The following is a 115,343-nucleotide window of genomic DNA, read 5'->3' on the forward strand; positions in this document are numbered from 1 at the left end:
GTCTAGGTAATAGCCCCCAACTGCCCTGTCACCAAAGGCCGAAGTAGTCTCCGGCAGTGTTTTCATGGCTTGCTCAATATCCTGAGAAACCTGTTGTAAGACATTCAGATCGGGGCCGGAAACTTTGATACCAATAGGTGTTTTAATACCCGTCGATAACATATCGATTCGAGTTTTGATCGGCATTGTCCAGGCGTTAGCCAATCCTGGGAATTGAATCGCCTTATCCATTTCATTCATCAAGTCTTTGGTTGATTTTTTTGGGTCTGGCCATTCGTCCTTCGGTTTTAATCGGACCGTAGTTTCTATCATGGCCAAAGGTGCCGAGTCCGTTGCAGATTCTGCGCGCCCTACTTTGCCGAACACATGATGCACTTCAGGGAACGTCGATAATATTTTGTCGGTTTGCTGCAACAACTCCTTGGCTTTGGTAATGGAGATACCAGGGAAAGTCGTCGGCATATACAAAATATCGCCCTCATCCAACGGTGGCATAAACTCGCTACCCAGCTTGGAATAGGGATAGTAGGTCACTGCCAACAAGCCTACAGCCACAATTAAAGTAATGCTTCTCCACCGCATCGCCAGCGTCAACGCAGGTTTATGCAACGCATGTAGTGCCCGATTAATCGGATTCTTGTGTTCAGCAATGATTTTCCCTCGCAGGAGATAGCCCATCATCACTGGTACCAAGGTAATGGCCAAAATTGCCGAAGCGGCCATGGCATAAGTAGCGGTAAAGGCCAGCGGGCTGAATAGCCGACCTTCCTGGGCCTGCATAGTAAAAATCGGTAAAAACGAAACTGTAATGACCAACAGAGAGAAAAACAGGGCCGGGCCGACTTCATGACAGGACGCGCCAATCGTCTTCCAGCGCTCATCCAGTGTCAGTTCACTGCCTTTTCCTTCACTTGCCTTTTTTTCACTGGCTTCGGCTAACCGACTATGCGCATTCTCAACCATCACAATAGCCCCATCGACCATGGTGCCGATGGTAATAGCAATACCACCCAAGGACATAATATTGGCGTTGAGCCCCTGGAGGCGCATGACGATAAAAGCCATCAAAATACCCAATGGCAGCGTAATGATCGCCACGAAAGCCGAGCGCGCATGTAGCAGAAACAGGATAACCACTAAACTGACGATTATCAGTTCCTGCATCAGTGAGGTGTTCAGGCTTTTTACTGCACGCTCGATCAAGTCACCACGATCATAGACTGGGACAATCTCTACACCGTCTGGTAAACCGGCTTTCAATTCCTCTAATTTAGCACGCACCGCTTGGATAGTAGCCAGAGCATTTTCGCCGAAGCGCATAATCACCACACCACCGGCAACCTCGCCCTCGCCATTCAAATCTACGAGACCTCGACGCAGCTCAGGGCCAATTTGAACATGCGCCACATCCTGTAGGCGTATGGGCGTACCGTTCGCATCAACAGCTACTGGAATACTGTTGAGATCATCAATCGACTGTATGTAACCCAGGCCCCGAACCATATATTCGGTTTCCGCCATCTCAACCAGACGCCCACCCACATCCTTGTTGGACATTTTGATGGCCATCTTAATTTTGTTTAGCGGGATGTTGTAACGCAACAAGGCATTGGGATCGACTTCTACCTGATATTGTTTAACGTAGCCTCCCACTGAGGCGACTTCTGAAACACCCTCTACGGTCTGCAACGGGTAACGTAAATACCAATCCTGCAAAGAGCGGAGTTGGGCTAAGTCATGTTTACCCGTTTTATCCACCAGTGCATATTCGTAGACCCAACCAACACCTGTTGCATCTGGCCCTAACGTCGGCGTAATGCCTTGCGGTAATCGGCCACTGACATAGTTAATGGATTCCAGCACCCGAGAACGTGCCCAGTACATATCGGTGCCATCTTCAAAAATGATGTACACGAAGGAAAGACCAAAGAAGGAGTATCCCCTAACCACTTTGGTACGAGGTACCGCCAACATCGACGTGGTTAGCGGGTATGTAACCTGGTCCTCTACTACTTGTGGCGACTGGCCGGGATATTCGGTAAAGATAATGACCTGTACATCCGATAAATCCGGTATTGCGTCCAGCGGGGCGTTTTTATAAGCAAACAAGCCGACTAGCGCAATAATGACAGTCGCGATCAGCACCATAAAACGATCGCGCAAGGAGGCATTGATAATGGCATTAATCATGGTCATGCACTCCATGCCCTGAGCCATCTATCTGCTCACTCATTTCCATATCGGTGTGACCGTCCATCTCCATCTGGGAGTGATCAGTCATCTCCTCACTGCCGTGAACCATCCCCTTGTGACTTTCCACGCTCCTCGAATCATCTTCAGAAATACCTTTAGAGCTGTTTAACGCGTCCATCATTTTGGCCGTCGCTTCCCGCAATTTTGATTCAGAATCTACCAGGAACTGGGCGGAGGTCACGACCTCCTCGCCCGCCGCGACACCTTCCAGTACAGCAACCTGGCCACTGGACTCAATACCCAACTTAACGGTTCTCGGTTCGAATTTACCGGGGCCTCTGACAACAAAAACTTGCGTCCTGCTACCGGAGCGAATAACCGATTCAGCGGGTACGATGACGGCGTTATTCAGCGTATCGGATTGAATGCTGACCTCCGCAAACATATCCGGGCGTAGTAACAGTTCACGATTGTCAAACACCAAACGTACTTTCGTGGTCCGTGTTTTCGATTCCGCATAGGGGTAGATATAGTCCAGAGAGCCTTTAAAGGTTTTACCGGGCACGGATGCCAAGGTCATCTCGACTTCATCGCCAAGCTTGACCCAAGGTAATTCGTATTCATAGACATCGGCGTAAACCCATACCTGGCTAAGGTCAACCATCATGTACAACTCGGTTTTTGGCGTAACATATTGCCCTTGGCGGGAGCCAATACGAATAACCGTACCGGCTACCGGTGAATGTATATGCAAACTTTTCTTAATTTTTCGGGTTTGTTCTAGCTCTTGAATCTGATGCTCAGGCACGTCCAGCAATTCCAAACGTTCGCGAGAACTCCTTACCAGATCCTCTGCACCTTGCCTGATTTCATCAAATTGGCTTTTACTCAAAGCAGACAGGTTATTGAGTGCCAATAAATATTCCTGCTGAGTCGAAACCAACTTAGGCGAGTAGATGCTTAGCAAAATATCGTCCTTAGCCACATTCTGCCCCGTCTTATCAACACGAATTTCTTCAATCCATCCTTCAACCTTGGGATGGAAGCGCGCCATACTCTCCTCATCAAAATCCACTCGACCAACAGCACGAATGGTTCGGCTGATTGCCTCTTGCTTAGCTATGGCCGTACGAACACCAATATTCTGAACCACTACCGGGTCGATCTTCACTGTACCTGCAACTTCACTGGCTTCGTTGTCGGCGTAAACCGGCACATAATCCATTCCCATCGAATCCTTAGCCGGTACAGGCGAAGTCACTGATGGATTCATTGGGTTCCGATAGAAAAGGATTTTTCGTTCGGACGATGGTTTATCTTCATCCGCATAGACAGGTATGTAATCCATACCCATGGAGTCTTTTGCTGGTACCGGCGATGTAATGCTCGGGTTCATCGGGTCGCGGTAAAACAAAGGCTTTTTATCCTGCTCTGTTACTGCCACTGTCGAGCTGCTATTACCGGACAACCAGTAACCAGTGCCGATCCCAATACCTAGCATCAGTACGGCGATTAAAAGGGTAGATTTATTCATAAACAGTTTCCTCGCCAACGGCGGCCTCTAGGCGGGCTAATGCTTGCTTTGCATCGCTTAACGCCTTCCAGTATTGCAGCTCGTAATTAAAAAGTGTCATCTGGCTTCGCACCAAGTTCAGGAAGTCCACTTCACTGACCTGATAACCTGCCAACATTGATTGAACCGTTTGTTGAGCTTGCGGAACAATGCCGCTACCAAAGAGCGAATATTGTTTCTTTGCCCGGTGGTAATCTGTAACGGCGGATGAAATTGCCGCTGTCACCAAGCCTTTTTCATCGAGCAGTGCGTAGCGGTTTTTCTGTAGCTCCAAACTTTTCTGAGAAACTGCCTTGGATTGTTTCCGGCCAGCGTAGAGCGGGATTTTTACTCCCACCATGACAGAAAGAAAATCTGAACGTGCTCCACCTCGGGGTAATGGATTGTCTCCGGTTCGATCACCGTAGGTCACACCCAGTTTAAAATCAGGATAATAATCGCGCTTGGCCAGATCGAGACGGGATTTCGCTGCATCAATCTGCGTTTCCATTTGTTTCAAGCGTGGTCGCACGGACGCCGCCTTCTGGTAAAGCTCACTCTCATCAACAAGATTTGGCATCATTTTAGAAACCGTATCCGGCAGCGTTATAGGATCGTTAGCAGGTCTGTCCATCAAGATATTGAGCTGTATGGCCTGATTGCGCCGTATGGCTTCTAGCTGAATTTCCTGATCCATTAATCGGGAGAGTTCCAGCTGCGAAAGCAAAACATCTTGTTGTAAGCCCTTACCGGTTTCGTATTTGGTTTTAGCGACGGTAATAAACTGACGCAACAAAGCTTGATTGCTGTCCACTGTCTCTAGGGCACGATCCATATAGTAGAGCTGCCACCATTTGCTCTTCACATTCTTTATAAGCTGCAAACGCAACTCATCGACAGAATGCCCCGCCGCCCGCGCATCGTACTCGGCGGCCTCTTCCTTTAAGCTCAACTTTCCTGGAAAAGGAAAGACCTGACTGAAGCCCACTTGGAGCTGTGTCATCGCTTCCTGATCCCTTTCGTAGGTATCAGTAGGGAAGTTCATCGCATTGAAATTAACCATCGGGTCCGGCAAGGTACCCACCTGTGAAGGGACTTCGGCCAACGCTTCATACCTTGCTTGCATTTCAGCAAGGTTAGGGTTGTCCCGGATTGCGACTTCAACCGCAGAACCCGCGGTCAATACCGGAGCGCTGCTATATTCGCTGGCGTATACAGTAATATTCGCGGCACCTAGAGCGACTGCACTTAAGAAAAGCCAACGCCTATGGATTGTTACTCGCGCGAATTGCGTCAACAGGCAGATCGCTACCCTCGAATAGAAACTAATATGTCGTTTCATAGTGATTCATCCTCAAGCGCGAGCCCCCAAGCAGATACAAACTGTTTGGGAGTAGAGAATGAAAACATGCCTCTGTGGTCTCGCTTCTTTTTCATCATTTTTTAAGTTCTACAATGTCGTGCTTCTTAACATTGCCCTTCGTGCTTATTGCCCGTGCAAAATGGTCATTAACTACGGACTTGATCTGTAAGGTGCCAACATAATCAACTCGATAGTCATCATCACCTTCCTCAACAGCGCCTTCCCAAACATAACGGTATACCTGGAGTTCTTGCCCCGTTTCAGCGCCATCCTCACTACCTATGCAGACAACGACTTCGTCATTATCGATGCCGACCACCTGACCCCTCATAATGTTTTCGTGATAAAACTGACTGCCAGCACAGGCGGTTAAAAGCCCTACAAAAACCACCAGAAAAGTTACCTTCATCATTCTGTTTAACATTTTAAGTACTCCTTTAATAAAAATTGATTAAGCACGTACCTAGTCGCGCTCAATGCTATTCTGAAAATGATGCTTTGATATACTTCAATGCTGCATTCAGGTCAGCATCCGAGAGCTGACTATTTCCACCTCGCGGCGGCATTGGCATTGAACCACCCGGACTTTGAATACCAGTGATGATATTGCTGAGTAGTTCACTATCACTTTTCGATAGACGGCCATTTTTTGCGTTAAAGTCTGGTACGCCTGGTATGCTGCCTTTGCCGTTCGCACCGTGGCAGGCCAGGCAATTGCTTTCATAAACCTGCTTTCCTGAGATACTGGCTGTATCAGTTGTCGTGGACTCAACTTGACCCAGATCGACATTTTCCACTCTGGCATTTGAGCCTTGTAAAAAAGTCAGCATATCGCGTGCCTCCTGCCCAGTAAGTCCTGCTCTCACTCTCATATGAAACACGCTTGTGACCCACTGATCATCGCGAAGGTCAGAGGGACTACGCATGTTATGGCAACGCGCACAGTTTTCGGACCATGCCTTACTACCCTGGGCAAAATCCCCTTCTTCCGGATAATCAAGTGCATACAGTGGCTGTATTGCCAATGCTGTGAGTAACAACAAAGCCGTTCTCTTGCTTAAGGTACTAACACTTTTCCAGATTAAATTAGTCATTACAGTTCTCCTCAATTAGAAGCCATAAGCCATTTGAAATAGGAATCTATCCTGATCGGCATCACTGCCTGCCTGCCCATCGTTGAATTCGTAACTGAGCTTACCGATAAAGTTATTGGTAAAGAGATAGTTGGTCCCTATAGCCCATTGCTGTTGGTCTTGGCTGTTATGGGGCGAGTCGAAATCCGTATAGCGGGCGACTAATTCCCATTTGGATTGATTGAATCGATAGGCTCCCTGGGTGTACCAAGTCTCCCAAGTCGCGCCTTCTGATGCGGCGGTACCGCTACCGGTATCAGCACCAACTTCCGTCTCAACATACTCACCGCGTAGATTGAACGCTTTGTATTGCCAGCTAAAATCCGCTCCGATTACGTCATAATCACGTGCACCTTCGTCACTCAGCGCACTACTGTCACCATCTTCAATTGAAGTCACCGTTGCTTTACCGCTTGCCGCCGACAGACCTAGCTCAAACCCCGAAAAGGGAATAATACCGAGGCGTCCGCCCACAACTTTCTCACCGTCGCCATCAGAGCCAAATCCCTCTGCCTCAACGCCATCCAGTTCGAATTCACCATCCTCGAATTCGGCGATTAATTCCGGGCCATTGCTGATATAAACAGCGTAGTTAGTCCTAATCGCGCCAATTGGAAACCCGCCACGCAACTGGAAACCTACATCAGAGACCGGGGCGGCACCATCATGGCCGAACCCAGGTGGTGCCGAAGGCAGTTTATTGATCCAGGAAGGGTGTAGGTTTTGCCGAAATTGGCCAATAGGACTTAAGAACTTCCCGCCCACTAAGACCATATAGTCATTGATAAACCAGTCGATGGTCAGGTATTCAAGATTAGTCTCCGTCTCACCATCATCCCCTACTTCAAACTCCAGTTCTGATTCAAGCATTACCAAATCGCGATACTGAAAGTGAAAAATGGGTGCGAAGGTGCCAACATTAAAGCTACCATCTTCCGATTCCGAATCGGTGTAGCCCACATCGGCATAGCCAGCCATGTGGATCAACGTATCGGGCTGTAGCCATTCACCAGCGGTAGCGACATCCTTTTTGATGACCTGGACTTCTTCTTTAGTCGCACTATTCTTAAGCTGCTGTTTAAGCTGATCCATTTCCTGTTGCATACGCTCCAAGCGCTCGGCCAACTCTTCAACCGAGGGTTCAGCTAATGCCGCCGTTGAAAAACTGGAAGCGACGACAGCGAATACGATAGTTTTTGCTACTCTATTGATGTTCATATCTTGTCTCCGTTGTTAGGTTAGATTTACCTACCGGGTGGTCGCTTGTGGCAACTCCATGGTTCATGACTGGCGTTGTCTTTCACGTTCTGATCGACAAATTTGTAATAGCCCTCTTTAAAATGCGTCCACCAGTCATGAGCAATGTCGCACTCGTGCTTCCTGACAATTTCCTCAATTTCATCCAACTGCCGTTTAGTGGCGTCATAGGCCACATTGAGTAAACTTTCTGATGCGTTTATCGAGACAGCATCGACACCCAACAGATGATCAATTTCTTGTACGATCAGTTGGTGGTTTTCCTCTACGGCACCTTCTAATCGCAGATGCCGTATCATTAGCGAGTTTTCATTTACACCGAGTTTGTGTTCCTGCTTACTGTTCATAAATATTTCCCTCCTGTATTGGCCCTAATTTGGGAATAAACGCTGGAGTGTTATTCCTGTAGTGAATGTACTGATCACCAAACTGCTCGATTGCCTGACGCTCTTCCGCTTTTGAAAGCCGGAGATACACCACCAACAAAATGGGAAACATGACCAGCGTGGGAATGGTTGGCCATTGCAACAAAAAGCCAAACATAATCAGGACAAAAGCGACGTATTGAGGATGGCGCATGCGTGCATACCATCCCGACGTCGCGAGTGCACCAGCCTGCTGTGCCTTGTGTAAAACGCTCCAGGCAGACGCCAATAGGAAGAACCCCAACACGATTAGCACATTGCTGGCGATATGTAACGGATCAAAATGTGCGTTGCCCTCAAAACCGAAGAGCGTATGCAGCAGGTGGCCGTTTTCATGGGCCAGAAAATCAACACCGGGATATTTCTCAGCCAACCAACCGGACAGGAAGTAAATGGTGAGCGGGAAGCCATACATTTCCGTAAACAAGGCGACAATAAACGCGGAAAATGCCCCAAGACTACGCCAGTCCCGCTGAGTCTTTGGCTTGGTGAAACTGAATGCAAAGAAGATAAATATTGCCGAATTCAGAATCACCAAGACCCATAAACCGTATGATTCGTGCTCATGCATGACGCTGCTCCTCAACCAAACCTATTGGTTTTTCTCTTGTTCTTCGCGATCACGAAGGCCATCTTCATAACCCTTTTGATAACCAAGATCGTTTTGCCCATTTCGGGCGTTATCTTCTCCATGCCCACCGTGTCCCCCATGACCATGGCCTCTATGCATAAAGATGTGCATCAGCGGGCACAGCAACAAAATCAGAAAAGGCAAAAACTGAAACAGGTGTTCACGATGCTCCATAAACAGGAAATAGCTGACGGCACCGATTAAGGTCAGGGCTGCCAAACCATTGGAGCTAAACCAGAATGATTGTTTTTGTGCCATGGCCTTAATCTCCGTTCTCGTTAACAATCAGCGCGCCTCGATACATTTGCATTTGGCAAGTGAAAGAGTATTCACCTGATGCCAGGGGCGGCAGGCTGATGTCTTTGGGTTTATTTAATGGCAACTCTTCACTGATATCGAAATCTGCAAAAACCACGGTCGCCGCACAAGGCGATGCATCTTTGCGGAGGAAGCGTAGCGTCGTGTCCTGGCCTGCCACTAATCGAATTCTTGAAGGCTCATAGGTACCGTTATCTACCACGACGGTCACGGTGTTTTTATCCACTGAAACTGCCTGCGGCTTATAAACCCAAAACCACCAAACAATCAGTGCGATCAGTAGCAGGCCCAACAGGTTAATGATCATCATGTCGGTTTCTCCCTAATGCTTCTGCGCTGTAAATAAGCGCAGACGATTTGCATTGGTCACCACAGTCAGCGATGAAAAGGCCATCGCTGCACCTGCAATGACTGGACTTAGCAGCAATCCCAGGAACGGATACAGCACACCAGCCGCGACCGGCACACCGGCTACGTTATAGATAAAGGCTCCCAATAGGTTTTGCTTGATATTGCTGAGCGTCGCCTTACTGACCGCAATGGCATCAGCCAAGCCATGCAGGGAACCCCGCATCAAGGTAATATCTGCACTTTCAATGGCGACATCCGTACCCGTGCCAATGGCAAAACCGACGTTCGCCAAGGCCAAGGCTGGGGCGTCGTTAATACCGTCGCCGGTCATGCCTACGATCTCGCCTTGTCCCTGCAATTCAGCGACCTTGTCAGATTTTTGATCGGGCAGAACTTCGGCAAAATACTCGGTAATACCGACTTTTTCTGCGACTGCTTTTGCGGTAGCCCGGTTGTCACCTGTCAGCATGACAACGCGCACACCATTTTTCTGAAGACGTTTTATTGCTTCAATGGAGTCCTCTTTAATGGGGTCAGATACGGCGATAATCGCGGCTAGCTGATCATCAACCGCTAGATACATTGGCGTTTGTGCAAGCGATGCCATACGCTGTGCGCTTGGAAGGTATTGCTCAATATCGACTCCCCTATCACGCATCAGTTTTTCATTACCAAACAATAAGGCATGACCATCGACAATACCCTCGACACCATGACCGGTAACTGAGTGAAACTGTTCAACAGGCTCGAGCTCAAGACCTCGACTCTTTGCCGACTCGATAATCGATAAAGCCAACGGATGTTCAGATCCTGCTTCCAGGCTGGCTGCCAACCGCAGAACCTTACTCTCGTTGTTTTCGTGTACCAGCTCAATATCAGTGACGGCAGGTTGACCTAGTGTGATGGTCCCTGTTTTATCCAAAATCATGGCCGTGACTTTCGATGCGGTCTGCAACGCTTCGCCATTACGGATCAGCACGCCAGCCTCGGCAGCCTTGCCTACGCCAACCATTACTGACATAGGGGTAGCCAGGCCCAGCGCACAGGGGCAGGCAATAATGAGTACGGTCGTTGCTGACACAATCGCAAAAGCTACTCGGGGATCAGGGCCGAAATTCAGCCAAACCAATGCGCTGATCACAGCAATAATCATCACGACAGGGACAAAGTACGCGGAAATAACATCGGCTAAACGGCCAATAGGCGGCTTTGAATTTTGCGCCCGTTTTACCATGTCTATGATCTGCGCCAGCGCGGTGTCTTTACCCACCCGCGTGGCTTTAAAGAGAATCGAACCACTCTTATTGATCGTACCGGCAACCACTTCATCACCTGTTGCCTTTTCTACGGGCATGGGTTCACCGGTCAGCATGGATTCATCTACCGCTGTCAGGCCGTCCGAAACAATGCCATCAACCGATATTTTCTCGCCGGGACGCACTCTAACGTGATCACCGAGTTGCACCCGTTCGATGGCAATGTCCACCTCTTCACCATTGCGCACAACCCTAGCCGTTTTTGGCTGCAATCCAATTAAGCGCTTTATTGCTTCCGATGTCCTACCACGCGCTTTAATTTCCAGCGCTAGGCCAAGGTTGATCAAGCCGATAATCATGGCTGTCGCTTCAAAATAGACGTGCCGCGCCATTTCCGGCACCAGCGAGGGAAAGAACACGACAAACATGGAGTAGATCCATGCGGTGCCCGTACCCAAGGCAATCAAGGTATCCATGTTGGCGCTGTGATTGGCAAAAGACTTCCAGGCACCGATATAGAAATGCCTGCCTGCGAAAAACATCACGCCAAATGTCAAAAGACCAACAATCAACCACACCGCTCGTTCCATCGTTGTGGTAACGGTCATCTCTCCGACAACCAGGCTGTAGATCATCAATGGCACACCAAGGGATAGCGCAATCCACATTTCCCGCATCAAGCGCTTGTGATATGCCTCGTCGGCTTTTTCCTTTTCATCGAGCACACTCTGATCCGAGCTATCGGTGATGCTTTCCGCATCATAACCAGCAGCCCTAATTGCATTAATCATCGCTTCGGCTGTAGCATGACCTGTAACAGAAACCGTGCTCTGTGCCAGGTTCATCACCGCCTCTTTAACGCCGTCAACCTTGTGTAGCGCGCCTTCAATCTTGCTCACACAGCTAGCACAGGACGCGCCGTGAATCCGGAGATATTCGGTCTCCTGCAGGCCATTGGCTTTATCTAATACGTGAATATCGGTTGGTTGCATCGCTCTAGTCCGCTGTGGAGATAGCATGATCGCCAAAACTGTTGGCGCTATCCCAGGTTTCGATTAGGTGACAAATACTCTCCCCTGATGGAACACGATCAGGTAAATCACGCCAATCACTCGAAGCCGACTCCATACGCGCCATCAGCTTCTGCGCATCGCGCATCTCTTCGCGTATGGCCTCTAATCTCTGGTCGATCAGCTTTCGAACTATTGGACAAGGGGTATCGCCGGACGCCGCCATATCCAGGATTTCTCGAATATCTTTCAAGCTAAAACCCAGCCTTTTGGCCGACAACAGAAAACGCAAACGCCTCTCTTGCTGTATTCCATAGCGCCGATAGCCATTGGCCGTATCCCGCTCCGGTGAAAGCAAACCCAGCTTGGTGTAGTGCCGGATCGTGTCAGCACTGACGTTAAATCGTCTGGCGATTTCAGTTACCGTTTTCATAACACCCTTCATCTTGATGTGTATGCGCAACCAACTAGCGGTATCGCAAATACTTTCCAGTTACTTTCCGAGTGCTGAAATTAGACGCACCCGGTCAAGGAATTGATCGTACAACCTGGGTGTAACACCTAGGTCAATAGGTCAATGTTTAGGAATTCCGAAATAACAGGCGCAGTGACGCCTATCGGAAAATCAGGTGTGTTTTGGAGGATGGAAAATACGAGAGGGGAGCCCGTAGGCACGTGCTCCAGAGGAAGCAGCCCGTAGGGTACTGCTAAACAGATCGAGATTAATTGATGATTTCTGGAATGCAGCTGCCCCACTGATCACACAGGACGAGGCGCATATTCCATTCATGCAATCGATATCGCAATTGTCGCAGGATTCGGAGGAAGCAGTGTCAGTGGTATTTTCGTGGCAAGGAGCTTTCGATGGTTCTTCTTGATTCCCATGATGAGCCATGGCAGAGGCCGCTATACTAGAATCCGCCATGATAAGGGAATGGGAGCTATCGTCCGTCATTGGTGCAGGCATAGCAGCCATTAGTGGCTGAGCAATCAACCCCCAAATAACCAACACTATGCCTATCGAACGAAACATAAACTTTCCCTTATATTGAGCAATTGCAGCATATACCCAGTGTACTGCAAGTTTTGACTTAAATCAAGCGATACACACTTAGGTTTTAATCCTAGGAGTCACTCCTGCAATAACGGCAGAATGAATGCGAGCGGCTAGTGGCCATGGAATATAGTGGATCAACTGTCTACCGCTGCTTCTAGTTGCTTAAGTAACTTTTGCATGTCTTTCAGACTGTTCTTTATTGCTACCAAATAGTCTAAATCATACTTACTTAAATCAGAACGAACTGACCGATTCTCTTTAACCAGCGAATTTCTCAGTAATAAAATTGTACTTTGTAGCGTAGACACTTGCTTCTTGATGTTACGAATTCGCTCTTCTTGACTTGTCGCAGCTGGGTATTCCTTCTGATACTGGAGTACATAGGATCGCTTTTTTACTACTTCTGCGGCTGGATCTTCACCGTTGTGCGCACTAGCCGTCATGGATAAAAATAGTACAGCTATTGCAGGAAAAATTGTTTTCATTGTTCTCTCGCTTTGATTAGTGATGTGACGAACCATTGGTTTCGTCTCGTGCTGTAAGGATTTGATATTGCTCTGGAGTTAAGTCGGGCAATTTTTGTAAAAACGCGACCATTGCCCAAATGCGCTGATCGTCATGTGTCGGTCCCCAAGCCGGCATACCGGACGCCTTAATTCCGTGTTTAATAATCCAGAATTGACGTCGAGCGCTTTGCTCGGAATCAGCATGATCGTGCCCATGCTCATCTTCTTTTTTACTGAGATTAGGCGGTGCGGGATACATGCCTATACTCATATCACTTTGTATTTTTCCGGGTTTTAGGTGGCAAGCGACACACATATCGTTATAGTCCGGCCCACCCGCCAGAAGCATCTCTGGGTCATCTAACGAAGGAACACTTATGTTTTGTGCTGCCCTCTTGATTGATTGTTCGCGCACCGTTTCCAAGAGCCAATAAGTCAACTTATTGTGAGGCACATCGGCTCCCATTGGATAAGCACCGGAATACACATAAATTGCTCCACCTGCGAATACACCGATGACAATAAGAATGAGGTATTTCACTGTTTTCATTTTTATATCCCTGGCGACATCAGTGGTCGCGCTTGTCAAAATTGGCTGCGGCAAGCCTGATTACAACCCGCCACATCTCAACAGTTCAGGCTAGTGGTTATGACCATCATTATGTTGATCCACTTTGTTAGCATCGCTGTCATCGGTTGTATTTTTTTCAGTATCACCATCATGATGGTTTTCAGCAGATTCTTCACTCATACACTTTTTCATCATTGCCATCATGATTGGATCATTCGCATCCATTTTTAAATGATCCATATTTTTCATTGCTTCACACTTGGGCTTCTCCCTCTTTGTCTTATGTTCAGATGGATCGTGAGCATGAACAGATGCGATTGAAAATAAGCTGACTAACAAAAAGCAAAAAGTGACATGTATATTCTTCATTGGTAAATCCTCATATTGATTTAGAGTATATTTAGTTAATTAAAGTGGTATAGGCGTTAAAACCATGCCCGCACGCCTATCACCCATTGGAGATCATCGGTGTCCCCTCCTTCGGCACGCGTGAAGTCAGCGGTATTACCAAAACTTTTGTTCCAGTTAACACCTATGTATGGGGCGAATTCACGTCGAATTTCGTAGCGCAACCTTAATCCAGCCTCAACATCAGAAAGACCGGAACCGATGCCGAGATCTTCATCGTTTTGCCCATAAAAATTGACTTCGATCTCAGGCGTTAAAATCAGCCGCTGGGTAAACAACAGTTCATACTCGGCTTCCAGTCGTAATGCAGTACGCCCACTTTCTCCGATAAATAATGCTGTGTCGATTTCAAAAAAATAGGGCGCGAGACCTTGAAAACCAAAGACCGCCCAGCTCCGATTCGGAGTGGGCTGAAAGTCCTGCCGTAACCCCACCTGTACATCCCAAAACGGTGCTATTGCCTGACTGTAGAGTGCCTGCAATTCGGCTTCCTCGGTTTCTCCATCATTTCGTTCTACTTCTGCCTTGAGCCATAGCTTTTGCAAATCTTTTCCAATCCAACCTTGCCCATCCAAAACCCACGGATTGCCATCATCTGCGTTGTGCACTTCAAGTTGATCAATTAGCACCTTAGTTAATAGCGGATCATCCTTAGCGCCCGCTAACACATGGTTTGCAGAACCCAGCAACAAAGATACGATAAGTGTGGATAAGCAGAATTTCCTGTTATACATGAGTGAGTTTGGTGATTGTCTATTAAATAACTTCATCGATTGATTCTCCTTAGCTCACTCGCACTTCGCGAAACATACCGGGCATGTGATACACCAAATGACAGTGGAAAGCCCAACGTCCAATGGCGTCAGCAGTGACTAAATAGCTAATTTTTGATCCCGGCTGAACGATCACCGTATGCTTGCGAGGAATAGCCTTCGGATCACCAGTTTCCAGCTCACTCCACATGCCATGTAGATGCATGGGGTGGCTCATCATGGTGTCGTTTACCAGTGTGATTCGTACACGCTCGCCGTATTTCAAGTGTAAGGGGTCAGCATCAGTAAACTTAATCCCATTCATTGACCACATATAGCGGCTCATATTACCGGTGAGATGCAGTTCTATTTCCCGAGTGGGTTCACGTGGATCAGATGTTGGATATAGATTTTTAATGTCGCCATAAGTCAGTACCCTTCGTCCATAATTCTGCTGGTGATTTCGCAAACCAATACCTGGGTCATTCAAACCGCTTTGAGGGCTCTCAGCACGCATATCAACATGAGGGCCCGTTTCACTGGCAACATGGGTTATTTCACGAGTGCTGCCAAAGCCAGCTTTCCCTAACGCTTCTACTTTTTTCCCATGGTTTTTGTGCTCCATGGTCTTCATGCCGCTCATCTGATGTTGATCATGATCCATACCTGGCATGTCGCTCATGTCGTGCGCGCTGTGATCCATAGCGGCCTTTCCCGCCATACCAGTCATACCGTGCATGCTGTGATCCATACCCATGCCCATATCACGGTGCCCTAATGTTGGTGCATCGTCCATGGCGGGTACCGATGGGGTCAGCCCGATATCCGGTGTTAATGTGCCACGGGTATAACCTGTACGGTCAATGCTTTGTGCAAAAACGGTATACGCGCTGTCATTACTGGGCTCGACAACAACATCGTAGGTCTCGGCAACACCGATACGAAATTCGTCGATCGTCACCGGCTCAATATTCTGACCATCAGCGGCCACTACTGTCATTTTTAAACCAGGAATACGCACGTCAAAAATGGTCATTGACGAGCCATTGATAAATCGTAAACGTACCTTTTCACCGCGTTTAAACAGACCGACCCAACCCTCATCAGGGGTGACACCGTTCATTAAATAGGTATAGGTGTAACCCGTAACATCGGATATATCGGTCTCACTCATGCGCATTTGATTCCACATAGAGCGCTCATTCCATGCCTGCGCGACACCTTTATCCTTAATATCCCGCCAGAGATCGCCAACTGTGCGTTCACGAAAGTTGTAGTAATGACTGAGTTTTTTTAATTTAGCGTAAATCGCCTGCGGGTCTTCATCAGACCAATCCGACAACATGACCACATAATCTCGATCATAACTAACGGGGTCGGGGTCTTTGGGGTCAATGATGATCGCACCGTACATCCCTGTCGGCTCCTGAAAGCCCGAGTGACTGTGGTACCAATAGGTACCACTTTGATTAATATCGAACTGGTACTCAAAAGTTTCACCCGGCTTTATGCCGTTGAAACTAAGACCGGGCACGCCATCCATGTCCGTTGGTAAGATAATGCCATGCCAATGAATAGAACTATCTTCAGCAAGGTTATTCTTAACCCGTAACTTCACTCGGTCACCCTCACGCCAACGCAATACCGGCGATGGCACTGAACCATTGATAGCCGTCGCCATACGATTCTTACCAGTGAAATTCACCGGTTGATAGCCTATGTTCAGATCAAACTCATTTCCTCTTAGCGTCGTTGGCCCCAGACGATTTGAGGGCGATGCCATTGATAATCCCGATCTAAGCCCTAAACCCAAAAGGGCACTACCCGCTGCAATGCCTGTCACAAATCGTCGGCGGGATATTAAAAGCGGCTCCAATAGTGTTTCGTCTTGCAAACTGTTTTTCATTTCATACCTCTCAAAATCAAATGCCAGCTAGCGCTTTCCATTGATATGCTCATAAACTGTGTGGCTACCATCTTTGCTTAAAAGCAATACATCGTATTCGTCACGGCGATCACCCACCTCCATACCAGGGCTACCCACGGGCATACCAGGTACAGCCAAACCAATGGCATCTTTAGGGGGGGCGGCAAGAAACTGCTGGATGATATGGCCAGGGATATGGCCTTCAAATACATAGCCATCACTTGAGACAGCGGTATGGCAGGACTGATAACGTGGCTCTATGCCTTTATCAGCTTTTATCTTGTTCAAATTCGCCGGGTGATGTACTTCGGATTCAAAGCCGAAATCCTCGATATGCGAGATCCACTTTTTGCAGCAACCGCAAGTTCGACTTTTATAGACATCCAGAGAGACTATTTCGCTGGTAATTGAATTTGATGCAGTGGTTAAACTTTCCTTATCGGAACACGCAACAACACTCATCAGTAACAGCGTGGTGGTGGCAAACCACCCCAAACTTCTAACAACCCATTTCATGGTAACTCCCACAGAGCACAAGGCCTTTTCAGACTTTCTATTCGGGAGTTTGGTGACTCCCGCCAACAACTATCGAGCAAGAAGCGCCGAATTTCAGGCGCACTTACCCTGTATTAGCGGGAAATGGGAGGGCGAAAGAGGGAGACAGCCAGTTGAAAGTCCGCAGACTCGTCATAGTGACCAGTTATCGATTTAAGACTAGAAGAAAAAATGGACTGGCATGCAGGCAATGCTACTGAGGAGCACCCACCCAAACTGCAATCGCAATCAGGACAGCAATCGGCGGTAGCCGCACCATCTAACGAGAACGCATTTGAGCCCATATGCTGAGAGTGATCCATCATACCCGAATCCATCATCTGCTCCTGAGCTTGCAAAGGGGCAGACAGGCTTTGGCAAGACATGCTCGTAGACGCAACGACCTGACCGATGAATGCCATCATCAGTAGCGCAACGATCAACTGTCTGTATTTTACTGTCCGCATGATTCGGTTTATTGCAAGTAGTGGGTCAATTTAGCTTCAGCTTTCATAGAGTACATCGTGGTTAGAATAGTTCAATTATTTTACTTCCGCAAGGGCTTGCCACGCCTTATCACAAGACACCTGACCTCAAAAACAGTCCTAACCAACTGTTTTTATATGATTTAATCCAAATATGCGCTGATCATATTTTGATCACCCTTCAGCTTCATCAGTCTATTCCGCACTGGGCAGTTTATAGCTATTACGTGCGTCCTTATCAATCAGCCCTGCCAAATACAGGTGCATCAGTACTTGTCTGATTGCATCCATATCAAGCTCATATTGCGCTGCCTTGATCTTCCGAATGACCGGCTGTATCTGGCCTCGAATAATGTCGTTAGAAAGATTGACTATCTTTTCTCGCTGCACAGAGTCATCGACAGATGCTTCCGGCTTGATAGCATCGGCCGTCTCTTTATCAGCGCACAAAGCTTCGCGCCGCATCGAATTTGCTAAACTAATGGCACCTAATGTAATGACTTCCAACAACAACGCCAGTAGTCCATAGCCGAAGTTTCTAACGGTTTCTATACTCACACCAAAAATCCGCCCCAAGACCGCAAAAAAGCGTGTTATTGGCACTTCATTCAACGCCGTATTCTTGCCTGCATTTGAAGATAGCTCCATCAGCCTTACCAGTGAACCTTTTAGTTCACGTATTCTCTCAGCGTTTTTTTCCCCTTCGACCCACTGTCGATGAAACTCACTATTGAGGCGTTTCTCCAGCAAACGCTCATGGTGGTTTATCTCCTGCCTAATCGCATCTGCCCTTTCTTGCAATACCCTATATTCCGTGGATTCTAATTGAGAGTTGTTAATGGCGACGAATTCAGCGGAAAGGAAAAATGCGCAACTAGCCAATAACGAAAACCCTGTGAGAACTAAAGCCATAACCCCATAATAATGACTACGCTGTCTTTCGGACCAAAATAAATATTTACCAAAATCGATACAGCATCCGATCAAGATAAACAAACCCGCTGCTAACAGATTTTTACTTAGTCCATTCCCTATCACGACATCACTGGACGCCACACCCGACAGAGAAAGAGCAAACAAGCTCGTTAAAATCATACTGACAAGGCAAAAGGTGTACTTAACGATCTGAATCAGGCGCATCACAAAGCGGCATATCTCACAGTGGATAAGCTATCCATAGTCCTACTCGCACCAGTTCTAATCTATATTCTTTCTTTCCGTTAAGAATAAAACTTTTTGGAATCAACGTGGTATCTAATAAGCACAAGTCTTTCGTGCTCACGTTTTCATAGTAATAACCGCCTACTATCCACCAAAACCTATGCCTCCAAACCTAGGTGTTAACCCCTTGTTTTATAAAATCTTTCTTCCATTTCTGAAAAGTTTCTCAACGTTATTTTTCTTCGTTGTCAATAGTATGGAATTGCTACCGAACAACATGGACTGACCAACCGTCAGGGAACGATGGAGTTACTATTTATGGCTAATTTTGAAGATAAGATGTGTCGCTCTGCGGCTAAAACATTGATGTCATCCCTAGAGTCTCTTCACTCTATTCATTTTGAAACGCATAAGCTTTCCGATGAACTACTCACCACGCTGTCCAAACTCAATCTCACCGAACAAAAATCGCTTGTAAACCGCGCTCGCTACTTTCTCAAAGTGGGCGTAGATGAAAAAGCACTGACAAGACAGCTAAAAGAGTTGGAAGACAAACGTGAAGCGCGTGAGTTAGAAGATATTTATCTTTTTCATGGCGCACCATTGGTTCTTATGCGTCGGTTATTTGGCATGCATGCTTCAGAGTTCTCCCGTCGCCGAAATGTTCTTAATATTCGTGGAGTAGGTAGTGGTAGGCCACCTCTATGTGACGAATCCTCCGATCATCGGATTTGGAAGCTTTGGCAGCACCATAAACAACTGGAGGAACGTGAACGTTTTCTCAAAATAGCCGACGAAACCAGTCTGGATCTTCACCTTATATGGAGCGCTTTACGCGAGCATATTGACAGTTGACTGCCTGAAATGTGACCTCGAAACCTCATTTTCTCATCCCAAATACAGTATAATTATTCATCCCTAAACGGACTCCAACCTTGAAGGAGAACAATGGATGTTTACTCAAAGCTCATTTCGCATCTCATGCATCTTGGCCATGCTACTTTTGTCCACGTCGGCAACAGCGGAGCAAAACTGGGAATATCTGGTCAAAACCTACCCCTTACTCGGCAATGACGGGGCATTAACCCAAACGTTGAATAAATTAGGTGAGCAGCAGTGGGAGCTTGTGAATTGCGCCAAAGGCAGTGCAAAGCTTACTTGTATTTTTAAGCGCCCTGCAAAAGGTGCCTAATCTGATGAAATGGCTCAAAGCATCTTATCTGTTCATTGCTGCATTAATTGTCGGTGTGCTCAGTTTATGCTGGCGCACCCTGCTATTTTTAATTGATCTAATCGATGGTGGTGATGACGAAAATGATCACGCCCCAACCGACAACATTATTCATTACAACCACCGAAGCGGTGAAATCGATCCGGTAAAACGTGTCGACGGCCTTTACGACAATAAGTTATAGAAAATGCCCGCAAAACCGAAGTTCTACGGGCATTGGGTTTGATCAACTAAAGCAACCCTCGCTCAGCAAACGATTCCACTGTCTCATCACCTACTATAAAGTGATCCAGTACCCGGATATCTATCAATGACAAAGCCTCTTTCAGCCGTTGTGTGATATTTCTATCACTCTGACTGGGCTCAGCCACTCCAGATGGATGATTGTGAGCAAAAATCACTGCAGCAGCATTCACCTGCAAAGCGGCCTTGACCACTTCACGGGGATAAACACTGCAACCATCAATGGTGCCCGCAAACATTTCCCGATACTCAATCAGTCTATATTGGCTATCAACAAACAGGCAGCTAAATACTTCTCGCTGCTGGCCTGCTAGCTGTAAGCGCAGATAGTCGCGTACTTCATGCGGGGAACTAAACACCTGGTCACGGGTTTTCAGTCGTGCATAGAGCAAGTGTTTGGCTTCAGCAATCAGTTGGTTTTCCTGCTCGAATGCCGTTTCGGTAGAATACATTTCATTCGAAGGTTTAACGGTTTTCATAATGTGCTCCCATAGGAATAGGGAACACACCAGGTCCTTATGGGAACGGTGGTTCCCATAAGGATGAAATGGACAGCATATTAACGCTAGGTCAATACTGCCCTGGTGGCGTGTTATCCATTTGCGACTTGAGGCGTGCCCTCATGATCATCAAAAGTACGTTGGTCTTCATAGACCAGTTCACCGTTGATTTTCATAGAGAGAATGCGCGTCAAGAAGCCACCTATCGCAGCCCCCAATTCACCGGCACGTTCACCTTGTTTATAGATGAATGCTTTGGCACGAGGGTTAGCCATATTGAAGCGAATCAGCACATTGGCATCCTCGGCTTCGATAGCTTCCCGGTGTTCTAACACAACACCGAGCACGGTTTCAGACGAAATAACGAGATCATGATATTCATAGTGCACGTTATCCGCTGGCCCCTGGATAACCGATACTTGAGCTGCATAGCGCTCAGGTTTACCTTCAGCACCGAATTCACGAATGCTGTTCAGATAACCGATGCCATTGGCATACTCGTTGAAGTACCGATTGTTTTCTGCAGTAGCAGAGGACGTTGTTGTATTTTCAGTTGGTTTACTCATAGCAGTGCTCCTGATTCAATGAGTTGATGTGATAAAAAGAGCCGCCGACCCAATGGGGCAACAAGCTCCCCGGTTGGGTGAGTGAACACACAGATCATTCCGTATTCCCGTAGGAATTACTGCATACCACGCCGAAGCGTTGACCCGGGTATGTAAGGTGCTATTGAGACAGCAATAGCGACTGTTGGTAACTGTTAGGCTGGCTGACAACATCATTTACTTGCCCCTTTCTTCCCCTTAAAACGCCCTCCTAGTCTGGGATTAATTCGCCCCGCTCCGGCTGTGCCACGGGTGATCGCCTGGGTAGCACCATCAAGCTGAGATGCGGCTCGAATACCTGCCAAACCCAGGTAGACGGATAGCAGTAACGGCAACACCAAATACAACCCACCAGTGAGAAAGTTAAGAATGATCCGCTTGAGCGTGAGGTCAGTGCTAAACAGCGTGGTCACGCTGCCAGGGTCGGGATAAAACGCCTGAATCAGGTTTTGATCCACCCACCAGGCAAAGAACCAAAGTACTGTCCAGAACTTCACTGTAAACATGATCAATGCGCCGATAATCAACAAAGAAAACTTGTAGCGGCTGATTAAGATAAAGAACGGCAACAGCGCGTAGAGTCCCATTAGGATCAGCGCTTGCACCATGGGTGCCGCTTCAAGAAATACGCGCAAATAGGCGGCAAAAGACACACTGGTCTTTCCAAGGCCGTAAGCAGCCAGACCTTGTTGTGCGGCATTCTGTACCGACACCATCACCCCAGGTTCCCCAACACTGAAATCGACCAGATTCCCATAGGCGAAGTCGTAGCCGCGAGTAGTCCAACGCGGCGGAGAATTAATCAATGCAATTTGTATAACCGTATCGCGACGTGGCGCAGGGTCCCACCCCGGTTCAGCGGCAGCAGAAAGTAAATCGAGATCACCTAGCTCATTAAGAATTGATTGTTGAATGCCTTGCCACCATTCTGTGCAGAATGGCTTTCCATAAACAGGGTTATTAGACGCATCCCACTCTACGTCCCTGAGGGCCGACCAAGGGTATCCTTCCCTGACGGTATCAGCACGGATGCTATTGTAATATCCCGGTATTTCCTGATACACATGCGAGCCAATCCAATCAGGGTCACTCTCACCATAACGATTTAGCAATGCTGTAATTGCTGCACTGCTGGGACGTTCGGCCAAGTATTTTGATCGCGCCTCAACGAAACAGTCTCGAAAGAAATCGTTGATCTCATGTTGCAAATTAGGGTCTTGAATGGATGCATCGCGCAATTCATCGACATACCCCCGAAAATCCAAAGTGGGCGGTACATTTTCCATCACTGCGCGATTAAAACCCGAACTAAAACTCATCACCGCATACCAGAACACGGGCACGCTCACAGTAACCGGTGCGGCATTAAACGAAATGCCTCCCCCATAGGTAGTGCGTGAGTTATTGACCGTCGCCACTGGCTGTGCAGGTGTTCCAATGACTGCGCGTGGAGTAAACGACAAATCGACAGCATTCAGCGGTGTCGCCGGTACAGCTGCAATCAAGATCACGAAGAAGGCCACAAAGAACTCCACCTCGACAATACGTAATGTGGTATTGCCCGCTTCCTCGGCATCTTCACCCGCATACGAACGAATAATAGTATCGAGAAGAATACCCAGAAACGGCAGAAATACGATGCCGGTAGCCACCAGCACGTCCCAAATACTGTTATAAAACAGCCAACCAAATAGCGTGGTGTAAAGTTCTAACGTACTATCAACAGCCATACTATTAAGCCACCCAACCCAGCAAAGCCGCTAAAGGATTCTGAACAATCAAACATTCGTAAAGGATGATCAAAATAACTAATGGGCGACGGCTTGCTGAGGATGAAGAGTCATGCCGACGATGACGGGTAAGATGGCAGACAAGCCGAGGCCAACACAGCACCAGCAGACTATAGATAACAGCGCGCCACCAACCCAACGGCAAGTTCGCGACCAGTGTACTTATCGCCTGAGGAGGCTGCGAACTCCCCCAGATACTGACCGCGACGCCCACTATGAGTAACAGTACCAACGCAACGGAGGTATACCCCCAGAACAAAAACTGCCTCTTTACAGAGTAAAATTTCATTGCTCCACACCACCATTTTTCAAGGGACGAGGGTCAGTCGGTACTGTGGCAGGCGTATTCACAGACGATTGGCGGATCGCATTGTCCCGCAGCAATAGCTCTACAACGGTCGAAGTGACAAATTTATCGCGGGCATCTTTCTCGAAAATCACATTACTGATTTCACTTTCCAGCTCATCCAGCGCCTGGATTACCTCTTGCTGCGCGATCTCATTCGCTGCGACATAGCCCTCCTTGCGACCAGCCAATAGCAAGCGTCGAATGATCATCGCCTCCTCCATGACCCTCGCTTCGGCAATTTCCTGGCCGAGCTTATTAATGACAATGGATATTTCGTCGGGAGATTGATTTCGAATCGCCAGAATGACTTGCAGCGTCACCGCAATACCCGGCGCTTCGACTTGCTCCAGATTTACCCGTGTAGGCTGTGTTGAACCTGAAACCAGATCCACTAACAGCTGCACGATATCGTCAGTAGTCTCCTCAATATAGGGAATCAGTCCTTTTCCAGGCCTTGTCCCTTTGGTACAGCTGTCACAGAGACCTACCTCAATCTCACCCAGTACATTATTGATCCACCGGTCAACCGCGTTAGGACCGGCAAAATGCTGAGCAAGAGGTGCGCTACCAGGCAAGTTACTACTTGTTTCTGGAGGCCGTTGCGACAATATATTCAATCCAGCTTTGGCAACATCTGACAGCACCCGAATCGGCGGCTGGTTAACTCCACCCGCCCTCAGGCCACCTACCCATTCAATTCCCTCGTTAGGCGCATCTTCTGCATCGTCGACCGCATCATGGATATTGGCTCCACCAATTCCCACCGACCGCTTCCAGGAGTCGCCCCAACTGACTGTAATCCACTCATCAAAAGGGTTTGTGTTATTGGCGATCTCGTACTGGATACGCTCACAGCTTTTAGTGGCCAGCGAAAAGGATTCGTTGGCGCGCAATAAGGCGTTTTGAAACAGGTCATACAGGCCAGGATTTGCCTTTTGAAGAATATAACCAGGCAAATTTGCTATCGCGGCTGTGGCTGCCAATTCAATGGCATTAACAGCGTTATCGACACCATTTCGCAAATTGTCCAGTGAACTTTCAATAGCCACCATTGGATCAAAACCGCTGCAACTGAGAGCAGAGGCCTGTCCGCTTAGTGATAAATCAATCGTAGTGATATTGAGGCTGGGGGGAATAGCAATATCCCGCCCCCCACCAATCTTGTAGTAAAACAGGCTATCGTCGCTTGGCGCTTCTGCGGCAATTAGCGAATGACACGTCATAACACTAACCGCCAGGATAACCAACCGGCGACAGAACCGCGTGGTTGTATGTTTGGCAATCATAAACAAACCCTCACCGGAACAGTGAATAAGTAAGCACCTTTTGCCTCACAGCACTCGTAGGGACGCCACAAGGTAAACGCGTATCGGTTATCTTCAGAATGACGCCCCTGGGACCACGAAGTACTCAACACATCGTTTTCACCAAAGGCATAACATTGCTCATCGACTTCAGGTGCGAGCATTTGCCATACCCCCGTACCCGGATCATTCTCAACCAACTCGCCCGGTAACCAGGTACGGTTATAACCATTACCATCAAGTGCGTTATAGACATGGGGTTGGCGGGTTTGGGTAACGATATTGCCAGCCCGCTGTGCAACCACCGCAGCCGCCTTGGCATCATCCTTTTGATTGATAAATCCTGTACGCGGCCAAACCGGCCCCCATTGTTGCTGTATACCATCTCCCACTACACGTCGACCGGGTAACAGGTTTTGTAAATACAACATTTCTGGCAAACCAAGACGCCAGGTCAATGCATCCAGTGAAGAGAGCAGGTACGGGTTGAAGGACTCGGCTTCGGATGGGCAGTAATAACCTGAGTCACCAATAAAATCAGAAACTGAAGAAAAGGGATGGCCAATCGCAGTTACTTCTTTGAAGCGCAAACTCTGATCAGTCGCTGGATTACCTCCTTCAACACGGTGCCCTCCTCCCACAAAAGCACCGTGAAAGGTACTGACGATCCCACTGACTATTCCTGAATCTAGCGAACCAAATAAGGATTCCATCTCCTGCCATGGGTTATCGCCGGGCTCGTCGTAGACACTCACCACCAGATCCGGATTGTAGTGTGCGACTCGGATGCTGGTCTCGATAGAACATTCATAAATACTGCAACGCAGCCAGACACAGACGCCAGTAATGCAATAGTTCAAGCAGGAACGATCCAGCGTAATTGCTCCAACAATATCCGCAGTTGTTATCGTCGTCGGTTCTGCCTCAAAGGCCTGTAGTTTGTATCCTTGCAACAGCACAAATAGCATGACTACTTGAATAAGTTTATTCATCAATTACCCCCTCCATTTTTATCTTTAAGCCACTGACGATGCCGATTGATGGCTAGAGAGAGATCGGTCATTCCATAGATCACCTCTCGCTTATCGAAAATAATTACTGGATAACGGTCAAGGCCATACGCCATCATAGTGCCCAGAGGAAGATATGCAGCGCGCAATTCGTCTTCCAATTTAGAACGTCCTAATTCAGCAATTTTCTGCTGAACCAAGGCGCGGGCCAATGTTTCATCATTGGGCAGCCCTTCGCTCAATTGCTCCTGGATAGACTGGACTGCATCAAGACTTAGGATGGTAATTTCTGAATTGTTTTCGGAAGGACTCGTGTTATTCCAATCGGCTGGCTGAAAAGGTCGTTGATTAGAGGTGATCGCAATAATTGACAGTGGCAAGTCGTCAGCACTAGCTGACGATATGGTCAGTTCCACGAGTACGATTGCAGCAGATACAACAAAAATCTTCAGTTTCGACACGCTCTAATCTCACACATAGGCTCAGTTGGCCCTATGGTTAATCAGTTGCCGAAATAGAACGATAAGAAAGCTTTCATGCTGAAAAGTAAGATATTTGGAGACTTAGAGGTGCTTTTCCGGGAATTAGATCAGGAAGCCGTCCAATGAGTACCACCTCGACAAATGACCGGCGGGAATAACTACGCCAAGTATCGTAACTATGAATATCGAATACAACTCAGCTTGACTCTATAGCTACTATAGACATTACAATTGCGAATAATTATCAGTTAGCCCAAGGAAAACCCATATGCCGCCGCTTGTAATGACCCTTTCATCTGAACGAAAGCATTCTATTAGGCGTATTTATGCGTTTTGCCTTTTATTTGTGTTCGTATCTTGGTCAATCGTGGGCCTTGCCGCACCCGAAGATCACCTGGTGGAACTACGGCAGATTGCACAACTAGCAGAATATATCGGTGTTGATTACTCCGAAGCTGTCAACGACGGTCAGATAACTGACAACGGTGAGTATCAGGAGATGCTGGAGTTCTCCAGCCTAATTACTACGAAAATCTCGCGTGTAGCTGAATCTTTTAGCAAGCTCCAACCTATTGTCCACCAAGCAAAGTCGCTTCAATCATCTATCCAGAACAAACAAAGCATCAATACCGTGCGAGTGTTAACCGCTGAATTGAGGTATTCAGTACTGACACTGGCACCACAATCATCTCTGCCCACTGCGCTAATGGCGATAGCTAAAAGGCAACAGATGTATGAAAACAACTGTGCTAGCTGCCACGGTGTAACCGGACAGGGAGATGGAATTGCAGCTGCAAATTTAGAGCCATCCCCTACTGATTTCACTGACAAAGAACGCGCATTAAACCGATCCATCCTCGGCCTATATGATGCGATTGCCAACGGTATCGACGGCACGGCTATGCCTGCTTTTGCTCAATTAACCGACCAACAGAAGTGGTCGCTGGCGTTCTATGTGGGTAGCCTTGCTTTCCAGCCATCTGAGCAACTTCCCGCTCAAGCCGACCCCGCCATTTCTCTGCACCAGCTTGTAAACTATAGTCCCTCGTTGTTAGCCAAAGAGCTGCCCGACAAGCACACAAATGTCATTGAACAACTTCGAGCCAACCCGAACCCATTGTTTGTCGCAAAGAGCACTCCATTAAGTATCACCCGAGAACGGCTTAAAGCAGCGCAATCTGCGTACCACATGGGCGAATATGATCGGGCACACAATCTCACTGTTAGCGCTTATCTGGATGGTTTTGAATTAGTTGAAAACAACCTGGATGCAAGAAATCAAGCATTGCGGAAAAGTATTGAAACCACCTTGATTAAACTTCGTCATGCTATCAGCCAGCCACAAAATGACCCCGAATTGGACAGCGTGATGTCCAATGCATTCAATCAATTGGATCAAGCCGAACGGCTTTTAACTGAATCGGCCCTATCGAATGGAACGCTTTTTTCAGCGAGTTTGGTGATTCTGCTACGCGAAGGCTTGGAAGCGCTGTTAGTCATTATTGCGTTAACGACAGTGCTGATACGAACGCAACGCCGGGATGCACTAAAGTATGTGCATGCTGGGTGGATTTCCGCGCTATTCGCTGGTGGTGCCACATGGCTGGTAGCCCAAACACTAATCAGTATAAGCGGTGCCAGTAGGGAAGTAATGGAGGGTGTCGCCGCGATGTTAGCCGCGGTGGTGTTATTTTATGTCGGCATCTGGATGCATGACAAAACTCATGCTGAGCAATGGCAAGCCTATATCCAGCAACATATTAACACCAAACTTAAGTCTGGAACCCTCTGGGGATTAACCGCCCTTGCATTTATCGCAGTGTACCGCGAAATATTTGAAACGATTCTTTTTTACCAATCGCTGCTGACACAATCTGTTGATGCTCAATTGTCTTATGTCGCAGGGGGGTTCTTTCTCGGCACAATTATACTCTTCGTGTTGGCGTGGGTATTGATCAAGTATTCAATCAAGCTCCCCATAGCTCGCTTCTTCGCGACAACCACCTATTTATTATTGACCCTCTCGTTCGTACTAATGGGCAAGGCTGTATCAGCTCTTCAAGAAGCTGCTTTTATCGATATTTCACCATTGCCGGTTAGTTTTTCAATTGAATGGATTGGCGTTAATTCAACATGGCAGGGAGTATTGTCCCAGGCACTGATACTACTCGCTTTCGCTGTGGTCATACTACGGTCGAAAGTTAGGAGGAATTCGATACGGCAGGCATAGCGTCCAATAACAAGGAATAGGCTTCACGGATTCTCCAGTTGCTTTGCCGACAAGTTTCTCAAAATACCGCACTCCTCGACAGTGCGGTTAGTTGAGCAGCTATCCCGTAGCGATGTTAGATGTCGCCGAAGCCCTTCCAGTTCCTTCATACGTTGCTCCACTTGCTCAATATGATTATCAATCATCTTGTTCACATCATCACAATGCATACCAGGCGATTGGTTTAATTCAATCAACTGACGAACCTCTGATAAAGCAAGGTCAAGGCTACGGCAATTTTTAATAAACATAAGTTGTCCAACAGCCGACTGGTCATACAGACGAAAATTCCCTTCACTGCGCCTTTTCGATGCAAGCAGTTTCTCTTTTTCGTAATAGCGTATTGTCTGCACGGAGCACCCGGTTAATTTGGCTAGCTCGCCAATTTTCATCATTTTCTCCAAAGCTTGACTCTATAGTAACTATAGATTTTATACTGCACTTTCATATAAACACAAGAGTATTCTCATGAAGGCTAGCTGCACCGGGGAATGTACCAACCAGGTAGAAACCGACATAACCTCACCGCCTCTAACAGACACACCACCCAAGGGTGGATTTGTCAGTCAATTCACGGTCCCTAAGATGGATTGCCCTTCTGAAGAGCGGATGATTCGCTTAGCTCTTGATGATCTTGGGCCTGAGATTGCCCTTGAATTTGACACGCCACACCGAAGTCTCAAAGTCTTTTATGCCAATAACCTGGAAATCATACAGTCACGGATCGAATCACTTGGTCTGGGCGCTACGCTTGACTTCACACAGAATATTGGCAGCAGTGAATTATCTCAGGCCGTAGTTTCAGCTGGTGCCGTCAATCAGAAAGAGGCAGGGATACTCAAATGGCTGTTAGCCATCAATGGCATCATGTTTGGTATTGAAATGGTTGTTGGCTGGTACGCCCAGTCAACCGGACTAATTGCCGATTCCCTGGATATGTTTGCTGATGCTGCCGTTTATGGATTGGCCCTCTACGCCGTAGGCCACAGCGCTCGCATGAAGCTACGAGCGGCACACTTTTCCGGTTGGTTACAAATGATTCTAGCACTTGGCGCGCTGAGTGAAGTCATCAGGCGATTTATATTTGGCAGTGAGCCCTTATCCATGCTTATGATGAGCTTTGGTTTACTCGCATTGATTGCCAACTCCCTGTGCCTGGTACTGATCAACAAGCAAAAAGACAGTGGTGTACACATGAAAGCAAGTTGGATTTTTTCGGCCAACGATGTGATCGCTAATTTAGGGCTTATCATGGCAGGTTTACTGGTTGCACTAACCGATTCACGTTATCCGGATTTGGTGATTGGTTTCGTGATCGGCTTAATCGTTTTGAATGGCGCACGCCGTATTTTGCAATTGAAATCGTGAATGCAAAAAAGGTAACTTAATCCGTTATGCATAATCACAATCATGAATCATCTGACTCACGCATTGGTTGGGCGTTCTTTCTCAATCTTGGATTCACCATTGTGGAATTTATTGGTGGCTGGCTCACCAACAGCACAGCAATCATGGCGGATGCCGTGCATGATCTTGGCGATAGCTTATCAATCGGGCTCGCCTGGATTTTAAGCAAAATAGCGCATAAACAAGCTAACGACACCTATAGTTATGGCTATCAAAGATTTTCCTTGTTAGGCGCACTGGTTAATGGCGCGGTTCTCATCGGCGGGTCTATATGGGTATTAAGCGAAGCAATTCCCCGCTTATCCGATCCAGAAATGCCCCATGCACAGGGCATGATTGTTCTGGCCATATTTGGAATAGCCGTCAATGGATTCGCCGCTTATAAGCTTAGCCATGGAAAATCATTAAATGAGCGCGTTTTGAATTGGCACTTATTAGAAGACGTTTTAGGCTGGGTGGCAGTTTTACTCGTTGCTGTTGTGCTTAGCTTTGTCGATCTCCCTGTGCTCGATCCACTTTTATCCATCGGATTTACCTTGTTCATATTATTCAATGTCACCAAGACACTCATCGACACCATTAAGATTTTTCTTCAGGCAACGCCAGACACAAAAGTTCGGCAGGATATCATTAGCGACTTGAAATCTCTTGAGAAAATTAGGAGTGTACATCACGTCCATATCTGGTCGCTTGATGGTGCTAATGATGTATTAACCGCACACCTTGAACTCGAAAAGGCGATAAGCGATTTAGGCCAACAGGAGCTAAAACGAGAAATTTCAAGGACTCTACAACGCTACGACTTATCGCATACAACGATAGAATTAGAATTCCCCGATGAAGACTGCCGAGATAGCGAAGCAACTTCAACCAAAACAACATTGCCAACAAGTCCTTGAAGTCAACCATAAATGAAAACAGTCGAATTTTTAAACAATTCTACTAAGAATCTTGATCAGATAGACATATTTAGTATCAAACGCATTAACCGTATAGATTATACAAACCGAATGGTATAGAATTAATAGTATGTTGCGGCCATTCATCTCATACCTGTTTATCTTTTCGCTACTCTTTATGGGTATCGAAAGCGCTGTCGATATTACCGGTGGTGAACACCCCCACGGTGACGAATATGCGCATGTCCTGGACAGCGATGACTCGCATTCATCTGATTCAACTACTGACAACGACCACTGCTCACATTGCTGCCACGGTCATACCGGCAGCATTGCCGGTCATGCTCCAGTACTGAACTGTGACATGGCTAATCAACAGTTTTCTTTCTACCAGCCACACTTCCTCAACTTTACCCAAGCACCACCCACTCCGCCGCCCAACGTATAAATCATTTCTGATCTTTATCAGCATACCTACTGTTGTGGAGCGACATTCGCTTACAACAACTACGTGTGCACGAATGTTTATGGAATATCGGACTATGATTTATGCAAACACGAAACATTATTGCTGCCTTACTTTTAGGTAGCCTATCCTTGGTGAGCTGGGCGGATTCGATTAAATCGCCTATGCAAAACACCGAACAAGTGTCGCGGCGCGTCAATGCTTCCACAGCGCTAACGCTGGAAGATGCCATCACCCGCACCCTGAAAAACAACCCGCAGTTGTACCAATACCGTTTTCGTCAGCAGAGCCTTGTGGCACAGCGCGAAAGCAGCTCGCTCTCTCCAGCCCTGAATCTGGGACTGGAAGTCGAAAACATCGCGGGCAGCGGAGAGTTTAACGGGCTTGATAGCGCGGAAACTACCCTTGCACTGTCTTCTGTGATTGAGCTGGGAGCCAAGGCGCGTTCACGGGTTGCGGTGATTGATGCCAGAACCGACCGCTTGAATTTTGAGCGCCAGGCGACAACGCTGGATGTACTCGGTGAACTAACGACAACGTTTATTCGTTCTCTTTCCACCCAAGAGAGCATTGCTCTTGCAATGGAGGCTGTTGCGCTATCAGAGCAAATGCTAAAAACCGTTGAACAGCGAGCGTCTAAAGGTGCTGCCCCTGAGGCGGAGGTTATGCGCGCTAAAGCAGCACACACTCGTACATCTATTCGCCTACAGGCATTGCGCAGCAGTTTTAAGCGTCAGAAGGTAATGCTAAGCAGCTTCTGGGGGAGTACCAATCCCCACTTTACTGAACTCAGCGGTAGCCTATCTGCGCTTGGCTCTTCGGATGATTTTGCCAGTTTATTACAACGCGCCAAGCATTCCCCTGCCATTGCTATTTTTGCCAGCGAGGCTCGGCTAAAAGATGCCGAAGTCAATCTGGCTCAGGCACAAAGTCGCGTGGATATAGGCTGGCAATTGGGTGTCAGGCGTTTCGAAGCAACCGATGACACTGCGTTAACGGCGGGCATTTCGATTCCGTTGTTCAGTGGTAAACGTAACCGTGGGAGCGTCGCCTCGGCATTGGCCGAGCGCAATGCCGTGGACTACCAACAAGCTGATGCCCAGCTCAAGCTACACAACCGCTTGTTCGCTGCCTTCTCTCAGCGTGAAGAGAATAAGGCTGCTGTCGAGCAGTTCAGCACTCAGGTCTTACCCGCGCTGGAGCAGGCATTACTTTTGACACGACAAGCCTACGAAAACGGTCGCTATCGCTATCAAGACTGGATTGCCGCACAGGAAGAACTGCTCACTGCCAAGCAACAACATATTGAAGCCGCTACTGCAGCACAGCTCAATCAAACACTCATCGAGCAATTAATTGCAGAACCACTGGCAGCTAACGCTTTATCTTATTAACACAGCATTTTGGCAAATAAAACACTTTGCCAAGAGCGCAAGGAATTAACGATGAAAACTTTACCACTCTATTTAACCCTGACAATCGCAGTGATTATCGGCGTAACAAACCCTGCTTTTGCTCAGGCAGACTCTGATGATCACGACCACGATCATGAGGCTCATACCACTGACAGTGCCAAGCATCATGAAAGTGATGAGCATAAGCACAAGCATGATGATGGCGATACTAACGAAGACGATCATGCTCACGATAAAGAAGAAAATGCCAGCCGCATTAGTGGCGAAATGGCTGACCAAGTCGGTATTGGTACAACCCTCGCGTCAGAACAAATCCTCCACCAAACCATTACCAGTTACGGTGTGCTCTCAACCGGGCCGGAACAACTCAGTCATATGCGGGCACGTTTTTCTGGGTTGATTACCTCTGTTAAGGCCAGTATCGGCGATACGGTCAAAGCAGGCGACTTACTCGCCGAAGTGGAATCCGATGAAAGCCTGAAGAAATATTCGGTGCGCGCTCCCATTTCTGGGACGGTCGTACAACGTCACGCCAACACCGGCGAAGTCACCAAGGATCAGGTGTTATTTTCCATCGCCGATTTTGGCACTCTATGGGCCGAACTGCGTATCTACCCAGCGCAACGGGATAACGTCTCTACAGGGCAAACCGTTGAAATTGCCTCAGACAAACAAACCATTACTGGCAAGATCAGCCATATCATTCCTTCCCTAAACAAACCCTATCAACTCGCTCGCGTACAGCTGGATAACAGGCAGCTGGGGCTATCGCCCGGCTTGCTGGTCGAGGGGCATATCGTCATAGCCGAATTTAAGGTGCCGTTAGCTGTTGAAAAAGCGGCTGTGCAACAGTTAGGCGGACGTTCCGGTGTTTTTATTCAAGAGGAGGAGACTTACCGCTTCGCCCCCTTAACACTTGGCCGTGCCGATGAGCATTACGTCGAAGTACTGGGAGGTATTAACGCGAGCCAGCGCTATGTCAACCAAAACAGCTATCTGATCAAAGCAGATATCGAAAAATCCGAAGCCGAACACGAACACTAAGGGGCGCACCATGATTGATTCTATACTGCGCCTTGCCATTGAACGGCGCTATTTATTTCTCAGTTTAATATTTGTTGTGATCGGTATTGGCGTCTGGAGTTACCAAAAATTACCGATTGATGCCGTGCCTGATATTACCAATGTGCAGGTACAGATTAACACGGCAGCACCCGGTTATTCGCCTTTAGAAGCAGAACAACGCATTACCTATCCGGTAGAAACGGCGTTATACGGGCTGCCCAAATTGGCATACACCCGGTCGCTATCGCGTTATGGCCTCTCACAAGTCACCGTCGTCTTTGAGGAAGGCACAGACATCTATGCCGCGCGCAACCTGATTGATAATCGATTGGGGGCGATTCAAAGTGTGTTGCCACCCGGCATTGAACCAGAGATGGGGCCAATCTCAACCGGGCTGGGTGAAATCTTTATGTACACCGTGCAAGCATCGCCCGATGCCACCATGGCGAATGGTCAACCTTATGATGCGACCGCCTTGCGTGAAATTCAGGACTGGATCATCAAGCCCCAGTTGGCACAGGTCAAAGGTGTGATCGAAGTCAACAGCATTGGTGGTTTCAACAAGCAATACCACGTTACGCCCGACCCAAAAAAGCTGCTGTACTACCGCATCAGTGTCGAAGAACTGGTCAATGCCCTGCAAGCGAATAATGATAATCGCGGCGCGGGATACATCGAGCGCAACGGGCAGCAATTACTGGTGCGTTCTCCCGGTCAATTGGCGACCGTGGAGGACATCGGCAATGTGATCATTACCGAGCACGACAGCGTGCCGATAAAAATTCAGGATGTGGCCGACATTGGCATTGGCAAGGAGCTGCGCTCTGGCGCTGCGACGCAAGACGGCAAGGAAACCGTACTGGGCACGGCGATGATGCTGATCGGTGCTAACTCCCGCACCGTGGCGCGCGATGTTGCCAGCAAACTCGAAGCCATACAGGACTCATTACCCGACGGGGTAATCGCCGAGCCTGTGTATGATCGAACGCAACTGGTAGACAAGGCCATTGCTACCGTTGCCAAAAACTTACTCGAAGGCGCGTTACTGGTCATTGTTGTGCTGTTTGTTTTGCTCGGCAATATTAGGGCTGCATTGATTACCGCTGCGGTTATTCCTCTCTCCATGCTGGCAACAATGACGGGCATGGTGAGAACAGGTGTTTCCGCCAACTTGATGAGTTTGGGTGCATTGGATTTTGGGCTAATCGTCGATGGCGCCGTCATCATTGTTGAAAACTCGGTGAGACGTTTAGCACAAGCACAGCACAATGGCGGCCAACAGGCGTTACGCGAGCGCCTCAATACCGTCTATGAAGCAACTGCTGAAGTCATTCGGCCCAGCTTGTTTGGCGTAGCCATCATTACCGTTGTTTATATCCCGATTTTTACACTCACGGGTGTTGAAGGAAAAATGTTTCATCCCATGGCCGCGACGGTTGTTATGGCACTACTCTCAGCGATGGTGTTCTCTTTGACTATTGTGCCCGCCGCTGTCGCTGTTTTTTTAAACGGCAAGATCAGTGAAAAAGAAAGTGTGGTGATAACGCAATCAAAAGCCATTTATAAGCCACTACTGCAACTAGCGCTAAAAGCTCGCTGGGCAGTTGTTAGCTTTGCTGCTTTATTGGTTGCAGGCTGTATTTGGCTGGCAACCACCTTGGGTTCAGAATTTATTCCGCAACTCAACGAAGGGGATATTGCGCTACACGCCATGCGCATACCGGGCACAGGGCTGGAACAGGCCGTCGCTATGCAGGAAATTCTTGAACAACGCATCAAGTCCTTCCCCGAGGTGGATAAGGTCTTCGCCCGTATTGGAACAGCTGAGGTCGCCACCGACCCTATGCCACCCAATGTCGCCGATAATTTCGTGATATTAAAACCGCGCAGCGAATGGCCTGACTCCAGTAAAACCAAGGATGAGCTAGTAGAAGAAATGGAAGCCTCTCTGGAACAGCTACCGGGCAATAACTACGAGTTTACCCAGCCGATACAAATGCGCTTTAACGAGTTAATCTCCGGCGTCCGTGCCGATCTCGGTATTAAAGTCTTTGGCGATGACCTCGATCAATTGGTGTTAACCGCCAACGAAATTCTGAAAGCGATTAATCAGGTGCCTGGAGCCGCTGATGCGCGAGTAGAACAGGTAACTGGTTTGCCAACCTTGTCGATCATCCCCAAGCGCACATCGCTTGGTCGATACGGATTAAACGTCGTTGAGTTACAAGACTGGGTATCTGCCGCCATTGGTGGTGAAGCGGCGGGCTTACTGTACGAAGGAGACCGGCGCTTCGAACTCATTGTTCGCTTACCCGAAACGTTGCGACGCGATATCGACCGACTGGCATTTTTACCTGTCCCCCTACCCAATGGTGACTATATTCCATTAGAAGAAGTGGCCACTTTGGATATCTCACCAGGGCCAGCACAAATCAGTCGAGAAAACGGGAAACGTCGCGTTGTAGTTACTGCGAATGTGCGAGGTCGCGATCTCGGCAGCTTCGTTACCGATGTGAAAGCGCGTATTGGCAATGATGTCGATATACCACCGGGGTACTGGCTGGACTACGGCGGTACCTTCGAACAGTTGGAGTCTGCAAGCCAGCGGTTGGCCATTGTTGTCCCCGTCACCCTGTTGATTATTGTCGGCTTGTTGGTGATGGCATTTGGATCACTAAAAGATGCATTGATTATTTTCACCGGCGTGCCTTTGGCGCTAACCGGCGGTGTGCTTGCCCTCTGGCTGCGGGATATGCCGCTATCGATATCGGCAGGCGTTGGGTTCATCGCACTATCGGGAGTCGCCGTTCTCAATGGATTAGTCATGCTGGCCTTTATTCGCGATCTCTGGCATGAAACAGGTGATCTTCTAGCGTCAGTGGTTGATGGTGCATTAATCCGATTACGCCCAGTATTAATGACGGCACTGGTTGCGAGCCTCGGCTTTATACCCATGGCCCTCAATACAGGGACTGGTGCTGAAGTACAACGGCCTCTGGCAACGGTTGTGATAGGGGGTATTATTTCATCGACATTGCTGACGTTGTTTGTATTACCCGTTTTATACCACTGGCTCCATCGGAACGAAATGAGTAACAATTAGGGGGACGCCTCCCTCAAAAGGGAGGCACTTTTGCGATGAACAAAATAGTTATTGTATTTCTAGCTGCGTACTTTATTTCATTCTTTGGTCTCTCCGTAATTTGGCGAAACCATGTGGTTAAAAAAAAGGCCGGAGCAAATGCCTTCAAATTGAACAACAAAACTGGGGTTGAAGCTATCACCGGTTTATATTTTAAATGCCTGCCGTTAGTTTCAATTTTGGTTTTTTTACTCTATGCATTTTTTCCAGTTATCTATCAGTCAATAGGTCCGATTGCTTTAATTAGCCACAATCTAATCCAAATATTTGGCATGGGTATTATGGTCATCGCTTTGGCTTGGATTGTAATTGCACAATCACAAATGGGAGCTTCTTGGCGTATTGGTATAGATCATGACCAGAGGACCACATTCATTAAAAAAGGACTTTTTCGTTATTCAAGAAACCCTATATTTGTAGGCATTATCTTCCTATCGTTCGGTTTTTTTCTTGTGCTTCCAAACCCTTTAACGTTAACGATTTTAATGCTCGATATTGTGTTAATTCAAATACAGGTGACTATGGAAGAACAGTTTTTGGCGAAAGCACATGGGCAAGCCTATGTGGAATATTGTCAGCAAGTGCGGCGTTGGATTTGAACCGAAAATATCGCCCGTTAAAGCCGACTAACCAAAAAGTACGCCCTCTTCTGAGAGGGCGTGCCAATCTTTTCCTCAATCTACAACATTCTGTAGGCTACTGGGTTTCTCACCTACTGTCTCGACGCCATGTTTTCTGCTATAGCAAATACTGCCTCCAGCTCAGAACAGTGCTGGGATCTCATAATCTCAGCTCGCTGTTGCTTCTCGTGTTTTTCAGTCATGGCGAGTGCCAAAGCTAACGGGGGTGGTACGTTTCTGAACAGGCATTGCAGATTATCCGAAAGCACAACGCCCTCGGTATAATTTCCAGGCTCCTTTCTTGCTGCCCGCAACATGCCTTTTTGCTCCTCGGAGAGGTCTTTAAAGCGCGAGATTTGCTCAATCTCTTCCTTGGGACAGACCATAGCAATCCACCATTCGAACATGCTGAGTAGCTTTTTGGCGGCATCGGGAAAGTCTTCCAGATTCTGAGTGGCCAGCCATAACCAGGCACCTAACTTGCGCCACATTTTCACGATCTTAACCAGGAAGATAGCTAACAAGGGGTTGGTGGTAATTAGGTGAGCCTCATCGCCAAGGACAAAAGTCGGACGATGATCATATTGCTCACGCTCTACCACACCGTTAATCTGATTCATCAAGCCCATAAACCCTAAGGCCAACTGATCTTCATAGCCTTCGTTAGCTAACAGGCCCATTTCCATAATAGTGACATCGGCCTCTGGCCAGGCTTTGCCCACACGGTTAAAGAAGTGCCCGGCAGTACCGGAACAATACAACGCCATAGCATCGGCCATGTCTCTGGCACGCTCTTGGCGTTTCGGCGTACTGGACTCATCTGCCGCCAACTTGTTCAACGCATTAACCACATCCTCGGTTAATACGATTTCTCGACTGCCAGCCGCTTGCTTTTCCTCCGCAGCTAGGATGATCGCTCTACGAATAGTTAGGCGATCCGCCCGCGTCATCACGGCCTCTTCTTTGCTGTCACCGCCGGTAATCATAATGCGGGCCTTCAATTCCATTTCACCCAGCAGATCCCGTTCTTCGTCATCATCACTGCTATCCGAGGCCTCTAATGATGCCTCTTCGTAAGCTGATGGCTCTTCATCAAACGAAGCTTGCTGTGCCCGTTCTCTTTTGAGCATTTCATAGGCGTCAGCAAAGGGTGGTAGGCTAACGTCTTCCTTGGGGTGCAGCGTTACCTGATTAACGCTCAGCCCGAAATATCGACAATAATCACCCAGCAGTTTGAACGACCCGCCCTTTTCAATAATGTAAATTCGCGCGCCGTATATCGCTGCGACCTGTAACAGGATGTACACCATTAATGCCGACTTACCAGAACCAGGAGGCCCCAGAACCAACCCAAAGGCATTCTTAGCCCGGTCCAGTTTGTTCAGCGGATCGAAGGTCAAAGGCTCACCGCCTCGATTAAAGAAAACCAGCCCCGGATGCCCGGTTCCCCGACTGCGACCGTAGAACGGTAATAACTTGGCCAGATCACTGGAGAACACCAGACGACTCTTTTTGTTGACCTTCTCCCTTTTCGGTTCATAGTTCATTGGTAACTGGCGAATATAGGTATCCAGCGGTAACAACTCATCTTTCTCTCGAATAGGATGCAAACCATTAGCCAGTAGCAACGCGTTGACTTCATTGGTCCTCTTTTGCAGATCAGCGAGGGAATCCCCACGGGTGAACAGCGTTATAACGGTGGGCAACAGGTAGTCCCCGTGGGACATCCATTTCAAGGCTTCCTTGGCATCCTGCTCAGCCGCCATCGCTTCTGCCGTTTCACCCTTTGCTGAATTGAGCACTTGCACCACATGATTTTCGACGAGGTCTTGAGGCTGAAGTGTCACGCATAGGGAAAGAATGCTGCCCTCTGGCAACTTATCGAACAAGGCATACAGGTTATCGCCAACCTGTCGCTCACCGGTAAAGTGACCGGGCAAGGGCTTCCTTCGCAATGCATCCACAGTGATCGCTCTATGTGGAAAATCATCGAAGTACCAAACACCGTGCCCGCCATCGGATGAGGGCTGAGAAAGAAACAATAGGTCGGACAGATCGTGGCTAAATGCCCGTTCCTGCTTTTCGGGAAGTGACATTAGCTCAGTGAGCCTATCCAAATCCCCTTCTGCCACCTCAGCCTTGGGATTAAACCAGCGCAACAGCCAAGCATAAAGATCGTTATCATCACATCGCCGAATACCAATGCCTGTCGCTGCCATCTGTGTGACAAAGCGTTCCGCGACCTGGTTTATCTCGGCAACGGGATCTATATGTTCGTTATCGTTTAACTCTCTCCGGCGATACAAAAATACCCGCACTCGACGCACCTTTCCTCGCCAGCTACCGCCCGTCACCGTGCTGTCTTCAAATAACCCGGTGCTCAGTGTCATACGCTTGAAATGCCTTTGCATACGGCCAACGAAATTACTTGCCAACAACCGATGCTCTGGGGTTTGCCTGCAATGGCTCTCTGCGTAGGTATTCAAAGACTGTGATAATGCTGACAGTGAATCTTCGTCCGAGACAAAACACTGCAAGACGAAAGGATTATCATGTGCAGGAATTGTGTGGTTGATGCAAGTTTGTATATTGGCCTGCACTTCCTCCAAGAATTTGCTTGATCGTGCTTCAGTTGAAACACCAGTAATTTCAAACATCGCTGCAGCACTATAACTATCTTCTAGGGTAAACGTCTCGGTCGCCTCCTCGTAGTCTACCCACGGTAACCAATCGCTTAACGACGCGGGGTGACGATAGAGTGTATCCACATCAGCATCCGTAATCACTGAATCACGGTTTGATTGCTTGCCTATTAATTGCTTATCTGCCATTTCTATTTCCACCCTGCCTGTTCGCCCGGAGCCACAATATGATCCTGGGTGTAAAGCCGGAAAAAGGTGCTATATCCCGGTACCGGGTGGCCTGCAGCGGTCAGGTGCCTGAAAACATACATTCGCAGCGTCGGATTAGGTAACCACTGAAACTCTTCTTGTTCAGTATTGCCCTCTTCGACGGCGGCACGTTGCCGCCGCACCAGCTGTTCATCGTTAGCATTGTGGAATTTTTCATCGTGAATGCTCTTCATTGAGGGCATATCCGTGCCAAATACTTTGGCCTTGGAAGTGGTGCAACCAGACAGTAGCCCAGCATTAATCCAAATCGCGATTAATATCAGAATCATTTTTCGCATAGCGTAATCTCCTTGCAATCGAACTTTTATCCAGTGGCAAACTGCGATCTAAATGAACGGATACTTCTACCCCTGGATTTACCACCACCGCATCAAAACTTTGCTTTTGTCTTGCTAATAGCCACCGGCTGACCTCATCTGTTGCTGACTGCACTGCCTCACCAGCAACCAGTTTATTAATGTCACCTACGACAGTACTGGTTGTTGACCCGGTTAATGATGATGTTTGCCGCTGCTGCTGTGCTTCGGCATAGGCAGATCCCGCCGCCCCTAACCCTGCCAGCCCAATACGCTGAGTAATAAATGATGGTGCGTTGGTGACAAAGCGCCCCGCCACACAGGGCACGCCGCTAGGGTCAGAGATGTAGCCCAAGGGTTGCCCCTGACTACTGTGGTTAACGATAGAACCGTCCTCAAAGATGAAGGTGGCCGATGTTAGGCGAGCACTCACACAGGAGAGATTCCAGTCACCAAACCCCAAACCACTGAAAATCATGCCTTCGACCTCAGGCATATCGTGGCCATTGGCTAAAAGATTTTCTTTGCCGATATAGATTTTTACCGGATAGGGATCAGGCGTCTGTCCCTCCACAGGAATACGGCCAATCAACGCCGTTAGAGCTAGTCCATCCGTTAACGTTGCATCTTTGGGGATCGTATAAACCGGCTCGACAACAATCTGATTTTTCTTCTCAGAATCTCGTACCTCGTTATCCGTCGCAGACGTATTAGGCGAGCGAGGCAACAAGCCGGTAAATCTGCCCTTATCACCTTCGGTCGTTTCCGATTCGACATAATCAATAGGGTTATGCCAGGCACCCTGATCTGGATTGACCGGAATCACATTCTGACCATCAAAACCAAAGCCTACGGGCAACCCATCCTGATTTAATTGCCCAATGTTGGTTGAGCCTTTACTTTCTTTCAAATCATTAAGCTCACGCCTTAGCTGACTGAGGTGCTGTTGAAGCGAGCCTATGGTCGCCTTGGTTTCATCCAATGTTTCCTGCGCTTGCAGGTTTGCCGTCTCCAACCTTGATACTTTTTGCTGGTTCTCTAGCACCTTGCCCATGTTTTCTTTGGTTGATGCATTCAACGTATCCGCTTTTTTTACCGCCTCTCGGGCGTAGGCCTGCAATGCTTTGATAGTATCAGTCTGCGTATCACCATCTTGCGGTTTGGCTTCAGGGTCATACCCAGGTATCTGCTCCACAGGCTGATAACTTTCCTGTGGTTCCGAGCACATCACCAGAGACAGACAACCAAGGGCCAGTGCAGCCCCCCCGATTAGCAACGGATTCATGCGCTTTTCAGCCATCCTGGTTTTCCTCTTTACCCGTTTGCCTATTTTGCAGAGCCCGGCTGTCAATCGGCAGGGAAAGGCTTTCCACGAAAGACCGATTCGAGACTAGATACAAGGTGGTTGTATCGGTTTCATCACCCATTGCCCCCAAGCGAACATGTTGCAATGTCGCTGTTAACCAATCTCCACGAACGAGGCGGCTTAGGTTCAGTACTTGGGGAGTATCGGATTGATCGAACTGTAGTTGCAGCGACTGCCGCGACAAATTACGCACTCTAACCGCTGTCACTGTTAATCCCATAGGTTCAGCATTAGTCTGCCATGAAGCTATTGGCACAGTTTCGATAAGGCCACCGCGAATCAATGGCACTGACGTTTTTGATTCAACCGGAATTCGTTTAATCGCGCTGTCACCATCGACTAACCGCTCCGGCGCATAGAGTTGTTGTGCAGCATAACGGGTCAATCGAATACGCCAATCCTCTATCGTTTTGTACGCAGTTGTTTCCTTACTGCGATTCCGAGTGTTTTCCTTTGTCATCACAATCAGTTCATCACTAACTGCTGCAGTTTCACTGACCGTTATATCTAACAAATAAACTTGCTGATCATTCAGCCCCTGAACACGGATACGGGTTGTCGGAAACGGCTCAGTTGCCCTGATATACAACACACCGTTTGCCGCCAGGGCTGACACTTGGTGTTTAACCCTATCAGGCAGCCAATAACGCACATCATCAGGGAAATGAATAATACGTTCATGACCCACTTGTAGGTGAATGCTAATGGGGCGCTTATCCCAAAGTACACGCTGTGGGGCGTCGGCTATGACCGTAGCAGCCGCTACCGTAAGTAAAACCCCACAAAACCACTTAAAACAGATTTTCATAAATCATCTCCAGGACGCCGGAAGGGTTTGCCAAGCTGGTCCTCTTGTAACAGCACTGGGCGCATGGCTTCATTACAGGCTAATGCCAACCCCCAGGGATTAACCTCTTTATCGACATCAAAGCGAACTACACGTAAGTGATAACGCAACAGCACATCCTTAACCGGATGGCCTCCAATCGATTCCGTGACATTGACATCCAGCCAGATTCTCCACGCACTGCTGGTTTCAATCTGGACACGTTGACGGGAATAAGTTTGACCAAGAATTTCCTGTACTGAGCGAACCCGTTGACGCAACTCACCCAGTTCCTGTTTGGTATTCATATCTGCTTCCAGTGCTGCTCGACAGCCTGGCGTAAGAAAACCCTGGAGCGCGTATATCTGCTTGGGGTAGTCTTTCTCTCCGTCGCTTGGCCAGCGGTTCAATTGCTGGAAAATGTAATAGCCGAACGTATATACCGTCGGCGCTGGCACACTATCAAAATTGGTTACCAGCCCCTGAGTCAAATCGGGCGGAATATAGAGCCGCCGCGTTTCCTGCAATACGCCGTTACGCCACCAGAGCGCGATGACTGCAACAAGCAAACACACTAGAACGAGTCTCAATGTACGAATATGATCAGTGGCGGCGAGCAGTCGCTGTCGGGCCTGATTGTTTTTGATAGCCGCTGGTTTACTTATGGTTTTATTCATCACTTCATTCTCCGGCCAATATCCCAAACCCGGCTTTGTCGTATGAACGAGGAACGCAGCAAGTAAAGGTCTTCAAGCCATAGGCGTAACCGCAACTGGTAGTAGCCCAGCGGCCTGCCCCGCTTTAGCTTTTGTAATATCGTTGCGCCAATAACGACCCAGGCAATCACCAAGAGCAAACCGATTCCGACCCCCATCATCAGATAGCCAAATAAGCCACACACAATGACGCTACCGGGCACCAGGACAATACCACCCACAGTAACCAGCAGCATCAATTCTGAGAGTGAGCATCCCCTGAAGATCGACGGTTCAGCATTCAGGCGCACCGGCAACAGTTCATTTGCTTGTTGCTGCGATTCCATGCCTCAGATGATTCCAACGGCTTCGTTCAGGAAGAAAGACACGATGGCCAACAGCACACCAGCTATAACTGCAGTCAAGCCCACAGAGCCCCAATCAGGATCATTGGAGCTGCGCGCTTCATTGAATTTGGAGAGCAGTATCCAACCGATCCACAGGAAGCCAGCACCTGAGATAACCAGGGCGATATAGTCAATGGCATCTCCCGACCATCCCTGCATAAAGGCTAAGTAGTTGCCATTAGGCGCACCGCTCGACGGATCGACCGGTGTAGGCAGCTGTGCCTGAGCTGATATTGAGACCAGCCACAGGCAAAACATCGATAAGGGAACAATATTGCGCTTCTGTTTAATAGTAGATTCATGCATTACGGGGTTCATAGTCTTCCTCATGTTTCGTGGTAAAAACTTCGTGCTAAAAGCTTCGCATTGAATGTGTTTCGTTAGCGCTATCGCAGTAGGAAGCCAAGAACGAGGGTTAAAAATATCGAGCGGACTGATCGAGTCAGAAAATCATAGAAATTTATTTTTCGGTGCGACCAGGCTTTCCATTGAGTGACAATGACCCAGGCGACCCAGATATAGAGCACCGAATACAAAATCAAAAGAATCGTTAGGCTAAAGCTACCCATGGGTACACCTAACGTTGCTCCGGTGAAAGCTGCCTCTTGTGATGCTGAGACAGCCATCAGCGATAATCTCCTTCGATGGGAGGTAACGACCGAGGCTCGCGTCTCCGACTGTTCAAAATATCTTCAATTCCCTGTTGAATTTGCCCCATGTCACCCTTAAGTTGATCATAATCAACGAGATAACGGCCTTGATCGTTGGAATTTTGTTCAGCTGCTTTGATAATCTCTTGGATACTTGTAAGCTCACTGTGTAGCCGTTGAAGAGCCAAGCGCTCTCGATCAGTAACCGCGTAGGCTGGAAACAGATAAACAATGGTCAAAAAACCAACAGCAGCTATTTTTAGGCGCATAATCATCCCCTTTCGTTAAGGCAATGATCAGGGATAATCGAGATTTAGAGCTATGGAAAAGCTTTCTTCAAGACAAGTAAGTTTTCATCAAAAACTACTTCTAGCCAAAACGCACCATGGGTCTAAAAAGTCTTAGATTTTGGAATATCAAATGGAAAAGCAGCATCTGGAAAGCACATTGGCTACAGTTTACGCCTTACTTGAAGCAGAGGGCATGACCGAAGCAGCAAATTTTGTCCGCCTATACCCCGCTCGCGCTGAACAGACAGGATACGATAACTGGAATGGCGGTACAGAAATCTGGGAAATATTCTTTGATGTTCCTGCACGAGATTATGCTCAGTTAGGCCAACAGAGAGGACAGCTAGAAGAGCAGATTACGTCTCACTTAAAATCGGTCCTAGATGCAGAAACCCAAGATTGGTATTCGGCAAAAATAGTACCTGCGCGAGAACAACGATCTGACTGGAGAAAAAATCAGACCAGCGTACCACGTCAAGTTCGAACCAATATACTTGATGGCCTGAAGCTAGAAAATGTAGTGTGGCACGGTTGCCTTGATGGTGTGGAGTTCCTCAGCAGGTTATTTGATCTTAAGAAACTACCTTCCTTTGATAGCCGATTCGATGATGCGGCAGGCGATATTTGGCAGCACTGTATTAACAATGATGACTGGGAACTCGATTGGGTATTCACGGATGACCGTTTCAGGCTCATCGATGGCCCTTCCGAAACATTTCTACGCTTCTTGTGCGAAGTGGTTCATCCGATAGTTCGACCTGATAGAGATGAAGCCCTTAAGCTTGCTTCACAGTTTAATGATCAATTAAGACAGGCGGGATGGGAAGTTTATGAGGAGGAGCGAATAGCTGGTCGCCCACGTTTTTCCTATCGCGAGATCTCAAACCACGGATCTCATGCAGTGTCGCGGGCCCGAAATGTGGCCGATTCGCTGGACGCAGGTTGGATGGCAAAAGAGATAGAACGGCTTGAACATGCAGTTGACCGAGATCCAGCACTTGCCATTGGAACCGCCAAAGAACTAGTAGAAACCTGCTGCAAGACGATACTTACTAAACGCGGAGTAGCCATAAACAAGTCTGACGATTTGGGTGATTTAACCAAAAAGTTAACAAAAGAACTTCAACTCGTGCCTGATGGAATTACTGACGCAGCTAAGGGAGCCGAGAGTATCCGTCTTATTCTGCGAAATCTTACCCAGATAACTAGCAATCTAACTCGTCTAAGGGGGCTATATGGTACAGGTCATGGACGAGACGGGCATCACCGTGGATTACAACCTCGTCACGCCAGGCTAGCCGTAGCATCAGCAGTGGCATTCATAGACTTTGTGACCGAGACCTATCGCTATAGGGAATTGACAAAGGCGAAAGGCTAACGAAAATAATTTTGTGAGAATAGTAGATGGATGAACTTGGTTTTGATTTCAACAACGCTATACCCTGGTTTCTTCGCCAACAGGAACACCCTTACGAGCTAGTCAGAATGACTTCTGAGCAAGTCGATGAACTCCTCACCAATACCGCCGTCGCGGTACGGCGTTGTTACATCACAGATCAAATGCTTACCAAGGCTTCTTCACAATCAGGGCTTTCCAAAGCCGAAATTTTAGCATCGCGCCTTCCAGACCCTGGTTCAACAATGGCAGGAGACTTTGGCGAGATTCTTGGATACTTCTATCAATCTACAAAAGAGCTACCTAAAAATGCTATCGGCGCTAAGAAATGGCGACTTAAGCAAGACAGGAACAAACCAGCCCCAAAGTCCGATGTAGTCCATTTTTTGATGCCTAATCGGCCACACCCAAGCGAGGAAGATGCACTCTTATGTGCGGAAGTTAAAGTAAAATCGACCAATGGTGCCTCAACGCCAATTGCCTCCGCTATTGATGATTCAGCGAAAGATCAGACCAGTCGTCTTGCTACAACATTGGTGTGGCTTCGCGAACGCGCGATGACTGAGCCTGAACAGCTAGGGGACGTGGACATTCCCTTGCTAAACCGCTTTATCGACCTTGTTGATTATCCACCCATAGCGCGGAGGTTTCACGCAATCGCCGTGATATGTGAAAGCTTAGCTGAACAAGAACTTACGACAGCACCTGACACCTCTGATGCTAATTTTACACTCCTAGTAATTGTAATCCCTGACCTTAAGCAGACCTACGAGTCCATGTTTTCTTCACTGAACAATACGCTAGTAGAGGAATAAGCATGAGAGAGCTGTTACAAAACTGGATTAACGATGCTGACAACATTCGCCACCTCAGACTCTTTGCAATTCCTCAAACACCTATCAATATTGCGCATGTTGCAAATCGTCCTCAGGACTTTTATATCTCTCTGGTTGGCGAGCTATTCAGTTGCCTTCATTCACCCGATACATCTCGATCCGACTGGGCTCAGCTGGGCAATGCATTTCTACAATTTGCAACGGAAATGTCTGATGATCAGTTAGGTCAATATGGTATTAGCAAAGAAGACTCAATGTTATTTGCAGCAACGTCTTTCTATTTCGGCAATTATCCTGCATCAGCATATCTAACAATGCGCAGATGTTCGCGTCCAATGGACAATCAAAGCTTGCTTTCAGGCTGTTTCGATTTTCTAGTTAGACCTCCGGAACTGCAATCTACAATAGCCTTAGAAGCCCGATCTGCGATTCTCTCCGGGGATCAAGGACAAATAGACACCTTGATTCGAGCCTTAGATGACACAGCAAGAAATGCTCTAAATGAAGGCCCAAGAACCTGGGTCGTTGCAACACTACTAAACAGACTAATCCAGAATTTTGGTACTTCCAACCTTCGTGCAGTACTTCCAGATGGAAACAATGGATTTTGGACGCCACTTGTAAGCTCTTTAGTCAACAGGCAACCCCCTACATGGGAATTTTTCCCGTCACAAATCGAGGCGATCAACGGAGGGCTACTTTTATCCGGAGATACATTCTCACTACAAATGCCTACAGGTGCAGGAAAAACTACTTTATGTGAAGTTCTGTTGTACTCACATCTAAAGAGACATCCAAATGATGTCGCCGTAATGTTGGTTCCCTACCGGTCACTTGCGTCAGAACTGCGCGGAAGTCTTGTTCCTCGATTGAATGCTCTAGGTATCGCATCACGTTGCGCCTATGGAGGAACCGTTCCTGTCGGAGACGAACTTCACGAACTTGATAACGTACAAACTATCGTCGCCACTCCAGAAGCCCTATCGGGATTGCTTGGAGCAGATCCCGACTTTGCAGGACGTATTGGACTAACCATTATTGATGAAGGTCACTTGTTAGATGGAGCCGGACGTGGAATTAGTCTCGAATTGTTATTGGCCCGTATGAAGGGCCACCCTGGCCGAGCTACCCGATTTGTATTTATATCTGCAATCGTGCCAAACGTCGAGGAAATAAATACCTGGTTGGGCGGGGAAGACCAAACCGTGATCCGAAGTACCTACCGACCTGCACTAGCTGAATTCGCGGCATTACAAACGGAAGGCCGAGGGGTCGGCAGAGTTATCAACTTAAAGATGCACCCGCAAGAGTCAGCTGACAGGCAGTTCATTATTGATGGCTTTCTGGGTCGTAGCGACTTTTTGTATATAAACCCAGAATCAGGGCGGCAAAAGACTTATGACTTTAATTCGATCAAAACCCAAGCTATTGCTGCTGCCCGTAAGGTACTTCCAATGGGGTCAACGGCGATTTTCGCTGCAAATAAGCGAGGAAGCCAAGGAGCTATTGGAATCGCTCAATCCCTTGTAGTACAACTTCAAATTGATCTTCCCATGCCAAGGCCCAATGACTTCTCCAGACAGGATAAGTTAATACAGTCTATAGCATATCTTCAGACTGAGTATGGCTCGGACTGGATAGGAACTCAGAGCGTTCAGCATGGCTTTGTTCTTCATCACGGTGATATTCCTCAAGAGTCCAGAGAAGTTCTTGAAGGACTCATCCGTGATCAGGATGTGAAACTAGTTATTTGTACAAATACGCTTGCAGAGGGTGTCAATCTTCCCATTCGCACACTGGTTCTTTATTCAGTTCAGCGTAGATATGGGAATGGCCAAGTGCAAAATATGCTAACTCGCGATATTAAAAATCTTGTGGGAAGAGCTGGTAGAGCAGGAGCAAATACCAAAGGTCTTTTGATCTGCGCAAATCCAGATCAGTGGGAACTTGTTCAACCTGTTGCTATGCAAAGTCCAGGCGAGCCAGTTACAGGCTCTCTTTACAGTTTAATTGAGTTAATGACAGGTTTTATTTCTCGCAACAATATCGCTTTGGACAATCAATTTTTGGAAAATAACACCATAATCCACCCGCTAGTTGATGGCATTGATTCAACTTTAATGGAACTGTTGTCTGATGAAGTTAATGAAGACGAGTTTATTGAGTCCGCTAAACAGCTTGCGGCGCAGACATTTGCAGCTGCACAGCTTACCAATATCCCTTCCGACAACCTACGTAAAATATTCTCGCTTCGCGCACAACGTATTGTAGCGCTTCAATCATCTGGAAGGGCGGCCTGGGCACGTGAAACAGGCGCAAAGATCCGTTTGATCGACAGTGTCGAACAGACTTTACTTCCTATGCGCGACAACTGGAGCGAGGACATAGAACAGATAGTTGATGATATTCGAACCTCTGTTTTTCAATGGGCATGGACACATAGAGAACTTCGAGAAACTGTGAAAGACTGCTTTCGTTTAGGTGAAAATGACGATGTTGAGAACTATAGGGAACGTTTTTTTGCAATAGCACAACTCTGGATGTCTGGCATGAGATTTAGAGATATCGCAGAAACGCTAACGTTACAGATGGATGATCTACTCGGCATATATACCACCGGAATTTCTTTCTCACTCCAAACATTAGTCGAACAAGGAATCAGCCTATTGGCCAAGCGGCTAGAGATAGAAGAAATCGAGATTTCGGAAGGAGTCCGACTGTTTCCCGAAAACCTGAGGTTTGGCGTTCCAAATAACGCTTCAAGAATACTTGCAGCAACCGGTGTACGCCACCGCAGTGCTTGCGTTGCACTTGGAACTGCTCTGGAGAATAACAATCTTGCAGGAAACGACAATGAAACTCGACTAGCAGCTGCCCAATCACTGCGAACCTATGCAGAACAATGGCGCTCGACCTTGGGTGAGCTGGTCTACCAGAATACACTTTCAGACCTCGCATAAGTTAGAAATATTATTAGTCTCTCCAGAATGGTCTCAGCAATACATTCCCACCTTTAGCTAGATGGGATCAGATCAGAATAATCGACTACCCAATTCATGATTGACCAACCCAATGCGCACTGCCGCAATGTAGTTCATGGCTTCATCTATTTCGCCATTCAGGGCATTTATGCTTGAAGCAGAAAGATTTGGACAAAAAGAATCTTCTTTAATCTCACCATCTTGCTGCTTAGCGACACAATCACGTAACTCTTCAAGAACTGCTAAGGCATCGTAGACAATATCGTTATCATCCTCTTCGATATAACGCTTAAACTTCTCTTGAATTCGATCACAAGTCTCAACCGCCCGATCAAACTCATCCCCTTCATCCTGCTTCAAATTTTGTAGATCACATACATTTATCATGGATGAAATAATCCCCAATGAGCCAATCCCTTGATCAAACTCTTTTAATAAGAGCCCATCGAATGACTTTCCAGCAATAGCTTGATTTAGGGCCTCGCTCTTATTAACCAATATATGTGGATTTTCAAATAAATAACTAAAGCCAAATTGTGGGATATAAGTGCCATCGATTTTCGGCATCAAATAGACTTGGCGGCTAGTATTTTTATGCTTTTTAACAACCGATAGAATCTCATCAAAAGAATGAAAATATGACTCTACCGTTTCCACATCTATTGCGATTAACAGCTCATCACTTGGCCATACCCCTCTGTCATTTCCACCCTCTCGAATAACTAATATCTCTATCTCCAAACCAAGATTAGTGATGCCCTTTTGAATTGCCGCTTTCTCTTTCTCCAGCCTACCTTTCAGCTTTTCTTTCGCGTTTGCCGAACAGAGCTGTAAAGCCTTTCCTCTAGATGCCTTTTTTGAAAGAGAAGTAACTGCCTCAACGAAACGGCTGTTTTGAGCACACTCGCTAAGAATCCATCTCAGCATACCTAATAACGCTTCAATACTCGAAGCAACAGGGCTAACATCCCAGTCAAGTACTGCCCAATATGAAGCGTCACTCGCCTTTTTTACCTGTTCACAGAGGCTCGACGAAAAAGCCGACAACGCGCCATAGTTGTTTTCTCTATTGTTAAGACGGGGAATCAAATTCCCACAGATACCAGCAATCAACGATGAAACCGGCTCCGTAAACTCCACACCACCTTCAATAGGATGTGGACCATAGTTAATAGACAGTTTTTGGTGCATAACATATCGGTTTGCCGCATTCGCCGTCTGCTCAATAGCAGCCGAATGCTTCTTAATAAATACACCTTCCTTACCACGGCACCATGCATCCACGTAGCTTTTTAGGTATCTATCCGCATTCACTAACTGCTCTTTCATCAACTTGGCATAATCAGTCTCCGTTGGTGACAGTGATTGATTCGCCACCAACGCAATGAAGTTTTGGTTCCAGCGTTGAACAGCGAATGAAGGTAAATTTTTTCGAGGGATTGCCTTTGAAGCGATTGGGTAGTCACCGTATTGTAATGCATTACCGTCCCCTCCAATTGCCCTCGCCTCTACTTTGCCTGCATCGGGAGCTAAACTCACCAACTTGTCACACAACTGTATAACTGATTGTTCTGCATCGTCAGTCACGTCATCACTAACAACGAGATAATCAGCTGAGACAACTTTTTCACCATCATCGTTAACGAAAACGACTGGCTTAGAAATCCAAGGAGTTACCGAATAATATTTGTCTAGGACAGTCCCCTCTCCCCCGAGGCTAGCAATGATCGACTGCGCCAGCTCAACATCAACTGCGGAGGCCACTTCCAATAATGGGCATATCTGGTCAAAGTCTCCGGAGATATTTCCACCAAATTGTAATTTCTTGTGTTCTGTAGCCCCTATAGAAGGAATGGGTCCCATGCTGGAAAACAACGCTACGAGCTCTTCAGTCTCTTTAACCTCATCAAGTTGGAACGAATCGTCGAGTACATCCAGAAGTTTTTTCCTATAATCCACGCACGCAATATTAGAAAACTCTTTCACAGCAAGATTCACTTGGCGCATAGCCATTGAATCGCCTGATGGCATTTCAGCACCAGCACACGCCATCATCGTCGCCATTGGCCAGTGAGCACTATCCAACGACTGTTTTTCCAGAATGGCTATCCATGACTTAGTCATTTCCTGAAGCGATACGATCCCCATTCCTGTCAACGCTAATGCCCATTCGGTTGCGGTAGGGGTTTCTTGTAATCTTCCAACAATCGACTGAATTAACGACTCACCATGATCGACGTTTACTAACTTCTGTATAACAACCGGTAGTGCCTCACTCACAACACATTGAATTGCCAAATTATTGGATTCTTCCTTTAAAAAAACCAATTCATCATGGCTATGTAAAAACAGTGCTTCTGAACGAATATCATGAATACCAGCAATAACCCCTGGAGCCGTATAACGAATCAGGTGCTCATCCAGCAACCGACCTAAAGCGCTTCCTAGGGAATTTTGATTGAGACCGAGAACAGTAGATAACCGATTAACCTGTAATGCCCCACCAACTCTGAATGCAGCAGAACAGACTCTGACTACGGCCAGTTCTTCATTTCTCGCTTGTTTTTTTCTATCAGTGATCTGTCCTTTTATTACGTCTTCTAACCTTTTTCCCTGAGTGAGGATATGCGTATATTCAAGCAGTAAACCTTGACTCAGCCGATAAGGCTCCTTCCAATAAACCCACGTCGTCCTTTCTTCTTGTTGTAATTTCTCCCATAGGCCAACAGCAAATTTTTCATCAAGCGCAGAATCAATAAGACTTACATGACTAATGTCACCAAGAACGGCAACATCTTCCTGCCGGACAGAGCCTATAAAGAACACTCCTGGTTTTGTGCGCGTTTCTCTAGTCAAAGCCTGAAATAGCGATGCGTCAAATTTTCCAACATCATCTAGCACGATGCCTACGGGGCGCATTAAGGAGGGTTGAAGTGCTTCTACTAAATTTAATATGGCCGCTATATCACCACTTTGTGACATTGTGGAGACACGAAACCACCTCATATAATGTGATAGTTCATGAACACTCATCCACTGTAGGGCTGACTTTCCCGAACCAGATGGACCAACAACTAAGACACTGCGCGTTTCCTGAATTTTCTCTACAACTCTCGCAACCGAATCAGGCCTATCCATGACCAATCCAGCTGCAATATGTCCCGGCTGAACATCAACACCGCCGTAAAACTCAGAGTCCATGAGCGGATCGTCAAACGTAACAGGGAAACAGACACCTCGCTCTATAGCTTCATTGATTGACGACGGATCGATACTCTTAAGAAGACGAGAGACTAAAGCTTCAATTGTTTGGACAGATATTCGAGATCGGAGGTTGTAAGGCTTACGGGCGTTTTCTGAAGCCACAAAGCCACAGAATGCCAGAACGCCATGAAAGATTATCTCGGCTATGCCCGAAACAACACCCAAACGATCTTCCAGCTCACCCACCGCCAACTGCTTGGGGTCTGGGATAACTAGCGATCCGCTTTCATTCTTCGATTCTTGATCAACAAAACCATCCCACTTAAGAAAATCACCTACAGCTGCCGGTTTCTCTAGAAATAGCCAGCGCCCATCAATAACCATCCCTGCGGCCCCAAGGGTTTTAGCACCCTCATTTAACTTTTGTTCATAGCCCTTAATTTCAGAGTTAGTAAACGGTGGCCTATGAGCACCCCGTGATTTCACTTGGATCAGTGTTAGGTTATCTTCTTGCTCGATAACAATATCATCAAATCCCTCAGGAACGACTACACCCGATGAGAGCCTATTACTCCAAATAGAAATAGCTAACAACGAGGCTACAGCGTCCTGAAACCTAAAGCCTCGGCCAGCCCATGCTCCAGATCGGCTATCTTTCCAGAACTCTTCTAAAACTGGTAATTTCTTATCTTTATCCATGTACAGCTATTCCATTAGCTCCTGCACTACTTGCAAGAAGCGCTAGTTTAGAAATAGGATCAAAAATACTTTTTCAGCCGCTCGAAAGCAACACGCGTCGCCAAGCCTAACAGAAAGGCAAAAGGCAGGATAACGGCCACCGGATTAATGCTGAACGGCAGGCTGATATAGACCACACAAGCAGCTACAAATGAAGGTACGACGGATCGTCTGGCCAGATTGAAGACATTACTGCTCTCGCGCCCCCCGCCCCACCGCCTGAGGTCGCGTTCCACCAGCCCGTCAACACCACCCACGAGCGCCGCAACGAAGAAGATCGGCAGTGAAAATAGGATGAGCGCTAAACGGGTGACGAATGTTTGTGTAACGTAGGTGGATGCTTGAAGATAGTCATCGAATCGTTGATATAAGCCATATCCCCATGCCTGCAACGATGAAAAAAAACTGGCGTCAGGAACATCAGGCGCGTTATGCAGAAGCGTTTTAATCCAGGATTGACGGGATACCCATCCTACTGCCTCGCCCGTTAACGCAATAATATCCTTCCTGATAGCTAACGATTGATCATAGAGCTGCTGGTTGAGATAAGCCTGGTCAGCCGCCAGAACGGCTTTTGCGTGGTCTGCCCCTTGTTCTGGCCAGAACCAGATCATGCCTAGCCATTCAATGATGATAGACAGCATTAAACTGATCACCAGCCAAACAACTAACTGAACCAGTGCAGAAAACAGTTGGCCGATCAGGCCGGGTTCTTTTCTTCTGGGGGGCTGATACTGCTGTGACTTGGCCATGGGCTTATCAGCCTTGCCTATCGACCATAATAGCTCGGCCAGTCCACGACTGACGTATAACTGCGCCGCATATGCTGGAGCATGTCGCCCAAATCGTCGGGCAGCTCCTGATCATCCATTTTGGATGGCATGGGGATGCGGATTTTCCACAGTTCACTGCCCCTAAGCAGGACGAATGCCTGCCCTTTGGGGAGCGCCACAATATCGGCGGGGGAGATCATAGGCACACGGCTGATGCTCACCCGATCCTGATTATTGGAGGTAAAGCCAATGCCGGCAGAGGTATCGACATTGTCGGTGACGCCGGAAACCGCCATGATTTCACTGACGCTGACTTCTGGCAGCTGCTTGGTGAACATTTCACAGGTCGCCACCTCCTTCACACCCATGATCAGCATGGTGCCGATGTTGCCAGCCAACTGCCCGGCTTTGGCTTCACTACCCAGTTCGGCAATCGGGTCGCTCCAGGTCTGGGTGTACAGATTAAGTTGGTAGCCAGCCCCGCCACTTTTATTGATCAACGTCTTGAACTGCGGCCCGATCAAGTCGGAGAATTCGTCCCCGTGGATCACAATATCCGGTGGTTTCCTGGCCTGCTCGTTCGTATTGCTTGGTGCTATACCGTGCTTATAGATATGACCTGCCAGACTGGTCAGGTCACTGAACATGGAAGCGCCCACCGCACTGGCCACCTCTGGGTCGGTGAGAGCATCCAGCCCCACATAGACGACAGCGTTGGATCTAATCGCTTGCGCCCACTCCAACACCGGACGTTGATCGTCGGTTTTCGTCTTATCAGGTGCCAGGATAGAAGCGATGTTGCCCGTGGTGAGCTTTTCCAGGAAGGGCTTGATGGACACCGTGATTTTCAAAAAATACTCACGGTCATAACGAAAAGCAGACATCAGCCCTTCTAACACCTGATCGAAAGTCGCATGAGTATTGAGATAGCGCACCATTGCCAGTGCCTCAGGGTCTTTGCCCTGATCGATCCTTGGCAGCGACTTTATGTTAATACTGTCTTGCAGCTCCCCCAGCTCATCCTGCCAATCCTCCGGACCATGTTCAGCCAACCAATGGCGACCATACAGAATCAGCAGAGCATCGATATCGGTGATATAGCGACGAATTTTGAGGTAATCCGGTATTTCACCCATCGCCACTAGCGCCACGGCGATAACATTGATGAATTGCCAGGCAAATTCTTTAAACGCACTGGCCTCACCTTCGCCCGGTAGCTGGCTGGCGATTCGCGTCGCAACTTCTGTAATCCGCGAAAAAGAACCAATGGCGTTGTAGCGGGCGCTCAGCTCGGGATAGCCCAGATGAAAGATAATGAGCTGACGCCCTGCTTTCTGGGATTCAACATAGATGCGCTTTAGATAATCGGCATCTCCTTTCGGGTCTAACACAATGACACAGTTATTGCCGCGTCGAATATCCTGGGTCGTCAGCACTTCGGCCAGCCGGGTTTTGCCATGGCGAGTTCGGGCGATCACCACCATATGCCCGACCCGGTCACTGAGCGGCATTGTGGCATTGGTTTCCCCTCTGATCCCGACACCGTGTATGACAGCATCGCCCCCGATGGCAGGCGGGGGACGGACGGGATTCAGAGGGGAATCTAGTGCGGTCCATCGCATGATCGTTCGCAACAGGGGCGTATGCTCCCATTCGATCTCTTTGCGACGAACCCATTGTTTGATGGCGCTGGGCTGCAGATAACGTTCAGCGCGTTTATCGCGGGCAGCGTAGAGTCGTTCGGTGTGTGTCTGGTTCCAGCGAAAGCCTCGCCCTAAGAACAACACCGACTGACTCACCGGCACTTGGGATGATGACATGACATAGCGCGGGCTGCGCTTGAGATGGCGCTGATATTGAATCACTCGCCAGGCCTGGCGACCACGCCATACACCGACCCCGCCCAGACACCCGGCGCTGAACAGGGCAACCGATGGGGTCATCATCAAAGTGTGTGGTGCAGCTAACACGATCCCCGCACAACTCAACGCCACTATCGCCGAAGACAGTTCCACAGGGGGACGTAATAACACTTCGACTTCATACCGGTCGGTCACTGCTCCCAACCCTCTTTTGATAGCAAGATCGGGTAGTGGCTCAAACCCAGCTTAGTGGCGAAACCCTCCGCTGATGCGGGCACCAGACGAAGCCCTTCCGCGATAGCCAAAACCGCCTCAATCTCCTGACGATCCTTCGCCTCAACCAGAAGGCCAACGGCTCCGATACGGATAAGCTGCTCGCGCTTTTTGGCCAGCCAGTCTCGTGATTTCTGATCAGACCCCACCAAAAACAAGGGCCGCTGCAAATAACGTAATGCTTTTGGCGTGACTGTGACCTTACCCGGCTGCATTGAGGGTGTGGTGATCGGCAGCTTGAATGGCGATTGATGATTCGCGTCCTGAGTGGTGGCCTTTTCTTGTGGTGCTCGTTTCGGCAGATAGGGTTCAAGCGGTAAGGTATCGCCTGAGTCATAAATTACGGTTAATGGTTCTCTGGCGTGAGCCTCTAAACAAAACAACAGGCACAGCAGTCCGAATAGCCCTCGCATCAGAACCACTCCCGCCAATACTGCCTTACACGCTCTCGGTAACGCTGAGCGCTGTCGAGCGATTCCGCGTCCTGACCGGGGTCGTGGTAGCGCCCAACCGCCTCCCACCAGTCATTAGTCTGCTCAAACTGCTCGTGCAGAATCGTAGCTCCGGCACTGAGGTTTTTAATCGGCACCAGCGATTCGTCAATCGTGGCAAACCGTTGCCCGTGCCAGCGCCAGTTAACCTGCATCAACCCGATATCAACTGACTGCTGTTTTCGAATAGCTTGGAAAACTCGGTGAATTGCATCTTGCTGGGATTCACAAAAAACGCTTTGGCCATCGATATTCAACGCCCAGGGCCACGGTACCCGCTCACCGCGATAATGCGTACCACTTTCTGTCATTGCTATCGCATAGAGAATATCGACAGGGACTTGATGGCTCTTGGCAACTATCAAATAGGCCACTGGCACCTCCTCCAATGCGACCGCCGCCACTGATTGCATCAATGTCACCCCGGCAATCCAAGGTTTAATCAAACGAGACCTCGTCAAATAAGGCTTCATATTCCCAAACTCTCTCTGTTCAACTGAAAGAAACGTCCATCGCGTTTTAAGAAGATCGGCATGGCATCTGCCGGTGAAACTGTGGATTGACTCTTCAATCGCTGTAGTAACCCCTCATCACGGTTCAATGTGAGATGCCGCCCATTGATCCAGGTCGTTTTTATCGCGTGGGCATTCGCCCATGCTCTAACAGCCCCATCATCTTGAGCATCGCGGACGTATACATCGACACCGCTTTGTTGAGTGCTCGGCAGCAAACCCATTAATCGGTTAATAACCGGCAAGCACTCACGGCAATTTGGCGGTACAAAAAGGAGCAGACGGTCACCATCAACAAAGCGCTTTTGCGCTAATCGTTTCGCGTCCTTCATTGCAGACTTCTGTTGTTGGTGCGCAAAGTAAGGAGCCAACAGACGGTGATCTAACATCTTTGCATTGGGGAACAGACGTTCGAAGGCAGCGCGGTAGGCTTGTTGAAATTGCAACGTACGCCCTGTTAAATCAAATTCCTGTTGCGCATACAGCTCAGCGTAACGCTGTTCTTCCTGCGGAGACTCTGCAAACATTCCAAGCGCTAATAATGGGTCAAGGCCAGGATTCCATTTTCCCAATGGACCACGCATTAAATCCAGATAACGTTGATACTCTTCTTCATCCAATCCCCATCGCTTTGCTAAAGTCCGTATTTCAATAGTTCGGCTGATCGGCGTTTCAGTACCAGGGGTTTGTGATGTGTGCGTTACAGCCTCATGCGTATCCGCAATCGCTGCGCCGGAAATAGACGAAAGTAAAATCAACCCTATCGCTAAAGTGCGCTGGTGATTCACTGTGTCACCTCACGCTGAATCCATAGACGCTTCTTCCATAGTCGATAGTGCTCGTCAACGAGCTGACTAGCTTCAAATTCGGTCGGCAAGGTTTCTGGATTAACAGGCGGGATTTTCAGCACCGCGCCTGCCAATAGATGATTCATGTTGGCATTCGCAAACTCATGGGGATTCGCACGAAAGAGGTAAACCAGCACCTGGTCTATTGTCATACCCGAGAGATCGAGCTGACTGGCGATGTGGCTTAAACTATCGCCCCGCTGCACCGGCCCGTAGGTTTGATGTTCTTGCTGTACCACCGAAATTACCTCTGGCTCTTTCGGTGGCAGCGAGGTTATTTCCTTCTGATCAAGCCACTCTTGTTTGGCGACCTCCATATCTTCAGCTGCAGCGAATCGAACAAACCCCTCACGCAACTGATAGCGCACTGAACGCTTAACCGGATTGATTAAAGGCCGAAAGCTTTGACCACCCAGGGTGGTCAAAGCATCCATTAACGTCATTGATCCCAAATTCCGATGCGGTTCGGGAAGTGTCAAAACCAACAAAAGGTATTGTTCATCTGCTTCTGGCCGTTCACCTACCTCATGAGAGTCGTCTAATTGAAACCCATAGGGTCTCAACAGGTAGTCCAGCGCCCCTCCTACCGTGGTAATTTTCTCTGGTACTCGTAGATCGACAATGCTTTTCAGCAGGTCGGTTTTTGCAACCTCAGGCCCCAACTGAACAGTGAGATAGCGACTCTCAAGGATACGACTATCCACCGTATCCGTAGTGTCTGCCTGCACCGTTAATGGAAGAGCGAAGACTATCGTCAGTATCGCCACCCACCTGCCAATCACTTTCTCTCGCATGAACACCACCATTCATCCAATCATTAAAAACGGTTACCAGATTAGTGATGGCAGCTTGCTAGTGGCAGCGAAAAGCTTTCATGGACAAAAGAAAGAATAGGATTGATCGATTTTCGAGGAGTGAGGGGGAAATGAAAATGATAAAGGCCTGACGGGAGTCAGACCTTTATCGTGGGTGCTACACAGCAGGTCAATTGGCAAAAGCCAGTTGATCGCTAACTTCTAGTCGCATAGCCGGTGTTGGCTGCCAGTGCTTCAGTACTACGAGGGTTTCCCACCGTACACTTGAGACACCTATCATCGACGTTTCTGTCAACTGACCTTGCAGCTGTGTTAACAACGTACGGGTACTGTAACTTTCTGAGATTGTGCCTTCGGCACTGATACTCAGGATATTTTCCTCAATGCCTATATCGATATAGCCTGCATCGACAAACTCGGTTTCTCGTAACTTGCTGAGAACAGATCGCACAACAGCATTATCGGCATCTGCTTTGAGTTTTACTGCACCTCGCATTTCCAGGTACTCCATCATCTTTCTCCTTATCATTGAATGAACAAGAGAAAGATGTCCCTACGGGAAATCATTCTCCCGTAGGGGTGGTATAACTGGCTAACGTATCAGCGGTTGCTTGCAACGTTTTCGAGCCATACCGATTGATTGGCAGCGTAACTGCCAGGTGCTATTGAGACTGCAATAGCCACAGTGTGATTCGTCATGAGGATTCAGCGTCAAGGAGGAACGCAGGCGTTAGCCGAGTAGTCCTTGGTGCGATTGACCATTCTCACCCTTTCAAAGGGGTTGCAGTGATACTGCAACCCCTGCTACCGGCGAGGGCGGGAAGGCCCAGCGGCCAGGGCAGCGCCCGTTGAGCGTGATCGTTAGGTTCATACCTTAACGCCCTAGATACACTGCTGTGATCTGTTCACGTTCATGACCGAGTTCCTGGGAAATTGCCCAGCGGGCAACCTGATCATTCGCGCGTTCCTCTTCACTAAGCTCACTGCTAGATGGGCCACCACAGGCCGGTGCCTGTTTTCCGGTGAGTTCGTAATACCGCTCTTGCGCATAGCGGTGACGCAAACCATGCAATTTGGATAGCCCTGCCTTTTGCGTCTCACGTTCATAGAGGCGCATTTGCTGAACATACATCAGGTGAGAGGGAATCAATGAGCCTTTCCCCGCCACCAACCGCGCGCGTCTTAAAACGTCCCGCTGCTCGTCGGTGCGTATAGGAATTTCCCGCGCCCGTCCCCCTTTACACCAGGTAGATTTCAGTCGAATGTAGGTATTTCGGTCTGCGTAGTCCGGACTGAACTTAATCGCTTCTTCCCGCCTCAGGCCAAAGGCTTTTTGCAATTCCAGGCTGATTCTTAAATGCGGGTCGCTGATTTTTTCAAGCAGCTCCTGATCCAGGTCACGCGCTTTCGACACGTTAGTAACAAAGACCCGAGAGTCAATGCCGTAATAGGCATTGTCCTTAGCCACGACATTTTGCTTACCGATTTTTTCAGCCCACCAACGCAATGCGGCGAGACGATTTTTGATCGTACCGGGAGTCAGCCCTTCTTCGAGATATTTGGCGACCAACGCATCAACATGCTTAGGCTTTAGAGATTTCGCCTCCATGCGCCGATAGCCCAATTCATTAAGATGGTTGGCCATCGTTTGTAATAACTGAAAACGTTCAGCTTGTGTGGCGCGACTGCCATCCTGATTACGTTGACATAAATCCTTTAATTGGTAATTGATATCCTTCACAGACAACTCCTCGTCGAGAAATAAAGCGTGTTTGCATTCTCGAAAAAAAAGAGGTGCTGAGTCGTTAGTTAACCTTTCAAGGCCGAAGGAAATAATCTTCAAGGACTTATTGATGCATCTATCTGATGCCAGTAGCAGACAGCCATGCGGAACAGGCATTGAATCAAGGAAATTCTGCCAATGGTTGGTGGATCGTGCGTTACAGATAATTTCGTTAGATTGTCTAATCGTTCCGGTCAGGTTTGTTGTCCGTTCCTTACCTGGGACGACTGTTCTGAACGGACAAGTTGCCCTATGGAACAGACGTGTGACCGTTCAGAACAGTCGTCTTCAAGCTGGAACAGTACGGTGTTGAAGTTTTGGTCAGTGTTTATGACTGTCCAGCCACCACGGTGGATGGAGAAGCAATATCAACAACAAATTGCTAACGTCACGGGACACCACTCCCACAAAACCTGAATAGCGGCATAACCAACAATGTCAATTCCCGGATGGGTACGACACGGTTTCGTTTTCACGCTTTAGACAGTACTACTGCTTTCGTTCTTTCTTTTGCCAGGCATTTCTCCTCTGTTAAGTGATAAGCCACTCATCGCGGTTGCGTGAGTCAACTTGAAAAGCCCTTTCGAGCTGGTTTGCTATTGAGAGTGCAATAGCCACACATGGAATCTTAATTATCAGTGAAGCGAAGAAAATCCACCCTAATAATGCTTTCATCATGTCAGTAATTTTTATTGAGGCCAGTTCTCATGAGGGTTAGCGATTCATCGCACCCCACGTCACTGCATTTATTTTGCAGTGACGTGGGGTACTAAATCCGATAAAAGCTCGATATCAACAGATAGCACTAATATTCGAAATATATTTCTTTATGGACTGAAACAAAAAGTGTGACTATCGACTAACCATGCCGCTAATGTGCTCGTGACTCTTTCGGGAACCAAAATATGAACGACACGACAGCGGCTATTACTGACCGTGAACTCACCACCAAAGAGGCAGCTTCGCTACTCGGCCTGTCGCCCAGCACACTGAGAAAATGGCGCTGTACTGGAGAGCGCCCGGAATTACCCTGGTGTAAGCGGTTTCGCAAAGTTTTTTACTTGGAATCCGAGGTCATTCTTTTCAAGGAAAAAAATACCACATCCAATTGCGAAGAAACTTATGTCTAGCCGTTATTTCAACAATTCTGAAGATACTCTGTTTTAAATCTGTTGGCGTTTTCCGGGCTTGGCCGGGTTCGCTAATCGCTCATTCCCCGTTGGGGAACTACCGCCCTCTCAATCCCTAACGCTTCAGCCCTCCGGGCTGCTAAATCATCTAACAGCATATTCTCCTACGCCGACATTCCTCTCAAGCATTAACTTATACCACCAAAATCACCTTACTAAGGGGCACTGCCCCTCGCGCATTGCAAGTGCAAGGCTTCGCGCTTCCTCACCCGTTCAGATTCCTTCGCGCTGCTCAGTCACTTAGCTGCGGCTTCCGGTGAGCCACTGGCAATTTGCTACCCCCACGCTTCGCCAGCGGGTCAGGAGCGCAGGCCGCAGACGCTGCGCTCAAATGAAATAGTTAAAGATCAAGGGGAAGTGAATCTATGAATACTGCTGAGGATATGAAACGGGCATATGAACAAGCTCAGGTACAACTACAAAGCATCATCGATATGGTAGGAGCGTTGAATACCGAGGAAGAAGCCGAGCTTGAACAAGCTAAGCAGAGAATATATGAAGATCCACTTTCTATTCAGGTGAGATCCGACTGGTACAACGCGGGCAATAGTTCTGAAATTGAACCAGCTGAGTTTATGATTTTGCTTTGCACTGGGGGACCAGCCACCAGGATCATCGGGACATTAGGCCAATTCAATGAACCAGTAGATGCTACTCTACAATTTCAGGATTGGTTCATGCCATGGACAGATTATGCCTGTGATACTGATGAAGCAGTGGCACTCGTTAAGTACGCCCAGGAATTTTGGTTTGGTGACTAAGAATCAGTGTTACGGGTGACACCAGCAACCATCGCTCTCGCTATCAAAAAATCTAACATCTACCTTTTCACATAGCTCATCCGCTATAAGCTGCGCCACACGTGTACAGTAGCCCTGATCATTTCCAAATACTGAAAGTGCTACTTTTTCGATCCCTGATTTAGCGATTCTACGCAAAATATGGAGGTCATGTTCTCCAAAGCCCCAACCATATACGACTAGCTCAGAGGGTAAATTGGCCAATACTTCGCGATAAACGGTGTTGAGGTAATAGCTGCCCTGAATGGATTTTATTTTCTGCTGGCTGGTCCCTTCACTAACAAATAGCGGGACATAACTACCGGCCTCCCATTTATTTAAAATTTGGTCGAGCAGACTAATCCCTCCTGAGGTTATTTTCCTTTCGTTTTCTATCTTGTCTCTGGCCAGCACGAAACTTCCATGGGGATAGAAAACTAAGGTGCAAGACTGTTCTCCACCAATAGGATCGCGAAAACGAGACCAATCATCGTCAAACTCTGACTGCAAGAAACAGTCTTTAAAAGCATGGCGATCCTGAATATCCAATCCATACATCATCGCCCAATAAACAATCAGGTCATAGTTCAATGGTATGACAGTGTTGAAACTTTTAAGAAAGTTATAGATATTCGGAATGCTTTCCGAGACATGCTCGTACTCAGAATGAATATCTCTAACTGCCGCAATTAGGCAGTCTCTTACATGCAGGTATGCTTGCTCTGTCTTTTCATCTTCAATCTTTAAGGATTTATTGACATTGGTCGCCTGCCATACAATTCTGAGAATAAGCTCAAAGTCATCTGTATGGAAAAAGTCGAACAGACTCTGTATATCGTCAGTTAGCAAGCCATTGTCAGTCGCATGCTCCTTCAATGACCCATAGGCAAAACTATCGTCAATCGCGATGCTTGCTCCGTTCCCCAGCAAGATTGCCCCGCCATTGAATTCGTCTTTGATATCAGACCACTGAAATATTTTGGTCGGCAACTGCACATCCTCCTGATCTATAAAGACAGCTTGTCCACAAATAATGCCGAGCGACAATACATTGATCTAGCTGTAACTGTCACCCTCAAACCCAATGCAAGAGGGTATCACCAGGTACCTTTTAGTGCTGCGGTGAGGTCGAAACCAGACTTTTTAATCATGTAATCAGCAATCCTCTGGCTTGCCTCTCGGAGTTTTGTCATGGAAGGGTGAATATAATGTGCATCCACGCCTTCCCTGGCATGGCTTAGTAATTCATCAATAAGGATTGGGCTGATTTCCAGTTCTGCTCCAATAGACTTGTAGGTTCGTCGCAAATCATGATTCGTAACAGATACTCCAGACGCGTTTTTAACGATCTTTCGAGCATCCTTTGTGTCCCTGTAATGCCCGCTGCCAGTAATTCCCGGAAATAGATACTCCGTCTGTTCAGGCAAATTCGCCAATCGATTACGAACAATCGTTTCAGTGGCAGTGTTCAGAGGTAATTCCACCTGCTTGCCGCCCTTCTTGATAATCTTGAAAGTATGCCTATTGAGATCAATACCGGCGATCCGGATAGTCACCGTACCCGTCAACCTTACACCCGAGAACAGCATAAATAACAAAGCATCCCGCCCATTCCGAAAGGCGGAAGTGTGATCATGCTCCCGGAGGCCCAGCACCGCTTTAAGATAGGGTTTGAAATCGCCATCATCCAGGCGCTCGGTGCGACGGTTAGAGCGATTGATGTTAACACCCAGTTGCTTCATCGCCCGGCTAACCGGATTTCGGAGAAAAAGGTCCGACTCGTCATATTTCGCCTGAGCCCAGTTCCATACTGATCTCAATATGCGCATCGCATTGTGCAATTGGGTTTCGCCTTTACCCACTTGCTGGAGGTATACGGCCTTCACCTGCTCTGCCGATATGCTGTACAGAGGCTCATCCAGTAAGTCCACCAACAAAGCCTCACATTTATTTTTGATATCTATCAAATAACGGTCACCGGGACGCCTCTCCGCAACAAAGCCATCGGGTAAATACTCCCCTTCCTGATCTGTTGGTGAGCCAAATATCATGTCTCTGAAAGATCGCTTAGCCGAGAATAGCTGTTGCTCATTATCCTGCTCTGCGGCTAGCTGCTGGGCAAGTAGCTGAGGGTCACGCCCTTCTTGTATTTCCAGGAAGAGGCTATCCGCTTTCTGCCTCAATTCCGAGATCGGCACTTCCGCGTTTCTCGCCTCGCCGACCTTCATAATTTGCCGTTTATACAGCTTACTTTTTTGCTGACCACGAATACGAATCCTTTCGTATAGACAAAAGGCACTATCTGAATATGATTGATTGGGCCTGACCCGTATAGCCAGATGGCTAACGTTGTCATAAAGGTATGACTCCTTGGTAAACTCACCGCTATTAATTCGGCGCTCAATTGCGGTTAAGCTTGGCTTGCTGAATTTGATCCGGTTTTCTGATGATCTTCCCATGAACAAGAACTCCTTTTCAGGCGATGATGGGGCTAGATTTGGGATACACCTGGGATACAAAACAGAGTAATTTTTGTATCCCAGAGGAAATATCGAGTAACAGTGAAAATTGACGAACCAGGAAAGAATAAGGCATTAAACCCTTATATATCAACCACTTGAGTAGCGTAAATCAACTTTAAGGGACTTCAATCAACACTGAGGAATGATTATACGAGAAGGATTCAAAATCCGGTTTCTTCGGAAGTGCCGGTTCGATTCCGGCCCTCGGTACCACTTAAGTTTTCAGTAATAGACTGAATCAGACCTCAAAGCCCATTACTAAAGGGCTTTGAAGCTCTTAACCCTCTCTTTACTTTCCGCAATAAACCGCATTAAACGGCATCTTTTGCCTTTCATTTACGCCATTTTTACGCCACAATTTACGCCAAGTTATTTTTAACGGGGGCTTTGATGGCTAAACCAAGAAAAGTTAATGGTAAATGGCGAGTTGAATTCAGGCGTAGTAGTTGTACTGAATGAGCTTATTGATCTGCTTAATAAGCGCTGGTGGGTATTGTGCTAAATATTCATTTATTGGCATCTGAGTTTATTGCATCTATTGCGCTGCTAAAGCAACATAGAACAAGCCAAAACCCGTGAGGTGCTTATTAAGATTAATACGCACCTCACGATCGTAACCAGTGTTACTTTTCGTTAAACACGTCAACCAGCTTGCTAACCTCAACATCGCTAACAATGCTGTGAGCTAACAATACAGCTTCAATGGCTGCTTTGTCTTCTTCAGTTGCTGAACCATAACGGTCATGTGAGGTAACAAAGCCTTCAAACTGCTCATCATCGTTATCCAGGCTAATTAACAAGTTTTTGTCTTCTGCTACATCCGCGAATGCTTCAAGAAATTCCTCGAATTGTGTATCAGAGTCGATATCAACTTTACAGGTGAACTCAAAACCCATTATAGCGAATTCGCCTACATATAATTTTTTGCGCAGACGTCTGCTGCGACCTATTTCTTTAGCCATGATATTTATTGCCTTTATTTAAGATGCGAGTTAAGAGTGTGTGATCCGTATTGCCCAAAATGCTTCGTTAGGAATCCTTCCAAGCTATTGGACAGAGCGCGCATATTAGCACAAACAAGAAGGCTAGAAGTGGTGTTAATGAGCATCCTTAATATTCGCACTGATAAAGTTTATAACTTACTTGAGAACACCTCGATAGCAACAAAAAAGCCATGCTTAAGTTAAACGCATGGCTTTTTTATGAGATCGTTTGTAATTAATTAAAATTAGCCACAAAGTACCCACGCTTCTTTCTCTGAGCTAAACATTTTTTCTTTCCAGTCATCACATAACGGAATCACTATTTCGGTGGTTACCCCTGATAAATAGTCTCGCGTATCAATATAATAATACTCAATCAACCCATCTATAGTACCGCCTTGGATTATAGGCATACCTAGCGCTTCTAAACCCGGCAAAAGAGCTTCAAACTCTTCCTTTGAGCACATTGAAGGAAAGAAATGATGCACGCCTTCACCCTGCTCTTTTAAAAAATCGTGATACACGCATTTATCTGACTCTGGGGTAATAAGCTCTAAAGCAAACTCACCCACACGGCCAACATGGTTATTATATTTATGATAAACCTGTTCACCAAAGAACGTCGTGTCGCTCATGGTGACACCCGATTCAATTTTAAATTCAATCCAATCTGTCATTGAGAATAATTTCGTTAAGCCTGCCTTGGCCACATCCCTATCTTTACAAACCACCCCAAGGTGTAACATATTGGCTGTTGGTAATAATTTTGGACCTAATAGCGTCAGGTCTATATCAAACACTTCATCAGGCGTCATGGATGCTTGCCAATTTTCTGTTTTTGGGCAAACCACTTCAAACATCACGTTGGACACCAATGAGCGCGTATCTAATAAATAAACATCTGCCACGTCGTAAATGGTGCCAGTTTGACGAATACTAATGTCTAGTTCATCGAGTGTTTTATTTAACGCGTCAACGTTAAAGGCCGTTGATTGAGTCAGGCTAACATGGTGTACGCCTTCGCCAACTGTGTCTAACATATGTTGAAAGCTAGATGGCCCGTCGATAGGCTGTATTAACTCTATCGCTAAATCTTTATTTCGCCCCATAACTCGTATAAAGCGGTGCTCAACCAATTCACCTTCAAAGCGTGTATTTGTTAAATGGTTACCGTCATAACGAAAAACCTCCCAGTGACTAATACCAAAAAATCGTGCGTAATTGGTTACCACTTGGCGGTAGTCACGAACCACTATGGAGGTACTATGCCAGCCGTCTATAGGTATGCTTAATGCCATTTATTTCCCCTTAAAATTATTATTGTTATTAGTCAAACGTAACATCTTCACCAAGGTCGGCAATTCGTGCGTATGTCGGTGGTGCAACCACTTCTAGAAACATGCCACCTAATTGCTCACGGGTGTCTAAGTAATAAAGTTCTGCAACCCCTGCAATATTGCAATAATTTCCAACCTTTACCCCTTGGCGAGTATATTCTTTAACTAACTCTAAAGGGTTAGGGTGTGATAAATCACCCACATGTTGCATGCCGTCCCCGTGTTCTTTAACAAAGTCATCAAACACAGTTTTACCCGAAACCGGCTCGCACAATTCGATCAAGGTATCGCCCATCCGTGCAAAGGCTGATATCCAAACAAATTCAGCTGGCTCACCATAGTATTCGGACGTTTCCATCATATCTGATGAAATTTCCATCACTCGCCATGTTTTTATACCCATTAACTTGGCATAGCTTTTTGCGGTTACTCTCCAGTCCTTTACTGCCATTGCCACATGGTTGATAGGCCCCATACTAATGTCTAAATCACTCATTCTTTGCTCCTATTGATTGCTATTTTGTTGTTCTTTTTGCTCGAGCATTTCTTTTATTTCTGGGCCCAAAACCTCATTAGCCACTTTTAAGCCCAATACCATTGCAGGTGCTCCTAAATAAAAGACGGTTTGGAATAAAACCTCAATAATTTGCTTAGGTTTCATCCCAGCATGCAACGCGACTTTCATATGGTCTTTTAACGGCCCTTCACGTCCTAATGCTAAATCAGTGCCCATTAAGATCAACGACCTTTCTTTTAACGTTAAACCTTCTCGCTCATATAAAGCTCCCCATGTTTTAGAAAAAACATAGCCCAGCTCATCACCAAACAGAGGGTTATCCAGCAAAGATTCAATATGCTCAGAGGATTCTTCTCCCAACACTTCACGCATCAACGATAGGCCTTGCTTAAAGTCCTCTCCTTCACGTGAAAAAGGAAAACCATCAGCATATTTATTGTCAATATCAGTCATTACTACCCCCTATTTATATTAAAAAACTTAAGTCGTATATTTCGCCATCACAATTAAGCAGTACTACTTTTTTGCTGGTCATTTTCCATTCACCGCCACGCTTAACTAATTTGTGCTCGCAATTAGCTGCCATTGTTTGTAATGGGTAAAACCGATCTTGCCGATTGGCACGGTACTCATGCAAGGTAAGGTATGAGTCAATAATGACGACTCCATCCACTGTTTTAACCCGTACGTTATTTACTGAGTGTTGCGTTCTTGAGCTAGGTATTTGTGCATGACAAGCTCCGCTTTGTAGCCGTTTAATGCGCTCATCAAGCATCTCCATATCATCATAAATAATGGATACATGTTTTGTTGGGTCAACATTTACATCACGGCTATAAGGTAACCAATATAATGCATCGGCAGTGAATAGCTTTCTCCACTCATTCACCTCGCCTTCGTCAAGTAAACATGCTTCAGCAAATAAAAAGTCTTCTGCTTCAGCTCGTGTCATTTGTTCTGAATTATTAGCACTCATGATTGGCTCCCTAACGTCATTAAACGTCTGTATTCAAAATAAGGTGCTCTTTGCTGTGTTTCTTGCGTATGCCCACCATAACGACGCCCGTGCTCATCGACCTCTTCAGATTTAATACCTCGATTAAATAAAATCCACGGTACCATCTCTGCCTTCATCCCCTGACCGGCTCTATCAAACATCGCATAGTCATCTGGTCCACCAAAGGCGGCAGGGCTATAAAAGAACTCATGCTCACGCACCCGTCGAGTATTAATCTCATCAGGCGCATCTTTTAGCATCGTGTGATACATACGCACTTCTGTTTTATCAACCCCCATAGGGCGAATAACTCGGAATTGATATTCAAGTAGGGCTAAGTTGGGAAAAATCACTAAATTAAAACGATGTCGTAACACATGCATGGCGCGCTCTTTGCCGTGTTTCTCGATCATTAAGTCTATATATTCAGCTGGCCAGCGTTTATAAACCGCTTCGTCGGGCAAGCTGTACACTTCCAGTAAATTATTGCCATAACCACAATCCATACCTTTAGTGTCATAGCCTTGATAATTAGGTGGCATGCCCATTTTTCTGATCATCACATCAAAGGCGGTTGAATGGGTAACCGGCGCATGATAGCCCTCAACACTGCCTTCTGTTTGGATTTTCCAGTTAGCATGATAGTAATGTTTATTCACCCCGCTATTACCGACGATGATTTCGCCAACAGGAGAAAAATCCATGTACATGTCGATGTACTCTTTCACGCCTCTTAGTTTCTCGTCTAATGAAATATCAGGAACAGATAGTAACGACGCGAAGATAATACCCCGATAACTTTCAACTTTTTTAGCCGAAACTAAGCCTAAACTTTTATAGTCTAATTCACCTTCGTTATAACCACGCGGCATCGACACCGCTAATAACTCACCGTCCATACCATATTCCCAGCCATGATATTGGCAAACAAAACTAGGTGTATTACCTTTTTCTAAAGGACACACTGCTACCCCGCGATGAGTACAACGGTTAATAACAACGTTTATTTCATTATTTTCTCCACGCGTTACAATAACTGGAACATCACCCATAAAGGTCGTTTTGTAATCACCCGGATTCGGGATTTCACTTTCGTGTGCGACATATATCCAGGAGCGATAAAAAATCCGTTCCATTTCATCGCTATACACCCCTTGATCGTTATATAAGCTAACATGTGTTCGATCTATTCGAGCCAAATCATCATAGTCACGTTCTACTGACATAATCCTATCTCCCCTAGTTTATTTATTCTAATTTTTATGATCGTGTTACTAGAAAAATAACATACATTAGAAAATACTAATTTACAATATGATTATATTGAATAGAGAAATTGTCTTACGAAGTATTTATTAGGTGTAGCAACAAGTTATGCAGAAAAAATCTGCATAACTTGTTTTAGGTATTAGGCAGGAATGGTTGTTATTGCTGTATAAAAAAGCCCCGCGCAACACGCAAAGCCCAAGCCAAAAGCACTGAAACGCAAGGTTGCCATATTGGTTAAATAGGCAATAAAGTAAACGCCGCGTATAACCACGAAAGAAATGCAGAGCATGGTAACCGTTTCATTTATCGCATTGGTGATAAAAACAGCCAATACAGCGGCTGAAAAAAGGCCTAATGCTTCCCAGCAATTGGCATGTAAATATTGTGAACGAGCCCCTGCACCCACTAGCGTTGCGGCTTGTACACGTGGGTTAACAAGGTCATATTTACCTGTTTGTGAAATTCGGTAATAACCACCAATTGATGAGGCCAAATAAGGCATAAAAGCAATACAAGTCAAACAAATCACAACGGTCAACATAAGAAATCTCCTCTCTCGATTATTTTTAAATTAGTACGTGTCGTACCCGAGTGAGTATAAACATTATTTTCTCGCTTAACACCCATCAACTGTGGCCATTTAATCGGCATCAACTGATAAAACTTCTCCACTTATTAACAATTGCTTAATGTCTTAATTTCTAAGCAACTTACTATTAATCGAGCATTAGAAAAATGATGTTATTAAAGATACTATCTACTTTCGATTTTCATTTACGACATTCGTAAAAAAACGGTTGCTTTGTATACAGTTAATCCAACCTAACCAAGCGCCTATCTTCATTCCTAGCCAATATCTTCTTCACTGCTATTCTTTATCAAAACCATCAACAATAATCGCTCCCATAGAAGCAGGCATCGTAATAATAATTAGTCGCTTCAAAGCTATCACCGGATCTAGCATTACAGGGAACTTATTTAATGACAACAACACCAAAGCAACCACACAAGCGGCTATAAAATAGGCAATAAATATTCTGCTTATAAATATTGATGTTCTATATTTTATATCGCCTTGAAATACAATTTGATAGGCAAAAAAGCTTAAAAATACAATCGACAAAATAAAAACAAGAAACAGGTTTGCAAAAGGAAGAGTTTCCCCTAGTTTCCAGGCCTCTTCGGAAAACGAAATAGGCACTGCCAAAGCAAAGGACCCAATAACTACCTGACTGGCGTCTTCTTTATTAAAGTTAAGATTCATAGCTAATTACCTGGCGGTTTGTTGACTGTTATGCATTACCGGCTGGCGATTCACGCCTTAACACCACCTTTATTGTTATCATCAGGGATGCTTTTTGCCTCGCTATTATGTCAGATCCTGATAAGGGTTGTAGGCCACCTCCCAGTAATAGCCTTCCGTATCTTGAAAATAACCGGAGTAACCGCCCCAGAAAACCTCCAGCGCGGGTTTAATCAGTCGAGCACCAGCAGAGACCGCTTGATCAAGCACAGCATCCACGTCTGACTTACTTACAACATTGTGGGCCAGCGTTATGCCAGAGAAACCAACCTGATTCGATTCCGTTAACCCGATATCTTTAGCCAACTCTTCGCGCGGATAGAGCGCCAACCACGTTCCTTCCAAACTAAAAAACGATATATTGTCACCTTCAACATTATGCGTTGGCAAACCAAGGCCCTCACTATAAAAGCGAGTCGCTCTTTCTAAGTCATCTACACCAAGAGTAATAATGCTGATTTTCGGTTTCATAATTCCCTTCCTAACACTTTAAATATAAGACGCACGCCTCCTTTTCCTATCGTCATTGTCACACTTACAAAAACACAATAGGTTTGCCAGCCACAACCATGCTACACATTAAATCCATCTCCACCCAATTCTTCATACTTATAGCCAACACTGTATACAGATTTAATTAACTCTTGGTCTTTATAGTGATGAGCAATCTTTTTTCTCAGGTTTTTAATATGGCTATCTACGGTCCGATCAGTCACTACACGGTTATCTTCATACAGTTTATGCATTAACTGCGATCGCGAAAATATTCGCCCCGGTTGTTTTACCAATGTGCTCAGTAAACGAAACTCAACTGGGGTTAAATCCAACGCCTGCCCTGCTACTGTTGCTAATATTCGCTGTTCATCCAAGGTTACCAATTGATTCTCAACGGTTGATATCTGTTGCCGGTAAGACAACGTACGAAACAAAGCCTTAATTCTTGCCATCACTTCACGAGGGCTAAAAGGCTTGCAGATATAATCATTAGCACCTATCTCCAAGCCCAAAACTTTATCAATTTCTTCTACCCGTGCAGTAATCATAATGATCGGGATACCAGAAAAATGTCGTATTTCCTGGCAAAGAGTAATGCCATCTTTACCTGGCAGCATTAGGTCTAATAAAATAAGGTCCGGCTGCTCTTGCTGCACCCAGTCAATAACAGCGTCTCCATGGTTAATCCAATGAGTGCTATAGCCCTCCTTATGGAGATAGTCTTGCAGTAATTGCGCTATCTTAGTTTCATCTTCAACAATTAGAATGGTACGTTCTGGTTCGGCAGTATTCATAGCGTGATTATCCTGATGAAATGGGTAGCTCCAAGGTGATTTTCAGCCCACCCAGTGATGAAGGCTCGGCTGTCAATTTTCCCTCGTGTGCTTCTGCAATACTCTGCGCAATAGATAAACCGAGCCCAGAACCACCGGAATCTCGGTTACGAGAATTATCTACTCGAAACAACCGTTCAAATAAACGTGGTATCAATTCTGGCGAAATACCGGGTTCGCTATCTTCAAAACAGATCGTTAACGAAGCTTCCTTTTTACATTGTATCTTTACGCGACCTCCTTCATGGGTATAACGAAGGCTGTTTTCTAATAAATTTGTGAACAGCTGAGTAAGTCGCTGAGGGTCAGCCAATACCATGGGGCAGGGTTCATCGCATGCTACGCTCAAAGTAATCTTCTTCTGCTGCATTGGAAGCACGTAGCCTTCCGCTACATTTTGTAGCAACAAAAATGGATTCACTGCTACCTTTTCATAGGTCAGCGAGCCTTGATCGGAAAGAGAAAGTTGGTACAAATCATCAACCAGCCGTTGTAAATGCTTAACCTCCAAAGAAAGGGATTGAATCGACTCGCTATTCAGCTCCCTAACATTATCTTCCATAGCTTCCAATTCACCTTTAAGGATGGTCAGCGGTGTGCGCAATTCGTGAGAGATATCTGCAATCCACTGACGGCGACTTTGCTGATTTTGATCAAGTGTCTCAGCAAGGGTGTTTAAATCAGTGGCCAAGTCTCCCAATTCATCTCTAGAAATTTTCTCCACACGGCTGTCAAATTGACCAGATGTCAGTTGCCGCGCTATACCTGTTAACCTAGTAATGGGCTTATTAAATGCACGTGCCAGCAATAAAGAAACAATAACAGCAATCACAAACGAGAGTATTCCTGTTAATAGTAAATTCTTAACTTGATCACGTTCAAACCGCTGCTCTATACCCGTACGCATACCTTTCAAACGTCGCATACTCAGATAACCGATCACCTCATCATCCAGCATTATTGGCAGTTTCCGATCATTTTTCGAAGCGGGCGGACCAAAAATGGACGTTTGAGCACTATCCTGCAAGCCTATTCGGCCGCGCAAATGGGGCGGTAAAACAGCTGCGTGATGACGTCGTTCAGAATACACACGGGCTGAACCAAGCCTAGCCGAAGGCTCTTGTCTATGATGCTCTGGCTGTTTAGCATTTCTTGGCGGTGGCGATGCCAGTTCATGTTCAAGCAACAATTGTTGCCACAAAAGAGGCTTATTTTTCAGAAAATCCCAATGGCCATATTGTCGGTACAGCCCACTTAAGGTTCGTTCAACGTTGTTCAGCCTTTTTAATCTAACGTCTTCAATATACTGGCCAAAACCCTGCTGGAAGCTATAACGAGTCACCGCCATATTAACGAGCAAAATCAGAAGTATCACCAATAGAATAGAGAAAAACAGCTTGTGCCAAATTCTAATTCGTATAGAAAACATGCTTTAAACAGCCCTTAGTAAGGATACATAGCCTGAAGCAGCCGTTTGCATAGTCTCTGCTAAATCTCTTCTAGGCTGTACACCTATTTGCTGAAAGGCAGATATGATCGCCTTAAATATGCCGGTAATAAATTCTGTGCTTGCTGTTACGTTTAGGTTTATCATCTTATCCCTACTCTTTATTCATTATTCCACCAACAATAAAATTGTAGCGACTAAATATGGATTAAATATGAAGATTAATCACTTAATCATCTTAGGCCATATCTCCACATTTTCTTCACATTCTCTTCGTAATTGCTACAACATTGCCCCCTATTCTATAACTCAAGAACAGAGACATTAACCGCCCTGTTCTGCTTATTAAATTTAGGAGAAAACCATGAATATTAAAGCAGCTTTATTAACATCAGCAATCGCCCTTACAGTAGCCACCAGTGCCTATGCAGAAAGATCTGACGACTGCTCTAAAGGCAAAATGCAAAAAAGAGGCCCATCAATTGCTCATTTGCAAGAAAAGCTTGATTTAACCGACAAGCAGGCCGATTCACTTAAAGTGCTATTTGAAGAGCAACGAGCCAAACAAAAAGCACTTCGAAAAACGCATAAAGAAAACCGAGACATCATGCATGAAAAAATCTCTAACATTCTAACAAAAGAGCAATTGGAAGAATTCAAAGAGATGAAGCCTAAAAAACCTCATAGATAACATTAACCACACTACGCACAACAGGCTACACAGGCTGTTGTGCGTAGTGTTTCTTACTCAGAATGCTAGCTTAAAGTAGCCCACAACAAGCCCCCTAAATATGGCAATTTGATTTCCAAAAATAATTAAATAGCCACACTCTTAAGCTTAGTCAAATACCATAAAACCAAGCTCTTTCGCCCTTTATGGCAAGCATAATACGAGACTTTTAAGTATCGTTTTATTCCACTGACGATTATAAAAAGAAGAAAGAACTAATCCCTTATTACGTTAAACCCTGATGCGGATTGTAGGCTACTTCCCAATAATGACCTTCCGTATCTTGAAAATAACCGGAGTAACCACCCCATTTATGAAACATTTATTGACCATGAAAATGGATAATGCCTTAGCGGGAGTTGATGATTTTCATCCGATAGGCCGCATCGGCACACCGGATGACATTGCCAACAGCATCTTGTTCCTTTTAAATGATTGCTCCAGCTGGGTAACAGGTGCCATTTGGGATGTGGATGGCGGAGTGACTGCAGGTAGAAACTAAACGATTAACTAGGTGCTTAAAATGACGACACAAATCAATACCGATTTTTCACAACGAATTGTAATTCAACCCGATGACTATCGCTGGGTTGACTCGCCCATGCCCGGCGTGGAACGCATGATGCTCGATAGAATCGGTGATGAAATCGCACGTGCAACCTCCATTGTGCGTTACGAACCCTTTAGTGAGTTCTCGTCACATACTCATACAGGTGGCGAGGAGTTCTTTGTGCTCGACGGTGTGTTTTCTGACGAGCATCAAAGCTATGGTAAAGGCTGTTATGTACGAAACCCCATTGGCACAGCACACACACCTAAAATAGGTAAAGAAGGCGCAACTATTTTCGTCAAACTACAACAGTTTGACGAAGCAGATACACAACAAAAAGTCATCGATACCCAAACACAATCATGGCACCCAGGGCTAGTGGAAGGTCTAAGCGTCATGCCGCTACATGAATTTGGAAGTGAGCACGTAGCGTTAGTGAAATGGGCGCCGAACACGCAATTCAATACCCACCAGCACTGGGGTGGAGAGGAGATTTTTGTATTAGAGGGTACTTTTCATGATGAGCATGGCAGCTATCCTCAAGGCTCATGGTTACGCAGCCCACACCTGAGTCGACATACCCCCTTCACCAAAGAAAATGGCGCATTGATTTACGTAAAAACCGGACACCTGTAAATACAGTGCTTTTGTCCGTTGTGTTTGGTCTGTAGTAGCGTTTTGGCTACAGTGGCGAAGCCACCCCAAAGCGGAGCGTAGACCAGAACATAAAACCAATAGGGTCCATTAATTGGTGGGAAGTCTCAGATCACGCTTGAACGACTGGTTAAGTATTTTATTTCTCTTTAAACACACCATTTTTTATAAATTCAATGGTTTGATCTGCCACTTCACTGTCATAACGCATCATCGAATGACCCGTTTCTATAATGATAAAATCTGTCATACCATCAATCTTGGTGGCTTCTACCGAAACAAGTCCATCATCTTTTCCTGGTATAACCGTGTCATTCAATTTACTCTTGAGCTCTCCTGCAATAATACCCACGGGATAGTATGGAGGCTTTAGTGATTTTGGAAAACTCTTATCATCGGTACCTAAGGCTTTAGCTGTTGGGCCGAGAATATCCATTAACCAACTGTTACTGAAGTGGTCAGCCGCTTTGCTGCCTTTATTTGGGGTGCCCAATAAAACGACTCTTCCCAGTTTATCTACCTTATTATTTTGTAGGTAAGCTCTAACCATCAATCCTCCGAGTGAATGCCCTACGAAATTAACGTTTTGAGTATGATTTTGGCAACATTGGTTAATTTGTAAACTGATATCTTGCAAGATTTCATCAGGCTTTTGATGTAAAGAACTGTACCCCACACGCTGAACATAATACCCGGCATCTTCAAGTCGAGAAGCTAGCAACCACATTGACGTATTGCTTCGACCTAGGCCGTGAAGAAGAACAATAATTTCCTTATTCTCAGCCACCTCATCATTGTGATTAAACCAAGCGTTGGCAGCTTTAAAAGTAACTAATGTTACTAGTAATATTGTAAAAATAAGACTAAATAATTTTTTCATCTTACTGTCTGTTAGATTTATAAATGCAAGTGTTCAGTTGATTACAGTTAGCTCTAAAACACATAACGCTCGGACTCTCTAGGGTCGGGAATCAATAGGGTCAGGATCTATTTATTTTTAAATTACTATATTTTTCAAGACCTTGAAGATTTTATTTTACTCTAACCCCAATTGTTCAAGGCAGAAACCGATCATTCACGTTCAACGATGGGACAGTTACTGCTTTTGAATTTTATATTAGGCTGTGGCCCCGGCATAGCTCGTGTCAAAAAGCTGGGTGTTTGCCGTTCAAAATGTGCTTCGCAGGCACGATCAAAAAAGATAGTCAGCGATATAAGGTCAATCTGTTTTAACGACTGAGCCACGCGTTGATGTGTTTTGATAAACAGCACCATCGTATCCAAGTCTCTCAAATTGACGGCGGAAGGTGGCAATGCTGCTTGCGTATAGCTAGCGCTGCTTAATAAAAGAAGACTGACAATACCGCGAATACTCTTCATGCTTTCTCTACCCTATCTCACATTTGGTGTGTTGCCATACAAGCGATATGACATTGCCCTTATATCAAACCGTTACTTTGGACTGATAATAACCTTTATTTTATTCGCTTGAGATTCAGGCGCACTAATATCAATAGTGTATTGATTGCCATAGGTCAACCAGGTTTCACCAACTTCATTCGCCGTCAAATAACACACTTCACTCCACTTACTTGCTTCGCAGTTCACACTGGCAATTTCAGGCGAGAATGAGACGATTGCAGGGTAGACTCCCCACCAGCCAGGAAAACCATTGCTAATGCTTAAAACTTCTTTGGTTTCGCCGACGGCTAAATAAATAGCCGAGTCATCGTCTCTCGTTTCAATTAAGGATTCATAACTCGTTCGAGCGCTTGCACACCCTTGAAGTAGTACGACGATGAAAGCGAAGGCGATCATTTTAAAATTCATCATATAAAATCTCTATGTAATATGGGCTCAAAACAAACCGCTTCATGTGTTGTCATACTCATTTAACACCCCATTGGAATGGCGATATTAATTACCGTTACGACCTGCCATTGTGTATTAATTAATTTTTCTATTTTAATGCGTGCCGTGCTAAGCGAAACCTCGACGGGACTGTAACCTTCTGGCCAACCATCTCCATTAAGTATCCTTACCCACTCCTCGCCGCCTTTCGCCAATACCGCTGCATTTATTTCATCATGCGTGACTTCTGGAAAGCAGTCCACATTCACCTCATCAAAATTCGGCAATAACACCGTATGGTTGTCAGCGATCTTAAGCCGATGCCATTTGGTCGTACAGTGTTTCCACTCCGTTAAGTCAAGATGTGGGCCTTCGGCATTGACTGATAAACTCGTTTCAAGCTGCAGAGCAACTCGATAGTTTTCGCGATCTTTGCCATGAAGCATGACCGTTGCTTGAGACAGGTTCTCGCCAGCCTCAAGCCCAGAAAAATACGCTTTTTTGAAAGGGGCATTATAATTTATCGGGTTCTGAAATGAAATCTGTCCATCGGGTATGAACGTGATTCTGTCGAATGCGTAAGAATAATTCGACAAACCAATCATTAACAATGCCACAAAATATTTCATCTTTGTACGTCCCTTCCCCATTGTTGTTTAGCCTATTCAAAATCAATAGTGTCAGACTCGATTGATTTTATTTTTAAACGCTTTCGATTTCCTATCACCCCCTTTGCTCCTTGGATGCATGGGTCTCTTGACTTTAGCCTTTATCGTTTCTTTAAAAGAATCACTGCCTAACACCCAAAGTTTGTTAGTTACCTCGCGTATTGCTTGAAGATTTTTTTGCAGAACCTCACCATCAAATAATGCACGGTACGCTTCACCACAGGGCTGACTGCTTTTCCCCTAAAGGTTTATATAACTCATGCTCTACGACTCATTCGTTTGCTTTACCCAATCGTTTTATACTTAATGATATTTTTATTATTATTTATCAATCGCTTTATAGAAAGCCTTAATAAATGCGTTATAGTTTTCATAATGAGGCATATGACCTACCCCGTCCAACTCAATAAGCACTGAGTCTTTAATCATAGCTTTAGTGCTTTTTCCAAGATCTTTATATTCGCCTAACTTTCTAGTGACACCTTCTTTTAACCAACCTCTACCTGGGCCCGTTTTATCTCTAGTACCAATGATTAAGAAAGTTTCATTCTTAATTTGTGAAAACCTACTCACTATATTTTCGGAGAAAATAGGGCCATAAGTTAAAGCATTATTCCAAGCAACAGTTTCCCAATCTTTCCCTGCAAGCATTCCTTTTAAAGGAATTAAAAGCTTCTCGTATTCGCTGGACCATTTCCCATCATAATAATTCTTACTTTGATAGCTTCTAGCTTTATCCAGTGTTGTAGCAAGCTCTCTTTTATAGAAAAAGTTAACATCTTTGAACTCTACATACTTTCCATAATCCTCTAAGCCAATAGGGTTAATCAGAATGAGTTTATTAACTGATGCAGGATAATTAACAGCAAATGTTGTAGCTAACATACCCCCCATTGAATGACCTACAAGATCAAATTTTTTGATATTTAAACCATCCAATAATGATTTAGTGTTTAATGCCAGCTGCCCAAAGCTATATTGATAGTAATCTGGTTTTGAGGATTTACCAAAGCCAATTTGATCCGGTATAAGCACTCTATACTTTTTCTTTAAAAGATCTTTTGCGACTTTTTCCCAATAGTAACCTGAGAAATTTTTACCATGGAATAAGACGATTACTTTTCTTGCATCTTTATCCCCAATATCCATGTATCGCATTTTTAAACGTTGATTTTGAGAATCAAGATCGAATGTCTTAACTTCAAATGGGTATTCAAACCCATCCAACTCTTTATTATACTTTATGTGATTTTCAGCAAATGCCTGTGAAATTAAGGCAAAAACTGAAACTATAATCAAAAAAAACTTTTTCATATTAATTTTATCTATGTAATGGTTATACTTTTTGTCCTTTTAAACGACTTGTTACATGTACGATGATAAACATTCCCAAATTTCACCAAGGTCAATCCAGACTGGTGACTTAATTAAACCAGATTGGAAAGCAGCAAAGAAAGCCAATACAGCAGTAAGTCTAAGCATCCAAGAGTTTGCAGATTTAGCAGACTTTGCTCTCGCAGTCTCAATTTGGTACTGCTCTAGAGTAGCAATAGCTTTACCAGTAATTATAAAGTCAAAGCTACCACCTTGATTTTTTAACTCCCCGATGATACGAAAGAGGATAAATATAAATCCATTTTCCTTCGTAGCTCTGTTTTCTGCGGATGTAAATACCACCTAATTGAATACATATAACTCATTAGATCAAGCGATGAAAATGATTTATGAGGTTCTTCTGATTGTTTAGCAATAATACTTTCTAGAACCTTCATTCTCTTCGGAAGTTGTAAGGTTTTCTTGTTGAAGAAGTATTGTGGAACAGAATTTTTTGCTAAAGCATAAATTGATTGCAGCTTATAAAACCAAGTCCACTCATGAAGGATATAATCCCAAACACCTTTATATGTATGTGTTACTAACCCATGATAATGCTCAACTCGTAAGTTTAAGCCAGAATAAAGTGAAAAAGGAATAACAGCATCGGTACGGAAACCACCACCTTCAAAGTGATTACCATTTAATCCATTTTCTTCAATAGAATTAACTAACATGATAGGAGCATCGCCTTCGTAGAGGCTTATAGAGTAGCAATTAACTTGCTTTCCTGACTCTCCGGTTCTAGGAATTTGAACAGGGCATGACTTTTTTAACAACCTACTCAAAATCCATTTCGTAACTTTATTCATGCCACCTCAAGTTGATAGTACATGTAACGTTTTAAATAAGGGGCGCGCGGCTCTTTGCGCGTCCTAGTGAGCACAGCGAGCGACTTAATTTTTTTGTTAGCCATAATTAAACCGGTGCTCCAAATATAAAACGCGTTCCATCATCGCGCTGTCCGAAGAAATAGCCGTATGCATCTTTAGGAACCGCAATGCCTGCACTCTTGGTTTTTTTGCGTGCTTCTTCAACAGTCCTACTAACCAGCTCTGGCATATTGCCTTCAATTTCGCCATGAGCGACAAGCTGCGCATAATATTCATTACCTAGATCAAGCGATGCTAGCCAGAAGCTTGGCTCAGTCTCGTGTATTAACTTAATATTTTTTTTTGTAACAAAGAGCGTTACGACAGTTAATTTGCCAATAGGAGGTGCTTCAATATACGTTACATTTTTCCATTTCTTAGGTGCGCGTTGATACGGGCTAACTACTAATTGAGGCCTGGTAAAAACTAATTGGAATGCTTGCACTGTGTTCGGGATTTTCTCTGGCGGCTTATCCCATACATCCCAAGCTCTATTCTGAACCTCGCCCACAAGCAATGGATTTTTATCTATCGCTTCAGTAGTAAACCCCATCCTCCAGCGCCCCGATGCATGAAGGCTTACTTTGGTTTCCTTGAAGTTATCGCGACATGCTATATATACATCACCTGCTTTAGACGCCCATATACGCCAAGCATTTGACGTAAGTCCGTTTGGATCGCCGACCGCAAAGCGAATGGGGCTTTTTGTATATGGAAGAACGCCCGCTTGCATTAATGCTTGAGGGGGAATCATTAGTATCCTTTATTTCATGGCTAACGCCGCGCTCTGCGGAAATTTAGGAGCGCCAGCGAGTAAATTTTTCGTAGCAGCGCCTTGTTATATTTTTTCTTCATGAGGCCGCATCCGGGATTGAAGATTGAGTTGTTGGTTGAAGCTTGGACACAGATCGTGGATTTAATGCTACTTTCCAAACCCCTATCAGCATGCCTAATACATCGACAAATAGTGCTGCGCCAGCGGCAGTAACAACTTGAACAGGGAAATCAGAGGCATTGAAAAGTATATAGCCTGATACAACCATTACAGCTACTAAAAGCACAACTGAGGAGAAACCCATTGCAAGTCGAAGGACAAACCACCAGTGGTCATGGGCTTTAGCTTGATCGAATGTTTCACGCTCCTGCCTTAGTTGCTCTGAGGCTCGTTCGACAATAACAGGGCTTAGTTCAGCATTATCCGTCATGACGAGCCTCCATTTTTTTAACCATTTCATGGAGATCGTCAATTTTTCGATTCAGTTCCTCCTTATTAGGTTTTTCTTTTTTCATATACAGAATTGAGCCGAACATTGAGGCCATTGATCCCACTAGAAATGCGATAATCCACTCAAAATTTGAGTACTCAATTTTTGCAAGCCACCCAAGCAAGCCTACAGAAACAACAATGGCTGAAACCAATGTGACTATCATCGACACAAAGAACATCTGCCGAGTTTTAAATTTTTTAAACTCCTCATGCTCTAGGCTCTTTATCTTAAGAATCTCTTTCTCAATTTCAATATTGGCTACTTTTGCTTCCAAGTCTTGTTTAAGAGATGTTTTTTGAACACTTACAATGCCCTCCATGAGTTTTTTCATTGATATATGAAAATCGTTTGATTTTGATATATCAAGATACAAGTAATCTTTTAGGAAGAATGGTATTTCAGCACTTTTATCCAATACCACAGGGATTAGCTTAACGTCTTTACCTTTTAGTCTATTACTAACAGCCAAAGACATTTCTTGTTGAACCCACTGACTCTTTTCTGAATTTTTTGAAATAAAGAAAAGCACTGCATCAGAGTTGCTGATAGCATGACTTATTGAAGCGTTCAGGCTCGCACCAGTCGCAATATCGGCCTTATCATCAAATACAGCCATACCATGATGCGCTAGGTAGTTCCGCACCTTGTGCGCTATATCATTGTCTTCATATGAGTGACTAAGAAAGACTCTCATTCATACTCCTAAAAAATATAACGACCAAGCTCACTTGCCGCAAAAAGCAGAGAGTAGCGTAGCGAAACGGCGCTTTTGGCGGTCAAGTGGAGTGCCTTGTTAGAGAATTTCTTTAGCAAAAGCTTCTGGATTATATATGCTTTCAAATTTTTCTCTTGGGATGGTTTTTGCGTTTTTAATGATTTCCGATACTTTCTTTTCTACGCTTTCTAAGTATTTCAGGTAATCCTCATGTGACTTTGTATAGACTGATAGGTCTGGTTTTTTGGGATTTTGTAAATGATACCGAATATGCCATATTGCTGATGCAACGTTGTTAAACTCACATATGACTTTCTTGCCCCAGAGATCTCCATTCTCATCGGAAATACTACTAGCACCTTTAATAATGCTTTTTTCTTGAAACTTTGAAGTAACTTCTCGAAGCTCTATCATTCCAGAATTTACCCCATTAACCAAAGTATGAATGAGTTGGTATGAGACCCTTTGCTCTTTATTTAACCCAAGAACAGCATCCTTATAGTAATTAGTGAAAATATGGTTTGATAATGGAGAAGGCACTCCATTACCAATTCCTTTTAGCGAATAAATCTGTAGCATTCTAGAATATATGAGCGCTGTTCTTTCTAGCTCGGATTTCAGCTCGTCTAATTCTTCAAGCAGACATTTTCTAATTTTTCTTAGGCGTAAGAAATCCTTCAAAATACTAGTAAATTGAGCAAGAAACCACCCAGCTAAAACTGAGGCTAGTCCAATTACTATTTTTTCGTACTCCATAACCATCTCGATTCTCTAACGCCGTGGTAAGGGGCAGCCGGAGCAACGCGTAGGCTGTCCCGCGCAGGCCGCGCTTTTTGCGGCCGGAGTGAACTTGACCACCTTGTTAGCCTTTTGCACTTGGCAACACTACTGGAACTGAAAACTTAATGCGTGAATGACTTGAAGTTTCACCATGAGACGCCCCCTGAGAACCAAGACCGACTGCACCCAAGTAAACACCAATGCCACCTTTTGTATCAGTACCTGCAGTTTCCGCTAGAGCGATATCAAAATCGATCATTGCCACAGGCATGTCATTTTCGTTGGTTACTACTTTATTTTCTTTGACGTAGCCATATAAGCGCATTGTGCCAACACTACCACCAAGTTCTGCTGCGGATTCGCTCGCTTCAGCCACTCCGCTAACTATTTCCGTTAATGCAGTTTTTATGAACTCTTGAAGTTCCATGCGATATTTCCCTTGTAAGGCTAACAGTATTAATAAGCGGAACCCATTATCCACGTATTAATTGTATATAGGTGGATAGTACTTCCATGTTTTTGCATATTAATGGCCAAAAGTGGATATGACTTAGTTAATACACATTTAAATCCGTTTGTTAAATATAGCATCTATTTCTATTAGGCACAGAATGGATCTCACCCTTTTTCTGGCAATGCTTTTGCAATAATCGCGGATAGTAATATAAAAGCGGCAGAAACCCATAGGCATATTTCAAAACTATAGTATTGGTACAACCAACCAGATAAAACAGTGCCCAGCAAGCGACCTGCTGCGTTAGCCATATAGTAAAAGCCAACATCTAGCGATACGCCATTGCTATTGGCATAGCTCACTATTAGGTAACTATGCAGTGATGAGTTAATGGCGAATAACACACCAAAAGCTGCTAAACCAAGCCATAAGGTGGTACTTATTTGGAATTCGTAATGCAGTGCTATTGCCATTAACAGAGGGATGATAAACAGAATAACTGCCCATTGATGCAAATGCTGGCCATCCTTTTTAGTAGCCTGTTGCTGGCCGGATAATCTTGGCGCTAGTGCCTGAACAACCCCATAGCCAATAACCCATAAGGCCATAACACTACCGACCTGCGAATAATCCCAATTAAACTGTGCCGTTAAATACACCGGTAAGGCGACTACAAACCACACATCTCTTGCTGCAAATAAGAAAAGGCGTGCGCCAGACAAGTAGTTAATGGCCGAACTTTTCGAGAACAGGTGTTTAAATTTAGGTTTACTGCTGGCTTTGCCCAGTTCTTTTTTTAATAAAACGCAGCTTGTTAGCCAAACTATTAGTAGGCCGACCACCATAATGAGTATCGCATTATGAAAACCAAATTGGCTAAGCAGTAAACCACCCAGAAAAAAGCCAACCCCTTTTAAGGTGTTTTTTGAGCCGGTTAATAAAGCTACCCACTTATACAGTGTATTGTTTGCCTCTTTGGGAACCAGTAATTTAATGGCGCTTTTGGCGCTCATTTTATTAAGGTCTTTAGCCACGCCCGATATTGCTTGCGCGGCCATTACCCAAACTATTGTGAGCATCTCGGGTGCTACTAATAACATTGACAAGGCCAGCACTTGCAAGACTAAGCCAATATTCATGGTGGTATTTAAGCCAACAATGGCCCCCAACCAACCCCCTAGTAAATTGGTGATAATGCCAAATACTTCGTAAAAAATGAATAATAAGGCAATTTCTAATGGCGTATAACCCAGCTCGTGAAAGTGTAAAACCACCAGCATTCTTAATGCACCGTCTGTTAGCGTAAAAGCCCAATAATTACCCGTAATAATGAGATATTGTTGAATATCACTAGACAGTGATTGCAAGCTACGCATATTAGTTTATTGGTTCCTTAGCTGTGGCTACCTTGCGAACTAACTCGATGGTTCGGTTAACGTAGCCCCATTCGTTATCGTACCAAGCGTATAGTTTTACCTGTGTGCCATTTACCACCATGGTTGATAGTGCATCGATAATGCTAGAACGTGGGTCTGTTTTATAATCAATAGACACTAAGGGGTGTTCTTCATACCCCAAAATACCGTTTAATTCATTCTCTGCTGCCGCCTTTAATAGCTGATTAACCTCTTGCACTGTTGTGCTTTTTTCCACCTCAAACACACAATCGGTAAGTGATGCATTGGCTAATGGCACACGCACTGCATGGCCATCTAAACGGCCTTTTAACTCTGGAAAAATATGCGTAATAGCCGTTGCTGAACCCGTTGAGGTAGGAATAAGGCTCATGCCACAGGCTCTAGCACGCCTTAAATCTTTATGTGGTGCATCCAGTATGGTTTGCGTATTGGTTAGGTCATGAATGGTGGTGATTGAGCCATGTTTAATAGCCAAATTTTCATGAATAACTTTAACCACCGGCGCTATACAGTTAGTGGTACAAGAAGCGGCGGTTACAATTTTATGTTCCAAAGGGTTAAACAGATTATCATTCACCCCCATCACTATGTTTAACACGCCGTCTTCTTTAACCGGTGCTGTTACCACAACACGCTTAACGCCCTGCTCAAGATACGGTTGTAACAATGCTTTGGTTTTCATTTTTCCAGACGCTTCAATAACCACATCACAGCCTGACCAGTCTGTATCGCTAATAGTTGTATGCCGGCTTGTAGTGATCTGTTGGCCATTAATTATTATGCAATCATCTAAATGACTCGCCTCGTAAGACCAACGGCCATGCACAGAGTCAAAGTTTAATAAATGCGCCAAGGTTGCAGCATCGCCCGCTGGGTCATTAATGTGCACAAACTCTATTTGCTCCGTGCCAAACCCTGCTCTTAATGATAAGCGCCCCATTCGGCCAAAGCCGTTAATACCTACTTTTATCGTCATAATTGTTCAGCCTTTTTTAACTATCGGTGTTAGAAAGAATATATGGAATTATACATATATGATTATCCATATATATAAAAATATTAGAATAAAAGCAAAATACTGATTCAGAAGATCAATTAAACGATTAACAGCAGGCTTGGTCGCGCTCAGGTCGCGATCGCATTAGGGATAAATTATTCAGGCTTTCTTTGATTAAAGGTGATTGAACCGCACCCGCTGTATTTAAAATATCTGTCGCCCAGCTTGGTAAAGATGGGTTAATACGATAAAAAACCCATTGCCCTTGTCGCCTATCGGACAATAAATTAAATTTACGTAGTTGCGCCAAATGCCTTGAAATTTTAGGCTGGCTTACCTGCAAGGCTTCCATTAGCTCACAAACGCACAGCTCCCCTTCTTGCTGAATAAGCATCAGGCAGGTTAACCGTGTTTGGTCGGACAGGCATTTGAAGAAGGCTAAAGGTTCCATAAACAAATTATAAAGCACGATATGATGATCGGCACGGCTGTGATGAATAAAAAAGGCCTTAGTAAAAGACTAAGGCCTTTTAATGCGTCCTACGTTTAAATTTAAGCCGTTGTTCCTGTTTTAACTTTAATGACTTTCATCGGGTTTTTAAAATGATTGTCTAAGGTTTTCCAGCGGCCTTCCGCCACTTCAACACTTTCTGTTCTTACATGGCCATAACCACGAACAAATTCAGGAACGCGCGCCATTTCTAGTGCAACCTCTTTATTTTCCTCAGTTAGGCCAGTAATAATTTGGTTTAACACCGCTTTATACTGTTTCAACAGCTCTTTATCTTCTTTTCGCTCTGCAGAATAGCCAAATGGATTTAACGGCGTATGTCTCAGGCCTTTAAATTTAGACGCTACTTTAAGAGCCGATAACATCCACCCACCAAATTCTCGTTTTTTCAATTGCCCCGTTATCGGGTCGCGTTTGGAAATAAGCGGTGGTGCCATGTGGAATTTAATTTTATAGTCACCCGAGAAGTTTTCCTTTACTTCATTCGCCCAGGTGCCGTCGGTATATAAACGGGCCACTTCTAACTCATCTTTATAGGCCATTAATTTATATAAGTACCGCGCTGCCGCTTGGGTAATCTCATCGCTATCACCCGCTAGTTTTGCTTCTGCTTCACGCACTTTATCAATTAATTTTGTGAATTTTTTAGCATATGACTTGCTTTGATAAGCCACCAAATCTGCCTCACGGCGACTAATCAACTCATCGGTAGTGGCAGATAGTACTTCCCACTCTGGCGTTGTAGCACCTTGTTCCAATAGTGTTTTAACCGCATCTGGGTCGTGCGCCATTAAACGGCCAATTTTAAATACCCGCTGGTTATAGGCAACCGCTACGCCGTTTGCTGTAATGGCATCTTCCAACGACTGACGTTTAACCGGCAACCAACCTTTTTGACAGGCAAAGCCTAATAACATCATATTGGCGCCAATGGTGTTGCCCGTTAATGTTTCAGATACTTTAGTTGAATCGAAGAAATCACAATTGCCTTTACCTGTGAAACGCTCCAACGCTTGCTTCATATCATCTACAGGAATACTAAAGTCACCATCGCGAGTAAATGCGCCCGTCACAATACCGTGCGAATTAACCACCCCTTTGGTATGCCCTTCACGCAAGCGCGACATGCCTTCATCACTCGCACTGGTGACAATATCTGCACCAATCAATAAGTCTGCCTTACCAATAGATAAACGGGTTGAATTAAGCTCTTCCACATTATTAGCGACTTTAAGGTGGCAATATACCGCGCCAAACTTTTGCGCCATACCGGTTAAATCCAGCACTTGTGAGGCAAAACCTTCTGCTTTGGCTGCTTCACCAATCATTGATGAAATGGTAACAACACCGGTACCACCAATACCACAGACCAAGGAGCCAAACACGCCATCGAGTGGCTTAGGTGTTGGTTCTGGCAAGGTTGCGAACACATCATCTGATAAGTTAACGGAGCTACCTTTTGCCAATTCCCCGCCTTCAATCGTTACAAAACTTGGGCAGAAACCTTTTACGCAGCTAAAGTCTAAATTACAGCCAGATTGATCAATCACACGCTTACGGCCTAACTCTGTTTCTAGCGGCTGCACAGAAAGACAGTTCGATTGCACGCCACAATCACCACAGCCTTCGCAAACACGTGAGTTAATAAAGGTTAATTTTTTCGGTGTTTCCACCAATTTACGTTTGCGGCGTCTACGCAGTTCTGTTGCACACGTTTGTTCAAAAACAAGAATCGTGACGCCTTTAGTGTCGGCCAATTCTTTCATCACCATTTGTAAATCATCGCGGTGATACAAATCAGTACCGGGCGCAAATGCGGCTTTATTTAATGCTTCTGGCTCTTTTGAAACGACAACAATACGAGCCGCACCTTCTGAGTGCATTTGCTGCGTAATACCTTCTACGGTTAACGGGCCATCAAACGATTGGCCGCCTGTCATCGCAACGGCATCGTTAAATAAAATTTTATAGGTAATATTAATGTTTGAAGCGATCGCCTGACGAATCGCGGTAGAGCCAGAATGATAGAAAGTTCCATCCCCCAAGTTAACAAAGGTATGGCGGTTACCCAAAAACGGCGATGCACCTGCCCAAGTAGCTCCCTCACCACCCATTTGTGTATAGGTAGTGCCTTTTCTATCCATTAACCCCACTAGGAAATGGCAACCAATACCAATTAACTGTTCTGTGCTGTCATCTGGTAATTTGGTAGATGAACTGTGCGGGCAACCTGAACAAAAATACGGTGTACGTTCTACCGTATTGCGTGGCACACTCAATTGTTTATCGGTATTTTCCAACACTTCAATCCATTGGGTCATGGAGTCTGTGGTTTTATACGGCTTCAACCAATTAACTAATGCTTTAGAGATCAGCGCTGGTGTTAATTCACCATTAGATGGGAACTGTGTTTGTTGGTCACGGCCTTTTTTACCCATCACCAACGGACGAATATCCATTGGCATATCAAACAAAATATCTTTCACTTGCGTTTCAAGGAATGGGCGAGACTCTTCAATTACCAGAATCTCATCAACCGATTCTGCAAATTCACGCACCAAGCTTTCTTCCATCGGCCAAATAACGGCTATTTTAAAAACCGCTAAACCCAGCTCATCGCGCATTGATTCATCAATGGACAAATCATCTAAGGCTTCTAGGGTATCTAGGTAACTTTTCCCGGCAGTAATAATACCCACACGGCGTTGTTTTGCATCCAGCGTTACTTTGTTTAGTTTGTTTGCTTTAGTAAACGCTTTAACAGCGGGCAAACGCGCATTCACAATACGTTCGTCTTGATCCACCGAGCGATCTGGCCAACGGGTATGTACGCCACTGTCAGGAATAACGAATTCACTGGCATCAGGCAGTACGGTTTCTGTGCGTTTAGGGTCAATGTCCACCATATACCAAGACTCAGCAATATCAGACACTGATTTAACCGCAACCCAGACGCCTGAATAACGCGACATTTGATAGGCAATTAAGCCAAAATCATAAATATCTTGCACCGATGAACAGTGCATAATCGGAATACATAAGCCCGATAAAACGTATTCACTTTGTTGTTGAATACTGGATGATCGACTCATAGGGTCATCACCCACGGCCATAACAACACCACCGTGTTTGCTCGTTCCCCATAAATTTGCATGATGAAGCGCATCGGCTGCTTGGTCTACACCCGGGCCTTTGCCATACCAAAGCCCAAACGCGCCATCGAAGTTATTACCTTCAAAGAAATCAATTTGTTGCGAACCCCAAATAGCGGTCGCTGCCATCGCTTCATTAACACCGGGGTTAAAATGAATATCGCGTTCATTCAAAGACGATTCCACCCCTTTACACTCGGTATCAAAATTACCAAATGGTGAGCCGCGATAACCTGAAATAAAACCACCGGTTTTTAGACCCGCTTCACGGTCACGACGTTGTTGCTCAAAGGCTAAACGTAAATAAGCTTGGTTACCTGATAAAAAAACAGGCCCATCTTCCCGTACAAACTTTTCTTCCTTAGATGTTGACATAAACCCTCTTTAATTAGTTTTTGCTTTTAATTTAGCCGGAATAGGTTTTACAACCGCCTCACCTGTAATGATTTTATTACCTTCCTGATCAAAACATTCTGTACTAAACGTTACCGTATTATTTTCTTTATTAATAGCCAAAACCTCTACAACCGCCCGGTATTGGTTACCAAAAAAAGCTGGCCTTAAAAATTCTACACTTTGCTTAAGCCAAAGTGTTCCCAAGCCAGGAAGGTCCATGCCTAAAATACCTGAAAATTGAATCACCGAAAACATGCCATGCGCGACACGTTGTTTAAAAATGCTTTGTGCTGCGTAATCCTCGTCGTGATGAGCAGGATTCCAGTCACCCGACATTTTGGAAAATTGAACCGCATCCTCGTGTTCAATCGTATAGGTTTTTTCTTTACGCATACCAATGGATAAATCATCGATACTCATGCAATTGCTTGGCACTGGAATACTCATTACGCTCCTTTTATTTATACTACACATATAGTCATCACAACTACGTTACCAAACCAGTGTATCGTTATACACTGCTGCCTCAAATCACATTATGTTAGATACTTAATAAATGATGACTTAAAACAAGCTGTACTCACTTTTCTACTGATGACAACCACTCTGGTATTTTATGATGCCATTGTTTTTAACCAACTATAATTAAAAAATACTCATTAAACCCTATGATTCCTTCTAAGCCGCCTCAAGATTTAACCATAGGGTCTATTTATCAGCACTTAATTCGCCTTGCCATACCCGCGTCAATGGGGATGTTTTTCAACACGTTATATAACCTTACCGATAACTGGTTTGCCGGTAAAGTATCTGATGACGCTTTGGTTGGATTGTCCATTTCAAGCATTGTCTTTTACCTTTTTATTGGACTTTTGGCTGGCCTACAAAACGGCACGTCAGTCATGGTTTCAACAGAACTTGGCCTAAAGCAACCTCAACAATTAAAAAACATTATTAGAAACTGTCTAGGCCTAGGCCTTGCTTTTTCTTTAGTGATTACAGTTGCGGGGATTCTATTTGCAAAAGATGCCATCCACTGGCTAAGCACTAACGACATAATAACTGGGCTAGCATGGGATTATATTGAAGTCTTAATCCTCGGCAATGTCGCTTTTTCTCTAAGTGCTGTTGGCGCTGGCGCGCTGATGGCCTTGGGTGACACAAAGTCTAACCGTAATGCGTTAGTTGTAGGTTTCTTTGTTAACTTGGGCTTAAACCCATTATTAACCTTTGGGCTAGATATGGGCGTTGCCGGGCTCGCTTGGGCAACATTAATTATTAAGTTTGCATCGGCGCTTTATTTACTCAACATTTTATGTAAGAAATTGGGTTACAGACCCCTGCCGTGTTTGAACAAACTTGTCTCTCTGGCTATTTTGAGACAAGTGTTACCGGCTAGTTTTAATTTTTTCATTATGATTATTGGCAGCTTGATGATTACTGGTTTTGTTAGCCGCTTTGGTGATTATGCAATAGCCGGTTATTCGGTTGGTTTACGGCTTGAACAAGTTTTATTGCTCCCTGCCCTAGGTCTCAATGCCGCCGTTTTAGCTATTGCAGGACAGAACTATGGCGCTAAAAATTACCGACGCATCGCTGAAACTTACCGTAAGGGGTTAATACTTAGCTTATCTATTTCTCTTGTTTGTATTCCCGTTATGATTTTTCTCTCACCCCTGATGATGAGTTTTTTTAGTCAGCAAGATACTATTATTGATATAGGTACCACTTATTTAAGAATCGATGCATTGGCTTTTTTTTGCTACGTTTCTCTGTTTATTAGTGTGGCAACGCTTCAGGCTATAAAACAACCGGACTTCCCCGTTGTCATGGGTTTTTTCAGGCAATTATTATTACCTTTTATCGTCAATTATTTACTCATCATAAAATTCGACTATAGCATTGAATGGGTTTTTGGCTCTGTCGCCAGTATTGTTTTTATTAGTATGATTGTGACGCTGATCTATACACGTTCTCAATTAAAAAAACTGCCGCACATCAACTAGTTAACCTATTTGGATAGTCACTAAAAACCCCATCAACCCCGAGTTCCTTCATGCGCCTAATCTGCACGACTTTATTAACAGTATAAACATACACCTTAAGTCCCAAATCGTGCGCCCTATCTACCCATTTTGGCGTTACCTTTTGTAACCTTATGTGTATTGAAAAGGCCTTTAATTTAGTCGCCCAGGCAATAGACTCATTGATATTATTACCAGCCAAGACACCTATCTTAACGTGTTGGTTTAACCTAACTACTTGTTCAAGCTCAGGCATTAAAAATGATGAAACAAGCATTTTATTTTTGTAAGTTTCCGGTGTATTTCTAAGCAAACTGGTTAACACTTTACCTGTGCCTAGGCCCTTCAGTTCAATATTCAAGCCGACTTTACCTACGGTTACCTCAAGCACTTCTTGTAAGGTTGGTATTCTTTGCCCAAGACCTGCATCTAAGGCTCTAAGTTCTTCAAACGAATAATCAATTAATTTGCCACGTCCATTGGTTGTTCTATCAACTGTTTCATCGTGAATAACCAACAGTTTATCGGCGACACAATGTACATCAATTTCAACCCAATCTGCGCCTAACTCGATTGCTTTATGAATAGATAAGAGTGTATTTTCAGGTGCACAGCCCATTGCGCCTCTATGTCCAATCATCAACATAACACACCTCTTTTAAATTTAATCTGGCAGATAAAGTCAGTCTATAAGGAACTTTTAAAAAAGGATAGAATATTCATTTTCTTAAGGGGCAATGTAGATGACTGATCGATTTAATAATGAATTTAATTTAGACGATGATGTAATCTACCTTAACCATGCCGCAGTTGCTCCGTGGCCCGTTCGTACCGAAAAAGCCGTCAATGCTTTTTGCCGCGAAAACGTTACTATTGGCTCCAAGAAATATGCGAATTGGCTCAACGTTGAAGCCCACTTAAAAAACCAATTAGCTCAGTTAATCCAAGCTGATAATGCCGACGAAATTGCCTTAGTTAAAAACACCTCTGAAGCCCTTTCTTTTGTTGCTTATGGGCTGGATTGGGCTCATGGCGATACTATTGTTACCAGTGATGAAGAGTTTCCCTCAAATATGATTCCGTGGGAGTCACTTGAAAACCAGGGTGTTCGCGTCATAAAAACACACTTGAAAGACACAGAAGACCCAACTGCTGAGCTAATTAAAAATATTGATAGCCGAACTAAACTGCTAACCATCAGCTCAGTTCAATATGCCTCAGGCTTACGTGTTGATCTTGAACGTTTAGGCGAAGCCTGCCAGCAACGAGGTGTTCTATTCTGTATAGACGCTATTCAATCGGTTGGTGCATTCCCTATTGATGTAAAGAAGTATCAGGCCGATTTTGTGATGGCCGATGGACACAAGTGGATGCTTGGCCCTGAGGGCTTAGGCTTTTTTTATTGTCGGCAATCTAGTATTAACACACTCAAACTCACCCAGTATGGCTGGCATATGGTTGAGGATATGGGCAATTATGACGCCCTTGAATGGAGTACGGCAAAATCGGCAAGACGATTTGAATGTGGCAGCCCTAACATGCTGAGCATACATGCACTTTCTGCAAGCCTTAGTTTACTACTGGAAGTTGGTATGAATACGGTTGCCAACAACCTTATTGAGCGTGGCCAGTATGTGATTGATAAGGTACAACAAAGCCCCTCATTAACCTTGTTAACCAAGCCAGACGCACAAGGCAATAACATTATTGTTTTTAAGCCCACAAAGCATGACACAAATGAACTTTTTGACTACTTAACCTCACAGCAAGTGGTTTGTGCAAAGCGCGGCGGTGGGATTCGTTTTTCACCACACTTTTACACACCGTTTAGTATTATTGATCGTGCCTTTACTTTAATTAATCGTTTTTTAACAGATACATAAACACACGCATCCCCTTCAGTTTGCCAACGGTTTTTAAATTACTTCAGCAAGATTATCTTGCCAGCACATTTAAGTAAACGAACAGCTCCGTATTGAATACATTGCTCTAAGCCACTTTGTTGATTTCGTACGCTCGATTACTGTTACGACCCCTATCTGAACTTCTTGCGCTCTTCATTAACGGATAAGCCATACAAACATATATAATGAAGCAGATATATTTACAGATAAAATGAGAAAAACAGCGATGACACGCAATGCTATAACCGTAAAGGTCGGATCCGTTTCAATAGGTCATGAACACCCCGTGGTTGTTCAATCTATGACGAATACAGATACTGCTGATATTGAACGAACCGTCGAGCAAGTTTATCAGTTAGCAAAAGCAGGCTCCGAGTTAGTGCGTATTACCGTGAACTCAGAGGCCGCCGCCGCTGCAGTCAGCACGATTAGAGAGCGACTTGACGCGTTAGATTGCGATGTACCCTTGGTGGGGGATTTTCACTTTAACGGGCACAAACTGTTAGAAAAATACCCGTGTTGCGCGCAAGCATTGGCTAAATACCGTATTAACCCCGGTAATGTTGGCCGTGGTAGTAAGCGTGACCCTCAATTTGCTCAAATGATTGAATGCGCTATTCGCTATGATAAACCTGTACGTATTGGTGTTAATTGGGGCAGTTTAGATCAATCTGTGTTGGCCCGTTTGATGGATGAAAATTCCAGATCCAGCACACCTCGCGATTCTGTTGCCGTTATGCATGATGCGGTTATTACATCGGCGCTAGAAAGCGCAGAAAAAGCCATTGAATTAGGCTTAGCCAAAGATAAGATTTTACTATCTTGCAAAATGAGTGGCGTTCAAGATTTAATATCTGTGTACCAAGACCTTGCCTCTCGCTGTGACTTCCCGCTTCATTTAGGCTTAACCGAAGCCGGAATGGGAAGCAAAGGTATTGTCTCATCCACTGCTGCCCTTGCGGTATTGCTTCAACAAGGCATTGGCGACACTATTCGTATTTCTTTAACACCTGAACCCGGCGGAGATAGATGCCAAGAAGTAGTTGTCGCACAGGAAATATTACAATCCATGGGCATACGTTCCTTTACACCAGCGGTTATCTCATGCCCCGGATGCGGCAGAACCACCAGCGATTATTTCCAGCAGTTAGCACAAGATATTCAATCATTTTTGCGCCATAAAATGCCGGAATGGAAAACTCAATACGCTGGTGTAGAAAACATGAAGGTAGCCGTCATGGGCTGCGTTGTGAACGGCCCAGGTGAAAGTAAAAATGCAAACATCGGCATTAGCTTACCAGGCACAGGCGAAAGACCCGTCGCACCCGTTTATATAGATGGACAAAAAGATGTCACCTTAAAAGGTAACGATATCGCAGAACAGTTTCAGAAAATTGTTGAGCAATATGTCACTAAGACCTACCAACAATAAAAATAGACAATCTATCTTTATTGAAAGCAGGAATCTTAATGTAGCGCTAAGGCAGCAAAAAACTGCCGAGACTTCGCTTATTCTAAACCAGTAACTTCTTCTGCTTGAAGCCCTTTGTCGCCTTTAGTAATTGTAAATTCAACGGCTTGATTTTCTTTTAATGTACGGAAACCGTCACCTTGAATTGCTCTAAAATGAACAAACACATCTTCACCACCAGCATCTGGTTGAATAAAACCAAAGCCTTTTGAATTATTAAACCATTTAACAATACCGCGTACTCTTTCTGACATCTCTTTTCCTCATTATAAATAAACAAAAAAATCAAGCAGTTAGAACATATCCTTTATGATAATAGTTATTAGTTATCTAGCAAGCTTGAATCTTGAGTATACTAAAATCATTTGAAATGTCCTAACTTTTCCTTATGTTGCGTAATTTAATTTTTTTTAATCGTTAGAACCGCTTCTTTTACTTTCTTCCCAAAGCATCATCAGTGTACTTGCGGAGCATTCTTCAACACCCTTTCCAGCTTGCTCTACTGATTGTTCAATATATGAAAATCGTTTTGTAAAACGCTCATTAGCCAGCCTTAGTGACCACTCGGGGTTGATGTCCAAATGACGCGCTAAATTTATACAGCTAAAAAATACATCCCCTAGTTCTTCCTCTATTCTTTTACGATTATTTGCAAGCACCATTTCATCTTTAAGCTCATCAATTTCTTCGTCTAATTTATCGACAACAGCGCCAACCTCATCCCAGTCAAACCCTACCGAGGCTGCTTTTTTCTGTAATTTGTAGGCTTGATTAATTGCCGGTTGATTGGAACTGACACCGGACAACACACTGCTGCGTGTCTCATTTTTATTTTCTGCTCGTTTTTGTATTTCCCATTTTTTTGCTAAATCGTCTTTCGAGGTTATTTCATTATTAAACACATGCGGATGACGTCTGGTTAACTTATCGCAAATTGCGTCAACAATATCGGAGAACTCAAAACTCTGCTGCTCTTTAGCTAACTGTGCATGAAAAACCACTTGGAATAAAAGGTCGCCTAATTCATCCTTTAAAGCAGGCAGGTTTTTTTGCTGAATTGCATCAGCAACTTCATAGGCTTCTTCGATTGTGTATGGCGCAATCGTCTCAAAACTTTGCTCCACATCCCAGGGACAACCGTTATCAACATCTCTTAACTGAGCCATAATTGTTAATAATTTATTCAAGTTATCATTAACGTTAATATTCTTATCTGCCATTGTATCGGTATGTTACAGTTTAATTGACTAAGTGAACGTATCACTTAGGGAGACACCCTACCCTTTGATTGCTGATTGTTTAGACAAGGTTTGCCCTTTATTTTATGTTAAATATTATTTGGCTTGGCTTTTTTTTCATTGCCTTTCTAACCGGCCTTTATCGCCTTTTTATACTCGGCGATATGAACATTTTTAATGATATTACCCTCGCCACATTTACCTTATCCAAAACAGCATTTGAAATTTCTCTCGGCCTGACCGGCGTTTTATGTTTTTGGATGGGGATTATGAAAATTGGCGAAAAAAGTGGTTTTATTAACCATTTAACACGCTTTTTAAACCCACTTTTAAAACGCCTAATGCCCGACATTCCAGATAAGCACCCTGCCTTGGGCGCTATGGTGATGAACTTGTCTGCCAATATGTTAGGGCTTGATAATGCGGCAACGCCCTTAGGTATAAAAGCCATGCAGCACTTGCAAACCATAAACCCATTAAAAGATACGGCCAGCAACGCTCAAATTTTATTCTTGGTAATCAATACCTCAGCTGTCACCCTATTCCCTCTGACCATTTTCACATATCGTGCACAAATGGGCGCTGCTGACCCAACCGATGTTTTTATCCCTATTTTAATTGCTACCTATGCCTCGACGATGGCTGGGCTTATAGCCGTTGCTAGCATTCAACGTATAAAACTTTACGAGCCAGTTGTGCTTTGCTATTTAGCTGCTTTTAGCACCGTTATCGGCTTAATATTGTTCTATTTTTCAAGCCTTGACCAAGCCAGCATGCAACAACAGTCATCACTGGCGAGCAATTTTATTATTTTTAGTTTGATTATTGTTTTTATGAGTGGTGCTATCAAACAACGTATTAATGTTTATGATGCATTTATTGATGGCGCTAAAGAAGGCTTTCAAACCGCTGTAATGATTATTCCTTACCTAGTAGCAATGTTGGTTGCTATTGGTGTTTTTAGGGCATCAGGGGCACTTGAAATAACGCTGGATTACGCACGCTCGTTGTTAATCCATTATTCGCTGGATAGCCAATTCCTCGATGCGTTACCAACAGCGCTGATAAAACCGCTCAGCGGAAGTGGCGCTCGGGCGATGATGATAGACACCATGCAAACACACGGCGCAGACTCTTTTGCCGGCAGGCTTGCCTCTATTGTACAAGGCAGCACAGAGACAACCTTTTACGTCTTAGCCGTTTATTTCGGCGCAGTGGGTATAAAAAAAGCTCGGCATGCGGTTGCCTGCGGGTTATTTGCAGACTTGATAGGTATTATTACCGCCATCTGTATTGGCTATGTATTTTTTGCCTAAGAAGCGCAATAGCTTTGGTAGAATAGAGAGTTTTTAACCCTACTGATTTTTACCTAGATTATGGCCAAACACCGGCAACCCTTTAGCTCTCGCTTTTACCCATTGCTTGGAAAACTTCCATTGCCGATGCTGCACGCACTTGCATATCCCGTTTACTTAATTGGCTATTATCTTGTTGAGCGCAAACGCAATGTTATTTATTCGAACATGCAAAACTCTTTTCCAGATACCCCGAGCAATGAGCTTAAAAAACTGGCTAAATTAAATTTTAAACATTTGGTCTATGTAATATTGGAAGCCAGTAAAACCCGCACCCTCACGGAAGAACAAATTCGTCAGCGTGTTACCTTAAAAAACCCAGAAGTGATAGAAAAGTTTGCAAAAAACGACCAATCTGTCTTGATGCTTGCCGCTCACCATTGCAACTGGGAATGGATGCTGGCTGGTTGCAGCTTACAGCTTTCTTTTCCTATCGATGCTGTGTACAAACCTTTGCACGATAAAATTGTTGATGACTATATGAAAATCTCTAGGTCACGTTTTAACGCTCGCCCAATACCTAACAAAAATGCATTAATTGAAATTATGCAGCGTCGTAAAGAGGTCCGTGGCTTTGCGATGGTTGCTGATCAATCGCCTGTCAGAAAAGAAGAAAAATACTGGACTCAGTTCCTTAACCAAGACAGTTCATTTGCAGTCGGTGCTCAGAAGATTGCCAAGCTCACCAAATACCCTGTTATTTTTGTTGGTATGAAGCGCCTAAGTCTTGGTCATTACGAAGTGTTTTTTGAAGAACTTGGACAAGCCCCCTATGAAAAAGAGGGTCACGAAATCACCGAGAAATACGCTAGAGCAACCGAGCGAATGATTCTCGATGCGCCTGAAGATTGGATGTGGTCTAACCGTAAATGGAAGAGAAAGCGTGGTGTCTACGATTAAACCACTATCGTTTAGGGAGTTGTTTTATGCGCAATAAACCCAGCTAACTGTTCAATTGTTGGGTAATCGAAAAAATCTGTTAACTCAACAACCTCTGGATACTCCTCGTCTATCTTCTCGTGAATTTGTGCCAACTTTAACGAGCTTGTTCCCATTTCAAAAATATTATCTTTCAAGCTGATTTTCTGATCGGCTACAACAGAGTGACAAATATCTAATAATATTCGCTCTATGGAACTACCCGCTGCAATAAACTCAGTTGATTGTGTTTCAGACAGCTCTGTTAAAGCCGCTATAATCTCATTAAACGCCCCCGCTTCAAATTGTTCCGCTAATGCAAAACGTTGAACCTTACCACTGGTGGTTTTAGGTACTTTTTTTATAGGTAAAACATGCGCCACATCTAAGCCAGATTTTTCATTTAATTGGCGTCTAACTTCTATCGTAGTTTGGTAAAAGTTTTCTAGCTCACCTCGATATAAAACAAAAACAACCAATTCATCCAGTGCATCTTCAACGTTACGAATACCACAGACGACCACTTTTCCTAACTCAATACCATCAACATGCTCACAAACAGACTCAAGGTCAGGGGCATAATAGTTTTGCCCATTAACAATGATTAGATCCTTGGTTCTACCTGTAATAACCAACTGCCCCTCGTTTAACAAACCTTGGTCACCTGTATCTAACCAACCCTCATCATTAATCAGTTTTTCATTTAACTCAGGCGCGTGATAGTAACCTTTTGTTACATTTTCGCCTTTAATTAACACTCGGCCGATTACATTATCAGCAACAGCTTGCCCACTGCTATCTGCAATTATCATTTGCGTCCCGATAATAGGAGTTCCTAAGCGAACCAACTCTATACTTTGATCGGATGCCTCGCTAACGACCTGTGCTGGCTGCCCCTCTACTAAAGAGCTGCGCAACACATGAAGAGTAGAAAGTGGTTGGGCTAATTCAGGGAAGCTAACTACCAAACACGCTTCCGCTAAACCATAAACCGTAAACATCGCTGTTTCTGCTAGACCGAACGGTTTCATTACCGCGCTAAACTCTCTACATAGGTCTGCAGAGATAGGTTCTGCTCCGTTAAAAAGCAGGCGGACATGTGATAAATCAAGATTAACTTGGTTTTCTGGTTTAAAGCGTTTTAAAACATGTTTATAACCAAAATTTGGTGACGATAAAATCGTCGCTTTTTTCTCACTGGCTTTTTCAAGCCACAATGCCGGACGACGAACAAACAAGTCGGTTGGCATAATATATTGATTTATATTGACGAATAAGGGTGTCAAATGAAAACCAATAATGCCTAAATCATGAGTCAATGGCATCCAGCTAAAAAAGCTGTCCCTATAATCAAATGCACTGCATTCAATAATGCCATATAAATTTGTTACTAAATTTTTATGTGTTAATACAACACCTTTAGGGTCGCCAGTAGAACCAGAGGAGAATTGAATAAACGCTGCTTGCTCAGGGTTAATATCTGCCAGCGCTCCTAAAGTATCAAAGGTTTCAATTTTATCGAGCATCAGTGCTTTTTGCTCAATCACTTTGTAAATAGACTCTTTTCCGTGTTCTTCAGCAAAAACTTTTAACCGCTGCAAAGCCTTTCTAGTCGTTGCGATATACGGTGTTTTAAGCTTTTCAAAAACATTAAATACTTTTTCACGGTGTCCATCACTGGTTCCAATCGCTAATGGCACAGCGACAATACCGCCATATTGGCACGCCCAAAACGCATCAATAAATTGTTCGTTTTCAGCTAAGTGAATGATTAACTCGTTCCCTTCAGACGCTCCTTTTTGCTGAATATGGTGCAGCAAGCCTAGCGCCCGTTTTTTTAAAGCGGGGTAACTCACTTGGCGCTCGTTGTCTTTACTACTGATATAGGTAATGGTTTTACTGGCATCTTGGTTGTTATCAAGTGCTTCAACCAGTGTTTTTGGAAATTGATTCATAACGTATGTAAGGTCGTATTTAATAACGTATATTTGATGGCAGCGCGTATTTTATAGCGATTAAATAAATTGAGGTGGATTTTCATGATCAAATGTAGAGATAATTGGTTCGCAATGCTTAGACCGTAGCATTAACGATGCACTGACTTTTTCACCTACCTTTAAAGATACACATGACCAATCTGCTGCACTCCCATACTCAACTGGGCACTCTAAGAGCCTATTTGGTGGTGTCAAACTAAAACCACAACGAGACACACCCATTCCCAGCCCTCTACCCGTTGCTTTGATAAAAGCTTCCTTACAGGTCCAAATGTTAAAAAAAGTCTCTTCGCGTTGTGCTGCGCTAATATTGACCCATTGAGCTTGTTCACTGCTTGAAAAGTTACGCTTTACTAAGCCCTCTAAATTATCTAAATAACGCCAATGCTCAAGATCAACACCAATATCTTCTTCTAAGGTCATTGCCACCAGGGCCTGCGAGCCAGAATGTGAAACATTAAACGATAATGCTTGATTTTTTAGGTACGGTTTACCAAATTCAGTTGTATCAAATTGCAGCTCAACTGGGCTGATACCCAAATAGCATGACAGCAATCGCTTAAGCTGTACTCTCATCGACAATGCTAATGCTCTATTTTGTTGATGCTTTAATCGATTTATTTTTAGCCACTCAGTTTCACTCACTATAGTGTGAGCCTTGCTAGTTATTGGCACCATCAGGTCAAACACCCACACATGTACCTCTCCTTGCTTCAAGTAAGGTAACTGTTGCCTATTTTTTGGAGTAAAACTAACCATAATGAACTACTATGCATTTAAACGTTAAGTTTTTAATTAAAACACGGGCATGAGCGACGACTCAAAAAATAAAATAGAGACGCAGCAATATACGATAAACCCAGGCACTTACCACTGGACTTATCATGCTATGAAAGCCTTATTTAAGGTTCTTAGCCTGACGGTTCGCACTCATGGCAACCCATCCTCTTGGTTAGAAGGCGATATCTTTTTATTCAATCACTTTGCTCGATTTGAAACCTTTATTCCACAATATTTAATTTACGAAAAAACAAAACACTACTCTAGGTCAATTGCTGCAAACGAGTTATTCGCTGATAATGTTTTCGGTCGTTATTTGATTGATTTAGGTGGTATACCAAATAACATTGATGGGCTTTTGTTTCATATAGCAAAAGATATTTTACACCAACAAAAGCTCGTTGCCTTCCCCGAAGGTGGTATCGTAAAAGACCGACGTGTGCTTGATAAAGAAGGCCGCTACAGTATTTATTCACGTTCACATAATGAGCGGCGAAAACTACATACTGGGCCAGCAGTTATTGCCTTAGCAATCGCTATTTTCAAACAAACTGTTCGTGACCTTAGTGAACAAGAAAACACAGAGACCCTCTCTTTATGGGCGAAAGAATTAGGCTTTGAAGACAAACAGCAATTGCTGGAACTGTGCAAAAAACCCACCCTTATCATCCCCTGCAATATTACCTTTTACCCCTTACGAATTGGTGAAAATGCATTAAGCAATACGGTACGATTTTTTGTTAATAACTTACACCATCGTATCTCGGAAGAATTATTAATCGAAGGTAACTTTTTATTTAAAGATACCGATATGGACATTCGTTTAGCTAAGCCTCTTGTCGTAGAGGATTACTGGACCAGATTAGAATCAACGATTACAACCACCTTTGTTAACCACTCAGATTTAGCGCTAAAACAACTTTTAAATAAAGTTGAGCATAACGGTAATTTGAACAACCTATTGTTTCGTCTGAGTTATCAACGCAACGCTAATAGAATTCGTGATGATTACATGCATGCTATTTATGACAATGTCACTATTAACATTGCTCATATTGCCGCAACGCTGATCATGCATTTTGTTGCCGAAGGAAAGACCTATATTAATAAAAAAAAGCTGCATCAATTGATTTATGGAAGCATTAAGGCGTTACAAAAAAGCGACACGCTAAGCTTTCATCGAACGCTGCAAAACCCCTCTATTTATCGCAATTTGTTAATGACAAAAAGCGAGACTTTTGACCTGTTTTTAAAAAGTGCCTACGAGGCAAACTTGCTTGAATCATCGGGTGTGTACTATAAATTTACCGAACACCTTTCCGCCGAACAAGATTTTGATAGCATTCGATATAAAAACCCTATTGCTGTAAATGCTAATGAGGCTGCATCCATTCCTCAGGTCAGAATAGCTATTAAAACCAGCTTAGCCTTTAAATTTGACAAACAATCCCACCGGTTTGCCCACCTACTATTTGAAGATGAGTTACTTGAATACCATTGGGATATTTCACAGTTTAAAGACCCAAAACACCAAGTAATCAATCAACAACAACACATCAGCGAAAAGTCCGCCCTTCCCTATCTGTTAATGCCAAAAACATATAATGGGCAGTGCGTCGTGTTTGTTCACGGTTTGCTTTCAACGCCTATTGAACTTAAAACATTGGCTGAAAAATTTGTTGCCCAAGGATATATCAGCATCGGTTGCCGCCTAAAAGGCCATGGAACATCACCATGGGACCTACACAAAAGAAGCTGGCAAGATTGGCGTCAATCTCTTCAACAAAGTATCAAAATAGCACATTGTTACAGCAAAGATGTACACCTCGTTGGTTTTTCAAGTGGTGGCCTGTTGGCTCTGATGGTTACTGCGAGTCATCACCTTAATATACGTTCAGTTACCGCGTGTTCAGCCCCCGTCAGTTTTAAAGACCCTTTATCTCAACTGGTAAAAATCACTCACTACACGAATAAATTTATACAAAAAATCAGTAACTCTGATGGTATTTTGCCATTTAAAGCCAATCTACCCGAACACCCCCACCTTAATTACCACCACACCCCAATTGCAGCCATTAATCAGCTCTTAATTTTAATTAAAAAAACCCTCCCCAGATTAAAAAAAATTAACTGCCCTGTCTTCCTGATCCAAGGTGATAACGACCCTGTAGTTGCCCCATCCAGTTACCAAACACTTGCCAAACACATACCAACTAAACTATTACACTATCAATGGGTTAGCTCTAACCGGCATGGCATTTTGTACGAGAATACAGAGGGCTGCCAACAAAAGGTCATTGACTTTATCTGTCAGCAAAACAAATAGCGTAAAATAAACGTTCTTTAAACCACTAGTACTTTCCAATGCGCGTTCACCTTAAAACATTAGGCTGCCGATTAAACGAAGCTGAAATAGAATCTTGGGCAAATGATTTTGTTGCCGAAGGGCACCAGCTTGTTAATCAAGAAACTGAGGCCGATATTTTGGTACTCAACACCTGTGCGGTCACGCAAGGAGCCGTAAGAAAATCTCGCCAACTTGTGCGAAAAACACATCAAAAAAACCCGAGGGCAAAACTTGTTGTGAGCGGTTGTTATGCCACCTTAAATGAGCAAGAAACTGTTACCTTAGATGGCGTTGATCTACTCGTTAATAACCAACAAAAAGACCAATTAGTCACCTTAACACTTAATGAACTAAGTGAAGAAACAATGCCGAGCATTGCAACTGAACCTAATGAGGTTGCGTTATTTTCTAGGGGACGCCAACGAGCCTTTATCAAAGTGCAAGATGGCTGCCGATACCGTTGTAGTTTCTGCATCGTCACCATTGCCAGAGGTGATGAGAAAAGCAAATCTATTGACAGTATCGTCGCCGAAGCCAACGCCCTCCACCAACAAGGCATTTCAGAGATTGTTATTACAGGCGTACACCTAGGTGGTTATGGTAGTGATACAGGTAGTAATCTATACAATTTAGTAACAGCCTTATTACAACAAACAAGTATTCCAAGAATCCGTATGGGGTCTTTAGAACCATGGGATTTACCGCAAGGCTTTCTTGAATTATTTAAAAACCCAAGGTTAATGCCACATATGCATTTACCAATACAAAGCGGCTCAGACACGGTACTTAAAAGAATGTCTCGGCGCTGTAAAACAAGTGAGTTTCGTGCGCTTGTATTAGAAGCACGTAAAATAATGCCGAACATCAATATCACATCCGACATCATTGTTGGGTTTCCCGGTGAAACTGATGACGAGTGGCAACAAACGCTAGATTTTGTACAAGAAATGCAATTCGGTGACTTACATATTTTTACCTACTCAACTAGAGAAGGCACCAAAGCAGCCTCTATGCCAAACCAAATTAGTACGCAGATCAAAAAAAGCAGAAGCCAAGCTCTTCATACCCTTGCGGCATCAGCAAAACGCGCCCAAATGGATAAACTAGTCGGTCACACTGTTAATGTTTTATGGGAGGATAGCCACCAAGTTGAGACTGACGGTGTCAGCACATTATTCGGTTATAGCCCAAATTATTTACGCGTTAAAATCACTAGCACAGAGCCTGAAAAACTCAGTAACCAAATCATTCCTTGCAAGCTGACTTCAATTGAAAATAATGTATTTAATGCCGAATTAGCCTAACTCTCCTCGTTCATAAAATAGTTTAGTGGCACCTGCTACTGCTACTGCAGGTGCAAACAAATTGATGACAGGAATAGTGGTTGCCAACAAACTTATACTGCCAAACGTCATCGTGTTGACACGAGATCTGTTTAGCATACGTTTTTGATCACTAAATAAAATCTTGTGGTTTTCAAATGAATAGCCTGCATATTCAAATGTTAAAAACCAAGCACTAAATAATAACCATAGCGGCAGGCTAATTACATTAATGCCAGGTATCACCGACAGTATTAACAGTGGAACCGCACGAAGTAAATAGTATGTGATCTTACGTAATTCCAACCCTAACATCTGAAACATTTCTTTAAGAAACGTGTCAGCATTTACTTCAACATAAGGCTGCCCCTTTAGATGCGCTTCTACGCCTTTGGATAACTGGCCATAAAAAGGTGCCGCAATAATGTTAGCAACCAAGGTAAAGCAATAATAAACAATCGCTAAAATACTGGTCATAAAGATAGGCAAAATCAACCACGCTAACCAAGATAACCAACTTGGCAACATAGAATCGACCATTGTTGATAAATAGTGCCACAGCAGCCAACTTGCCACACTAAAGAGCACCACATTAATCATTAGGGGAATAATAACGAAACGCCTTAATCCTGGCTGGCGGATTAAGTGGAAGCCCGCAATAAAGCTGCCAATACCATGAGAAAATGATGTTAGGTTTGTTTTCATTTTATAGATTATAAATTTTTAACTTATTGGGAAGGTATTTTGATAAAATCAAAGTTACTTTAACTTAACGTTTTACAGTAACGGACTAGCGATTGATCAAATGGAATTAGCTTACACTAACACAAGTATAAACAGTATGAGCCAGCCAAAAGCAAAAGTTATCACAGTCACCAGTGGTAAAGGGGGCGTTGGTAAGTCTAGCACGGCCACTAATCTAGCGCTTTCTCTTACCGCGTTAGACAAAAAAGTGTGTGTATTTGATGCTGATGCTAGTTTGGCCAACATTAATATTCTATTAGGTATTCAACCAACGTATACCTTACAACATCTTTTAAACGGCGAAAAAAACTTAAAAGAAATTATTATTGATGGGCCACGCGGCTTAAAAGTTGTTCCCGGCGCGACCGGAATTGCTGAATATGCGCAATTAACAAATGAGCAAAAACTGATCTTATTAGCGGCTTTAGATAAACTCCAACAAGATTTTGATTATCTCATTATAGATACGGCTGCAGGCATTGGGGATGATGTTCTTGATTTTATTAGAGCCTCACAGTTTTCAATTATTATTATTACCCCCGAACCCACTTCTTTAACCGACTCCTTTTCATTACTTAAAGTTTTAAAACGCTCAAACTATAATCGAACTTCATATATTCTCGTGAATATGGCTTTAGATGCCGAGAATAGCCAAGCAATATATAAACGTTTTGAGTCGGCTGTAAAAAAATATATTGATGTTGACATTAACTACCTGGGCTATATTCAAGTAGATGAAACCATGATTTCATCCATCAGGCTTCAATGCCCTGCTGTATTGTTAAGTCCAGACTCTAATGCAAGTGGCTGCTTTAAAAAATTGGCTCAAGAATTAGACAAAGAGGTTGCTGAACAAACTGTCGACTCATTCAGTGAGTTTTGGCGCCAGCAAGATGGCATTGACTCACGTGCTCAAACACCTTCTGAAACACCAGTCGTTACGTTTAAAGAAGACACTTTACCTAATACTGTCACACCGCCTGCTAGTGTAAAAACACCGCTTAGCTTTAAACAAGCCGCCGATTTTTGCATTGCCCAATTATCAACGGGTGATGTAACAGAAGAAGATTCAGCCGCTTTTTTAGAGCAACTTGCCCAGTTTCAACCACAAGTACCCGAAGAGCCCACGACTCAAGCAGATCAAGCACCCTCTTCGTCATCTATCCGAGAACTATACAATTACCTTGAACAACGCTCTTTTCCTAAAGACGAACTGCGAGAAATCGTCACAACACTTGAGCAAGTATATTTTGAAAAACACGCAGAAAGTCTTAATAGTTTTGAATCGAGCAGCTTAAAATTATTTGCTCAGTTCAGCGGAAATGAAGACGACTTACACTATCTCAATCAGCAACTTAGTTCATGTTTCCAACGCGAATTTAAGAAGCCGCTATATAATGTTCTTGAGCACCTTGAAAGTTTAGTCAGCTCAAACAATTTTAGCCAGCAAAGCTTTGACGACCTGTTAAGTGAATTATTATCCAGTTATCAGAAAAAATTTAATGAGGCTTATAAAACCATGGCTGATGAAAACCTCAAATCCGCAAGGGAAGAAATTTCAGTTTTACAAAAGCAATTAAGCGACATTAATAACGAACTAAATGACACAAACAACACGCTAACCGAAAAAATAATGCTGTTAAATAAGATCCAAGCACTTCTACCCTCTTCCTAATTTCTTAAGATGGCGCAAAGCCTCGCTAGATTAACGACCAAACAAAGTAGAATAGTTTTTAGCACTCATTTGTGCTGTGGCGTCTAAGGATAAACCTCTTAATTCTGCCATTTTTTCTGCCACATATTTTACGTAATTAGGGTAATTTGGCTTTCCTCGCATCGGAACAGGCGCCAAATAGGGAGAGTCTGTTTCTATTAAAAAACGGTCATTGGGCACTTTTTTTGCCACTTCTTGAACTTGCTTAGCATTTTTAAATGTAACAATGCCTGAGAATGAGATATAAAACCCTAAGTCCAGTGCTTGTTTTGCCATCTCCCAATCTTCAGTAAAACAATGCAAAACACCAGCACACTCACCAGCAGATTCTTCCTGCATAATTCTAATTGTGTCCTGCTTTGCATCACGGGTATGGATGATAATCGGCTTATCAATTTTCTTTGCCGCCCTGATGTGATGACGAAAACGTTGCTGCTGGGTAAGTACCTCAGTCTCTTTTTCAATTCTAGAATAATCTAAGCCGGTTTCACCAATGGCCACAACCTGATCTTTCAAGGCAATATCCACTAATTCATCAACACTTGGATCATGGCCATCCATCTCATTAGGGTGCACACCGACCGATGTAGAAATATTTGCAAAACCGTTCACCAAATCTCGCATTGCAGGGTAATCTTCCCAATTAATTGACACACATAACATATGCTCTAATGAATCAGCTTTCGTAGCTTCTAAATATTCACTAAGACTATTTGAGAAAGGGCTTAGATCAACACGATCTAGGTGGCAATGTGAATCTATAAACATAGGTATTATCCTCTATAAATAAAAAACGGCCTTAAAGGCCGTTTCAAGAACATTCATCAAGTAACATTACATGGTGTGTGTAGGTCGCCCAGTTGCAGAGGTTCCTGCCAAATATGTTTCTATTTTTGCTCGCGCTGCACCACCATCTTGTTCATTAAATTGAACACCAACACCGTTCGATCTGGAGCCTTCTGCGCCCACTGGGGTTATCCAAATAATTCGCCCAGCAACCGGAATTCTTTCTGCCTCGCCCATTAGACTCAACAACATAAATACTTCATCACCTAAGCTATATTTCTTATGGGTTGGGATAAACAAACCGCCCCCCTCAACATAATCCATAAACGCCGCATACAATGCATTTTTATCTTTAATCGTTAAAGATAAAATTCCTTGGCGAGACTCTTTTCCTGTAGGGGTCATTTAACTAGCCTTTATTTACGTGTTAGTGAATAACTTTGTATCGCGAACTCTTCTAGCATTAACTGTTGGTTAACTTGATTAGACTCTAACGATGTTAAATAATTTAACTGCTCTAACAAAGTATGCATTCCTTTTAAGTGTAGCGTTTCTATAAAAACTTTCAAGTCAGCTCTCAGGTCAGGGTTCATTAGCTGATTATCTAAGGCACCATGAGCGCACTTGATTGCATCAGATAGCCACGACATCAGCCATTTTAAAACAGGCAAGCCTTTTAGGCTAATACATTTTTCAGCAAATAGGACTGGATCTAAACGCCCTTTCAAAAGCTCTATAAAGTTATTCAGTAACAGCTTTCTGATCTTCAAGGCCTCTTTTTGCCATAATTCTTTAGCATAAAGAGGCGCGTTGTTAGCTAAACTCAAATATTGTTCTGGCTCCTTACAGCCCAAACCAACTAACCAATCCTTTGCCTCAGTCAGCTCAATACCCTTAACGGTTATAAGCTGACAACGACTTCTTATTGTTGCGGGTACTTTCGACAGTTGATTCACTATCAAAACCAGGCAGGTATTTTCGCTAGGTTCCTCTAAGGTTTTCAGTAAACTATTAGCCGCTGAATGAGACATCGCATCGGCTGGGTCAATAACAACAATTCTTGGTTTAGTATATTGATTGCTTAATGCTAATGATGACATTAACTGCCGGATGGGTTCAATTTTAATACTCGTTTTGCCCTCTTCAGGTATTACATGAAAGAAGTCTGGGTAATTATCAGCTTTAAACAATAAACACGCTTCACATAAACCGCAAGCAAACGGCTCATCAAGAGATGAAGAACAAACAGCTCGATGGGCAAACGCGATAGCCAACGATGACACCCCTAACCCTTCGTTGCCAACTAAGATCAAAGCACTGGGTAAGCGGTCTTGCTTTAAGTAACGAGATAATGGCCTCCAATAGTTTTGTAACCAAGGGTAAACTGCTTGTAATTGATTACTCATCTAGCAATATTTTGTCTAAGTAAACGGCTATATTTTTCTGTACTTGTTGCAAAGGGTCAGAGGCATCAACAACACCAAAGCGTTTAGGTTCTGCCTTTGCTCTATCCAAATATACTTGCCGAACATTTTCAAAAAATACTTTTTTTTCAGATTCAAAACGGTCAGGATCACTTCTATTCGCCGCGCGTTGTAAGCCAATATCCACCGACAAGTCTAACAAAATGGTAAGGTCGGGCAACAAGCCCTTTTGAACAAATTGTTCTAGCCAGCTAATATCAGCAACTTTAAAATGACGCCCGCCCCCTTGATACGCATACGTAGCGTCCGTAAAACGATCACACACAACCCACTTGCCAGATTCTAAGGCCGGCATAATGACGTTTTTAATGTGTTGAGCCCGTGCCGCAAACATTAAGAGAAGCTCAGACTCATCACATAATAACTCATCATCATGGTCTAATAACAAGCCTCGAATTTTTTCGGCTATTTTTGTGCCACCAGGCTCTCTCGTTGTAACAACCTCTTGCCCGGCTAATTTTATATAGTTAGCAATGAACTCCAGATTTGTTGTTTTACCAACACCTTCAACGCCTTCAAGGGTTAAAAACTTTCCCACTTTCATTATTATTGCTTCCGTTGGTATTTGTTAACCGCTGCATTATGTTGCTTCAACGTTTCAGAAAATATATGCGTGCCATCACCATTCGATACAAAATATAAGTTTTTAGTGTCTTCTGGGTGTAGAACTGCGTCGATCGCCGCCTTACTAGGCATTGCTATTGGTGTCGGTGGAAGCCCATAACGTGTATATGTGTTATAGGGAGTGTCCTTACGTAAATCTCTATACCTTATATCACCGTCATACCCATCTCCCATACCGTAAATAACAGTTGGGTCTGTTTGTAGTTTCATACCTATTTCAAGTCTACGGATAAAAACACCCGCTATCTGCTTTCGTTCGTGAGCAGCCCCCGTTTCCTTCTCTACAATAGATGCTAGAATCAGTGCATCATAAACGCTTGGTATCACTGTTCTTACATCTCTTTTAGGCCATGCTGAATTAACGAAAACCTGCATCGAACGGTATGCACGACGAAGAATATCTACATCAGATGTATTTTTAATAAAAAAATATGTTTCGGGTAATAGCATCCCCTCTAAATGTTTTTCCGGAATATTCAATAACGTTAAATACTGACTGATACTCGCTTGTTCAGGCAGTGTTTTTTTAATCGCTGGATGCTCTCTAATGTCCCTTAAAACTTCCTTAAACGTTTGGCCTTCAATAATTGAAATAGCATATTGATTAACCTTGCCTTTGACTAGAAAATTCAATATTTGCACCGGTGTCAAACCTGGAGAAAATTCGTACTCACCTGCTTGTATTTTATTGGCAGCTCCTTCAAACCGTACATGCCATTTAAACCAAGGTCCATCTACCACGCCTTTCTTATCCAGCGTTGAAATAATTTGATTTAGGTTTTGACCTTTTTCAATGTTCACAACAACAGAGCCCATCTCGTTAGAAATAGACGATTCATTCATTGCATAGTTGTACATCATCCAAAACCAACCAAATAATAAACTACAAACAATAATTGTTATTGCTAATAAGCGCCGCATTAGTTTTTTCCCGCGTGTTGATCGACTTGATGCTGAATATCAGCCAGTACGCTATCTAACGCCCAGTGTGCATACGGACCCACCTCTTTAATAAAGGCTTTGTCATCAATTCTAAGTTGTTTAATAGCTCGTATAGGCATTAAACTATTTGTCATAAAAACCTCATCTGCATCTATTACGTTCTCCACAGACAGCTCCATTTCTCTACAATCCATTCCTTCTTGAGTCGCTTGAGCTATTAAGTAATCACGAATGATTCCTCTAACTCCCGCATTTTCTAATGTAGGCGTCATTAAAACACCCTTGCTAACAATAAAAATATTACTCATTGTTCCTTCAATCACTACGCCCTCAACATCGAGCATTAAACCTTCGGTTGAAACAGTATCGCCAAATTCACTACGTGCTAACACTCGTTCTAATTGATTCAAGTGTTTAAGCCCAGCCAATAAGGGTTGGCGGCTTAGCTGAGTATGACATAAAACAAGGTCTAAACTAAGCAGTGGATTTTTAACCGTTGCCTTAGTTGCAGAAAAAGACACTAGCCGTGTTACGTTAGGGTTTTTTGGCGGCAAAAAACCTCTTTTACCGACACCTCTTGAAATCAATAATTTTATAACCCCACATTGATTTGTCTCGATGAGCTGAAAGATTTCTCTTTCTAAAATATCCTTATTAAGAGGTGGAAAACCCAGCACTTCGCAACCTTTTTGTAAGCGCTGCAAGTGTTCTTCAAGATAACAAGGGCAACCAAACTCCACTAGAATGGTTTCAAACAGGCCGTCACCATATTGTAAGCCCCTGTCTGAAGCATTAATTGAGTCACCATATTGACCATTAATTAGGGTCTTATCCATTACTAATATTCAACGCTTGTAATAAAGCTTTGGCTTTATGTCGTGTTTCTTCAAGTTCTTTTTCTGCAATTGAATCCGCCACGATTCCTGCCCCTGTCCTCAATATTAACTGCCTATCATTAATGGTAAAGGTTCTTATTAATATGTTTAGGTCTAAGTTGCCATTACGATTAATGTAGCCCATCGACCCGGTATAGGCACCCCTTGGCGTTTTTTCTAGTTCATTAATGATCTCCATACAACGAACTTTAGGACAACCCGTTATTGTACCGCCCGGGAAAACTGCTTTAATCACGTTTGAGGGCGACATGCCCGAGACCAATTTACCAGTGACGTTTGAGACTATATGATGCACTTCTGCATAAGATTCCAAGCTCATTTTCTCATCAACCTTTACCGTACCGGTTGTACAAATTCGCCCAAGATCATTACGAATGAGGTCAATCAACATAATATGTTCTGCGCTTTCTTTTGCATTAAAAAGTAACTCTTGCGCAAAACTATTGTCTAACAGTTCATCTTTATCTCTGGGCCTTGTGCCTGCGATAGGTCGCATTTGCACAACATCGTCAACACAACTAATTAAACGCTCCGGAGATGATGAACAAATAACCGTCTCGCCGAAACAAGCCAACCCAGCAAAAGGTGAAGGGTTATGTACCCTTAGTGAACGATAAACATCTAAATAATCACTCTGACCAGCAAACTCACCGGCCCATTGCCTAGAAAGATTAACCTGTAAGGTATCTCCTTCAATTAGATATGACTTAATCTTTTTTACACCCGCTAAAAAGGCGTTCGACGGGTCTTCTTTTAACTTGACTGTTGGATAGTTAAATCCACTCTTTTCCAGGGTCTCTAGATCAACCAATACTTGTTTAATTAAAGCATCATGTCCCTTTTCGCACACAATCCAGCAACGGTTATCCTGATGGCTTCTTATGATGGCTAAAGGGATTCTTACAGCACTCACCACCGGTAAGCTTTTATCTACTTGCAGATCGGAAAGTTTTTCTTCAATAACACCAATAAGTTCATAACTTAAAAAGACAAACCAGCCCCCCGTAAAAGGAAGTTTGTCAGCCTTGCTTGGTACTTTCTCTCGTTCAAAAGCATGATCAAACTTAGCGAAAAATTGATTATTTTTTATGCTT

The 115,343-nt window shown here is 44.7% G+C and carries 116 protein-coding genes (2 of these 116 only partly in view); 27 read left to right on the top strand and 89 right to left on the bottom strand.

Annotated features, from left to right (window positions below):
• The 20 genes from CYCPU_RS0106405 to CYCPU_RS0106505 all read right to left on the bottom strand — a co-directional run.
• Nucleotides 1-2,190, bottom strand: the 5' portion of a protein-coding gene (locus tag CYCPU_RS0106405; RefSeq protein ID WP_033422344.1) for an efflux RND transporter permease subunit. It extends 1,017 nt beyond the left edge of the window; only the first 2,190 of its 3,207 coding nucleotides appear in the window; it begins with the start codon at nt 2,188-2,190; its stop codon lies beyond the left edge, outside the window.
• Nucleotides 2,183-3,727, bottom strand: coding sequence for an efflux RND transporter periplasmic adaptor subunit (locus CYCPU_RS0106410; protein ID WP_020162248.1), 1,545 nt, complete (start codon nt 3,725-3,727; stop codon nt 2,183-2,185). Before CYCPU_RS0106410 ends, CYCPU_RS0106405 begins: the two co-directional genes overlap by 8 nt.
• A complete protein-coding gene (locus CYCPU_RS0106415; RefSeq protein WP_020162249.1) occupies nt 3,720-5,087 on the bottom strand; it encodes a TolC family protein in 1,368 nt (455 codons plus the stop codon). The genes CYCPU_RS0106410 and CYCPU_RS0106415 overlap by 8 nt, the downstream gene beginning before the upstream one ends.
• A 94-nt stretch (nt 5,088-5,181) precedes the next feature.
• Nucleotides 5,182-5,532: a hypothetical protein gene (locus CYCPU_RS0106425; protein WP_015006086.1), complete on the bottom strand. Its 351-nt coding sequence runs from the start codon at nt 5,530-5,532 to the stop codon at nt 5,182-5,184.
• Between the two features lie 55 nt (nt 5,533-5,587).
• The gene (locus tag CYCPU_RS0106430; protein ID WP_020162251.1) at nt 5,588-6,202 is read right to left on the bottom strand and encodes a cytochrome c5 family protein; all 615 of its coding nucleotides are present in this window, start codon (nt 6,200-6,202) and stop codon (nt 5,588-5,590) included.
• Nucleotides 6,203-6,217: 15 nt separating this feature from the next.
• Nucleotides 6,218-7,459 carry a putative porin gene (locus CYCPU_RS0106435; protein ID WP_020162252.1) on the bottom strand — a complete coding sequence of 414 codons (1,242 nt, stop codon included), beginning with the start codon at nt 7,457-7,459 and terminating at the stop codon, nt 6,218-6,220.
• 26 nt (nt 7,460-7,485) lie between these two features.
• Entirely contained in the window at nt 7,486-7,845 is a 360-nt protein-coding gene (locus CYCPU_RS0106440; protein ID WP_020162253.1) for a hypothetical protein, read from the bottom strand.
• Nucleotides 7,835-8,494: a methyltransferase family protein gene (locus CYCPU_RS0106445; RefSeq protein ID WP_020162254.1), complete on the bottom strand. Its 660-nt coding sequence runs from the start codon at nt 8,492-8,494 to the stop codon at nt 7,835-7,837. Before CYCPU_RS0106445 ends, CYCPU_RS0106440 begins: the two co-directional genes overlap by 11 nt.
• Before the next feature lie 21 nt (nt 8,495-8,515).
• Nucleotides 8,516-8,812, bottom strand: coding sequence for a DUF2933 domain-containing protein (locus tag CYCPU_RS0106450; protein WP_015006090.1), 297 nt, complete (start codon nt 8,810-8,812; stop codon nt 8,516-8,518).
• Nucleotides 8,813-8,816: 4 nt separating this feature from the next.
• Complete coding sequence (locus CYCPU_RS0106455; protein ID WP_015006091.1) at nt 8,817-9,182, bottom strand: cupredoxin domain-containing protein; 366 nt, start codon at nt 9,180-9,182, stop codon at nt 8,817-8,819.
• 12 nt (nt 9,183-9,194) lie between these two features.
• Entirely contained in the window at nt 9,195-11,471 is a 2,277-nt protein-coding gene (locus CYCPU_RS0106460; RefSeq protein WP_020162255.1) for a heavy metal translocating P-type ATPase, read from the bottom strand.
• A gap of 4 nt (nt 11,472-11,475) precedes the next feature.
• The gene (locus tag CYCPU_RS0106465; protein WP_020162256.1) at nt 11,476-11,922 is read right to left on the bottom strand and encodes a MerR family transcriptional regulator; all 447 of its coding nucleotides are present in this window, start codon (nt 11,920-11,922) and stop codon (nt 11,476-11,478) included.
• Nucleotides 11,923-12,680: 758 nt separating this feature from the next.
• Nucleotides 12,681-12,989, bottom strand: coding sequence for a hypothetical protein (locus tag CYCPU_RS0106475; protein ID WP_232228600.1), 309 nt, complete (start codon nt 12,987-12,989; stop codon nt 12,681-12,683).
• 58 nt (nt 12,990-13,047) lie between these two features.
• Nucleotides 13,048-13,602 (bottom strand): c-type cytochrome, encoded by a 555-nt coding sequence (locus tag CYCPU_RS0106480; protein ID WP_015006095.1) that lies wholly within the window; start codon nt 13,600-13,602, stop codon nt 13,048-13,050.
• A gap of 90 nt (nt 13,603-13,692) precedes the next feature.
• Nucleotides 13,693-13,992, bottom strand: coding sequence for a hypothetical protein (locus CYCPU_RS11995; protein WP_026362614.1), 300 nt, complete (start codon nt 13,990-13,992; stop codon nt 13,693-13,695).
• Between the two features lie 56 nt (nt 13,993-14,048).
• The gene (locus tag CYCPU_RS0106490) at nt 14,049-14,801 is read right to left on the bottom strand and encodes a copper resistance protein B (protein WP_015006097.1); all 753 of its coding nucleotides are present in this window, start codon (nt 14,799-14,801) and stop codon (nt 14,049-14,051) included.
• Nucleotides 14,802-14,814: 13 nt separating this feature from the next.
• The gene (locus tag CYCPU_RS0106495; protein ID WP_020162259.1) at nt 14,815-16,689 is read right to left on the bottom strand and encodes a copper resistance system multicopper oxidase; all 1,875 of its coding nucleotides are present in this window, start codon (nt 16,687-16,689) and stop codon (nt 14,815-14,817) included.
• Nucleotides 16,690-16,716: 27 nt separating this feature from the next.
• Nucleotides 16,717-17,226, bottom strand: coding sequence for a DUF411 domain-containing protein (locus CYCPU_RS0106500; protein ID WP_020162260.1), 510 nt, complete (start codon nt 17,224-17,226; stop codon nt 16,717-16,719).
• Nucleotides 17,227-17,339: 113 nt separating this feature from the next.
• Nucleotides 17,340-17,711, bottom strand: coding sequence for a hypothetical protein (locus CYCPU_RS12000; RefSeq protein ID WP_156815271.1), 372 nt, complete (start codon nt 17,709-17,711; stop codon nt 17,340-17,342).
• Between the two features lie 213 nt (nt 17,712-17,924).
• Entirely contained in the window at nt 17,925-18,824 is a 900-nt protein-coding gene (locus CYCPU_RS0106505; protein ID WP_156815272.1) for a hypothetical protein, read from the bottom strand.
• A gap of 384 nt (nt 18,825-19,208) precedes the next feature.
• Between CYCPU_RS0106505 and CYCPU_RS0106510 the strand changes: the two genes are divergently transcribed.
• From CYCPU_RS0106510 to CYCPU_RS0106520, 3 genes are all read left to right on the top strand, one after another.
• The gene (locus tag CYCPU_RS0106510) at nt 19,209-19,745 is read left to right on the top strand and encodes an STY4526/YPO1902 family pathogenicity island replication protein (protein ID WP_026362618.1); all 537 of its coding nucleotides are present in this window, start codon (nt 19,209-19,211) and stop codon (nt 19,743-19,745) included.
• A gap of 97 nt (nt 19,746-19,842) precedes the next feature.
• A complete protein-coding gene (locus CYCPU_RS0106515) occupies nt 19,843-20,082 on the top strand; it encodes a DUF4177 domain-containing protein (RefSeq protein ID WP_020162263.1) in 240 nt (79 codons plus the stop codon).
• Between the two features lie 4 nt (nt 20,083-20,086).
• The gene (locus CYCPU_RS0106520) at nt 20,087-20,305 is read left to right on the top strand and encodes a hypothetical protein (RefSeq protein WP_015006103.1); all 219 of its coding nucleotides are present in this window, start codon (nt 20,087-20,089) and stop codon (nt 20,303-20,305) included.
• A gap of 46 nt (nt 20,306-20,351) precedes the next feature.
• On the opposite strand, the gene radC is transcribed toward CYCPU_RS0106520, so the two are convergent.
• The 6 genes from radC to CYCPU_RS0106550 form a co-directional block, all read right to left on the bottom strand.
• Nucleotides 20,352-20,843: a RadC family protein gene (radC, locus tag CYCPU_RS0106525; protein WP_015006104.1), complete on the bottom strand. Its 492-nt coding sequence runs from the start codon at nt 20,841-20,843 to the stop codon at nt 20,352-20,354.
• A gap of 113 nt (nt 20,844-20,956) precedes the next feature.
• On the bottom strand, nt 20,957-21,430 hold the full coding sequence (locus tag CYCPU_RS0106530; protein ID WP_015006105.1) for a DUF3577 domain-containing protein: 474 nt from the start codon (nt 21,428-21,430) through the stop codon (nt 20,957-20,959).
• A gap of 212 nt (nt 21,431-21,642) precedes the next feature.
• Nucleotides 21,643-23,199 carry a conjugal transfer protein TraG N-terminal domain-containing protein gene (locus tag CYCPU_RS0106535; protein ID WP_020162264.1) on the bottom strand — a complete coding sequence of 519 codons (1,557 nt, stop codon included), beginning with the start codon at nt 23,197-23,199 and terminating at the stop codon, nt 21,643-21,645.
• A gap of 345 nt (nt 23,200-23,544) precedes the next feature.
• The gene (locus tag CYCPU_RS0106540; RefSeq protein ID WP_020162265.1) at nt 23,545-24,894 is read right to left on the bottom strand and encodes an integrating conjugative element protein; all 1,350 of its coding nucleotides are present in this window, start codon (nt 24,892-24,894) and stop codon (nt 23,545-23,547) included.
• Complete coding sequence (locus tag CYCPU_RS0106545; protein WP_020162266.1) at nt 24,891-25,904, bottom strand: TIGR03756 family integrating conjugative element protein; 1,014 nt, start codon at nt 25,902-25,904, stop codon at nt 24,891-24,893. The genes CYCPU_RS0106540 and CYCPU_RS0106545 overlap by 4 nt, the downstream gene beginning before the upstream one ends.
• Entirely contained in the window at nt 25,904-26,383 is a 480-nt protein-coding gene (locus CYCPU_RS0106550; protein ID WP_020162267.1) for a TIGR03757 family integrating conjugative element protein, read from the bottom strand. Before CYCPU_RS0106550 ends, CYCPU_RS0106545 begins: the two co-directional genes overlap by 1 nt.
• A 289-nt stretch (nt 26,384-26,672) precedes the next feature.
• On the opposite strand from CYCPU_RS0106550, the gene CYCPU_RS0106555 reads away from it, so the two are divergent.
• A complete protein-coding gene (locus tag CYCPU_RS0106555) occupies nt 26,673-28,634 on the top strand; it encodes a cytochrome c/FTR1 family iron permease (protein ID WP_020162268.1) in 1,962 nt (653 codons plus the stop codon).
• A 23-nt stretch (nt 28,635-28,657) separates the two neighbouring features.
• Here the strand turns inward: CYCPU_RS0106555 and cadR are convergent, their stop codons facing one another.
• On the bottom strand, nt 28,658-29,068 hold the full coding sequence (gene cadR / locus CYCPU_RS0106560; RefSeq protein ID WP_456297525.1) for a Cd(II)/Pb(II)-responsive transcriptional regulator: 411 nt from the start codon (nt 29,066-29,068) through the stop codon (nt 28,658-28,660).
• A 73-nt stretch (nt 29,069-29,141) separates the two neighbouring features.
• Here cadR and CYCPU_RS0106565 point away from each other — a divergent pair, with 73 nt between their 5' ends.
• Nucleotides 29,142-30,041, top strand: coding sequence for a cation efflux transmembrane domain-containing protein (locus CYCPU_RS0106565; RefSeq protein ID WP_033422301.1), 900 nt, complete (start codon nt 29,142-29,144; stop codon nt 30,039-30,041).
• Nucleotides 30,042-30,067: 26 nt separating this feature from the next.
• Nucleotides 30,068-30,979: a cation diffusion facilitator family transporter gene (locus CYCPU_RS0106570; protein WP_020162270.1), complete on the top strand. Its 912-nt coding sequence runs from the start codon at nt 30,068-30,070 to the stop codon at nt 30,977-30,979.
• Between the two features lie 301 nt (nt 30,980-31,280).
• Here the strand turns inward: CYCPU_RS0106570 and CYCPU_RS12005 are convergent, their stop codons facing one another.
• A complete protein-coding gene (locus tag CYCPU_RS12005; protein WP_020162271.1) occupies nt 31,281-31,451 on the bottom strand; it encodes a hypothetical protein in 171 nt (56 codons plus the stop codon).
• 77 nt (nt 31,452-31,528) lie between these two features.
• On the opposite strand from CYCPU_RS12005, the gene CYCPU_RS0106580 reads away from it, so the two are divergent.
• The 4 genes from CYCPU_RS0106580 to CYCPU_RS0106595 are packed head-to-tail and all read left to right on the top strand — an operon-like array spanning nt 31,529 to nt 37,666.
• Nucleotides 31,529-32,839 carry a TolC family protein gene (locus CYCPU_RS0106580; protein ID WP_015006115.1) on the top strand — a complete coding sequence of 437 codons (1,311 nt, stop codon included), beginning with the start codon at nt 31,529-31,531 and terminating at the stop codon, nt 32,837-32,839.
• A 51-nt stretch (nt 32,840-32,890) separates the two neighbouring features.
• On the top strand, nt 32,891-33,904 hold the full coding sequence (locus CYCPU_RS0106585; protein ID WP_020162272.1) for an efflux RND transporter periplasmic adaptor subunit: 1,014 nt from the start codon (nt 32,891-32,893) through the stop codon (nt 33,902-33,904).
• A gap of 10 nt (nt 33,905-33,914) precedes the next feature.
• Complete coding sequence (locus CYCPU_RS0106590) at nt 33,915-37,028, top strand: efflux RND transporter permease subunit (RefSeq protein WP_020162273.1); 3,114 nt, start codon at nt 33,915-33,917, stop codon at nt 37,026-37,028.
• 35 nt (nt 37,029-37,063) lie between these two features.
• Nucleotides 37,064-37,666 carry a methyltransferase family protein gene (locus CYCPU_RS0106595; protein ID WP_020162274.1) on the top strand — a complete coding sequence of 201 codons (603 nt, stop codon included), beginning with the start codon at nt 37,064-37,066 and terminating at the stop codon, nt 37,664-37,666.
• Between the two features lie 113 nt (nt 37,667-37,779).
• Here CYCPU_RS0106595 and CYCPU_RS0106600 read toward each other — a convergent pair whose 3' ends face one another.
• From CYCPU_RS0106600 to CYCPU_RS0106640, 9 genes are all read right to left on the bottom strand, one after another.
• The gene (locus CYCPU_RS0106600) at nt 37,780-40,518 is read right to left on the bottom strand and encodes a conjugative transfer ATPase (protein WP_020162275.1); all 2,739 of its coding nucleotides are present in this window, start codon (nt 40,516-40,518) and stop codon (nt 37,780-37,782) included.
• Between the two features lie 2 nt (nt 40,519-40,520).
• Nucleotides 40,521-40,877: a hypothetical protein gene (locus tag CYCPU_RS0106605; RefSeq protein ID WP_020162276.1), complete on the bottom strand. Its 357-nt coding sequence runs from the start codon at nt 40,875-40,877 to the stop codon at nt 40,521-40,523.
• Nucleotides 40,837-42,090 carry a TIGR03752 family integrating conjugative element protein gene (locus CYCPU_RS0106610; protein WP_232228610.1) on the bottom strand — a complete coding sequence of 418 codons (1,254 nt, stop codon included), beginning with the start codon at nt 42,088-42,090 and terminating at the stop codon, nt 40,837-40,839. Before CYCPU_RS0106610 ends, CYCPU_RS0106605 begins: the two co-directional genes overlap by 41 nt.
• A gap of 97 nt (nt 42,091-42,187) precedes the next feature.
• Nucleotides 42,188-43,069: a TIGR03749 family integrating conjugative element protein gene (locus tag CYCPU_RS0106615; RefSeq protein WP_020162278.1), complete on the bottom strand. Its 882-nt coding sequence runs from the start codon at nt 43,067-43,069 to the stop codon at nt 42,188-42,190.
• Nucleotides 43,066-43,764: a PFL_4703 family integrating conjugative element protein gene (locus tag CYCPU_RS11720; RefSeq protein ID WP_020162279.1), complete on the bottom strand. Its 699-nt coding sequence runs from the start codon at nt 43,762-43,764 to the stop codon at nt 43,066-43,068. The genes CYCPU_RS0106615 and CYCPU_RS11720 overlap by 4 nt, the downstream gene beginning before the upstream one ends.
• Nucleotides 43,764-44,129: a TIGR03750 family conjugal transfer protein gene (locus CYCPU_RS0106625; protein ID WP_020162280.1), complete on the bottom strand. Its 366-nt coding sequence runs from the start codon at nt 44,127-44,129 to the stop codon at nt 43,764-43,766. Before CYCPU_RS0106625 ends, CYCPU_RS11720 begins: the two co-directional genes overlap by 1 nt.
• A 3-nt stretch (nt 44,130-44,132) precedes the next feature.
• Nucleotides 44,133-44,507, bottom strand: a complete 375-nt coding sequence (locus tag CYCPU_RS0106630) for a TIGR03745 family integrating conjugative element membrane protein (RefSeq protein ID WP_020162281.1) — start codon at nt 44,505-44,507, stop codon at nt 44,133-44,135.
• Between the two features lie 68 nt (nt 44,508-44,575).
• On the bottom strand, nt 44,576-44,815 hold the full coding sequence (locus CYCPU_RS0106635; protein WP_020162282.1) for a TIGR03758 family integrating conjugative element protein: 240 nt from the start codon (nt 44,813-44,815) through the stop codon (nt 44,576-44,578).
• Nucleotides 44,815-45,108 (bottom strand): integrative conjugative element protein, RAQPRD family, encoded by a 294-nt coding sequence (locus tag CYCPU_RS0106640; RefSeq protein ID WP_020162283.1) that lies wholly within the window; start codon nt 45,106-45,108, stop codon nt 44,815-44,817. Before CYCPU_RS0106640 ends, CYCPU_RS0106635 begins: the two co-directional genes overlap by 1 nt.
• 178 nt (nt 45,109-45,286) lie before the next feature.
• On the opposite strand from CYCPU_RS0106640, the gene CYCPU_RS0106645 reads away from it, so the two are divergent.
• Genes CYCPU_RS0106645 through CYCPU_RS0106655 form a run of 3 tightly spaced genes read left to right on the top strand, consistent with a single transcriptional unit; the run spans nt 45,287 to nt 50,321 of the window.
• A complete protein-coding gene (locus CYCPU_RS0106645) occupies nt 45,287-46,507 on the top strand; it encodes an abortive infection family protein (RefSeq protein WP_198003967.1) in 1,221 nt (406 codons plus the stop codon).
• A gap of 26 nt (nt 46,508-46,533) precedes the next feature.
• On the top strand, nt 46,534-47,340 hold the full coding sequence (locus CYCPU_RS0106650) for a Hachiman antiphage defense system protein HamA (RefSeq protein ID WP_020162285.1): 807 nt from the start codon (nt 46,534-46,536) through the stop codon (nt 47,338-47,340).
• A 2-nt stretch (nt 47,341-47,342) separates the two neighbouring features.
• Nucleotides 47,343-50,321 (top strand): DEAD/DEAH box helicase, encoded by a 2,979-nt coding sequence (locus CYCPU_RS0106655; protein WP_020162286.1) that lies wholly within the window; start codon nt 47,343-47,345, stop codon nt 50,319-50,321.
• A 72-nt stretch (nt 50,322-50,393) separates the two neighbouring features.
• Here the strand turns inward: CYCPU_RS0106655 and CYCPU_RS0106660 are convergent, their stop codons facing one another.
• From CYCPU_RS0106660 to CYCPU_RS0106705, 9 genes are all read right to left on the bottom strand, one after another.
• A complete protein-coding gene (locus CYCPU_RS0106660) occupies nt 50,394-54,245 on the bottom strand; it encodes a dsDNA nuclease domain-containing protein (protein ID WP_020162287.1) in 3,852 nt (1,283 codons plus the stop codon).
• A gap of 59 nt (nt 54,246-54,304) precedes the next feature.
• Nucleotides 54,305-55,036 (bottom strand): TIGR03747 family integrating conjugative element membrane protein, encoded by a 732-nt coding sequence (locus CYCPU_RS0106665; RefSeq protein WP_020162288.1) that lies wholly within the window; start codon nt 55,034-55,036, stop codon nt 54,305-54,307.
• Nucleotides 55,037-55,053: 17 nt separating this feature from the next.
• Nucleotides 55,054-57,114, bottom strand: coding sequence for a type IV conjugative transfer system coupling protein TraD (gene traD, locus CYCPU_RS0106670; protein WP_020162289.1), 2,061 nt, complete (start codon nt 57,112-57,114; stop codon nt 55,054-55,056).
• Nucleotides 57,111-57,605, bottom strand: coding sequence for a PFL_4695 family integrating conjugative element protein (locus CYCPU_RS0106675; protein ID WP_020162290.1), 495 nt, complete (start codon nt 57,603-57,605; stop codon nt 57,111-57,113). Before CYCPU_RS0106675 ends, traD begins: the two co-directional genes overlap by 4 nt.
• Nucleotides 57,605-58,156, bottom strand: a complete 552-nt coding sequence (locus CYCPU_RS0106680) for a lytic transglycosylase domain-containing protein (RefSeq protein ID WP_020162291.1) — start codon at nt 58,154-58,156, stop codon at nt 57,605-57,607. Before CYCPU_RS0106680 ends, CYCPU_RS0106675 begins: the two co-directional genes overlap by 1 nt.
• The gene (locus tag CYCPU_RS0106685) at nt 58,153-58,983 is read right to left on the bottom strand and encodes a TIGR03759 family integrating conjugative element protein (RefSeq protein WP_020162292.1); all 831 of its coding nucleotides are present in this window, start codon (nt 58,981-58,983) and stop codon (nt 58,153-58,155) included. The genes CYCPU_RS0106680 and CYCPU_RS0106685 overlap by 4 nt, the downstream gene beginning before the upstream one ends.
• On the bottom strand, nt 58,980-59,837 hold the full coding sequence (locus CYCPU_RS0106690) for a FimV/HubP family polar landmark protein (RefSeq protein WP_020162293.1): 858 nt from the start codon (nt 59,835-59,837) through the stop codon (nt 58,980-58,982). Before CYCPU_RS0106690 ends, CYCPU_RS0106685 begins: the two co-directional genes overlap by 4 nt.
• A 190-nt stretch (nt 59,838-60,027) precedes the next feature.
• Complete coding sequence (locus CYCPU_RS0106700; RefSeq protein WP_198003969.1) at nt 60,028-60,372, bottom strand: hypothetical protein; 345 nt, start codon at nt 60,370-60,372, stop codon at nt 60,028-60,030.
• A gap of 360 nt (nt 60,373-60,732) precedes the next feature.
• Complete coding sequence (locus tag CYCPU_RS0106705; protein ID WP_020162296.1) at nt 60,733-61,599, bottom strand: phage integrase N-terminal domain-containing protein; 867 nt, start codon at nt 61,597-61,599, stop codon at nt 60,733-60,735.
• A gap of 112 nt (nt 61,600-61,711) precedes the next feature.
• Here CYCPU_RS0106705 and CYCPU_RS12010 point away from each other — a divergent pair, with 112 nt between their 5' ends.
• The 3 genes from CYCPU_RS12010 to CYCPU_RS0106715 all read left to right on the top strand — a co-directional run bounded on the left by CYCPU_RS12010 (nt 61,712) and on the right by CYCPU_RS0106715 (nt 63,592).
• The gene (locus tag CYCPU_RS12010) at nt 61,712-61,954 is read left to right on the top strand and encodes a hypothetical protein (RefSeq protein ID WP_156815274.1); all 243 of its coding nucleotides are present in this window, start codon (nt 61,712-61,714) and stop codon (nt 61,952-61,954) included.
• Between the two features lie 592 nt (nt 61,955-62,546).
• Nucleotides 62,547-62,771, top strand: a complete 225-nt coding sequence (locus CYCPU_RS11920; RefSeq protein ID WP_083923782.1) for a helix-turn-helix domain-containing protein — start codon at nt 62,547-62,549, stop codon at nt 62,769-62,771.
• Nucleotides 62,772-63,196: 425 nt separating this feature from the next.
• Complete coding sequence (locus tag CYCPU_RS0106715) at nt 63,197-63,592, top strand: hypothetical protein (RefSeq protein WP_020162297.1); 396 nt, start codon at nt 63,197-63,199, stop codon at nt 63,590-63,592.
• Between the two features lie 9 nt (nt 63,593-63,601).
• On the opposite strand, the gene CYCPU_RS0106720 is transcribed toward CYCPU_RS0106715, so the two are convergent.
• The 14 genes from CYCPU_RS0106720 to CYCPU_RS12045 all read right to left on the bottom strand — a co-directional run bounded on the left by CYCPU_RS0106720 (nt 63,602) and on the right by CYCPU_RS12045 (nt 75,460).
• Entirely contained in the window at nt 63,602-64,606 is a 1,005-nt protein-coding gene (locus tag CYCPU_RS0106720; protein WP_456297527.1) for a DUF4917 family protein, read from the bottom strand.
• A gap of 101 nt (nt 64,607-64,707) precedes the next feature.
• Complete coding sequence (locus tag CYCPU_RS0106725) at nt 64,708-66,069, bottom strand: tyrosine-type recombinase/integrase (RefSeq protein ID WP_020162299.1); 1,362 nt, start codon at nt 66,067-66,069, stop codon at nt 64,708-64,710.
• A 686-nt stretch (nt 66,070-66,755) separates the two neighbouring features.
• The gene (locus CYCPU_RS0106730) at nt 66,756-67,094 is read right to left on the bottom strand and encodes a YggL 50S ribosome-binding family protein (protein WP_016390156.1); all 339 of its coding nucleotides are present in this window, start codon (nt 67,092-67,094) and stop codon (nt 66,756-66,758) included.
• A gap of 266 nt (nt 67,095-67,360) precedes the next feature.
• Entirely contained in the window at nt 67,361-68,413 is a 1,053-nt protein-coding gene (locus tag CYCPU_RS0106735; protein WP_020162300.1) for a VOC family protein, read from the bottom strand.
• 28 nt (nt 68,414-68,441) lie between these two features.
• Nucleotides 68,442-68,948, bottom strand: a complete 507-nt coding sequence (locus CYCPU_RS0106740; RefSeq protein ID WP_020162301.1) for a VOC family protein — start codon at nt 68,946-68,948, stop codon at nt 68,442-68,444.
• 9 nt (nt 68,949-68,957) lie between these two features.
• Nucleotides 68,958-69,422: a carboxymuconolactone decarboxylase family protein gene (locus tag CYCPU_RS0106745; RefSeq protein ID WP_020162302.1), complete on the bottom strand. Its 465-nt coding sequence runs from the start codon at nt 69,420-69,422 to the stop codon at nt 68,958-68,960.
• Between the two features lie 13 nt (nt 69,423-69,435).
• Nucleotides 69,436-69,945: an aromatic-ring-hydroxylating dioxygenase subunit beta gene (locus tag CYCPU_RS0106750; RefSeq protein ID WP_020162303.1), complete on the bottom strand. Its 510-nt coding sequence runs from the start codon at nt 69,943-69,945 to the stop codon at nt 69,436-69,438.
• Nucleotides 69,942-71,192, bottom strand: a complete 1,251-nt coding sequence (locus tag CYCPU_RS0106755; RefSeq protein WP_016390151.1) for an aromatic ring-hydroxylating oxygenase subunit alpha — start codon at nt 71,190-71,192, stop codon at nt 69,942-69,944. The genes CYCPU_RS0106750 and CYCPU_RS0106755 overlap by 4 nt, the downstream gene beginning before the upstream one ends.
• A gap of 182 nt (nt 71,193-71,374) precedes the next feature.
• Nucleotides 71,375-71,776 carry an MAPEG family protein gene (locus CYCPU_RS0106760; RefSeq protein ID WP_015006126.1) on the bottom strand — a complete coding sequence of 134 codons (402 nt, stop codon included), beginning with the start codon at nt 71,774-71,776 and terminating at the stop codon, nt 71,375-71,377.
• A gap of 327 nt (nt 71,777-72,103) precedes the next feature.
• A complete protein-coding gene (locus CYCPU_RS0106765) occupies nt 72,104-72,499 on the bottom strand; it encodes a DUF2391 family protein (RefSeq protein WP_015006127.1) in 396 nt (131 codons plus the stop codon).
• 105 nt (nt 72,500-72,604) lie between these two features.
• Nucleotides 72,605-73,009, bottom strand: coding sequence for a VOC family protein (locus CYCPU_RS0106770; protein WP_020162304.1), 405 nt, complete (start codon nt 73,007-73,009; stop codon nt 72,605-72,607).
• 101 nt (nt 73,010-73,110) lie between these two features.
• Nucleotides 73,111-73,827 (bottom strand): response regulator, encoded by a 717-nt coding sequence (locus tag CYCPU_RS0106775; RefSeq protein WP_020162305.1) that lies wholly within the window; start codon nt 73,825-73,827, stop codon nt 73,111-73,113.
• 7 nt (nt 73,828-73,834) lie between these two features.
• The gene (locus CYCPU_RS0106780; protein WP_020162306.1) at nt 73,835-75,295 is read right to left on the bottom strand and encodes an ATP-binding protein; all 1,461 of its coding nucleotides are present in this window, start codon (nt 75,293-75,295) and stop codon (nt 73,835-73,837) included.
• A gap of 3 nt (nt 75,296-75,298) precedes the next feature.
• Complete coding sequence (locus CYCPU_RS12045; RefSeq protein WP_015006131.1) at nt 75,299-75,460, bottom strand: hypothetical protein; 162 nt, start codon at nt 75,458-75,460, stop codon at nt 75,299-75,301.
• Between the two features lie 217 nt (nt 75,461-75,677).
• On the opposite strand from CYCPU_RS12045, the gene CYCPU_RS0106790 reads away from it, so the two are divergent.
• The 3 genes from CYCPU_RS0106790 to CYCPU_RS0106800 all read left to right on the top strand — a co-directional run bounded on the left by CYCPU_RS0106790 (nt 75,678) and on the right by CYCPU_RS0106800 (nt 77,229).
• Nucleotides 75,678-76,004: a Spy/CpxP family protein refolding chaperone gene (locus CYCPU_RS0106790; RefSeq protein ID WP_020162307.1), complete on the top strand. Its 327-nt coding sequence runs from the start codon at nt 75,678-75,680 to the stop codon at nt 76,002-76,004.
• A 352-nt stretch (nt 76,005-76,356) separates the two neighbouring features.
• On the top strand, nt 76,357-76,545 hold the full coding sequence (locus tag CYCPU_RS0106795) for an SDR family oxidoreductase (protein WP_015006133.1): 189 nt from the start codon (nt 76,357-76,359) through the stop codon (nt 76,543-76,545).
• A 21-nt stretch (nt 76,546-76,566) separates the two neighbouring features.
• On the top strand, nt 76,567-77,229 hold the full coding sequence (locus CYCPU_RS0106800) for a cupin domain-containing protein (protein ID WP_016390143.1): 663 nt from the start codon (nt 76,567-76,569) through the stop codon (nt 77,227-77,229).
• A 157-nt stretch (nt 77,230-77,386) separates the two neighbouring features.
• Here the strand turns inward: CYCPU_RS0106800 and CYCPU_RS0106805 are convergent, their stop codons facing one another.
• The 16 genes from CYCPU_RS0106805 to CYCPU_RS0106880 all read right to left on the bottom strand — a co-directional run bounded on the left by CYCPU_RS0106805 (nt 77,387) and on the right by CYCPU_RS0106880 (nt 92,150).
• Nucleotides 77,387-78,127, bottom strand: coding sequence for an alpha/beta fold hydrolase (locus CYCPU_RS0106805; protein WP_020162309.1), 741 nt, complete (start codon nt 78,125-78,127; stop codon nt 77,387-77,389).
• Nucleotides 78,128-78,318: 191 nt separating this feature from the next.
• The gene (locus CYCPU_RS0106810) at nt 78,319-78,627 is read right to left on the bottom strand and encodes a ssr3402 family protein (protein WP_020162310.1); all 309 of its coding nucleotides are present in this window, start codon (nt 78,625-78,627) and stop codon (nt 78,319-78,321) included.
• Between the two features lie 72 nt (nt 78,628-78,699).
• Nucleotides 78,700-79,080, bottom strand: a complete 381-nt coding sequence (locus CYCPU_RS0106815; RefSeq protein WP_016390140.1) for a hypothetical protein — start codon at nt 79,078-79,080, stop codon at nt 78,700-78,702.
• A gap of 59 nt (nt 79,081-79,139) precedes the next feature.
• Complete coding sequence (locus tag CYCPU_RS0106820) at nt 79,140-79,727, bottom strand: hypothetical protein (protein ID WP_026362623.1); 588 nt, start codon at nt 79,725-79,727, stop codon at nt 79,140-79,142.
• Nucleotides 79,728-80,087: 360 nt separating this feature from the next.
• A complete protein-coding gene (locus tag CYCPU_RS0106825; RefSeq protein ID WP_020162312.1) occupies nt 80,088-81,080 on the bottom strand; it encodes an alpha/beta fold hydrolase in 993 nt (330 codons plus the stop codon).
• Nucleotides 81,081-81,361: 281 nt separating this feature from the next.
• Nucleotides 81,362-81,928: a hypothetical protein gene (locus tag CYCPU_RS11730; protein WP_156815275.1), complete on the bottom strand. Its 567-nt coding sequence runs from the start codon at nt 81,926-81,928 to the stop codon at nt 81,362-81,364.
• A gap of 130 nt (nt 81,929-82,058) precedes the next feature.
• The gene (locus tag CYCPU_RS11845; RefSeq protein ID WP_020162315.1) at nt 82,059-82,766 is read right to left on the bottom strand and encodes a hypothetical protein; all 708 of its coding nucleotides are present in this window, start codon (nt 82,764-82,766) and stop codon (nt 82,059-82,061) included.
• A 97-nt stretch (nt 82,767-82,863) separates the two neighbouring features.
• Nucleotides 82,864-83,217, bottom strand: coding sequence for a hypothetical protein (locus CYCPU_RS0106840; protein ID WP_020162316.1), 354 nt, complete (start codon nt 83,215-83,217; stop codon nt 82,864-82,866).
• Nucleotides 83,207-83,974, bottom strand: coding sequence for a toll/interleukin-1 receptor domain-containing protein (locus CYCPU_RS0106845; protein WP_020162317.1), 768 nt, complete (start codon nt 83,972-83,974; stop codon nt 83,207-83,209). The genes CYCPU_RS0106840 and CYCPU_RS0106845 overlap by 11 nt, the downstream gene beginning before the upstream one ends.
• Nucleotides 83,975-84,073: 99 nt before the next feature.
• Nucleotides 84,074-84,751: a hypothetical protein gene (locus CYCPU_RS0106850; protein ID WP_156815276.1), complete on the bottom strand. Its 678-nt coding sequence runs from the start codon at nt 84,749-84,751 to the stop codon at nt 84,074-84,076.
• A 106-nt stretch (nt 84,752-84,857) separates the two neighbouring features.
• Nucleotides 84,858-85,202, bottom strand: coding sequence for a hypothetical protein (locus tag CYCPU_RS0106855; protein ID WP_020162319.1), 345 nt, complete (start codon nt 85,200-85,202; stop codon nt 84,858-84,860).
• Nucleotides 85,203-85,393: 191 nt separating this feature from the next.
• A complete protein-coding gene (gene arsJ, locus CYCPU_RS0106860; RefSeq protein WP_020162320.1) occupies nt 85,394-86,605 on the bottom strand; it encodes an organoarsenical effux MFS transporter ArsJ in 1,212 nt (403 codons plus the stop codon).
• Nucleotide 86,606: 1 nt separating this feature from the next.
• Complete coding sequence (locus tag CYCPU_RS0106865) at nt 86,607-87,623, bottom strand: ArsJ-associated glyceraldehyde-3-phosphate dehydrogenase (RefSeq protein WP_020162321.1); 1,017 nt, start codon at nt 87,621-87,623, stop codon at nt 86,607-86,609.
• Between the two features lie 127 nt (nt 87,624-87,750).
• Nucleotides 87,751-88,095, bottom strand: a complete 345-nt coding sequence (locus CYCPU_RS0106870) for a metalloregulator ArsR/SmtB family transcription factor (protein WP_020162322.1) — start codon at nt 88,093-88,095, stop codon at nt 87,751-87,753.
• Nucleotides 88,096-88,196: 101 nt separating this feature from the next.
• The gene (locus CYCPU_RS0106875) at nt 88,197-91,682 is read right to left on the bottom strand and encodes an indolepyruvate ferredoxin oxidoreductase family protein (RefSeq protein ID WP_020162323.1); all 3,486 of its coding nucleotides are present in this window, start codon (nt 91,680-91,682) and stop codon (nt 88,197-88,199) included.
• A gap of 9 nt (nt 91,683-91,691) precedes the next feature.
• Nucleotides 91,692-92,150 carry a MaoC family dehydratase gene (locus CYCPU_RS0106880; protein ID WP_015006153.1) on the bottom strand — a complete coding sequence of 153 codons (459 nt, stop codon included), beginning with the start codon at nt 92,148-92,150 and terminating at the stop codon, nt 91,692-91,694.
• A gap of 221 nt (nt 92,151-92,371) precedes the next feature.
• On the opposite strand from CYCPU_RS0106880, the gene CYCPU_RS0106885 reads away from it, so the two are divergent.
• Nucleotides 92,372-93,709, top strand: a complete 1,338-nt coding sequence (locus CYCPU_RS0106885; RefSeq protein WP_020162325.1) for an MATE family efflux transporter — start codon at nt 92,372-92,374, stop codon at nt 93,707-93,709.
• On the opposite strand, the gene CYCPU_RS0106890 is transcribed toward CYCPU_RS0106885, so the two are convergent.
• Nucleotides 93,702-94,373: a glycerophosphodiester phosphodiesterase gene (locus CYCPU_RS0106890; RefSeq protein ID WP_020162326.1), complete on the bottom strand. Its 672-nt coding sequence runs from the start codon at nt 94,371-94,373 to the stop codon at nt 93,702-93,704. The two genes, CYCPU_RS0106885 and CYCPU_RS0106890, sit on opposite strands and share 8 nt — an antisense overlap.
• 97 nt (nt 94,374-94,470) lie before the next feature.
• Here CYCPU_RS0106890 and CYCPU_RS0106895 point away from each other — a divergent pair, with 97 nt between their 5' ends.
• Nucleotides 94,471-95,610: an aminotransferase class V-fold PLP-dependent enzyme gene (locus tag CYCPU_RS0106895; protein WP_020162327.1), complete on the top strand. Its 1,140-nt coding sequence runs from the start codon at nt 94,471-94,473 to the stop codon at nt 95,608-95,610.
• Between the two features lie 232 nt (nt 95,611-95,842).
• On the top strand, nt 95,843-97,063 hold the full coding sequence (gene ispG, locus CYCPU_RS0106900; RefSeq protein WP_016390122.1) for a flavodoxin-dependent (E)-4-hydroxy-3-methylbut-2-enyl-diphosphate synthase: 1,221 nt from the start codon (nt 95,843-95,845) through the stop codon (nt 97,061-97,063).
• Between the two features lie 77 nt (nt 97,064-97,140).
• On the opposite strand, the gene CYCPU_RS0106905 is transcribed toward ispG, so the two are convergent.
• Together CYCPU_RS0106905 and mazG are read right to left on the bottom strand one after the other, a co-directional pair.
• On the bottom strand, nt 97,141-97,356 hold the full coding sequence (locus CYCPU_RS0106905) for a cold-shock protein (protein ID WP_015006158.1): 216 nt from the start codon (nt 97,354-97,356) through the stop codon (nt 97,141-97,143).
• A gap of 156 nt (nt 97,357-97,512) precedes the next feature.
• Nucleotides 97,513-98,322 carry a nucleoside triphosphate pyrophosphohydrolase gene (gene mazG, locus CYCPU_RS0106910; RefSeq protein WP_015006159.1) on the bottom strand — a complete coding sequence of 270 codons (810 nt, stop codon included), beginning with the start codon at nt 98,320-98,322 and terminating at the stop codon, nt 97,513-97,515.
• A gap of 104 nt (nt 98,323-98,426) precedes the next feature.
• On the opposite strand from mazG, the gene CYCPU_RS12155 reads away from it, so the two are divergent.
• Both CYCPU_RS12155 and CYCPU_RS0106920 read left to right on the top strand, forming a co-directional pair.
• Entirely contained in the window at nt 98,427-99,656 is a 1,230-nt protein-coding gene (locus CYCPU_RS12155) for a spore maturation protein (protein WP_015006160.1), read from the top strand.
• Nucleotides 99,657-99,716: 60 nt separating this feature from the next.
• The gene (locus CYCPU_RS0106920; protein ID WP_015006161.1) at nt 99,717-100,595 is read left to right on the top strand and encodes a lysophospholipid acyltransferase family protein; all 879 of its coding nucleotides are present in this window, start codon (nt 99,717-99,719) and stop codon (nt 100,593-100,595) included.
• A gap of 11 nt (nt 100,596-100,606) precedes the next feature.
• Here CYCPU_RS0106920 and CYCPU_RS0106925 read toward each other — a convergent pair whose 3' ends face one another.
• Nucleotides 100,607-102,568 (bottom strand): non-ribosomal peptide synthetase, encoded by a 1,962-nt coding sequence (locus tag CYCPU_RS0106925; RefSeq protein ID WP_020162328.1) that lies wholly within the window; start codon nt 102,566-102,568, stop codon nt 100,607-100,609.
• A gap of 60 nt (nt 102,569-102,628) precedes the next feature.
• On the bottom strand, nt 102,629-103,369 hold the full coding sequence (locus CYCPU_RS0106930) for a 4'-phosphopantetheinyl transferase family protein (RefSeq protein ID WP_020932358.1): 741 nt from the start codon (nt 103,367-103,369) through the stop codon (nt 102,629-102,631).
• 49 nt (nt 103,370-103,418) lie between these two features.
• Between CYCPU_RS0106930 and CYCPU_RS0106935 the strand changes: the two genes are divergently transcribed.
• Together CYCPU_RS0106935 and mtaB are read left to right on the top strand one after the other, a co-directional pair.
• Nucleotides 103,419-105,716: an alpha/beta fold hydrolase gene (locus tag CYCPU_RS0106935; protein WP_020162329.1), complete on the top strand. Its 2,298-nt coding sequence runs from the start codon at nt 103,419-103,421 to the stop codon at nt 105,714-105,716.
• 38 nt (nt 105,717-105,754) lie between these two features.
• Nucleotides 105,755-107,041 (top strand): tRNA (N(6)-L-threonylcarbamoyladenosine(37)-C(2))-methylthiotransferase MtaB, encoded by a 1,287-nt coding sequence (mtaB, locus tag CYCPU_RS0106940; protein ID WP_020162330.1) that lies wholly within the window; start codon nt 105,755-105,757, stop codon nt 107,039-107,041.
• On the opposite strand, the gene cysZ is transcribed toward mtaB, so the two are convergent.
• A complete protein-coding gene (cysZ, locus tag CYCPU_RS0106945; RefSeq protein WP_020162331.1) occupies nt 107,033-107,764 on the bottom strand; it encodes a sulfate transporter CysZ in 732 nt (243 codons plus the stop codon). The two genes, mtaB and cysZ, sit on opposite strands and share 9 nt — an antisense overlap.
• Before the next feature lie 136 nt (nt 107,765-107,900).
• On the opposite strand from cysZ, the gene CYCPU_RS0106950 reads away from it, so the two are divergent.
• Complete coding sequence (locus CYCPU_RS0106950; protein WP_232228612.1) at nt 107,901-109,478, top strand: MinD/ParA family protein; 1,578 nt, start codon at nt 107,901-107,903, stop codon at nt 109,476-109,478.
• 30 nt (nt 109,479-109,508) lie between these two features.
• Here the strand turns inward: CYCPU_RS0106950 and CYCPU_RS0106955 are convergent, their stop codons facing one another.
• The 7 genes from CYCPU_RS0106955 to CYCPU_RS0106985 form a co-directional block, all read right to left on the bottom strand.
• Nucleotides 109,509-110,285: a TatD family hydrolase gene (locus tag CYCPU_RS0106955; protein WP_020162333.1), complete on the bottom strand. Its 777-nt coding sequence runs from the start codon at nt 110,283-110,285 to the stop codon at nt 109,509-109,511.
• 66 nt (nt 110,286-110,351) lie between these two features.
• Nucleotides 110,352-110,708: a PilZ domain-containing protein gene (locus tag CYCPU_RS0106960; protein WP_015006169.1), complete on the bottom strand. Its 357-nt coding sequence runs from the start codon at nt 110,706-110,708 to the stop codon at nt 110,352-110,354.
• Nucleotides 110,709-110,719: 11 nt separating this feature from the next.
• Nucleotides 110,720-111,709 carry a DNA polymerase III delta subunit-related protein gene (locus CYCPU_RS0106965; protein WP_020162334.1) on the bottom strand — a complete coding sequence of 330 codons (990 nt, stop codon included), beginning with the start codon at nt 111,707-111,709 and terminating at the stop codon, nt 110,720-110,722.
• Nucleotides 111,702-112,331: a dTMP kinase gene (gene tmk / locus CYCPU_RS0106970; RefSeq protein WP_020162335.1), complete on the bottom strand. Its 630-nt coding sequence runs from the start codon at nt 112,329-112,331 to the stop codon at nt 111,702-111,704. The genes CYCPU_RS0106965 and tmk overlap by 8 nt, the downstream gene beginning before the upstream one ends.
• 2 nt (nt 112,332-112,333) lie before the next feature.
• Entirely contained in the window at nt 112,334-113,332 is a 999-nt protein-coding gene (gene mltG / locus CYCPU_RS0106975) for an endolytic transglycosylase MltG (protein WP_016390112.1), read from the bottom strand.
• On the bottom strand, nt 113,332-114,189 hold the full coding sequence (gene pabC, locus CYCPU_RS0106980; protein WP_016390111.1) for an aminodeoxychorismate lyase: 858 nt from the start codon (nt 114,187-114,189) through the stop codon (nt 113,332-113,334). Before pabC ends, mltG begins: the two co-directional genes overlap by 1 nt.
• On the bottom strand, nt 114,182-115,343 hold the 3' portion of the coding sequence (locus CYCPU_RS0106985) for an aminodeoxychorismate synthase component I (protein WP_020162336.1). 188 nt of this gene lie beyond the right edge of the window; the window shows 1,162 of its 1,350 coding nt (coding positions 189-1,350); the start codon falls outside the window, past its right edge — the gene reads right to left on this strand; it ends in the stop codon at nt 114,182-114,184. The genes pabC and CYCPU_RS0106985 overlap by 8 nt, the downstream gene beginning before the upstream one ends.

The organism is Cycloclasticus pugetii PS-1 (assembly GCF_000384415.1).
Taxonomy (GTDB): Bacteria; Pseudomonadota; Gammaproteobacteria; order Methylococcales; family Cycloclasticaceae; genus Cycloclasticus; species Cycloclasticus pugetii.

Coding starts and splice junctions, on each gene's coding strand:
- CYCPU_RS0106425 (WP_015006086.1), bottom strand. CDS start 5,532: ATGTTAAACAGAATGATGAAGGTAACTTTTCTGGTGGTTTTTGTAGGG.
- CYCPU_RS0106925 (WP_020162328.1), bottom strand. CDS start 102,568: ATGAATCAATTTCCAAAAACACTGGTTGAAGCACTTGATAACAACCAA.
- CYCPU_RS0106780 (WP_020162306.1), bottom strand. CDS start 75,295: ATGTTTTCTATACGAATTAGAATTTGGCACAAGCTGTTTTTCTCTATT.
- CYCPU_RS0106490 (WP_015006097.1), bottom strand. CDS start 14,801: ATGAAGTTATTTAATAGACAATCACCAAACTCACTCATGTATAACAGG.
- CYCPU_RS0106635 (WP_020162282.1), bottom strand. CDS start 44,815: ATGGCTGTCTCAGCATCACAAGAGGCAGCTTTCACCGGAGCAACGTTA.
- CYCPU_RS0106880 (WP_015006153.1), bottom strand. CDS start 92,150: ATGAGTATTCCAGTGCCAAGCAATTGCATGAGTATCGATGATTTATCC.
- pabC (WP_016390111.1), bottom strand. CDS start 114,189: ATGGATAAGACCCTAATTAATGGTCAATATGGTGACTCAATTAATGCT.
- CYCPU_RS0106885 (WP_020162325.1), top strand. CDS start 92,372: ATGATTCCTTCTAAGCCGCCTCAAGATTTAACCATAGGGTCTATTTAT.
- CYCPU_RS0106665 (WP_020162288.1), bottom strand. CDS start 55,036: ATGGCCAAGTCACAGCAGTATCAGCCCCCCAGAAGAAAAGAACCCGGC.
- CYCPU_RS0106745 (WP_020162302.1), bottom strand. CDS start 69,422: ATGACTGATATTGACAATAAATATGCTGATGGTTTTCCTTTTTCACGT.
- CYCPU_RS0106460 (WP_020162255.1), bottom strand. CDS start 11,471: ATGCAACCAACCGATATTCACGTATTAGATAAAGCCAATGGCCTGCAG.
- CYCPU_RS11720 (WP_020162279.1), bottom strand. CDS start 43,764: ATGAATAAAACCATAAGTAAACCAGCGGCTATCAAAAACAATCAGGCC.
- CYCPU_RS0106465 (WP_020162256.1), bottom strand. CDS start 11,922: ATGAAAACGGTAACTGAAATCGCCAGACGATTTAACGTCAGTGCTGAC.
- CYCPU_RS0106750 (WP_020162303.1), bottom strand. CDS start 69,945: ATGAGTGCTAATAATTCAGAACAAATGACACGAGCTGAAGCAGAAGAC.
- CYCPU_RS0106585 (WP_020162272.1), top strand. CDS start 32,891: ATGAAAACTTTACCACTCTATTTAACCCTGACAATCGCAGTGATTATC.
- CYCPU_RS0106790 (WP_020162307.1), top strand. CDS start 75,678: ATGAATATTAAAGCAGCTTTATTAACATCAGCAATCGCCCTTACAGTA.
- CYCPU_RS0106820 (WP_026362623.1), bottom strand. CDS start 79,727: ATGAAATATTTTGTGGCATTGTTAATGATTGGTTTGTCGAATTATTCT.
- CYCPU_RS0106555 (WP_020162268.1), top strand. CDS start 26,673: ATGCCGCCGCTTGTAATGACCCTTTCATCTGAACGAAAGCATTCTATT.
- cysZ (WP_020162331.1), bottom strand. CDS start 107,764: ATGAAAACAAACCTAACATCATTTTCTCATGGTATTGGCAGCTTTATT.
- mltG (WP_016390112.1), bottom strand. CDS start 113,332: ATGCGGCGCTTATTAGCAATAACAATTATTGTTTGTAGTTTATTATTT.
- CYCPU_RS0106850 (WP_156815276.1), bottom strand. CDS start 84,751: ATGGAGTACGAAAAAATAGTAATTGGACTAGCCTCAGTTTTAGCTGGG.
- CYCPU_RS11995 (WP_026362614.1), bottom strand. CDS start 13,992: ATGAAGAATATACATGTCACTTTTTGCTTTTTGTTAGTCAGCTTATTT.
- CYCPU_RS0106505 (WP_156815272.1), bottom strand. CDS start 18,824: ATGATTTTAACGAGCTTGTTTGCTCTTTCTCTGTCGGGTGTGGCGTCC.
- CYCPU_RS12005 (WP_020162271.1), bottom strand. CDS start 31,451: ATGCTGATAAAGATCAGAAATGATTTATACGTTGGGCGGCGGAGTGGG.
- CYCPU_RS0106680 (WP_020162291.1), bottom strand. CDS start 58,156: ATGAAGCCTTATTTGACGAGGTCTCGTTTGATTAAACCTTGGATTGCC.
- cadR (WP_456297525.1), bottom strand. CDS start 29,068: ATGATGAAAATTGGCGAGCTAGCCAAATTAACCGGGTGCTCCGTGCAG.
- CYCPU_RS0106615 (WP_020162278.1), bottom strand. CDS start 43,069: ATGAAAATCTGTTTTAAGTGGTTTTGTGGGGTTTTACTTACGGTAGCG.
- CYCPU_RS0106660 (WP_020162287.1), bottom strand. CDS start 54,245: ATGGATAAAGATAAGAAATTACCAGTTTTAGAAGAGTTCTGGAAAGAT.
- CYCPU_RS0106640 (WP_020162283.1), bottom strand. CDS start 45,108: ATGCGCCTAAAAATAGCTGCTGTTGGTTTTTTGACCATTGTTTATCTG.
- radC (WP_015006104.1), bottom strand. CDS start 20,843: ATGAAAACCGTTAAACCTTCGAATGAAATGTATTCTACCGAAACGGCA.
- CYCPU_RS0106950 (WP_232228612.1), top strand. CDS start 107,901: ATGAGCCAGCCAAAAGCAAAAGTTATCACAGTCACCAGTGGTAAAGGG.
- CYCPU_RS0106700 (WP_198003969.1), bottom strand. CDS start 60,372: ATGATGGAGTACCTGGAAATGCGAGGTGCAGTAAAACTCAAAGCAGAT.
- CYCPU_RS0106450 (WP_015006090.1), bottom strand. CDS start 8,812: ATGGCACAAAAACAATCATTCTGGTTTAGCTCCAATGGTTTGGCAGCC.
- CYCPU_RS0106845 (WP_020162317.1), bottom strand. CDS start 83,974: ATGAGAGTCTTTCTTAGTCACTCATATGAAGACAATGATATAGCGCAC.
- CYCPU_RS0106415 (WP_020162249.1), bottom strand. CDS start 5,087: ATGAAACGACATATTAGTTTCTATTCGAGGGTAGCGATCTGCCTGTTG.
- CYCPU_RS0106675 (WP_020162290.1), bottom strand. CDS start 57,605: ATGCGAGGGCTATTCGGACTGCTGTGCCTGTTGTTTTGTTTAGAGGCT.
- CYCPU_RS0106955 (WP_020162333.1), bottom strand. CDS start 110,285: ATGTTTATAGATTCACATTGCCACCTAGATCGTGTTGATCTAAGCCCT.
- CYCPU_RS0106565 (WP_033422301.1), top strand. CDS start 29,142: ATGAAGGCTAGCTGCACCGGGGAATGTACCAACCAGGTAGAAACCGAC.
- mazG (WP_015006159.1), bottom strand. CDS start 98,322: ATGGCAGATAAGAATATTAACGTTAATGATAACTTGAATAAATTATTA.
- CYCPU_RS0106595 (WP_020162274.1), top strand. CDS start 37,064: ATGAACAAAATAGTTATTGTATTTCTAGCTGCGTACTTTATTTCATTC.
- CYCPU_RS0106580 (WP_015006115.1), top strand. CDS start 31,529: ATGCAAACACGAAACATTATTGCTGCCTTACTTTTAGGTAGCCTATCC.
- CYCPU_RS0106870 (WP_020162322.1), bottom strand. CDS start 88,095: ATGGAACCTTTAGCCTTCTTCAAATGCCTGTCCGACCAAACACGGTTA.
- CYCPU_RS12000 (WP_156815271.1), bottom strand. CDS start 17,711: ATGCGGACAGTAAAATACAGACAGTTGATCGTTGCGCTACTGATGATG.
- arsJ (WP_020162320.1), bottom strand. CDS start 86,605: ATGCGTAGCTTGCAATCACTGTCTAGTGATATTCAACAATATCTCATT.
- CYCPU_RS0106765 (WP_015006127.1), bottom strand. CDS start 72,499: ATGAATCTTAACTTTAATAAAGAAGACGCCAGTCAGGTAGTTATTGGG.
- CYCPU_RS0106815 (WP_016390140.1), bottom strand. CDS start 79,080: ATGATGAATTTTAAAATGATCGCCTTCGCTTTCATCGTCGTACTACTT.
- CYCPU_RS0106930 (WP_020932358.1), bottom strand. CDS start 103,369: ATGGTTAGTTTTACTCCAAAAAATAGGCAACAGTTACCTTACTTGAAG.
- CYCPU_RS0106475 (WP_232228600.1), bottom strand. CDS start 12,989: ATGACGGCTAGTGCGCACAACGGTGAAGATCCAGCCGCAGAAGTAGTA.
- CYCPU_RS0106735 (WP_020162300.1), bottom strand. CDS start 68,413: ATGGCATTAAGCATACCTATAGACGGCTGGCATAGTACCTCCATAGTG.
- CYCPU_RS11920 (WP_083923782.1), top strand. CDS start 62,547: ATGAACGACACGACAGCGGCTATTACTGACCGTGAACTCACCACCAAA.
- CYCPU_RS0106690 (WP_020162293.1), bottom strand. CDS start 59,837: ATGCGAGAGAAAGTGATTGGCAGGTGGGTGGCGATACTGACGATAGTC.
- CYCPU_RS0106795 (WP_015006133.1), top strand. CDS start 76,357: ATGAAACATTTATTGACCATGAAAATGGATAATGCCTTAGCGGGAGTT.
- CYCPU_RS0106630 (WP_020162281.1), bottom strand. CDS start 44,507: ATGAACCCCGTAATGCATGAATCTACTATTAAACAGAAGCGCAATATT.
- CYCPU_RS0106755 (WP_016390151.1), bottom strand. CDS start 71,192: ATGTCAGTAGAACGTGACTATGATGATTTGGCTCGAATAGATCGAACA.
- CYCPU_RS0106805 (WP_020162309.1), bottom strand. CDS start 78,127: ATGAAAAAATTATTTAGTCTTATTTTTACAATATTACTAGTAACATTA.
- mtaB (WP_020162330.1), top strand. CDS start 105,755: ATGCGCGTTCACCTTAAAACATTAGGCTGCCGATTAAACGAAGCTGAA.
- CYCPU_RS0106905 (WP_015006158.1), bottom strand. CDS start 97,356: ATGTCAGAAAGAGTACGCGGTATTGTTAAATGGTTTAATAATTCAAAA.
- CYCPU_RS0106515 (WP_020162263.1), top strand. CDS start 19,843: ATGTTTACTCAAAGCTCATTTCGCATCTCATGCATCTTGGCCATGCTA.
- CYCPU_RS0106590 (WP_020162273.1), top strand. CDS start 33,915: ATGATTGATTCTATACTGCGCCTTGCCATTGAACGGCGCTATTTATTT.
- CYCPU_RS0106530 (WP_015006105.1), bottom strand. CDS start 21,430: ATGAGTAAACCAACTGAAAATACAACAACGTCCTCTGCTACTGCAGAA.
- CYCPU_RS0106625 (WP_020162280.1), bottom strand. CDS start 44,129: ATGGAATCGCAGCAACAAGCAAATGAACTGTTGCCGGTGCGCCTGAAT.
- CYCPU_RS0106605 (WP_020162276.1), bottom strand. CDS start 40,877: ATGCGAAAAATGATTCTGATATTAATCGCGATTTGGATTAATGCTGGG.
- CYCPU_RS0106655 (WP_020162286.1), top strand. CDS start 47,343: ATGAGAGAGCTGTTACAAAACTGGATTAACGATGCTGACAACATTCGC.
- CYCPU_RS0106455 (WP_015006091.1), bottom strand. CDS start 9,182: ATGATGATCATTAACCTGTTGGGCCTGCTACTGATCGCACTGATTGTT.
- CYCPU_RS0106535 (WP_020162264.1), bottom strand. CDS start 23,199: ATGGCTGTTGATAGTACGTTAGAACTTTACACCACGCTATTTGGTTGG.
- CYCPU_RS0106920 (WP_015006161.1), top strand. CDS start 99,717: ATGGCCAAACACCGGCAACCCTTTAGCTCTCGCTTTTACCCATTGCTT.
- CYCPU_RS12155 (WP_015006160.1), top strand. CDS start 98,427: ATGTTAAATATTATTTGGCTTGGCTTTTTTTTCATTGCCTTTCTAACC.
- CYCPU_RS11845 (WP_020162315.1), bottom strand. CDS start 82,766: ATGATTCCCCCTCAAGCATTAATGCAAGCGGGCGTTCTTCCATATACA.
- CYCPU_RS0106965 (WP_020162334.1), bottom strand. CDS start 111,709: ATGAGTAATCAATTACAAGCAGTTTACCCTTGGTTACAAAACTATTGG.
- CYCPU_RS0106480 (WP_015006095.1), bottom strand. CDS start 13,602: ATGAAAACAGTGAAATACCTCATTCTTATTGTCATCGGTGTATTCGCA.
- CYCPU_RS0106545 (WP_020162266.1), bottom strand. CDS start 25,904: ATGAATAAACTTATTCAAGTAGTCATGCTATTTGTGCTGTTGCAAGGA.
- CYCPU_RS0106855 (WP_020162319.1), bottom strand. CDS start 85,202: ATGGAACTTCAAGAGTTCATAAAAACTGCATTAACGGAAATAGTTAGC.
- CYCPU_RS0106650 (WP_020162285.1), top strand. CDS start 46,534: ATGGATGAACTTGGTTTTGATTTCAACAACGCTATACCCTGGTTTCTT.
- CYCPU_RS0106730 (WP_016390156.1), bottom strand. CDS start 67,094: ATGGCTAAAGAAATAGGTCGCAGCAGACGTCTGCGCAAAAAATTATAT.
- CYCPU_RS0106740 (WP_020162301.1), bottom strand. CDS start 68,948: ATGAGTGATTTAGACATTAGTATGGGGCCTATCAACCATGTGGCAATG.
- CYCPU_RS0106825 (WP_020162312.1), bottom strand. CDS start 81,080: ATGAAAAAGTTTTTTTTGATTATAGTTTCAGTTTTTGCCTTAATTTCA.
- CYCPU_RS12045 (WP_015006131.1), bottom strand. CDS start 75,460: ATGATAAACCTAAACGTAACAGCAAGCACAGAATTTATTACCGGCATA.
- CYCPU_RS0106840 (WP_020162316.1), bottom strand. CDS start 83,217: ATGACGGATAATGCTGAACTAAGCCCTGTTATTGTCGAACGAGCCTCA.
- tmk (WP_020162335.1), bottom strand. CDS start 112,331: ATGAAAGTGGGAAAGTTTTTAACCCTTGAAGGCGTTGAAGGTGTTGGT.
- CYCPU_RS0106775 (WP_020162305.1), bottom strand. CDS start 73,827: ATGAATACTGCCGAACCAGAACGTACCATTCTAATTGTTGAAGATGAA.
- CYCPU_RS0106600 (WP_020162275.1), bottom strand. CDS start 40,518: ATGGCAGATAAGCAATTAATAGGCAAGCAATCAAACCGTGATTCAGTG.
- CYCPU_RS12010 (WP_156815274.1), top strand. CDS start 61,712: ATGCATCTATCTGATGCCAGTAGCAGACAGCCATGCGGAACAGGCATT.
- CYCPU_RS0106770 (WP_020162304.1), bottom strand. CDS start 73,009: ATGAAACCGAAAATCAGCATTATTACTCTTGGTGTAGATGACTTAGAA.
- CYCPU_RS0106495 (WP_020162259.1), bottom strand. CDS start 16,689: ATGAAAAACAGTTTGCAAGACGAAACACTATTGGAGCCGCTTTTAATA.
- CYCPU_RS0106500 (WP_020162260.1), bottom strand. CDS start 17,226: ATGAAATGGGTTGTTAGAAGTTTGGGGTGGTTTGCCACCACCACGCTG.
- CYCPU_RS0106570 (WP_020162270.1), top strand. CDS start 30,068: ATGCATAATCACAATCATGAATCATCTGACTCACGCATTGGTTGGGCG.
- CYCPU_RS0106715 (WP_020162297.1), top strand. CDS start 63,197: ATGAATACTGCTGAGGATATGAAACGGGCATATGAACAAGCTCAGGTA.
- CYCPU_RS0106875 (WP_020162323.1), bottom strand. CDS start 91,682: ATGTCAACATCTAAGGAAGAAAAGTTTGTACGGGAAGATGGGCCTGTT.
- CYCPU_RS0106725 (WP_020162299.1), bottom strand. CDS start 66,069: ATGGGAAGATCATCAGAAAACCGGATCAAATTCAGCAAGCCAAGCTTA.
- CYCPU_RS0106510 (WP_026362618.1), top strand. CDS start 19,209: ATGGCTAATTTTGAAGATAAGATGTGTCGCTCTGCGGCTAAAACATTG.
- CYCPU_RS0106445 (WP_020162254.1), bottom strand. CDS start 8,494: ATGCATGAGCACGAATCATACGGTTTATGGGTCTTGGTGATTCTGAAT.
- CYCPU_RS0106440 (WP_020162253.1), bottom strand. CDS start 7,845: ATGAACAGTAAGCAGGAACACAAACTCGGTGTAAATGAAAACTCGCTA.
- CYCPU_RS0106540 (WP_020162265.1), bottom strand. CDS start 24,894: ATGATTGCCAAACATACAACCACGCGGTTCTGTCGCCGGTTGGTTATC.
- CYCPU_RS0106520 (WP_015006103.1), top strand. CDS start 20,087: ATGAAATGGCTCAAAGCATCTTATCTGTTCATTGCTGCATTAATTGTC.
- CYCPU_RS0106430 (WP_020162251.1), bottom strand. CDS start 6,202: ATGACTAATTTAATCTGGAAAAGTGTTAGTACCTTAAGCAAGAGAACG.
- CYCPU_RS0106865 (WP_020162321.1), bottom strand. CDS start 87,623: ATGACGATAAAAGTAGGTATTAACGGCTTTGGCCGAATGGGGCGCTTA.
- CYCPU_RS0106410 (WP_020162248.1), bottom strand. CDS start 3,727: ATGAATAAATCTACCCTTTTAATCGCCGTACTGATGCTAGGTATTGGG.
- CYCPU_RS0106760 (WP_015006126.1), bottom strand. CDS start 71,776: ATGTTGACCGTTGTGATTTGTTTGACTTGTATTGCTTTTATGCCTTAT.
- ispG (WP_016390122.1), top strand. CDS start 95,843: ATGAGAAAAACAGCGATGACACGCAATGCTATAACCGTAAAGGTCGGA.
- CYCPU_RS0106960 (WP_015006169.1), bottom strand. CDS start 110,708: ATGACCCCTACAGGAAAAGAGTCTCGCCAAGGAATTTTATCTTTAACG.
- CYCPU_RS0106890 (WP_020162326.1), bottom strand. CDS start 94,373: ATGTTGATGATTGGACATAGAGGCGCAATGGGCTGTGCACCTGAAAAT.
- CYCPU_RS0106435 (WP_020162252.1), bottom strand. CDS start 7,459: ATGAACATCAATAGAGTAGCAAAAACTATCGTATTCGCTGTCGTCGCT.
- CYCPU_RS0106800 (WP_016390143.1), top strand. CDS start 76,567: ATGACGACACAAATCAATACCGATTTTTCACAACGAATTGTAATTCAA.
- CYCPU_RS0106810 (WP_020162310.1), bottom strand. CDS start 78,627: ATGAAGAGTATTCGCGGTATTGTCAGTCTTCTTTTATTAAGCAGCGCT.
- CYCPU_RS0106935 (WP_020162329.1), top strand. CDS start 103,419: ATGAGCGACGACTCAAAAAATAAAATAGAGACGCAGCAATATACGATA.
- CYCPU_RS0106895 (WP_020162327.1), top strand. CDS start 94,471: ATGACTGATCGATTTAATAATGAATTTAATTTAGACGATGATGTAATC.